Source organism: Roseovarius sp. BRH_c41 (assembly GCF_000961715.1).
In the GTDB taxonomy this organism is placed as follows: Bacteria; Pseudomonadota; Alphaproteobacteria; order Rhodobacterales; family Rhodobacteraceae; genus Roseovarius.
Window position 1 is genome coordinate 1 of sequence record NZ_LADY01000056.1, and the last position, 110,213, is coordinate 110,213.

The following is a 110,213-nucleotide window of genomic DNA, read 5'->3' on the forward strand; positions in this document are numbered from 1 at the left end:
GCCCGCCGCGACGGCCCCGGCCGCCGCTGCCACGCCACCGCGCAGAAAGGCGCGGCGGGAGGTGGGTTTGCCTTTGAATGTCCCTGACATCTCAAATGCCTCCTTTCAGCAAGTCGTTACGCGCCAATCACTTGGACGCTGTTATTGGGGGTGACACTGACCGTGCCGAGTTTGCGGATGTGGTTTTCGACAACGTCCCAGATTTCCGGGCCTTCGGTGTTTTCATTGACCGAGGCCCAACCGGCGACGACGTAGGATTTCGCGGGATCAATCGCCTCGCCGGTCTTGAGCAGGGTCATGTCGCTGATCCGGCTGCCCTGCGGCTGGTTGATGTCGATCCGATAGCCCATGCCGCCGATACGCACCATGTCGCCGCCCTGTTGGTAATAGGGGTCGGGGTTGAAGATATTGTCGGCCACGTCTTCGAGAATGACCTTGATGAACTCGCCGGTCATCTCGGAGCGATAGGCCTTGCCATAGGTCATGGAGGTGACGTTGAAGATATCCTCGCGGGTGATGTCCTGACCGGGGATCAGGCTTGGCCCCCAGCGGACGCCGGGGGACATGGCGATATCGGCCTCGCGCTCCGAGATCAGCGCGTCGCAGATCAGGTCATCCCAAGTGCCGTTGAAATTGCCGCGCCGGTAGAGCAGGCTGTCGGTCTTGCCGATGACTTCTTCGAGGTCGCTTTTGAAAGGTGCTCGTTCTGCGTCGATGAGGGCGGCCACCTCTTTGTCGGGCTCGATCACGTCCGAGAAAATCGGGATCAGCTTGTGCCGAAAGCCCATCATCCGGCCGTCGCGCACATCAAGATCAACGCGGCTGACGAATTTGCCGTTGGAGCCGGAGGCGACGATGATCGTCTCGCCGACGAGCGCGGGCTCGGGCAGGGCGTCATGGGTATGACCCGACAGGATCACGTCGATACCGCTGACAATACCAGCCATCTTTTTGTCTACGTCAAAGCCGTTGTGGCTCAGCACGACGACAAGCTGAGCGCCCTGCCCCCGCACCTCATCGACCATGGCCTGCATGTTTTCGTCACGGATGCCAAAGCTGTATTCGGGAAACATCCAGCCGGGGTTGGCAATGGGCATATAAGGAAATGCCTGTCCGATAACCGCGATCTTGACTCCACCTCGCTCGAAGAAGGTGTAGGGCGGAAACAGTTCTGCCGGTTCATCCCATTCAGCATCAAAAATGTTCTGACCAAGAGCAGCGAACGGCAGGCTTTCAACGATCTCTTGCACTCGTTCTGACCCGAGGGTGAATTCCCAGTGAAAGGTCATCGCGTCGGGTTTCAGCGCGTTCATCACGTTGACCATGTCCTGACCGGCGGTTTTGTAGCAGGTATAAGAGCCATGCCATGTGTCGCCGCCATCCAGCAGGATTGCATCGGGGCGATCGGCGCGGATGGCGTTGATCACGGTCGCGACGCGATCAAGCCCGCCGACTTTGCCGTAAGACTGCGCGAGGGCACTGAAATCGTCAGCGGACAGGGCGTAGTGCGAGGGGCTGCCATCGTCGATGCCATAGAGCTTGCGGAAATCGGCGCCGGTGACATGGGGCACAGCACCCTTGTTGCCGCCGACACCGATATTGATCGACGGTTCACGGAAATAGATCGGTTTGAGCTGTGCGTGAATGTCAGTGATGTGGATCAGGCTGACATTGCCAAAGGTGTCGAATTGCAAGAGTTGGTCCTGAGTCAGCGCCTGTTGCGCCGCCAGCTTGGCCCAATTGCCAAAGGAAGACGCCCCAAGGATGGCTGAGGCCGCCATGCTTGTCTGAAGAAAATCACGCCGCGAGATCATGGTGGACCTTTCCAACTCCCGCACGCATCACATGCGGATTTTTGAATGTTTTGAGGTGTGGAAAACCCCGCCGACACGCGGTCAGGCGGGGCATTCCGATCAGTTTCGGATCGACGGTCCTTCGACCGACAGACCATTGCCGCGCGAGGCGACATAGAGCTCTAGCGCGATGAACTCGGGGCTGCCTTCGGCAAAGGTTTCGGCCCGGGTATCGCGAATGCAGCCCTTGAAGCGGTCGTGCGCGCCATTCAGCTTGGTGTTCTTGAGTCGATAGGCCGGAAAGCCGTTGATCTGCCCCTGGCTCAAGTGATCCGCGCGGATCATGTTGCCATAGTTCTGCTCGTGACAGTTGGCACAGGACAGCTCGAGCTGACCATAACGGGTGTAGTAGATTTCCTTGCCCTTTTCCCAAGTCGCCTGACCAGGACCGTCAATCGCCACGTTGACCGGCATGCCACGCGAGACAGAGGCGAGCAGCGCGGTCATGTTGACCATATCGCTCCCGCTATACTTCCACTTTTCTGCGCCCATCCGCTCTGTCCGGCAGGCGTTGATCTGCGTTTCGAGCGTGCGAACCTCGCCAGCGGTCTCGTTCCACTTGGGATAGACAGCGCGGACACCCTTCATGCTCTCACTGGCATTGTCATGACAGCTTGCGCAGGATTTGCCCTCGGTGCCTTCGGCGGTTTCCCATGCGGTCATGGCATTCTCGACAAAGATCATGCCGGGATTGTCGAAATCGTCGGCCTGCATGGCACGGGTATCCGCCTCGCGGAAATGCCAGCCAGACAGCACCTCGTCGAACCTATCCGCAAGATGCGCAGGTGCCGCGGTGCGGGTGGTGATCTCGATTTCGTCGTTCACGACGAGCGTGTCATCAACCGGGTCAGCCAAGGCCGCCCCCGCCAAAAGCGCCGTTGTGCAAATCAGGCTGGTAATCCGTCCTGTTCTTTTCATTCTCGTCCCTCCCTTGACGATTGGCCCTTATTTCAGCGCGATTGGCTTGATGTCCTCGTAGACCGAGCCATCGTCATCGTACCAAGTGAATTTGAATTCACCCGCTTCGGGCACCGTGGCTGCGAACTCGATGTAAGGGTTGGTCGAGATTGCGGGCTCCATGGTCACGTCGACGACGCTCTGACCGTTGAACTCGCAGGTGAACCGATTGATGATCGAGCGCGGGATGATGTTGCCTTCTTTATCCTTGCGCTGACCGGATTCCATCGGGTGGCTGATCAGGGTCTTGATCGCGACCGCTTCGCCTGCGGCTGCGGATTTCGGGACCTTGACGCGGGGTGTGACGTCTTGTGCCATTCTGATTTCTCCTACCTATGCCTCAGCCGCCGCAGCCGCCGATTGTAACCTTGACGTTGCTCGATGCCTTGGCAAAGGAGCCGTCGCTCATCTTGGCAATCGCCACCACGTCCTGCGTGCCCGCAAGACGGATGCGGGTGGACGCGGTTTGCGAAGCGGCCAGCGGTCCGAATTTGAAGGTTGCAACGCCGGGCGTCGGATTGCCCGTGGCCAGCACGAGGATTTCGACGGCACCGGGGGCCGCGACTTCGATCGGGACGGTGTTGCCGTTCTCGGCAATTTCGGGGGCGGTCAAGGTGATACCGCTGTCGGCCATGGCAGCGCCGCCGGTGAATTCGGCGATACGGTCCTCGGCGGCGGCGGTGGCGCGCATGGGCAGACCAAAGGCAACAAAGGCCCCTGCTCCCATGATCATCACGTTGCGTCGTGTCAGTGTCATATTCTCAAACTCCTGATCTTGGTCACGCTCAGGGCGCGATCACTCTTTGAGGGTCACCAGATAGGCAACCACGTCTTCAACTTGCTGAGCGGTCAGAAGGGGGCCGAACGTGCTGTCCGCCGCCTCGCCGGTAAAGGCGTTGCCCGGCCGCGTGTAGCCATCCGTCCGGTAGAAGGAGGGCATCAGCGACTCGGGGAACATCATCTTGGCATTCACGACGATGCCGCGCAGGTCGGCCTCGCTCCACCGGGAGCCGGCGCCATCCAGCATCGGGCCGATTTCGCCATGAAACGGAACGTCGCTCATGTCGGTGATTTGATGGCAGGCGACGCAGTTGCCCAACGCGCGGTCCCCCAGCACGTCGCGCCCGGCGACCGGATCACCCGCAACGCCTGTGAGCGAGTCCGCAATCGCGCCATCGGTGAATTTGACATCCGTCGGCGCCACTTCAGCCGCAGATGCGCTCAGTGCCGCGCAGATCAGCGATACCGTGAAAATTGATCGTTTCATGCGTCCTCCCTAACACATTCAGATTTCTGTATATCATAGAGCACAATTCCGCGATCACACAACATTAAATTCGTATTCTTGAATTTAATGTCATTGCGCGGACCTGATCACTGCGATTTTCCGGCCTCGCGTTCGGCGATACGGCGGGCGTGATAGCGCTGAAAATCTTCTTCGGTATCAAGCGCGTAACGTTTCTCGTGAACCCATGTCAGCAGGTCCAGCGTCGTGCCCGGCCCAAAGGCTCCGGGCATCATCGCAACCGCTGCCTGAGCGGCGGTCTGATCCTCCGCGACCTCTTCAGGCAGAAACAGAATCGAGGGGGTGAACAGGAGGCCCCATTTACGCGCCGCCTGTTTCTCGGTCAGCGACTCACCGTCGAAATCGACAACCTCCAGATCGCCATGCAGGTTGAGTTGCACGACGAAATAATTCTCGCGGATGAAATCGGCGATCTCGGGGCGGGGGAACACCTCTTCGTGCATCTTGGTGCAGTAGATGCAACCGCGCTGTTCGACCATCACCATCAGACGCTTGCCCTCGGCATTGGCATCCGCCAGATCCTCGCGCAGATCCTTGAAGGTGTCGCGCATCCAGTCGGTCTTGTGCAGGCCGTCATCGCCCAGGTCCGCCGCAGCAATGGGCAGGGCGAACAGGGCGGCGGCCAGAAGGGTGAGCACTCGGGTCATCATGGTCCTCCTCGATCAGATGTTTTGAAAGGCTGGGAACGTCTCCAGCATCCATTGGGCGATGTAATTGACGCTGTCGGTGGCGATGAGCGCGGCAAAGACGATCAAAAGCAGCCCCATCGCCTTTTCCACCTTGGGCAGGTGGCGGCGGAACTTCGAGGCAAAGCGCAGGAACGGCCCGATAAAGAGCGAGGCCACCATGAAGGGCGTGGTCATGGCGAGGCCAAAGACCAAGAGCAGCACCAACCCTTTCATCGCCGTGGCCTCGGTGCTGGCGGTAAAGACCACCGCTGTCAGCACACCGCCCACGCATGGCGTCCAGCCAGCGGCAAAGGCAAAGCCCACCACATAAGCGCCGAGTACGGACATGTGCCGGGTATCGCCCGCGTCCATCTGGAACACGCGGTTGAGAAAGCCAATGCGCAGCACGCCCAGAAAATGCAGCCCGAGAACCAGCACGACGAGGGCGGCAAAGAGGCGAAATTCGGTCTGAAAGCCGCGGAACGCCTGGCTGAGGCCAAAGGCAGCCGCCCCTAGCAGCACAAAGACGGTGATGATTCCCGCCGAAAACATGACCGACGCGGCAAAGGCGCGGCGGCGTACGCCGGGGGCAAGACGACCCTCGGCGCTGATCTCGGACATCGAGGCACCAGCCATATAGCTGAGGTAAAACGGCACGATAGGCAGCACACAGGGCGAAAAAAAGACGATCAATCCCCCGACGAAGGCGCTGAGCAGAGAGACATCGAACATGGGGCATCCTCAGACGGGTTGATCCGCAAACATATTCAAACTATCATATGTTTTAGTCTGTCCGTCAATCGGAACACCGATGCATACGCTCGTTGCCTTTCTCGTCAGCCTCTCGCTGACATTCGGCCTGATCGGTCCGCTGTCGGCGGCAGAGCTGGTCATGGTTGAGCGACATGGTTGCCATTGGTGCGAGCAGTGGAATGCCGAGATTGCCCCGGCCTATCCCAAGACCATCGAGGGCACACGCGCGCCCCTGCGCCGGGTGCAGATCAACGCGCTGCCCGAAGACATCGCCTTTCGCAGCCACCCGGTCTTTACCCCGACCTTTGTTCTGGTCGAGAACGGCGAGGAGCTTGGTCGGATCGAGGGCTATGCGGGCGACGAGTTCTTTTGGTTTCTGCTGACACAGCTCTTGGATGCGCATCCCGATGCCACCAAGGCGCCGTAGTCGGCGATGCTGCGCCGCTCCCCCCCTCCTGGGATGGACGTGTCCGAAGAAAGCGTCGATGCGATGCTCACCCTTGCCCATACGGCGGCGGAGTTCCTCAAGGCGATCAGCCATGAGGGGCGGCTGATGATCCTGTGCCATCTTGCGACGGGCGAAAAGACTGTGACCGAGCTGGAAGAGTTGCTCTCTGCGCGGCAGGCGGCGGTGTCACAACAGCTCTCTCGGTTGCGGCTGGAGGGGCTGGTTACACCACGACGTGAAGGCAAGGCGATCTATTACCGTTTGACAGACCGGCGCGCGATACAGATGCTCGAAGTGGTCTACGATCTGTTTTGCAAGCAACCTTGACCAACCTGTCAGATCCTTGCCCACGTCAAACGGAGAAGCATCATGCCTGGCGGCATTCCTGAAACCCTGCTCATAGTTCTCTGTGGCTTTGCTGGCGGCGCGATCCTTGGGCTGGCGGCGCGCGTGGGGCGATTCTGCACCTTGGGGGCCATCGAGGATCTGCTCTATCAACAGAGCGATACGCGAATTCGCATGTGGGGGCTGGCGATTGGGGTGGCAGGCTTTACGGCCTTTGGCCTTGCCGGGATGGATCTGTTTGATATTGCCGCCAACGCCTATTGGATCACGCCCTGGTCACCCTTGGCGAGCGTTTTGGGTGGGCTGTTGTTTGGCTATGGCATGTCACTGGCGGGTAACTGTGGATTTGGTGCATTGGCACGGTTTGGAGGCGGCGATCTGCGGGCCTTTGTGATCGTGTTGGTGATGGGAATTTCAGCCTATATCATGATGTCCGGGCCGTTTGCGCGGTTGCGCATCATGGCGACTGAGGCCACCAGCCCCGCGCTTGACAGTCAATCCTATGCGCAGGTTTTAGGCGCATTCACCGGGTTACCGACGATTTGGGTCGGGCTGGCGGTGTCCGCGCTGATCACGGTGGCCGCGCTCGCGTCGCGGGATTTCCTGCGGAACCGACAGGCGCTCTTTTGGGGGGCGATGGTCGGGCTTGCTGTCACCTCGGGTTGGCTCGGCACCTCTTGGGTGGCCACACATGGATTCATGCCGCAGCCGGTACAGACCCATACGTTCTCTGCGCCGCTTGGCGAAACCATCATCTTTCTGATGACTGCGAGCGGCGGCGGTCTCAGCTTTGGCGTGGCCTCGGTCTTTGGCGTGCTTGCGGGTGCGTTTTGCGGCAGTTTGTTCAAGGGGCATTTCCGCTGGGAAGCCTGCGAAGACCCGCGCGAGTTGCGGCGTCAGATTCTCGGGGCGGTCTGCATGGGGTTTGGGGCAGTGCTGGCCTTTGGCTGCACGGTCGGTCAGGGAATTTCCGCATTTTCCGTGCTGTCGTTCAGCGCACCGATCACCTTTGCCGCGATTTTTGTGGGTGCGGCGATTGGCTTGCGTCAGCTCATCACCGGCTTTGCCTGATCGCCCGCCACGGTATCGGGGGCAAGGGCGGCAAAGGCATCGTATTGAGCGAGAAACACCTTGCCGGTGAGATCGCGCAGGAAATGCGCGCGGCAGAGGCGGTCCATCACCGGGCCTTTGACCTCTGACAGATGCAGGCGGATGCCCATTTCCTTGAGCCGTTTGGTGATCTCTTCCAGTGTTTCCACCGCGCTCAGGTCGATCTCGTTGATGGCAGAACACATCAGCACCACGTCACGCACCGGCCCCCCGGCCTGCACGCGCGCGAACACGTGATCCTCGATAAAGCGGGCATTGGCGAAATAGAGGCTCTGATCCGGGCGAAAGGTGACGATCGCAGGGTCGGTCAGCACCCTGTGGCGCAGGATATTGCGGAAATGCTGCGTGCCGGGAACAAGGCCCACTTCGGCAATATGGGGCCGTGAACTGCGATAGAGATGCAGGCCAATCGAGAGGATCACGCCGGCGGAGACGCCGGTTTCGACCCCGAAGCCGAGGGTGAGCAGGATGGTGCCCGCCACAGCCGCGAAATCCGCCTTGGAATAGCCCCAACTGCTGCGCAGGATGGCAAAATCCACGAGGCTGAGCACGGCCACGATGATCGTGGCGGCCAGCGTGGCAATGGGCAGAAAATAGATCAGCGGCGTGAGGAATATCGCGGCGATGGCCAAGCCCACGGCGGTGAAGGCCCCCGCGGCGGGCGTTGCGGCACCTGCGTCGTAATTCACGACAGAGCGGGCAAAGCCACCGGTGACAGGATAGCCGCCAGTAAGGGCCGCGCCGATATTGGCCGCGCCGAGGCCGATCAATTCCTGGTCCGGGTCGATCCGTTGGCGCTTCTTGGCGGCCAGCGTTTGCGCCACCGACATGGATTCCACAAAGCCGATCACCGAAATCAAAAGCGCGGGCACAAAGAGCGCGCCGACCAGCCCCGGTGAAAACGACGGAAGCGTCAGCGGTGGCAAGCCCTGAGGCACCGCCCCGACAACGGCAACGCCATGCTGATCAAGCCCGAAGAGCCAGACCAGAAATGTGCTGAAGGCCACCGCGATGACCGGCCCCGCCTTGGCCCCCATATCGGCCGCACGCGGACCGAACCCGCGCTGCACCAGCAGGGGTTTCAACCCGCGCCGCACCCAAAAGAGAAAGGCGGCAGACGCCACACCGATCAGCAGCGTGAGACTGTTGATATCCGCCAGATGCCACAGCAGAGACCAGAGCATGTCCGGCAGGCTTCCACCGCTCGCCTTGACGCCCAAGAGATGTTTCAACTGGCTGACGGCGATCAGGATGCCGCTGGCGGTGATGAACCCGGCGATCACCGGATGCGACAGGAAGTTCGCCAGAAACCCAAGGCGCAGAATGCCCATGGCAAGCAGGATCAGGCCGGACAGCCCGGCAAGGGTCAGCGCCGCCACGGCATAGCCCGCCGTGCCCGCCTCGGCCACATCGCCAATCGCGGCGGCTGTCATCAGGGATACCACCGCGACCGGACCCACGGCCAAGGCACGGCTGGTGCCGAAAATGGCATAGAGGATGATCGGAAGGATCGAGGCGTAGAGCCCCGCCTCGGGCGGCAGACCGGCCAAGAGGGCGTAGGCCAGCGATTGCGGGATCAGCATGATCGTCACGATCACCGCCGCCATGCCGTCATCTGTCAGCGCATGCCGGTCATAGTCGCGGCCCCAATCCAGTACCGGCAGGACGCGCCCGAGGCATTTCAAATCCATGTTACTTGTTCCGCGCCCCGTAAGAGGGGGCAATGTCTCAGAGCTTGTTCACCGGCAGTTTCAGCATCGGATTACCGTCGCTGTCGCGTGGCACCTCACCTGCGCGCATATTCACCTGCAAGGAGGGCAGGATCAGACGGGGCATATCCAGTGTCGCGTCGCGTTCGGTGCGAAATTTCACGAACTCCTCGCGGGTCCTGCCGCCGCCAACATGGATGTTATGCGCTTTTTCCGCACCCACGGTCGTCTCCCACTGAATGTCACGGCCATTCGGGCCATAATCGTGACACATGAAGAGGCGCATATCGTCGGGCAATCGCAGCACCTTTTGGATGCTGTCGTAGAGTTCACCCGCGTCGCCACCGGGGAAATCAGCGCGGGCCGATCCGCCATCGGGCATGAAGAGCGTATCACCGACAAAGGCCGCATCGCCCATCACATGCACCATGCAGGCGGGTGTATGGCCGGGCGTGTGCATGGCAAAGCACTGCATGCCGCCCACTTTGTAGGTGTCGCCATCCTTGAACAGGGCGTCAAACTGCGAACCGTCGCGCTGAAATTCCGTACCTTCATTGAAGATCTTGCCAAAGGTGTCCTGCACAACCAGGATTTTTTCACCAATGCCGATCTTGCCGCCCAGCATTTGCTGGATATAGGGGGCGGCCGAGAGGTGATCGGCATGGACGTGCGTCTCGATGATCCAGTCCAGCGTCAGATCGTGATCCAACATATAGGTGACCAAGGCATCGGCATGATCATAGGTGATCCGTCCCGCCGCCATGTCGATATCCATCACGCTATCGACCACGGCACAGGCCCGCGATCCGGGGTCTTTGACCACATAGCTGATGGTGTTGGTCGCCTCGTCAAAGAACGCCTTGACCTCTGGCGTCACGGTCATGTCCACGGGATAATCGGTCATGCTGTCACCTTTCTCTCTGCCTGTTTCGTCTGGATGGCGCGCGCCACCCAGATCCCGGCAAGCAGGGCTGCGACAAAGGCCAGCACGTCGGGCTTGCCCGAGCCAAGAGCCGGGATTGCCGCACCGGGGCAAAAGCCCGCAATGCCCCACCCGAGGCCAAAGACCGCTGATCCGCCGATCAGGCGCGCGTCGATGACCGTGTTGGTGGGCAGCTTGAACTCTGCCTCGACAATCGGTCCGGGGCGTTTGAGCACCACACGGTAGCCGATGAATGTGGTAACCAGAGCGCCCCCCATGACAAAGATCAGACTCGGGTCCCATGTGCCTGCGACGTCAAAGAAATTGAGCACCTTGGCCGGGTTTATCATGCCAGAGATGGCAATTCCCACACCAAACACAAGGCCTACGAGCAAAGCGGACAGGACGCGCATGGTTCAGACTCCTATAACGTGACGGATGATATAGACCGTCAAGAAGGCCACGACCATGAAGGTGAGCGTGGCAACGATCGAGCGTGGTGACAGCCGCGCGATGCCGCAGACCCCGTGTCCAGAGGTGCAGCCTGAGCCAAAGGTAACGCCGATGCCCACGATGAACCCGCCAATCAGGATCATCGGCAGGCTGATCGGCACCTCGACCACCGGCATTTGCCCGGTCAGCGCCAAGACCAGCAGCGGCCCCGCGATCATGCCGACCATCATCGCCGCGCGCCAGCTCTTGTCGCCCGGCACATCACCGGACATCAGGCCCGACAAGATTCCCGTGGCCCCCAGAATCCGGCCCTGAAACACCATCAGGAGCACGGCAGATAAACCGATCAACACACCACCAGCCAGCGACGCCAATGGGGTAAACTCTGTTTCAACACCCACCATATCGTATCCTCTCACGTCAAAACCCGGCTCTCTGGAGCCGATTTCCATTATATCATCATTTATGAATATATGAAGATGTGTTTCTTTTTCATACCCCCTGAGCGGTATGTCACGAAAATCTTATCACGCCTGACCCGACGGGTGAGCAGGGATAGATGCGGTATGGTTCTGCCGTGTATGCGCCGCTTGATTTGACAGAGTCTCAGCTCTTTTCGCGGGCCTTGTCCAAAGTGCCCCGTGCAATCGCCACCACGGCAAGCAAGGTCAAAGCCCAGAAGAACCATGTGATCGGCCCGCGCAGCAAGATGTCCGGCGCTCCCCCGGACATGAGCATGGATTTGCGGAAATTATCCTCGAGCAGCGGGCCGAGGATGAAGGCAATGAGAAAGGGGGCGGCGGGGATATGGTAGCGGGTCATCACAAATCCGACCCACCCCATAACGAACATCACCGCCACGTCAAAGATGCTGTTGTTGACGGCAAACACCCCATAGATGCAGAGCACGAGAACGATGGGCATCAAGATGCGCTTGGGAATATCGGCCACCGGCTTGAATCCCCGGATTGCCAGCCCGCCCACGATAAAGAGCAGGCCCGAGGAAAAGATGAGGCCGATGAAGAGGCCATAGATGATATCGACATTCATCACGAACATCATCGGTCCCGGCTGTAACCCATGCACCATGAACGCCCCGATGATGATCGCGGTGATCACATCGCCCGGCACGCCAAGTGCCAGTAGCGGGATGAGTGTGGCGCCAGCCACGCCATTGTTGCCAGCCTCAGAGGCGGCGACGCCCTCGATTTCACCCTTGCCGAAATTGGCCTTGTTGGGGGATTTGCGCCGTGCCTCGGAATAAGACAGGAAGGCCGCGGGGGCCGCGCCGATGCCGGGGATAGAGCCCAGAAAGACGCCAATGAAGCTGCCGCGCACGATAGAGCGGAAACAGCGTTTATACTCGGCAAACGTGACCCATTTGTTGCCCAGGGTCTGAACCTTGCCCATGTGCCCGGTGGGGTGCCAGACCATGTTGATGACCTCGGGGATGGCAAAGAGGCCGATCAGCACCGCGATGAAATTCAACCCGCCCATCAGGTTGGGGTGGCCGAATGTGAAACGGTTTGTGCCGTAGACGAGATCAAGCCCGATGGTGGCCAGGAGCAGGCCCAAAAGCGCCGCGAGAGCACCGCGCAAGAGGCTCTCGCCCGAGACGCCCGCAATGATGGTGAGCGAGAACAGGATCAGAGCAAAGAACTCTGGCGGGCCAAAGCTGAGCGCGAAAGAGGCCAGCCAGCCTGCAAGCAGGATCAGAGACAGGTTCGAGATCAGATCCGCTGTGCAAGAGGCCCAGAGGGCCATGCCGAGCGCGCGCCCCGCCTCACCTTTGGCGGCCATAGGATGTCCGTCAAGCACCGTGGCCGAAGAGGCGGGCGTGCCCGGCGTCTTGATCAGGATGGCCGGAATCGACCCACCAAAGATACCGCCCTTGTAGACGCCAAGGAGCAGCAAGATGCCGTTGATCGGCTGCATCGGAAAGGTAAAGGGCAGCGTCAGCGCCACCGCCATCGTGGCCGAAATCCCCGGAATCGCGCCACCGATGACGCCGATCACAATCCCGATGGCCAGCGAGACTAGCGCCTCGACATTGCCGACAAGCGCGAGACCGGCCATGATGCTGTCAATCATGCTCATGGCAACCTCACATAATCGCCCTGCGGGATGGCAACGCCCGCGACATGTGCAAAAAAGCCGTAGAGCAGGAGCGGAACCACCAGAGCGCAGATCAGCGCAGTCTTGGGATGGCGTGTCCTGACCAGAAACGCGAGGGCCGCAAAGGCCAGCATCGCGGCCCAGACCATGCCGATGTGGGGCAAGAGCCAGAAGGTTACAGCCATCAGCACCGCCATGCCCGCCAGCCGGATCAGACCCGCGCCGGGATCTTCAATCGGGTCATTGACGGGGGCGTCATCCTCATCCGGCTTGCGGTTGGCAAACAGCATGCCCAAACCCACAAGCCCGGTCAGCCCGGCAATCGCATAGGGCCAGAACCGGGGCGAGAGGACGATATTGCGAATATTGCTGGGGGCAGAGATCCAATACGGAATGGCGTAGAGGATCAGGAAAAGACAGGCTGCAAAGGCACCGATGCCCAGTTGCAGCTGAATTGCGCGTTTGCTCACCCTGATCCTCCCCGATCAGTTTGCTGGCCTTGATAGGCCGGGCATCTCTGCGCCCGGCCTATGCGTGTGACAGACTTCAGCCTTCGATCCGCATGCCGAGTTTATCGACAAGCGCGCGGAAGGTTTCATACTGCGCCTGAATGAAGGCGTTGGCCTCTTCGGGGCTCATCACGTCAATCACGGACCCGAGTGAATTCATCTGTTTGATGAATTTCTCATCTCCGGCGGCGGCAGCCATCCATTCACCCCATTTGGCCGCCACATCATCCGGCAGATCATCCGGCCCGGCAATGCCCGTCCAGCCCACCAGTTGGGTCAGATTGTGCTTGCCCAGTTCAACGGCAGTGGGCGCATCAAATCCTGCAACGGGTTCTGCCGTGGTGACGAGGATTGGTTTGAGCTGACCATTGGCCACGAAATTGGCAAGGGCGGACGTATTGGTGCAGATGAACGTCACAGTGCCGTTAAGTACGGCGGTCGCCGCCTCGCCACCTCCGCCTTGAGGAATGTGAATCGCCTTATCCAGCGGGTTCTCGACGCCGAATTCATCCAGCACCATCACGGCCGCGAGATGCAGCATCGAGCCGACGCCAGAAGAGCTATAGCTGGTGCCCTCGGATTCCGTCAGAGCGATGAGATCCTCGATCGTCTCGATGCCGGAATCCGGGCGCACGGCACAGGCGACGGGGTTGATTTCATAGACCGTCACAAAACGGAAATCGTCGAGTGAATAGGGGAGCGTTGCCTTCATCGCCGGGTTGACCGTGTGCGAGCCGACGCGGGCAAAGAGCATGGTATAGCCGTCCGCCTTGGCGTTTTGCACCGCAACAGATCCGGTGGCGCCCCCTGCCCCCGTGATATTCGACATGACCAGCGGCTTGCCGACCACGGTGCCCAATGGCTCTGCGATGGTGCGGGCCGAAATATCGGTCGCGCCGCCTGCGCCATAGGGAATGACCATGTTGATGGGGCGTTCGGGATATTCGGCCACTGCGGCGGTTGCCGTCAGGCCAAGTCCCATGGCGCAAACCGCGCCCAACTGTCTCAGCTTCATGTTTTCCTCCTCCTCTGTGGTGTCGGCGGCAGGGTGATCGCGGATTGCAACGCCGTCGGCTTTAGGTGTAACTTTAAGGCACGCTTAATATAAGCAATATTCCGTTACAGCTTGTGTTACAAAATCTTACGGAAGAGGCAGGGCATGTCAATCCGGCGCTTGCGCACCCTGATCGCGGTGGACGATCACAAGACCTTTAGCGCCGCTGCCGAGGCGGTGTTTGTCACCCATGCCGCCGTCAGCCAGCAGATGCGGAGTCTCGAAGAGGAATGGGGCATTGCGCTGTTTGACCGATCGCGACGGTCTCCGGAGTTGACCCCAACCGGTCGTGCGCTTGTCGCGCGGGCGCGCGACATTGTGCGCGCCTATGATGGCATCGTGCCATCGGTTTTAGGCGATGAAGGGTTTCGCGGCGAAATCTCTTTGGGCGCTGTGCCGATGACACTGACCGGGCTGACGCCATTGTCCGTGCGATTGCTCAAAGACAGCTTTCCGGACCTGCATGTGCGTATTGTGCCGGGCATGACGACCGCCTTGATTGCCGAGGTCGAGCGGGGCGCGCTTGATGCCGCAATCCTGTCGCGGCAGGGACCGTTACCGCCCGAAGTCGACCATGCCGATATTGCGCAGGAGCCCATGGAACTACTGGTGCCGCAAGAAATCGAAGGCGACGATGTGCGAGACCTTTTGACCCGATATCCGTTTATCCGGTTCAGCCGTGATGCCGTGGTGGGCGGGCTGATCGACGGCTGGCTGCGCGATAATGCGATTGCCGTGTCGGTCACCATGGAGTTGCAGGGGCTGGAGGCGATATCGAGCATGGTGTTGGCGGGGCTTGGTGTGTCCATCGTGCCGGCGCGCTGTGTGCGCGGGGTTCAGCCGCTACCGCTGCGACGACTGCCGTTGCCCCACGGAGCGCCCGTGCGGCAATTGACGTTGGCCCATCGCCGCGACAACCCACGTATTCGGATCATTCAGGAGATTCACATGGCTCTGCTTGGAGCGGTGGATATCGGTATCTTTACCCCCTCTGCCCGAAGCAGCGCTGCATGAACGCGGAAATCGTTGCCTACATCATCGCAGGGGCTGCGGCGGGCGGGTTCATCAACGGGCTTGCAGGGTTTGGCACGGCGCTCTTCGCGCTTGGATTCTTTCTCACCGTGCTGCCGCCGTTGCAGGCCGTGGCGATGCTGGTTGTGCTTTCGGTCCTCACGGGATTGCAAGGGGTCTGGGTGGTGCGCCACGCCATCGGCCAGAACAAACGGCGGCTGGCACGTTTCCTTGTGCCGGGGCTGGCGGGAATACCATTGGGCGTTCTGATCCTGAGTGTGATTGACGCGGGCACGCTCAAGGCCGTGGTGGCGTCCATGCTGCTTGTTTATGGCGGTTATTTTTCCTTTCGGGCGCGTCTTCCAAGGTTTGAGCGGCCAACGCCGCTGTGGGATATGCTCGTGGGTTTCTTGGGGGGCGTGCTTGGTGGCGCGGCCTCGCTCTCGGGGGCGCTGCCGATGATGTGGTGCACGCTGCGCCCTTGGCCCAAGCATGAGACGCGCGCCGTGCTGCAACCGTTCAATGTGGTCGTTCTTGCCGTAACTACGGCTCTTCTGGCGTTCAAGGGAGCCTATACGCGGGAAACTCTGATCTATATCGCGATTGCGATCCCATCCTCGCTCGCTGCCGCGCAGATCGGAATTGCGGTGTTCAAGCGTCTGCCCGACGCCGCATTCCGTCGCCTATTGATCGTGATGACCTTAGTTTCGGGCGTGGTCTTGCTGGCGCGCGAAATGCTCTAGCCAATCACCTCATCAGAGCGGTCATCCGTCTCGCCATAGCGTTTGAGCGTCGCAGGGCGCGTGCCTTCATAGACCCGTTCGAGGTTCTTGGCGATCTTGGCGTTCTCGCGTTCAAAGAGGCAATTGCCGTCCAGATCAGAGGCCACGATGAACGGCCCCATCTTGTTGCAGCGAATAACCCACATCGCCTGCGCCAGACCTAGCTCATCCTGCCAATGCACTGCCTCCACCTTTTCGATGCCGCGCCCCAGCAATGCGCCGGTGCCATAGCCCACTGTTGAGAGGTAAATCGCGCCATTCGGCACAAAATAAGATCTGTAATCTTTGGACGACATGCCGCCCTTGCCGATGATCAGCTTCGCGCCGGTCTTGGCCATCCATTCCGGCAACCATTTGGCAAAGCGGAAGGAGGCAGTTGCCGTAACTGCGCCCATGTTGAACGACCCATCGGGACGAATGGCGGCGGCGGGGGAGCAATGGAAGTTCGTGGCGCTCTGGCTGGGCAGTTCCAACGGGATATTCGCCTTGTCCTCAAGCGCGCGCATATAGACCCCTTCGCGGGCGGTATAGAGCAGCCCGTCGAGATAGACGATGTCGCCAAGGCGCAATTCGGCGAGCGCCTCGGGCGTCGGCGTGGTGCTCAGGCGGATTTCGCGGGGCTTGGTCATTCTGCCGCCTCCTGTGCGCCGCCCTGCCATTCGACGGTTTCGCGGCGCTGATAGGGGGTGAACCAATCGGGATCGGTGCGGTATGCGACGCGACCATCAGGATAGAGGCGCGCGACCGCCCGGCGGGACGAAAGACAGAAGGCATGAACGGACATCTGCATGCCACCGGTGTGACAATAGCCTACTTCGATGTTGCAATTGATCACCATGTTCTTGCCGACAAATCCCATCGCACCCATGCCGATGGAATTGCCCAGATCCTTGAACTCCCGCTCCAGCGCGGCGATTTTCGGGTCCGGGTTCTCACTCCCCACGACGCGCAGGCAGGCGGCGCGCTTGCCCAGCACCATGCAGGTATCCTTGGACCCCCCAAGGCCAATGCCGATGATCGCGGGCTGACAGGCCAGACCGCGTTTGCCAAAGGCGACAAGGCTATCAAGGTAAAACCGCTTGATCCCTTCGATACCATCCGAGGGAAAGAGCATGCGATAGTCCGTACCAAAGAGGCCCCCTTTATGTACGGTGATGAGGTCGATCCAATCGCCCTCGGGCTCGAACCCATATTCAATCTCGGGCGCGCCGATGCCAACGTTGTTGTTGTGATCCGTGCGCCAGAGCGGATGCACCCGATTGGGGCGCAGGGGCACGTCATAGGTTGCCTTGGCTGTGGCGCGGCGCAGCGCGGATTCGAGCGCGACCGGCCCGCCCTCAATCTGGGCCTCGTTGCCCATCTTCACATACCAGCGCGGACAGCCAGTATCGCCGCACATCGCACGCCGATCCTCCTTGGCGGCCTTGTAATTCTCCAGCATCGCCTGAAGGACAAAGGACGAGAGATCACCATCCTCGGTCTCGGCGGCGGCCTGAAGGCCCGTCAGGTAATCCTCGGGAATTTCAATGGCCGCCTTGTCCATCAGGCGCTCGGCGGTGTTTTGGATGAGGTCGATGGAGATCATTGTGCAGCCACCAATGTTTCGGGTTCGCTCTCGGGCAGGATTGTCTCACCGGGGCGGATGATGGTGAATTGCACCGGATCGCGGCGGACGGTCAAATCGCTGCCCTTTTGGGTAATCACCGTGTAGTAAGAAGCATCAAGATCACCTTCATCCAGGAAATCCTCGCGGTAATGCGCGCCGCGCGAGTTTTCACGCGCAAGACCCGCCAGCGTGATCGCCTCGGATACGTCGCAGAGTGAGCGCAGGTTGAGCCAGTCGTGCCAGGTGAGGTTGAAGGCGAGATTGTCGCCTGCGACGCCAACACCCATCAGCGCATCGGAAATCTCGGCAACGCGGGTCAAACCACGCTCCATACCCGTAGCTGTGCGCATGACGCCGACATCCTCCCACATCGCGTCTTGCAAAGCGGCACGCAGGGGATGGACCGGCGCGGGCTGGCGCGTGAGGGGATGCAGGGCGCGGTCAATCTCGGCCTGCAACGCGTTGGGGCAGGGATCGCGCAGCGCGCCCATGGTGCGGATATCCGCGCCCATCACGTCGCCCGCCACCCCGCCATAGACGGTGGAATTGGCCACGCCATTGCCGCCCAGACGGTTCGAGCCATGCGCGCCGCCTGCATCCTCGCCCGCCACATAGAGCCCTTCCATCGCCGTGCGGGTATCGGCATCCACGACCACGCCGCCCATGAAATAATGCGCGGTTGGCACCACCTCGACCAGACCTCCCGCCAGATCAAAGCCGCTATCGGCGCAGCGTTTGACCATGCCGGGGAATTTGGCGCGCACGTTGTCGGGGCCAAGGTGGGCCATGGAAATAAAGACGCCGCCATTCGCCGAGGTATTGTTCTTGCGCATCTCGGCATAGATGGCGCGGCTGACGACATCGCGGGTCGCACGCTCGCCCTTGGGGTCATAGTCGAACATGAAGCGGTTTTCCGCGCCGTTGAGCAATTGACCACCCGCGCCGCGCAGGCCCTCCTCCAGCACGGTTCCGGTCATCCGCGTATGGTCGCCGGCCAGCAATCCGGTGGGGTGAAACTGCACCATTTCCATATCGCGCAGTTCCAGCCCCGCGCGCAACGCCATGGCAAGGCCGTCCATCGTCTTGTCACCCGACGGCGTGTTGTATTTGTACATAGTCGGGCCGCCGCCGGTGGCCATGAGGACCGTCTTGGCCCGGACCAGACGGAAGCCACCCGTGCGCATGTCGATAAAGAGCACACCTGCCAAGGCGCTGCCGTCGCGCGTCGGGATCAGGCCAATCGCGCGATGCTCTTGCAGCTTGTCCACGGGACGCGCCAGAACCTGCTCCATCAAGCGGCTGATGATCTCGATGCCGGTCAGGTCGCCCTTGTGGACCGTGCGGTCGGCGGTCTGCCCGGCAAAGGCCTTTTGATGCAGCGTGCCATCGGGGTTGCGGTCAAAGAAGCAACCGATTTCATTTTCCAGCTCGTGAATACGCACCACGGCCTGTTCGCAGAGTTTCCACGCCATATCCTGATTGGGCAGCCATTTGCCGCCCTTTATGGTGTCCATGAAATGCCGCTCGACGCTGTCACCGCCGCCCAGCGCCACGTTGTAGCCGCCCTGCACCATGCGGGTGCAGCCGCATTTGCCAATGAGGCCCTTGACGGCGATGGTGATCCGCGTGCCTGCGGGTGCGGATTGTTGCGCGTGGAGCGCGGCAAAGAGGCCCGCGCCGCCTGTGCCGATGATAAGAATGTCGGTATCGTGTCGGTCGATATGGGTCATCAGATCGCCCTCAGGAAAAACGTACCGGACAGAAAGAGGGCCGCGCCGACCGCCCCCGCCGCCAGCGTCTTTTGACGGTCGGACCAGGGCAAGAACTCGAGCGCCATCAGGCGCAGGCCGCCGAACATATGGACGGCAAGCAGAAAGACGAGACCGAATTCGGCGATCTTGACCAGCGGGTTTTCGGCAAAGGCGAGAAAGCCATCAAGCCGCGCAGGGGCGGTAATCGCCTGTGCCAAGAGCCAGAAATGCGCAGGCAGAAACAGCGCGAGCGCCAGGCCGGACACGCGGTGCAGCACAAAGGCCAGCCAGAGAGGATGCGAACGGGGCGGCTGTTTCATGGCAGCGTCACCGCAAAAACGGCGCTGAGCCCAAGGGTGAGAAGTGCCGCACAGATGCCCCATGTCAGTACGTCAAGGGCGATGCCGCGCAAGCGCAGCCATTCATGTACGATGACGCGCAGACCGATGGCGGCGTGGACAGAGACGGCGAGGACAAAGGTGCCGTAGAACAGGAACCAAAGGAGGCTGCCTTGGGTTCGACCGAGAATCTCTGTCGCGTTCAGCCCGCCTTGGATGGCGTAGATCATCACGGCGATATGGCCCAACACCAAGGGCGCCATCACCAGCGCGCTCAGGCGTTGCGCCATGTAGAGCCGCAGGTCAAGCATCGCGCTTTCCTCGCATGGCTGCCTTGACTGTTTCGCGCTTCAACCCGGCAATCGCGCGCATCGGGTTCAACTCGTTGGGGCAATATTGCGCGCAACTGCCCATGGAGTGACAGTTATGGCAGCCGCCCTTGCCCGAAACCGCCGCAAGGATGGTTGGGCGATCGGCGTCGCGGCTGTCGTTGAGCAGGGTCCAGGCGCGTTGCAGCGCGGCCGGACCGAGGTAATCGGGATTACCTGCCACCGTGTCACAGGCCGCGTAGCAGATCCCGCAGTTGATGCATTCGATTCCAAGGTTGGCTTCGGCCCGCTCGGGATTGTCGGGCGTGATCGGGTCAAACTCTTCGAGCCGTCCGCGCGTCGGGTGGTGCCGCGCCTCGGCGGCGACCCATTTGTCAAAGAACGGGTCCATATCGGTCGCCAGATCCTTGATCACCGGCAGGTTGCGCAGGGGGGCAATGTCGAGGCGACCGTCATTAGCGACGCGGCTGACATGGGTGCGGCAGGTCCAGCGCGGCACGCCATTCACCATCATTGCGCAAGAACCGCACATGCCCACGCGGCATGCAAAACGGTAACTCAGCGTCGGATCTGCCTCTTGCTGGATCCAACTGACCACATCGAGAACTGTCTGATTTTCGCGGGCCGGAACATCAAAGCGCTGCATCCGGGTTTTGCCCGCCTCGCCCCGCTGGACGGTCACTTGCAACATGTCGCGCGTTCGGGTCACGGCATCCTCTGGCTGATTTTGGCGGTCCTGACATCGTTTATAATTATGAGTTTTGCTAACAAAAAGGAATAAATTCTAATGGTTTCTGTAAGTCATCCTATCATATTTGGAGCGCCACACCGGCGAACCAATCACAGGCTCCCGAATGACAAGCCTTTGCCAAAGCCTAAAAATTGTGCATGGTTGAGGGATAAGCGGGCATAAAACCGCATCGGGCCCGTCCTGTCGCAACAATTTCGATTGCACAGGGCCCCGGACAGGGAAACCATGATCCTATGGATATGTTTGATGAAATGCAGGGGCAAAACGGGCAGATTCGCAGCCCATATGCCACATTCGACGCCTGGCTGAGCGACGAGGACGCCGCCCGCCTGCGTGCCAAAAGCCGTGAGGCGGAGGATCTCTTTCGCCTGACGGGCATCACCTTTAACGTCTATGGACGGTCCGAAGCCGAGGAGCGTCTGATCCCGTTCGATATCATTCCACGCATTATTTCGGCGCGCGAATGGCAACGTTTGGAACGCGGCATCGAACAGCGGGTGTGTGCGATCAACGCCTTTTTGCATGACATCTATCACCGGCAGGAAATCCTGCGCGCCGGGCGCTTGCCGCAAGAGATGATCTCGAGCAATGAGGCGTTTCTGCCGCAAATGATCGGGATGATGCCGCCCGGTGGGGTCTATACCCATATCACCGGCATTGACCTTGTGCGGACCGGGCCGGACGATTTCTTTGTTCTCGAGGATAACGCGCGCACGCCCTCTGGTGTCAGCTATATGCTGGAGAACCGTGAAACCATGCTGCGCATGTTTCCAGAGTTGTTCGGCCGCAACCGGGTACGGCCGGTTTCGGATTATCCGCGCAATCTACGGCGGTCGCTGGCGGCCTCGGCCCCTGCGGCCTGCGAAGGGACGCCCACCGTGGCGGTGCTCACCCCTGGAATCTTTAATTCAGCCTATTATGAACACGCCTTTCTGGCCGACAAGATGGGGGTCGAGCTGGTCGAGGGACATGATCTGCGGATCGTTGACGGGCGGGTGGCGATGCGGACCACGCGCGGCTATCGCCCGATTGACGTGCTCTATCGCAGGGTGGATGACGATTTTCTCGATCCGCTCAACTTTAACCCCGACTCGGCGCTTGGCGTGCCGGGGATCATGGATATCTACCGCGCAGGGGGTATCACCATCGCCAATGCCCCCGGCACCGGCATTTCCGACGACAAGGCAATCTATAGCTATATGCCCGAGATCGTCGAATTCTACACCGGCGAGCGGCCGATTTTGCAAAACGTGCCGACATGGCGCTGCAACGAGAGAGAAAGCCTCGATTACGTTCTGGCGCATCTGTCAGAGCTGGTGGTCAAGGAGGTGCATGGATCGGGCGGTTATGGCATGTTGATCGGCCCTGCGGCGAACAAGAAAGAACTCAAGGACTTTGAACGCAAGCTGCGAGCGCGGCCCGGCAATTATATCGCGCAGCCCACGCTGAGCCTGTCGACTGTGCCAGTGTTCACCAAAGCCGGCCTTGCGCCACGGCATGTCGATCTGCGGCCTTATGTGTTGATGTCGCCCGAGGGGATCAATGTAACGCCCGGTGGGCTGACACGGGTGGCGATGAAAAAGGGCTCTTTGGTGGTGAATTCGTCCCAAGGTGGAGGCACCAAGGACACTTGGGTGCTGGAGGACTAGAGGATGCTGGGGAAAACCGCCGGAGGTCTATTCTGGATGGCGCGGCTGCTGGAACGTGCCGAGAATACCGCTCGTATGATCGAAACCGGGCAGCGGATCGCCCTGACGCGGGCGGGCAGTGGCGCGGATGACTGGCTCTCGGTGTTACAGGCTGCGGCGGTGGCCCATGGCTATCAACAAAAACACGAGGAGGTCCTGCCAGAACTGGCGATCGACTGGATGCTGCGCGACCCGGACAACCCATCCTCGGTGATGGCTGTCGTGACACAGGCGCGCCACAACGCGCGACTGGTGCGCACGGCCCTCACGCATGAGGCGTGGGAGGCGGTCAATTCCTTCTGGATGCTGCTCAAGGTCGCGCTAGCCCGCAAGGTTGCGACTCGGGATCTGCCCAAGGTCCTGTCGCTGATCCGGGAACGCAACGCGCTGGTGCGCGGCTCTATTCTCGGGACGATGCTGCGCAATGAAATCTACGATTTCATCCGCATCGGCACCTTTATCGAGCGTGCGGATAACACGGCCCGCATTCTCGACGTAAAATACTACGTGCTGCTGCCATCGGCGGCGGCGGTGGGATCGCGGCTCGACAATGTGCAGTGGGATACGATCCTACGGTCAGTCAGTGGGGAAGGAGGATATCGGCTTGCCATTGGTCCCGATGTCACGCCGATGGGCATTGCTCAGTTCCTCATCCTCGACAAACGCATGCCGCGCAGCCTGAACTTCTGCTGTGCCAAGCTGCGGGACAATCTCAATTATCTGGCGACGGATTACGATCTTCGCATGCCGTGCCACCAATTGGCGGACACGCTCTGCCGCCGGTTCATGAGCCATGACGTCGCCGCGATCTTTGATTATGGCCTGCACGAATATGTGCAGGAGGTGCTTGGCCATCTGAGCAAGCTGAGCCATCAGATCGAAATCGAATACAGGTTTAACGGATAGCCCATGCGTCTCGCCATCAGTCATATCACCCGTTATTCATACTCCACGCCCGTGCCCTATGGTGTGCAGCAGATCAAGCTCTATCCCAAGCCGACACGCGGGCAGGCCGTGATCAATTGGTCGATCACCGTAGAGGGGGCAACGCAAGAGGCAGAGTTCACAGATCACCACCGCAATCATGTGATGTTGTTCAGCTTTGATCAGGGCGTCACCGAATTGGTGATCCATTCTCAGGGTGTTGTGGAAATGGCCGATCAGGCCGGGATCGTCGGACCGCATGAAGGATTGGCGCCCCTGTGGCTGTTTCAGCGCGCAACAGAGCATACCCGCGCTGGCAAAGGGTGTCGCGACATTCTGCGGAGTGTCGAAGGCGATAGTGATCTGGAGCGTCTGCACGACCTGTCGGCCCGAATTCACGCCGCCATAGTCTATGAGACCGGGAAATCCGAAATTGCCTGGTCCGCAGAGGATGCTTTGGCTGCCGGTCACGGAGTCTGTCAGGATCACGCGCATGTCTTCCTTGCCTGCGCACGCGCAATGGGTCTTCCGGCGCGGTATGTTTCAGGGTATCTGCGGATGGACGGACAGGACGAGCAAAGTGCGACCCACGCTTGGGCGGAGGCCCATGTCGAAGGGTTGGGCTGGGTTGGTTTTGATGTGTCAAACGCGATCTCGCCTGATACGCGCTATGTCAGGGTTGCAACGGGTCTCGATTACACAGAGGCTGCGCCGATCGCCGGTCACCGCTATGGCGTGGCAGGTGAGAACATGGATGTGACGCTGCGGGTGACCCAGCAACAGTGACAGAGGATTTCATAGGTGACCTATTGCGTGGGCTTGTGTCTTGATCGCGGCATCGTCTTTATGTCCGACACACGCACCAATGCGGGGCTCGACAATATCTCGACCTTTCGCAAACTGCATCACTGGCAGATGCCCGGTGAGCGGGCGATGGTTCTGCTGACAGCGGGCAATCTGGCAACCACTCAAGCCGTGATCAGCCTGCTGGAAGAGCGCACCAAGGCACATGACGAGCGCGACCCGACGATCCTGTCGGTGCCCTCGATGTTTCAGGCTGCACGACTGATTGCGGGCACGTTGCGCGATGTGATCGAAACCCACGCCAGCACCGGACAGCGCGCCGACAGTAGCTTTAACGCCACGATGATCCTTGGCGGTCAGATCAAGGGCGGTCCGCCACGCCTGTTTCTGATCTATCCCGAGGGCAATTTCATCGAAGCCAGCTCCGAAACGCCGTTTTTCCAGATCGGTGAGACCAAATATGGCCGCCCCATTCTGGTGCGCGCCTATGAGCCGAGCATGAGCTTTGCCGATGCAATGAAGCTCTTGTTGGTGAGTTTTGATTCCACCATAAAGGCCAATCTTTCGGTTGGTCTCCCGCTGGATATGTGCATCTACGAGGCCAACAGCATGAAGCTGCCCGAGGTGCATCGCATCGAGTTGGACGATCCTTATTTCCGCACCATTTCGGATGGCTGGGGCGATGCCCTCAAACGCGCGTTCGAGAGCCTGCCAAACCCCGAGATTTGAAGGGTGGCCAGGGTCAAACCCGGCCGAACCCCCCCGCGGTCGGCGTGATCACTGTCACGGCTTCGCCCGCCTCTAGCACTGTCTGATCACAGGCGTTCAGCACCTCTATTGCGCCCGAGAGGCGGCGCAGTTCGGTCCGGCCCGCTTCGCCCTCGCTGCCGCCCGCGCCCCCTTGCGGCGCACGGTTGCGGTGGGATGAGAGAATGGCGCAATCCATCCGGGTCAGAAACCGCAACGTGCGGATCGTGCCATCGCCGGCGTTGGCCGCCCCCTTGCCGCCTGACCCCGGACGCAGGGCGAAATTCTCCAACAGCACGGGAAAGCGCAATTCGAGGATCTCAGGATCGGTCAGGCGCGAGTTAGTCATATGCACATGCACGCCCGAGGTGCCGGGAAATTGCCGCCCGTCGTTGAATTGCCCGGCGGGCGAGCCGGAGCAGATGGTCTCGTAATACTGGAACTCATCATTGCCGAAGGTCAGATTATTCATCGTGCCTTGGCTATTGGCCATCGCCCCCATCGCGCCAAAGAGCGCGTTGGTCACATGCTGCGAGGTTTCCACATTGCCCGCCACCACCGCCGCCGGATAGCGGGGCGAGAGCATCGAGCCTTCGGGCACGATGATCCGGATCGGGCGCAGGCAGCCTGCGTTCATCGGGATCGATGCCTCGACCATCACCCGGAAGACATAGAGCACGGCGGCGCGTGTCACCGGCTCTGGCGCATTGAAGTTGTTCTTGCGGACCTCGGATGTGCCGGTGAAATCCACCGTCGCTTCGCGTGCGGCGCGGTCGACAGTGATCTTGACCCGGATCACCTGTCCTGTGTCGGTTTCATAGTCATAGGAGCCGTCTGACAGTTTTTCCAGAACCCGCGCCACCGCCTCGGCGGCGTTGTCCTGTACATGGCCCATATAGGCCTGAACCACGTCGAGACCGAAGTTGGCGACCATTTTGCGGAGCTCGTTGATGCCGCGCGCATTGGCGGCGATCTGCGCTTTGAGGTCAGCCACGTTCATGTCGATGTTGCGGCAGGGGTAGGGGTGATCACCAAGGATCGTGCGCAAGGCGGACTCGCGGAATTGCCCCTCTTCGACCAGCCGGAAATTGTCGATCAAGACGCCCTCTTCGTCCACTGTGGTGGCGAGCGGCGTCATCGAACCCGGGGCGGTGCCGCCGACATCGGCGTGATGGCCGCGCGACGCGGCCCAGAACAGGATGGCTTGCCCATCCTCGTCAAAGACCGGCGTGACAACGGTGATATCCGGCAGATGCGTGCCGCCATTGTAGGGCGCGTTGAGGGCAAAGACATCGCCGGGGTTAATATCGCCCTCATTCAGGCGGATGATCGTCTCGACGCTGCGATCCATTGAACCCAGGTGCACCGGCATATGCGGGGCATTGGCCACGAGAGCGCCGGTGGCGTCAAAGACGGCGCAGGAAAAATCGAGCCGCTCCTTGATGTTAACCGATTGCGCGGTGTTTTGCAGGGTCACGCCCATCTGTTCGGCAATCGACATGAAGAGGTTGTTGAAGACTTCGAGCAGGATCGGATCGGCCTCGGTCGTGCCGATGGCCATATCGCGCGCCATCCGTTCGTGGCGCGACAAGAGCACATGGTCATGCGCTGTGATTTCGGCATGCCAGCCGGGCTCAACCACGATGGTCTGGTTCTCCTCGATGATCAGAGCAGGCCCGGTGACGGTATTGCCGGGTGTCAGACCCGCGCGGCGGAACACGCTCGCAGGGGTCCAATCGCCGTTGCAAAAGAGGCGCGTGCGCGTGTCGGTCTGCGCCTCAGCCACTTGGCGGGCGGCCTCGCTCTCGGGGGCGTCGGGACGGACGGTATCTGTGGCCTCGACCTCGGCGCTGTCGATGATCACGCGCTTATCGGGTGTGGTAAAACCGAATTGCGCCAGATGCGCCGCCTCGAATTCGGCGCGCGCCTGCGTCGGGGTGTCATAGGCCACGGGCAGGGCGGTATCGGTGCCATCATAGCGCAGATAGAGCCGCGGACGGGTTTCAGCCCCGGTCACACCTTGGGCCTGCATTTCCTGCATGACCTGCGCAGTCAGATCGTCAAGCACGCTTGTGATGACGCTATCACTGCCCTCATCCAATGGCTCTACCACCATCTGTTGCCGTGACGCGCTCACGCGGGCCAGCCCGATCCCGTAGGCCGAAAGAAGCCCCGAGAGCGGATGGATCAGAACCCGTTCCATGCCCAAAGCATCCGCCACAAGGCACGCGTGCTGCCCGCCCGCGCCACCAAAGGAGTTCAAGAGATAGCGGGTCACGTCATAGCCGCGCTGCACCGAGATTTTCTTGACCGCGTTGGCCATGTTTTCAACGGCGATGCGGACAAAGCCTTCGGCCACGTCTTCGGGCGATTTGCCGTCGCCTGCCTCTGCGGCGATTTCTGCAAAGCGCGCGGAAACCGTCTCACGATCCAGCGGTTGATCCTGACCGGGGCCAAAGATGGGCGGGAAGAAATCGGGGTTGAGCTTGCCCAGCATGACATTGGCGTCGGTCACGGTCAGCGGCCCGCCGTTGCGGTAGCAGGTCGGGCCGGGATAGGCACCGGCGCTGTCAGGGCCCACGCGAAACCGACCCGGTTCGGCATGCAGAATCGAGCCGCCACCGGCCGCTACGGTATGCACCCGCATCATCGGCGCGCGAATGCGGACGCCTGCCACCTCAGTGTCAAAGGCACGTTCATATTCGCCCGCGTAATGCGCCACATCGGTCGAGGTGCCGCCCATGTCAAAGCCGATCACCTTGTCAAACCCGGCAATCGCGGCGGTCTGCGCCATGCCGACGACACCCCCGGCAGGGCCGGAGAGAATCGCATCCTTGCCCTGAAACCGCTCGGCGGCTGTGAGGCCGCCGGAGGACATCATGAATTGCAGTGTGGGGCCGGGTTCGCCCGGCGGCGTCGCGCCAAGCGCCGATGCCACCCGCGCCACATAGCGGCGCAGGATGGGCGAGAGATAGGCATCGACCACGGTCGTATCGCCGCGCCCCACCAGCTTGATCAGCGGCGAGACTTCGTGGCTAACGGACACCTGCGCAAAACCTGCGTCGCGCACCGCCTCTGCAAGGGCCAGTTCGTGCGCGGGGTTCTTCCATGCATGCATGAGGACAATCGCGGCGGCATCAATCCCTGCGGCGCGCGCCTCGGCCAGGCCTTGGGTGATGGCTGTCAGGTCGAGCGGAGTTTCAACCGTGCCATCGGCGCGCAGGCGTTCGGGCACCTCAATCACGCGGGAATAGAGCTGTTCGGGCAGCAGGATTTCCTTGGCAAAGATATCCGGTCGGGCCTGATAGGCGATGCGCAGCGCGTCGCGAAAGCCACGCGTGATCAAGAGTACCGTGGCGTCGCCTTTGCGCTCCAGAAGCGCATTGGTCGCCACTGTCGTTCCCATGCGGACGGTGCCGATGTGGGCGGCGTCAATGGTGCCGCCCAAAAGACGGCGAATGCCTTCGATTGCGGCGTCCTCATAGGCCTCTGGGTTCTCGGACAAGAGCTTGAGCGGTTGCATCTCTCCGTCAGGGTTTCGCCCGATCACGTCGGTAAATGTGCCACCTCGGTCAATCCAGAAATCCCAAATCTTGCTCATCACATCCATCCCGTTGTGCTTCATTTACATTTTGTTGACAAATTATAAATGATCCGTCAAGCTTTCCTTGAACCGGGGCAACAACCGGTCACCAAACGCTCAATCAGGGAGACGACAATGAAACACCTCACCACCCTTGCCCTCTCGGGGGTCTTTGCATTCAGCCTTGGGACCGCGCAGGCACAAACGGCATGGGACATGCCGACGCCCTATGGCGACTCGGTCTTTCACACGCAGAATATCATGCAATTTGCCGAAGATGTTGCGACTGCGACCAATGGTGAGTTGACCATCACCGTGCATTCGGCGGGTTCGCTGTATGCCCATCCCGAGATCCGCGATTCCGTGCGCCGGGGTTTGGCGCCGATCGGCGAAATTCTGATGTCGCAGCTGGCCAATGAAGATGCGGTTTTCGGGGTCGATTCGGTGCCATTTCTAGCGGCGAGTTATGACGATGCCAAAAAGCTCTGGGATGCCTCCCGGGACGAGATCAGTGCCAAGCTAATGGAGCAGGGGTTGGTTCTGCTTTATACTGTGCCATGGCCGGGTCAAAGCCTCTATCTGACCGAAGAAGTGACGTCGGTTGAGCAGATGAAAGGTGTCAGTTTTCGCGCCTACAACACCGCGACAGAGCGGCTGGCACAGTTGATGGGTGCCGTTCCGACCACAGTTGAGGCCGGTGATATCCCGACCGCTTTCTCGACCTCGCGCGTTGCGGCGATGATCACGTCGCCCTCGACCGGCGTGGCGTCGCAGGCCTGGGATTTTGTCAGCCATTATATCGATACGCAGGCTTGGCTGCCCAAGAACATGGTTTTTGTTAACGCAGAAGCGTTTGAAGCGCTGACCGAAGCGCAACAGCAGGCGCTCTTTGAAGCCTCTGCCCTGGCCGAAGCGCGGGGGTGGCAGATGTCGATGGCAGAAACCGAAGAGAAAATCGCCATTCTCAAGGAAAATGGCATGCAGGTGTCTTCTCCCTCTGCGGAACTGGCGCGTGAGCTGCGTGCGATCGGGGAAACCATGACGAAAGAGTGGAAGGCGAGCGCCGGCGATGCCGGAGAGGCAATCCTGTCCGCCTACACCGCGCGCTGAATGGCAGAGGCGCGGGCACGGTCCCGCGCCACCAATCACAGACAATGGGGGGCTGCGGATGCTACGCGGGCTGCTTGACCGTCTTTATGGCGCGGGATTTGTGCTGGCTGCCCTGTCGCTGGTGGCGATTTCTCTGCTGGTTCTGGTGCAGGTGCTGGGCCGTGTGATCGACAAGGCATTGCTGGCCCTTGGTCAAGAGCCGGTAGGTATCGCGATCACATCGCTTTCGGAGCTCGGGGGGTTCCTGTTTGTTGGCGCAGCGTTTCTTGCCTTGGCAGGCACATTGCGAGCTGGCGGGCATGTGCGGGTGACTCTCTTGTCACAGTCTGTCCCACCCGGCATTGCCAAGTTTCTGGCTGCCGTGGCGCTGTTGCTTGCCCTTGGGCTCTGCGGCTTTGCGTTCTACAGCGCGGGCGTGCAGGCGTGGGACTCATGGACCTTTAACGCCGTGTCCTTTGGGATGGCAAAGTTTCCGCTCTGGGTGCCGCAGTCGGTCATGGTGCTGGGTCTGGGCCTATTCTGGCTGGCCCTCTGCGACGAGTTGGTCGCGGTATTGCGCGGGCGAGAGCCCGCATTCCAGCGCGCGGAAGACAAGAAAGGCGTTCAGGATGGGCATTGAAACTCTGTCTTTGATCCTGATGGTCGTGCTCTTTGGCGTTCTGGCGCTCGGTCTTTGGGTTGGGTTCGCTCTGATCGCCGTTGGGCTTGTTGCGATGACATTGGCTAGTTCTGCGCCTGCGGAGCTGGTGTTTGGCACCAAGGTCTGGGGCGCGCTCAACATCTGGGATCTGACGGCGCTGCCGATGTTCATCTGGATGGGTGAGATTCTGTTTCGCTCGCGGCTATCGTCGGACATGTTTTCAGGCCTTGCGCCGCTGACCGGGCGGTTACCGGGGCGGTTGCTCCATGCCAATATCTTTGGCTGCGCGCTCTTTGCCGCCGTCTCTGGATCGTCCGCTGCCACAACAGCGACGGTTGGGCGCATGTCGGTGCCGGAGCTAACTAAGCGCGGCTATGATGATCGGATGATCATCGGCACATTGGCGGGATCGGGCACGTTTGGGTTTCTCATTCCGCCCTCGATCATTCTGATCGTCTATGGGGCCGCGACGGAACAGAGCATTGCGCGGCTTTTCCTGGCCGGGATCGGACCTGGGATTCTGCTCGCGGCACTTTTCTCGGGCTATACGATGATCTGGGCGCTGATGAACCGGGCCCGCATGCCGGAACGTGAACCTGAGACGACATGGACCGAAAAACTGCGCGCCATCACGCTTCTTGGTCCGACGATCCTGTTGATTGTCGCCGTGATCGGCTCGATTTACGCGGGCCTCGCTTCACCAACGGAGGCGGCTGTTGTGGGCGTGCTTGGCGCGTTGATCCTCTCGGGCTTGGGTGGTTCGCTTGATTGGCAAAGCACGTGGGAGGCGCTGCGCGGGGCGACGATCACGACCTGCATGATTGCCTTTATCCTGGCGGGTGCAGCCTTTTTGACGGTCGCCATGGGCTATACCGGTATTCCGCGCGCGCTTGCGACATGGATTGGAGAACAGGGTTATTCGGCCAATCTGCTGCTTGCGGCGCTCGTGGTGTTCTTTGTTATCCTTGGCATGTTCCTAGACGGGATTTCCATTGTGGTTCTTACCACTTCGGTCATCCTGCCGATGGTTCTCGCGGCAGGGATTGATCCGATCTGGTTCGGCATTTTCCTTGTTCTGGTGGTCGAGATGAGCCAGATCACGCCGCCGGTTGGATTCAACCTCTTTGTGCTTCAATCCATCACCGGGCGCAGCATCTTCGAGATCGCGCGCTATGCCTTTCCCTTCTTTCTGCTCTTGGTTCTGGCCACGGCCATTCTGACCCTGTTTCCGGAGATTGCCCTATGGATTCCTCAGACAATGCTCGCCCGTTAGGGCCAGTCGTCTCATCTGCGCATCTGGCCAATTCAGGATTGCCGGAGCTTTCTGAGATGGAATTCGCGTTGACCATGGCAAACCACGCGTTTCAACGTTGGATGGTCCGCTGCATGACGGCGGCGGGGATGCCGGGCCTGACACCGCTGGAGGTTTTGATCGTGCATCTGGTGCATCACCGGGAGCGCGCCAAGAGCCTTGCCGATATTTGCCTCGTGCTCAATATCGAGGATACGCATCTGGTAAATTATGCCGTGAAAAAGATGGAAAAACAGGGGCTTGTCCGATCTGGCCGCAGCGGAAAGGAAAAGACCATCACCATCACCGAGGCAGGGCAAGAGTACTGCGCCCAATATGCTCGGGTCCGAGAGGCACTGCTGGTGCGTTCTGTCCAACAGATGGGCGTGGACAAGGCGGAGATTTCGCGGCTTGCTGCGCTGCTGCGCGCGCTATCCGGCGGCTATGATCAAGCGGCGCGCGGGGCGGCAGCGATTTGACACCTCTGCTGCACGCATTGGCGCGACACGGACGACTGGTGCTTGTGCTCGGGTTGATTGGGGGTGTTTTTGCTCCTGAATTCGCCGAATCCATGGCGCCCCTGATCTTTCCTATGGTCGTTTTTCTGTTGTTTCTCAGTACATTGAGAGTTGACGTGTTAGACGCCTTTCCGGCTTGGCGCGAGGTTCCGGGATATCTCGGGATTACGGTGGTCATGCAGGTGATCATGCCTCTAGTGGCAATTGGTCTCTTGTGGGTGTCCGGTGGATTGGCCTCACTTCTGGGTATCGGTGCGGTGCTCGTCCTTGCAGCGGCACCGCTCACGGGCAGTCCCGGGCTAACGCTCATGGTCGGAGGGCATCCCGCTCCTGCTTTGCGGCAACTCATTGTTGGAACCATGCTTCTGCCGCTCACGGTGATCCCGGTATTCTGGTTGATGCCAGTCTTTGGCGCGCCCGAAGTGGTGGCAATGGCCGCTCTAAAACTCTTGCTGGTGATCGCGCTGGCCGGGGGGGCGGGGCTCTTGCTCCGCAGACGTGGGGCGTTTTTTCGGACGGCGCATGGCGAAAAGGCGGTAGAGGGTGTGATCACGGCGGTGATGTCCTTCGTTGTCATTGGATTAATGTCGGCCGTTGGTCCGGCGCTCCGTGACTCGACCTCTGATGTCTGGGTGACGCTTGCGGTGGTCTGTGGCCTGAATTTTGGCGCACAGGTCGCTGTGTATCTAACTCTCACGCGACGCGGTCAGCGCGAGGCGGCACCGGCTATGGCCGTCATCGCCGGCAATCGCAATCTGGCGCTCTTTCTCGGGGCTTTGCCGCCGGAGACGGCGTCTGCGTTGCTGCTTTTCATCGGGTGTTACCAAGTGCCAATGTACCTCACACCACTGGTGATGGCACCGCTGCTGCGCAGAGCTTCAGGCTAAGAGATGGCGCATTTCGAATGGCGGGCGTGGGCAATGGCGACCTCGTTGTCGCCTCGCACATCAGATTGGTGCGGCTTGTTCGGCAAACATCTGCCCGCATAGGTTCGTTCTTAATATCCACTTTAACATGTGCAGTCGGTTTGCTACCTTTGTCATGCGGCTGTGGTTTTGATTTTTATATCTCGTGGTTTCAATGTTTTGCGTAAGGTGTGCCTCCTTTGAGAGTATAGGGCTTGTGATGATCACATTTCCGTGTGACCGTTCTGCTGCTATCGTTGGTTGTGTTTCGCTAGGTCTTGAGTGAACCCACCAAATGAGAATGCCTTGAATAGAATGATTTCCAAACCGCGCTACGGAGCGCCGTATGAAACTGCAAAAAGCAACCGCAGTCATGTTTCGTATGGCGAAGGAAAGTCCAAGCCAAGTTTTGCTGTTCTGGTCCTTATGCTGAGTGTTGTGGTGGCAGCATTCGCCTTTGCCGCTGGCGTCATTTCTGTCGGATCAGTCTGGTGGGCCGTCCTCATCGCCTATGCGAGTCAACTGAGCTTTGTCTTGCTGATGGTCGGAGGTTACTTTGTCTTGCAAACAGACCGGCGCTCCGCAGGGCACCGTGATCTTACCGTGCCCGATGCATCCTATGACCGACTTATTGACACAGACCCTGCGGTTTGGATTTCCTATCAGCCAAAGCAAGAACGCCTGAATCGCGTGCGCCGCGTGGCGGTCAGCGCGGCGAGCGACAGGGATAGCCGCAAATGTTGTGAATGGCTGGCGGAATATGGGTGTGAAGTTCATCTCTGCTCGGACCACGACACCTTGGTCGGCGATCTGACTGCGCGGCCGAAGAGATGGTCCCTGCTGATCATTGACGTCGATCACATCGGGGGGCCGGAGACCATACTGCGAGAGCTGGAGTATATCCGGAGCGGTCTGGGCAACCTTCCCATCCTTTTTCTAAGCGGTCGCCCGGAACAGGAAGTTCTTGGCGCAGTGATCCCGCGCGCTCAAAATCTGGTGGTGGCAAAGCCGTTCTTTCGCAAGTCATTGTTTGCGGCCTTAGAAAAGTTGAATCTGAAGACGGCGCGGGATCACCATTGAGGCAGAGCCATGGTCCTGATAAGGGAAACCCGGCATAGTCCCATGAGGAGGTTTCCATGGCCGATCAGGAAAATGGTGCAGCACAGCAAGCGCCGCAGATGAAAATGAACATCCTGTCGCAATTTATCCGCGACATGTCCTTTGAGAATGTTTTGGCGCAGCGGGGCACCGGCGGAGACGTGCAGCCGGATGTGCAGGTGTCCGTCAATCTCGACGCCAAGAAGCGCAGCGTTGAGCATCAATATGAGGTGGTCGTCAAACTCAACATCAACTCCAGAAACAAGGCTGCGAATGAGGTTCTCTTCGTTCTGGAGCTGGAATATGTGGGTGTCTTCCACATCGAAGGCGTGCCGGATGATCAGCTGCATCCCTTCCTTTTGATCGAATGTCCACGGATGATCTTTCCCTTCATCCGCCGGATTGTCAGCGACGTGACACATGACGGTGGATTCCCGCCGCTGAACCTTGAAAATATTGATTTCGTTCAGCTTTATCGTGGGGAAATCGCGCGCCGTCAGGCACAGGCAGCTGCACCCAAAGCTGACGCCTAAGAGGATTTGCGCCAGAGAGCGGCCTCGCCCATCCTGGCCACAAAGGCCTGATGGGCGGAGGCCTCAGCCTCTGTCAGACGCGGCGCGAGTGGGGTGGGTCTTGGGTGGGGTCGCCAAACGCCGGGTTCAGTCATGTCACTGGATCTGGTGGACGCCGCGCTCGAGAGCGCGAAATCTGGTTGACGCCCTCCGATCAGTTCGAGGTAGACCTCTGCCAGAATTTCTGAGTCGAGCAGCGCGCCGTGCAGGGTCCGCGCGGAATTATCTATTTGAAACCGGCGACATAGCGCATCCAGAGAGGCGGGGGAGCCGGGAAATTTCTGACGCGCAATGGCGAGGGTGTCGATGGCCTGCTCCCAAGGGAGATGCGGCAGTTTGAGCCAGCCCAATTCAGCGTTGAGAAACTTCATATCAAAGGCGGCGTTGTGAATGACCAGCTTGGCATCCAACACGAAATCCAGAAATTCCTGAGCGATTTCAGCGAATAAGGGCTTGTTGCGGAGAAAATCATCACCCAGACCATGCACGGCAAAGGCTGCTTCGGGCATGGCGCGCTGCGGGTTGATGTATTTGTGAAACGTGCGGCCCGTGGGCATGTGATTGTAAAGCTCTACAGCACCGATCTCGACGATGCGATCGCCAGATTCTGGTTCAAAACCAGTGGTTTCCGTGTCCAGGACGATTTCACGCATCGGGGGTCTTCCGTCTGATATCCGCCAAGACAGCCTGCACCTGTTGACGGGCGGATTCAAGGGTGTCGGTTTCGATCACATAATCGGCGCGGGCACGTTTTTCTGTGTCAGGCATTTGTTTTTGAACGATAGTCTCAAACTGAGTCTCGGTCATTGTGCCCCGCTCAAGAACCCGCGCGCGCTGCACCTCCGGTGGGGCCGAGACAACGACAATGGCATCCATACCGCGGTCAGCCCCTGTTTCGAACAGAAGAGGGATGTCGAGCACGATGATCGGAGTACGCTTTGTACCTTGTGTCCCCTGATTGTGTACAAAGTCGGCGCGGTCCTGTGCGACAAGCGGATGCACGATCCGTTCGATCCGGGCGAGCGCATCGGGGTCGCGGGATATGATCTCTTTCAGACGGGTCCGGGACACGGCGCCGTCCTCGATTGCGTCGGGGAAGGCAGCGGCGAGTGCCGCGACTGCCGCGCCGCCGGGCGCGTAAAGGCGGTGAACGGCGGCGTCGGCATCCCAGACTGCGCAGCCCTCTTCTGCGAAGAGTTGCGCCGTCGTGGATTTGCCCATGCCGATAGAGCCGGTCAGGCCAATACGAAAGGTCATCGCAAGACGGCAGCGCGTGTGGCGCTGTCGACGGTGGGGCGGACCCCAAACCACCGCTCGAACGCTGGCACCGCCTGATGCAAGAGCATGCCGAGGCCATCGACCGTCACACATCCCATTTGCTCGGCCTCAATCAGGAACCGGGTCTTGAGCGGCGCATAAACCAGGTCCGTCACGAGCGCGCCGCGTCGCAGGCCATCGAGCGGCACACGCAGCGGGGGTTTGCCGATCATGCCGAGTGACGTGGTATTGATCACTGTCGCCGCCTCTTCCAGCATATTGCCGGCCTGCACCCAATCGACCACCGTCAGACGTTTGCCAAACTCGGATTGCAGCGACTCGGCGCGAATGCGGGTTCGGTTGGAGATCAGGATCTCGGGTACGCCGACGTCGAGCAGCGACGCAACCACCGCGCGTGCTGCCCCACCAGCCCCCAAGACCGCCGCAGGGCCAGCATTTGGCTGCCAGTTGGGGGCGTTCTGGCGCAGGTTCTGGATGAAGCCATAGCCATCGGTATTGTCAGCGTGGATCTTGCCATCCTTGCGGAAGATGAGCGTGTTGGCGGCACCAATCAATGTGGCGCGATCCGTGACGAGATCCGCCAGATCGAGCGCGCGTTCCTTGTGCGGGACGGTGATATTGACGCCCACGAACCCCAATTTGGGCAAGGTTCGTAACGCATCTGCCAAATCCGGGCCCGAGACATCCATTGGAATGTAATAGCCTGCAATGCCATTCGACCTGAGCCAGTGGCCGTGCAGTTGCGGCGATTTGGAATGGGCGATGGGGGACCCGATCACGCCAGCCAATGGAATTCTGGCCAAAGGCTTCTTATCATCGCTCATTGTTGGAGGTCTCCTCGAAGGGTGAGAAAGGATAGAAGGTCGAGCAGCGGCACGCCAAGCACTGTGAAATAGTCCCCTTCCACGCGAGAAAACAGCCGCACGCCTTCGGCCTCGAGCTTGTAGGCTCCGACACAGTCTGCGATATCCGGCCAATTGCGCGCCATATAGCCGTCGAGCCATGCGTCGGAAAAGGGCCGAACCGTCATCCGCGCCAGTCCAACATGCCGCCAGAGGGGGCGCCCCGCCTGACAGATCACAACGGCAGACAGAAGGTCGTGGCGTTTGCCCTGCATGGCACGCAATTGTGCGCGCGCCTCATCGGCGGTTTGCGGTTTTGAGAGCAATTGCCCCTGAAGATCAAGCACCTGGTCGCATCCAATGACCAAGGCTGCGGGATGTTTGGCGCTGACCTTGGTTGCCTTGAGTTCCGCCAAGGCATCGGCGATGTCACGCGGCGACATGGTCTCGGCGAGGAGGGCGGTGCGCACGGTGTCTTCGTCGACGCGGGGAGTGACACACTCGAAGGAGAGGCCCGCATTGCGCAGCAAGGTCTGTCGGATGGCGGACCCCGAGGCCAGAATGATCGGTGCGCTCATGTGGATAACCTGCTGCATAACGTTAGGGGTTTCTTAGGAACAATTAAGGTGAAAATCCATCCCATCTGTGATGCGGGGGAAAACTCGGGGTCTCCGGGAGGACTCGCGGCGGTCCGTCCCCTGTGGGAAAGGATAACTGCGGGATGGGGATGGCGGTGAGGCGCAGAAAGTTATCCCGAGATGATAAGATGATTCCAGTTTCGATTGTTTATTTGTAAGCACCTGATATAAATATGTAATACTGAGATAAATCCATTTTCGTTTCTCGGGTTCTGAAATTCGCCAACAGAGTTATCCACCTGTGCATGGGTCTGTGGAGAGCATAATGATCCACAGATTTCACGCTCCCTTCATCACACTACATCCTTTCTAATCTATCTATTAATATTTAAGAGCATCAGGACGGAATGGAGCATTGCATGTCTGATCTCTTGAGTATGACCTATCCATGGATCAAAGCGTTTCATATCATGTCGGTAATTGCATGGATGGCGGGTCTGTTCTATTTGCCACGGCTGTTTGTATATCATACCGAACAGTCGCAGCCGGGTGATAGCCGGGATTCGGTGTTTCAGGTGATGGAATACAAGCTCTTGCGGTTCATCATGACGCCCTCAATGATCGCGACCTGGGTGTTCGGTCTTCTCCTCGTGATGACGCCGGGGATCGTGGATTGGGGATCGGTGTGGCCCTACACGAAACTTGGAGGTCTCCTTGTGATGACCTGGTTTCATATGTGGCTGAGCGCACGGCGCAAAGAGTTTGCGCGGGGAGCCAATACGCGCACCGGGCGTCAGCATCGGATAATGAATGAGGTGCCGACGCTGGCAATGGTGGTGATCGTGCTGTCGGTTGTGGTCAAGTTCTGAGTCAGATTGACGAATGGGGCGGAGTTGCCTATGTAAGCGGTGGGCCACCGTCCTGGCGGCTTTTGAATTCCCATCAATGACTGAGAGATGCATCCGGTATCGGGTGTCACCATAGGAATTATCATGTCCGAAGACCGTTTGAACCTCGCTGACCTTAAGGCGATGACCGCCAAGGAGCTGTTGACGATCGCCGAAGAGCTGGAGATCGAAAACGCGTCGACCATGCGCAAGGGCGAGATGATGTTCTCGATCCTCAAGGAGCGGGCCGAAGAGGACTGGACGGTTTACGGCGATGGGGTCTTGGAAGTGTTGCAGGATGGGTTTGGGTTCCTCCGCTCTCCAGAGGCCAATTATCTGCCGGGCCCGGACGATATTTATGTCTCGCCCGATATGATCCGGCAATATTCGCTGCGCACCGGTGATACGATTGAAGGGCAGATGAAGCAGCCCGATGAGACCGAGCGGTATTTTGCGCTGACCTCGGTCACACAGATCAATTTCGAGGACCCGGAGCGGGCGCGGCATAAGATCGCGTTTGACAACCTGACACCGCTCTATCCGGATGAGCGGTTCAAGATGGAAATTGAAGACCCGACCATCAAGGACCGTTCGGCGCGGATCATTGATCTGGTGGCGCCGATTGGTAAGGGACAGCGGTCACTGATCGTGGCACCGCCGCGGACGGGTAAGACGGTGTTGTTGCAGAATATTGCCAATAGCATCGAGAAGAACCACCCGGAATGCTATCTGATCGTCTTGCTCATTGATGAGCGGCCGGAAGAGGTGACGGATATGCAGCGCTCGGTCAAGGGTGAGGTCGTCAGTTCGACCTTTGACGAGCCCGCGACGCGACATGTAGCGGTCGCGGAGATGGTGATCGAGAAGGCGAAGCGACTGGTGGAGCATAAGCGCGATGTCGTGATCCTGCTGGATTCGATCACGCGACTGGGCCGGGCCTATAACACGGTGGTGCCATCCTCGGGCAAGGTTCTGACTGGCGGGGTGGATGCCAATGCGTTGCAGCGGCCCAAGCGGTTCTTTGGCGCGGCGCGGAATATCGAAGAGGGTGGATCGCTGACGATCATCGCAACCGCGTTGATTGATACGGGAAGCCGGATGGACGAGGTGATCTTTGAAGAATTCAAGGGCACTGGCAACTCTGAGATCGTGTTGGATCGCAAGGTTGCGGACAAGCGCGTGTTCCCGGCGATTGATATTCTCAAGTCGGGCACGCGGAAAGAGGATCTGTTGATCGACAAGGGCGATTTGCAAAAAACCTTTGTCCTGCGGCGCATTCTGAATCCGATGGGGACGACGGACGCGGTCGAGTTCTTGTTGTCGAAGCTGAAGCAGACCAAGACGAATGCCGAATTCTTTGATTCGATGAACACCTGAGGCCTGCACAGAAGGCCTGCACTGACGCGGAGGCGTTCCGATGGACACGATCTATGCGCTGTCGACGGCTCAGGGGAAAGCAGGCGTGGCCGTCATTCGGGTCAGCGGGCCCCTGGCGGCTGAGGCCTGTCGGCGGCTTTGTGGGGATGTGCCTGAGCCCCGTCGTGCGGTGTTGCGGGTGCTGCGGGATGAAGGCGGCGAGCGACTCGATCAGGCTTTGGTGCTGATTTTTGCCGAGAATGAGAGCTTTACCGGCGAGAGCACGGCAGAGTTCCAACTGCATGGAAGTGTCGCGGTTGTGGCTTCTGTTCTCGCAGATCTCGGGCGGATCGACGGGTTGCGCCCTGCGGAGGCAGGAGAGTTTACCCGGCGCGCATTGGAGAATGGACGGCTGGACCTGGCGCAGGTCGAGGGACTGGCTGACCTGATTGAGGCCGAGACGGAGGCGCAGCGTAAGCAGGCCCTGCGGGTATTTTCTGGTGCTCTTGGGGAAAGATGTGAAGGCTGGCGTCGCAGTTTGATCCGTGCGGTCGCGTTACTGGAGGCAACCATTGATTTTGCCGACGAGGAGGTGCCGGTGGACGTCTCACCAGAGGTCACGGGCCTAATTCAGGGTGTGATTCAGGGGCTTGAGGCTGAAATCGCCGGTGTTTCGGTGAGTGAGAGAATTCGGACGGGCTTTGAGGTAGCAATTGTCGGAGCGCCGAATGTTGGAAAGTCGACATTGCTCAATGCATTGGCGGGTCGGGACGCGGCGATCACCTCTGAATTTGCTGGCACGACGCGGGACGTGATCGAAGTTCGGATGGATTTGGCGGGGCTGCCGGTGACGCTGCTTGACACGGCTGGGTTGAGAGAAACGACTGATGCGGTGGAATCCATTGGTATCGCGCGCGCGCGTGCGCGCGCAGCACAGGCGGATCTACGCGTGTTCCTGATTGAAGACGGTGGCGACTTTAAGTTCGTGCCAGAGGCTGATGATATTGTTGTCCGGGCCAAAGCGGACATTTCCGGTGATTTGATGGGCGCTGTATCCGGGAAGACCGGGGCGGGCCTATCGGAATTGGTCGATCGGATTGCGGCTGTTTTGGGAGCGCGGGCCATGGGCGCGGGGCTTGCGACCCGTGAGAGGCATCGGCAGGCGATGGTGCGTGGCCTCAAAGCCTTGCAAGTTAGTCTGGACACGCTGCCCCTCGGCGAGGTAATGGCCGAGATCGCAGCGGAAGAGCTGCGAGTGGCTATTCGCGCGCTCGATTCTCTGGTAGGACGCATTGATGTCGAAACCGTTCTGGATGAGATCTTCGCCAGCTTTTGTCTGGGCAAATGAAAGGTGTTTCACGTGAAACATTTTGACGTCATCGTCATTGGAGGCGGGCATGCTGGTGCTGATGCAGCGCATGCTGCGGCACGCATGGGCGCGCGGACAGCGTTGGTGACCTTGAGCCGATCCGGAATTGGGGTCATGTCGTGCAACCCGGCCATCGGAGGCCTGGGCAAAGGACATCTCGTGCGGGAGATTGACGCGCTGGATGGCGTTATGGGGCGCGTCGCGGATCGCGCTGGCATTCAGTTTCGTTTGCTCAATCGCCGCAAGGGCCCTGCTGTTCAGGGGCCACGGGCGCAGGCGGATCGCAAGATTTATCGCGAAGAGATGCTCGGGGAGATCGAAAGCTGCTCTGGACTCAGCATAATTGTGGGGGAGGCCGCCGATTTTCTGATGCAAGGTGAGCGCGTTGCTGGGGTGCGGTTGATAGATGGCAGCGAGATTTCTGGTGCTACTGTTATCCTGACAACCGGGACGTTTTTGCGCGGGGTTATTCATATTGGCGAAGTGTCCCGACCTGGAGGGCGTATGGGTGACCGCCCATCCATCCCGCTGGCGGAGCGCTTGGATGGATTCGGCCTAGCAATGGGGCGTCTCAAAACAGGGACGCCGCCCCGACTTAATGGCAAGACGATTGATTGGGCGCGGTTAGAAGAGCAGCCCGGCGATGATGACCCCACGCTTTTCTCGTTTATGTCCAAGACACCATCTGCGCGCCAGATCTCTTGTGGGATCACGCATACGAACACGCAAACCCATGATATAATTCGCGAAAACCTCGGGCGCTCGGCCATGTATGGTGGACATATTGATGGTATCGGTCCTCGGTATTGCCCTTCGATCGAGGATAAGATTGTCCGGTTTTCTGATAAAAGCTCACATCAGATATTTCTTGAGCCAGAAAGCCTTTCCGATGACGTGATCTATCCAAATGGAATTTCCACATCGCTGCCCGTAGAGGTTCAGGAGGCCTATGTTCGGTCGATCCATGGGCTGGAGGCAGCAGAGATTCTACAGCCTGGCTATGCCATTGAGTACGATTACATCGACCCGCGCGCGCTTGATAGTCGGCTTGCGGTCAAATCGGTGCCCGGTCTCTACCTCGCCGGACAGATCAATGGCACGACCGGCTATGAAGAGGCGGCGGCACAGGGGCTGGTCGCAGGGCTGAACGCCGCGCTTGAGGCCTTGGGGCGCGCGCCCGCTCAGTTTAGTCGAACCGATAGCTATATCGGCGTGATGATCGACGACCTGACGACCCGAGGCGTGAGTGAACCGTACCGCATGTTTACCTCTCGGGCGGAGTTCCGATTATCGCTCCGTGCGGACAATGCAGATCAGAGAATGACGCCGTTCGGGCTTGAGTTGGGATGTGTCAGCGCGCCGCGCAAAGTGGCCTTTGAGGAGAAGATGGAGCGCTTGAGCGCTGCGAGGCTCCGGCTGGAAACGGCAAGCTATACGCCGCAGCACCTGTCAGATCTCGGTTTGAATGTAAATCATGACGGTGCGAGACGGACCGCATTCCAGATCTTATCCTATCCTGATGTAACGTTTTCTGATCTTGTGCAGCTTGATCCAGAGTTTGCCGAGATCGACCTTGAGACGCAGAAACAGATCGCCAAAGACGCGCTTTATGCGACGTATATCGAACGACAGAACCGAGATGTCGCGAAGCTAAAGCGGGATGAAGCCTATATTATTCCAACATCTTTTGGCTATGGGTCAATCGAGGGGCTGTCGAATGAGCTCAAAAGCAAACTCGCGGATGTGCGCCCAGAGAACCTTGCTCAGGCGGGGCGAATCGAGGGGATGACGCCGGCCGCGCTGAGCCTCATTCTGGCGAAGCTGCGGCAGGCAGCGCGGGAGAAGATTGCGTGACAGGCTTGCCTGATGTTTCACGTGAAACACAGGAGCGGCTTAAGGTCTATGCTGACCTCCTTGTCAAATGGAACCCGCGCATCAACCTCGTGTCCAAGGCGAGTCTTGATCAGATGTGGACACGACATTTTGCGGATTCCGCACAAATCTACGATCTCGCGCCGCATCCTGTCGAGCATTGGGTGGACCTCGGGTCTGGGGGCGGATTTCCCGGTCTGGTCGTTGCGGTGCTCGCGCAAGAGACCGGGTCGCCGCGCCGTATGACGTTGATCGAGAGCGACGCTCGGAAAGCAGCCTTTCTGCGGGTGGTTGTTCGGGAAACCGGGGCCGCCGCGACCGTTCTCAATGAGCGGATAGAGACCGCAGAGCCTCAGGCGGCAACGGTCTTGTCGGCGCGCGCGCTCGCGGATCTTGATGGGCTTCTGGCTTTTGCTGAGCGTCATCTGACTGCGGAGGGCGTGGCGCTCTTTCCGAAGGGCGCTACTTGGGAAATCGAGTTGAAAGCGGCACAAAGAAAGTGGCGCTTTGACTATCAACTTGCTAAAAGCGTTACAGAAACCGGTTCGGTTGTTTTTGCCATCACAGGAGTTGCCCGTGCCTGATCCGACGCGACCCGAGGGGCCAAAGATCATCGCAGTTGCCAACCAGAAAGGTGGGGTCGGCAAGACAACAACGACGATCAATCTCGGCGCCGCACTGGCAGAGACCGGGGCGCGCGTGCTGATTGTCGATCTTGACCCACAGGGGAATGCGTCGACCGGGCTGGGAATTGAGGCGGAGGCGCGGACGTTTACGGCCTATGATCTGCTTTTGGACGAGATTTCCTTGGACGACGTCATTCAGCCGACCGGCGTGGACCATCTGTCGATCATTCCAGCGACAGTGGATTTGTCCTCTGCTGATATCGAGTTGATTTCAAATGAGAAACGCAGTTTTCTTCTCCATGACGCCTTGCGCCAGCCGGCGATGGATGCCTATGAGTTCGAGTATATTCTGATCGATTGCCCGCCCTCGCTCAACCTTTTGACGGTAAACGCCATGGTCGCGGCGCACTCTATTCTTGTGCCGCTTCAAAGTGAATTCTTTGCGCTGGAAGGCTTGTCGCAGTTGATGTTGACCATTCGCGAGATACGGCAAACCGCAAATCCAGCGCTCAGAATCGAAGGTGTCGTCCTGACGATGTTCGACGCTCGAAACAATCTTTCGACGCAGGTAGAGCAGGATGCCAGGGACAATCTGGGGGATCTGGTGTTCAAGACGCGCATTCCGCGGAATGTTCGGGTGAGCGAGGCGCCGTCCTATGCTATGTCGGTTCTCTCTTACGATCCCCTGTCCAAAGGCGCGCAGGCCTATCGCGATCTGGCGCAGGAGTTGATGCAAAACAGCGCCCGGATCGCGGCCTGAATAGAGAGGACAAGCCTATGACCAGCAAAAAACCTCAGCCTCGTGGATTGGGTCGCGGGCTTTCGGCGTTGATGGCGGATGTGTCCGCTGATGTTACCGCCCGCAAGGATGATACGCCGCGTCGGCCGGATCTCATGGTGCCAGTGGAAAAGGTCCGCCCAAACCCGAATCAGCCGAGGCGGTCCTTTGATGCGACTTTGCTCGAAGACCTTGCTCGGTCAATCTCTGAAAAGGGCATCATTCAGCCGTTGATCGTTCGACTGGTGTCCGGTCGTGCTGATGAGTATGAGATTGTCGCTGGAGAACGGCGCTGGCGCGCAGCACAGATGGCCAAGCTTCACCAAATACCGGTATTGATCCGCGACTTTGATGACACAGAGGTTCTCGAAGTCGCCATCATCGAAAACATTCAGAGGGCCGATCTTAATCCTGTTGAAGAAGCCTCTGGCTATCAGCAGTTGATGCAGAAATTTGGCCATACTCAAGAAAAGCTGGCCGAAGCCCTGGGCAAGAGCCGCAGCCATATTGCAAACTCCATCCGTTTGCTCGCTCTGCCAGAAGAGGTCTTGAGCTATGTTCGCGACGGCAAGCTCTCTGCGGGTCACGCCCGCGCGCTGATCACAGTTGACGATCCAGCCGCGCTTGCCCGTCAGGTGATTCAAAAGTCGCTTTCGGTGCGAGAGACGGAGAGATTGGCCAAATCTGGCCCTGGCAATATTTTCAGGGAGAGCGATCAAAGGCCAAAGCCACGCAAAGAGCCGCTGAAAGATGCAGACACCAAGGCGCTAGAAGAAGACCTCTCTGCGAATCTGACGATGAAGGTGCAGATTGACCATATCCCGGGTCGGGAGAACGGTCAGATTACCATTCACTACGCGTCGCTGGATCAACTGGATCGTTTGATTGGAATGCTCAGCATCTGACGTTCACACGTCCGGCAGCAGATCACGAATCACAGCATTCAAAACGGCACGCCCGGCGCGGGTCGCACGAAGGCGGGTGCCTAGCGGTTCGATCATCCCGATTTGTTGCAGGTGATCAACGACGGTGGGCGAAAGCGGTTGACCTGCAAGTTTCTCAAACCGGCCCGGATCAATGCCGTCGGAAATCCGCAGGCCCATCAAGAGATATTCAACCGCTTGATCCTGTCCTGACAGGCGCACTGGCTTACGCTCTGAACTGGCCGTTTCCACTGAGTCGAGCCAGCGCCCCGGCGCCCGATGGGCCTCGGTTGCGTGTTTCTGTCCGTTGCGTGTGATGCGGCCATGTGCGCCCGGACCGATGCCGATGTAGTCCCCATAGCGCCAATAGATCAGGTTGTGCCGTGACTCGGACCCCGGCCGCGCGTGATTTGAAACCTCATAGGCGGGCAGTCCTGCCGCGTCACAGATCTCTTGCGTTGCCTCATACATATCCGCCGCCGTCTCATCCTCTGGTAAGCCGCGCAGTTTTCCCGCTGCATAGCGGTCCCCAAAGGCCGTACCTGTCTCTATGGTCAGTTGATAGAGCGACAGATGATCCACCGTCATTGCCAGAGCCTCGCGCAATTCCGCCTTCCAGGCGTCAAGGGTTTGATCCTGGCGCGCGTAGATAAGATCAAAGCTCACTCTGTCAAAGTTTTCTCTCGCTATATCAAAGGCTTGCCGGGCCTCCGCCACAGAGTGAATACGCCCCAAGCGTTTGAGATCTATATCGTTCAAGGCCTGCACGCCCATTGAGATGCGTGTGACCCCGGCCTCGGCAAAGGCACGAAAGCGTCCCGCTTCGACCGAGCCGGGATTGGCCTCTAGGGTTATCTCGGGCGCATTGGCCATGGGCCATGAGGCCTTGATGCGCTCTATGAGTGCCGCGATCGTTTCAGGGGCCATGAGGCTGGGCGTGCCGCCGCCAAAGAAGACGGTGTTCAGAACCCGACCCGGCACAAGAGCGGCATAGCGATCAATCTCGGCCAAATAGGCAGTGCACCAACGGGTTTGGTCAATCTCGCGCGCCACATGGCTGTTAAAGTCGCAATAGGGGCATTTGGCCTCGCAAAACGGCCAATGAACATAGAGGCCAAAGCCTCCCTCTTGCCAATCCTCAGGCAAAACAACCTGCAACCAGCTTGCGGAACGCATCGGCGCGGTGGCTGATCCGGTTTTTCTCTGTCGGGACCATCTCGGCAAAGGTCACGTCATGACCAAGCGGTTGAAACATCGGATCATAGCCATGACCCTGCGCGCCGCGCATCGGCCAGACCACCCACCCTTCGGCCGTACCCTCAAAGACTTCGTCATGCCCATCCGGCCATGCGAGGACCAGAGTGCAGCAAAACCGAGCCGTCCAGGGCTGCGGTTGTTTGCTCGCGACCAGCGCGTCATGGGCCCGGTGCATGGCCATGCCAAAGTCTCGACCCGTCTCTGTTTCGGCCCAATCTGCGGTATAGACGCCGGGTGCGCCATCCAGAGCGTCAATCACGATACCCGAATCGTCCGACAGGGCCGGCAAACCCGTGGCGCGCGCAGCCGCATGCGCCTTGATCCTCGCGTTGCCAAGAAAGGTTGACTCGGTTTCATCTGGCTCCGCGAGGCCCAGGGCAGCCGCACCGACGACCTCGACACCATAGGGTGCAAGCAGGGCGGTAATTTCCCCCAGCTTGCCCGCGTTATGGGTGGCGACCAGAAGCCGATCGTCGGTGAATTTACGCACCCGTCGCCTCGCGCTGTTTCGCAACCAAAAGATCAACGCCCTGTTCGGCCAGATCGAGCAGGGTATTCATCTGATCGCGGCTATAGGTCGAGCCTTCGGCGCTCATCTGCACCTCGATCAGGCGCTTGCTTCCGGTCATGATGAAATTGCCGTCCACACCGGCTTCGCTATCTTCGGGATAGTCGAGGTCGAGCACGGGTTGCCCCGCATAGATCCCGCAGGACACCGCCGCAACGGGGTCGATCAACGGATCGCTGATCACGTCGCCTGCATTCATCAATTTCTGAACCGCCAGCTTGAGTGCGACCCAACCGCCGGTGATAGAGGCGCAGCGCGTGCCGCCATCGGCTTGGATCACATCGCAGTCGACCGTGATCTGTCGTTCACCCAAGGCGACCCGGTCCACGCCCGCGCGCAGGCTGCGACCGATGAGGCGTTGAATCTCGACGGTGCGCCCGCCCTGTTTGCCCGCCGTTGCCTCGCGGCGCATGCGGCTGTTAGTCGAGCGCGGCAGCATCCCATATTCCGCCGTGACCCACCCCAGACCCGACCCTTTGACAAAAGGCGGCACGCGCTCTTCGATTGTGGCGGTGCAGAGGACATGCGTATCGCCGATCTTGATCAGGCAGGAGCCCTCGGCATGTTTCAAAACACCGGTTTCGATTGAAACTGGCCGCATTTCGCTTAAATTCCTACCCGAAGGTCGCATTACATGTCCCTTTCACTGTTGGCTCCGGGATATATGTGCAAGGCCTGTGATGGCAACCCCGATTGACCTTTGCCGTGCTCAGTCTTTAATGACATCCTAGACAGGAATACCATCTGATGAATGACGCCAGTTCGCTTCTGGATCAGCTCAACGACCGCTCGCGCGAGGTGTTCCGTCGCGTGGTCGAAAGCTATCTTGCCAAGGGCGACCCGGTCGGTTCGCGGACCCTGACACGGGATTTCAGTGAAAAGGTCAGCGCCGCCACGATCCGCAACGTGATGCAGGATCTGGAGTATATGGGTCTCTTGGGCAGCCCGCATATCAGCGCCGGGCGGATTCCCACGCAAGAGGGGCTGCGCATGTTCGTGGATGGTCTGCTGGAGGTCAGCAATCTTGAGGTGACCGATCGTCAGGCGATTGACGCGACCGTGGGCAGCAATTCGCAGGATGTCGCCGGAGCGCTCGACCGGATCGGGGCGGCCCTGTCGGGGGTGACGCGGGGGGCGTCTCTGGTGCTCGCGCCCAAACATGAGGCACCGATCAAACATATCGAGTTTGTCAGTCTTGGGCATGACCGTGCCCTTGTCGTGCTGGTGTTTTCGGATGGCCATGTTGAGAACCGCATTTTTACGCCACCACCGGGACAAACGCCCAGTTCGATGCGCGAGGCGGCGAATTTCCTCAATGCGTTGATTGAGGGAAAAACGTTGTCGGATCTGCAAACCGTGATCGCACGGCAGATTTCTGCACGGCGGCAGGAGATTGATCAACTTGCCCGCGACCTGATCGACAGTGGCCTTGCCGTGTGGGAGGGCGAAGGCGACCATTACGAGCGTTTGATCGTGCGGGGCCGCGCCAATCTGTTGAGCACGACCGCCGAAGAAAAGGATCTGGAGCGGATTCGAATCCTGTTTGATGATCTGGAACGCAAGCGCGACATTGCCGAATTTCTGGAACTGGCCGATGAGGGGGCCGGCGTGCGCATTTTTATTGGCTCTGAGAACAAACTTTTCTCACTTTCGGGTTCCTCTTTGGTGGTCTCTCCATATATGAACGCTGACCGTAAGATCATCGGTGCGGTGGGCGTTATTGGCCCGACGCGCCTAAATTATGGACGGATTGTGCCGATTGTGGATTACACGGCGCAGCTCGTGGGCAAACTGATCTCCGACCGGAGCTAGAGGTGAAGAATGGCAGAGCCGAAAGAAGACAGCTTTCTCGACGATATCGAAGAAGCAGCCGCCGCAGAGCGTGAGCAAATGGATGAAGACATCAGCGATGAGGCGCTCGAGCTTGACGCCCTGCGCGCGGAGCGGGACGCCCTGCGCGACAAGTTCATGCGCGCGCTTGCGGATGCGGAGAACGCTCGCAAGCGGTCCGAAAAGGATCGCCGCGAGGCCGAGAACTATGGTGGATCGAAACTGTCGCGTGATATGTTGCCGGTCTATGACAATCTGAAACGGGCGCTTGAAACCGTGACCGAAGAGCAGCGCGCCGGATCGGCGGCGCTGTTCGAAGGAATCGAGCTGACGCTGCGCGAGCTGCGCAATGTCTTCACCAAGCACGGTATCACCGTGATAGATCCGCAGGTTGGCGACCGTTTTGATCCGCAGCAGCATGAGGCGATGTTCGAGGCCCCGCTGCCCGGCACCAAGGCAGGCGAGATCATTCAGGTTTCGACCCAGGGGTTCATGCTGCATGACCGCATCCTGCGACCGGCGCAGGTCGGGGTGTCGTCCAACCGGGGTTGAGTGTCGGGGGGGCGTCAGCCCGCCTTGCTCGCCGTGTCGGTCGCCAAGGCCTTGAGTTCATAGATCAAGTCGAGCGCCTCGCGTGGACTAAGGCTGTCAGGTAGAATATCCTCCAGCCGTTTTTCCACCACCGAGTGGCGTCTTGTCGGGGCCGGCGGCGGCGGGGGGATCGCGGCAAAGAGTGGCAGATCGTCAATCAGGGCCCGTTGCGCGCCACTGCCCTCCCGCTCGCCTCTCTCCAAGGCTTCAAGCACGACCCTTGCCCGCGCCACGACCGCAGCGGGCAGGCCAGCCAGCTTGGCCACTTGCACGCCATAGCTGCGGTCCGCTGCTCCACGACGCACTTCGTGCATGAAGACCACGTCGCCGTCGTGCTCTTTGACGGTCACGGTGGCATTCTCGACGCGCGCGAGTTTGTCGCTGAGGTTGGTCAGCTCATGGTAATGCGTGGCAAAGAGCGCGCGGCAGCCATTCACATCATGCAGGTGTTCCAGCGTGGCCCAAGCGATGCTCAGACCGTCATAGGTGGCGGTGCCACGACCGATCTCATCCAGAATGACGAGCGCGTGATCATCCGCCTGATTGAGGATCGCTGCGGTTTCAACCATCTCGACCATAAAGGTCGATCTGCCGCGCGCCAGATCGTCCGATGCCCCGACGCGGCTGAAGAGTTGACTGACCATGCCAATATGCGCTGATCTCGCCGGCACATAGCTGCCCATTTGCGCCAGAAGGGCAATCAACGCGTTCTGACGCAAAAAGGTGGATTTCCCCGCCATATTCGGTCCCGTCAGCAGCCAGATATCACTGTCCTCGCCGAGATCACACTCATTGGCGATGAAGGGCGCGCCGCCTTGGGCACGCAGGGCGCGCTCTACCACCGGATGCCGCCCGCCTGTGATCCGAAGGGCGCGACTCTGATCCACTTTCGGGCGACACCAGGTCTCGGCACGAGCCAGATCTGCAAGTGCGGTGGACAGATCAATTTCCGCCAGCCCGCGTGCGGTTTGGGCGATCTCGGCGGCGCGTGCCAGAATCGCGGATTTCAGGTCGTCATAGAGCCGTTTTTCAATCTCCAGCGCCCGCCCGCCTGCGTTGAGAATACGGGTTTCCATCTCGGTCAGTGCGATGGTGGTAAAGCGCAGTTGATTGGCAGTGGTCTGGCGGTGTTTGAAGTGGTCGTTCAGCGGAGGCGCCAACATGCGGTCGGCATGGGTGCTGGTCACTTCGATGAAATACCCCAGCACGTTGTTGTGCTTGATTTTGAGCGACTGAATGCCGGTTTGCTTTATGAACTCGCCCTGCATCCGCGCGATCACGCCGCGCCCCTCGTCGCGCAATTGTCGTGCCTCATCGAGGCCTCCGTCAAAGCCGGGCGCGATAAAGCCGCCATCGCGCACCAGAAGCGGTGGCTCTGCAATCAATGCCTGATCCAGCAGGTCCAGGAGGGTATCATGCCCGGTCAGGCCAGAGACCGCCTCGGCCAAGAGCGGCGGCAGGTCACTGTCCGTGAGCCGTTCTGCAATGTTTGCCGCTTGGGCCAGGCCATTGAGCACCGCGGCCAGATCCCGAGGACCGCCCCGGTCAAGCCCAAGGCGGGAGAGGGCGCGATCAAGGTCAGGCACCTTGCGCAAGCTGTCGCGTAGATCGGCACAAATTCGAGACTGTTCCACCGCAAACTGCACTGACTCAAGCCGCGCCTGCACCACGTCGAGCGCCCGGCTCGGGCTCGACAGCCGACGCTCCAACAGCCGCCCACCACCGGGGGTTACGGTGCGGTCGATGGTGGCGAGCAAGGATCCGGCGCGACCACCATTCAGGGCGTGGGTCAGTTCGAGATTGCGCCTTGTGGCGGCGTCGATCTGCATCACGCGTGCTTCGTTCTCGCGCACGGGGGGCCGCAACAGCGGCAACTTGCCTTTTTGCGTGATGTCGAGCCAATCGACGATGGCACCCATCGCGGCGATCTCGGGTCGTGTGAATTGGCCATAGGCGTCAAGCGTACCGACGCCGAAGAGGGCGCAAAGCCGCCGCTCTCCTGCGGTGCTGTCAAAGGCTGCTTGGCCCAGAGCCGTCAAAGAAGCCCCAGACTCAGAGACTGTTTCGGCTAAACTTAGAACATCTGCCTCAGCCAGCAGCACCTCGCGCGGGGCAAGGCGGGCAAGTTCGGGGCCGAGCCGGGCGGCGGCCATCGGCATGACATGAAATGCTCCAGTCGAAATGTCGACCCACGCCAGCGCGCCCGTGTCGCGCACATTGGCAAAGCTCGTGAGATAATTGTGTCGCCGGGCGTCGAGCAGGCTCTCTTCGGTCAGGGTGCCGGGGGTCACAAGGCGCACAACTTCGCGGCGCACCACCGATTTCGCACCTCGTTTCTTGGCCTCGGCGGGGTCTTCCATCTGCTCGCAGACCGCGACCCGGAAGCCTTTGCGGATCAGCGTAAGAAGATAACCTTCGGCGGCGTGAACGGGCACGCCACACATTGGAATGTCCTGATCGAGATGTTTGCCACGTTTGGTCAGTGCGATATCGAGCGCCTCGGCGGCGGCGGCGGCATCGTCAAAGAACAATTCATAGAAATCACCCATCCGGTAGAACAAGAGCGCCTCTGGATAGTGCGCCTTGATCTCCAGATACTGTGCCATCATCGGCGTGACGGTTGGTCCCGCGTTACTCACCTTGCCCCCTTTGGTTCTTGGGGCTGACCTTACAAATCTGTGTCAGGTGGCGAAAGCCCAAAGCGCAGCTTGGGCGCTCAACGGCCGTTGCGATCAAGAGCCGCTGGTGAAAGGAGCGTCCTTGCCCCAAAGCTCTTGGACGCGGGCATCCCGTCCGCAGGCGTCACGGTAGAGTTTATAGGCCTTGGCCTTGGTTCGGGGGCCAAAGCGGGTGAGCACGATCTCACTGCTTTTGTAGTAATCCTGATGATAGGCCTCGGCGGGATAAAAGGTCTGTGCGTCAAGGATTGGCGTGACGATGTCCCGTCCCAATGCCGCCTGAGCCTTGGTTATAGCGCTCTGGGCGATCTGCTTTTGTGCTGGATCAGTGACGAAAATCGCTGTGCGATAGCTATCGCCCCGGTCGCAGAACTGGCCGCCGGCGTCGGTCGGGTCGACGGAGCGCAGGAAGAGGTGCAGCAATTGCGCGCGGCTGACCTGTGCCGGGTCAAAAATAATTTGAACCGCCTCGAAATGGCCGGTGCCACCGGCCGTTACCTGTTTGTAACTGGGGTTCTCCACCGCGCCGCCGGTAAAGCCCGACTCGGCCGCAATCACGCCTTTGACCTGTTCAAAGTCTGATTCGACGCACCAGAAGCAACCGCCTGCAACGACCAAAGTCTCGGTCTCGGCGGCATGCGCCCGGCTACTGTTAACGCAGAGCCCAACGATGATCAGCATCGCCAGAGCCGCCGCCTTGATCTCCCGAAGATGTACGTTCATTGGATTGCCCTCCTGTTTGATTGCTATCATGCAGCAAATCGCGCAGGTCACCAACGCAGGACTCCGGGATGTCACGGTCTATTGAGCAATGTTTCGCCGGATGTGAGCGGATGGGTGCTAGATCGCTGTCAGGTGCAGGGCCTTTTCCCGCGCGGGGCAGACGCCCTTGAGACCGCCCGGCACGTCGATATCCGCAAGCTGTGTCATGGTGTAGCGTGTGCCGTATTGCGCGCGCACCGCTGCCCCGGAGAGGGAAAAGGGCGGGCCAGCCATGACCGACTGGTCGTACTCAAAGGTGACGAGCAATTGCGGTGCAAGGTCGGTGAGCGCTGCCAGATGCCCAGCATAGCGCCCTCGCATCGTGTCGGGCAGGGCAACGAACGCCGCGCGGTCGTAAACGGCATCGACCGGACCGAGCAGATCGGCGGTGAGGTCGAAGATATCGCCCACGAATATATCCAAACCGTCTGCGGCATAGCGTTTGAGGGGGCCGTGCGCAGTCACCTCGGGTGTGACGGCCATCTCTTCAAAGAGCTGTTTCACGGCGATTTCGCTGAGCTCGGCGCCAGCCACCCGATAGCCTTGGGCCAGGAGCCAGGCGATATCGCGGGTCTTGCCGCAAAGCGGCAGGAAAATCCGCGCGCCGGGATCAAGGCCCAGCGCGCCGATATGGGCCGAGAGCATGCGGTTGACCGCGCCCTCGTGAAAGCCGATCTGCATGTTTTCCCAACGGGTATGCCAGAAATCGGCTTCCATGATGTTTAGCCCTTGAGTCTGCGGTTGCGCGCGGCGAGCAGTTTCAGGCGCAGCGCGTTGAGTTGGATAAAGCCTGCCGCGTCCTTTTGGTCATAGGCGCCGGCGTCATCCTCGAAGGTGACATGCGCCTCGGAATAGAGGCTGTGGTCGGACCAGCGACCAACGCAGGACACTGAGCCCTTGTAGAGTTTGAGGCGGACGGTGCCGGTGACATGTTCTTGGCTCTTGTCGATGGCGGCTTGCAGCATTTCACGCTCGGGTGAGAACCAGAAGCCATTGTAGATCAGTTCCGCATAGCGCGGCATGAGCGAATCCTTGAGATGGCCCGCGCCGCTATCCAGGGTGATCTGTTCGATGCCGCGATGCGCCTCGAGCAGGATGGTGCCACCGGGCGTCTCGTAGATGCCGCGCGATTTCATGCCGACAAAGCGGTTTTCCACGAAATCGAGCCGGCCGACGCCATGTTTACGACCAAATTCGTTGAGGTCGGTCAGGATCGTGGCGGGGCTGAGGGCGGTGCCGTTGATGGCCACGGCGTCGCCACGCTCAAAGCTGACCTCGATAAATTCGGGGGTGTCTGGCGCATCCTCGGGGCTGACGGTGCGCTGATAGACGTAATCGGGAGCCATTTCAGCGGGGTCTTCGAGCACGCGGCCCTCGGAGGAGGTGTGCAGCAGGTTGGCATCTACCGAGAAGGGCGCTTCGCCGCGCTTATTCTTGGCGATCGGAATCTGGTTTTCTTCAGCAAAGGCAATGAGCTTGGTGCGGCTGGTCAGATCCCAGAGGCGCCAAGGTGCGATCACCTTGATATCAGGGTTGAGCGCATAGGCGGCCAGCTCGAACCGCACCTGATCGTTGCCCTTGCCGGTGGCACCATGCGCCACGGCATCGGCCCCGGTCATGGCGGCAATCTCGACCAGACGCTTGGAGATCAGCGGGCGGGCGATGGAGGTGCCAAGCAGATAGAGCCCCTCATAGAGCGCATTGGCGCGGAACATCGGAAAGACGAAATCACGCACGAACTCTTCGCGGACATCCTCGATATAGATGTTCTCGGGTTTGATCCCCAGCATCTCGGCCTTTTGGCGCGCGGGGTCCAGTTCCTCGCCCTGACCGAGATCGGCGGTAAATGTCACCACTTCGCAGCCATATTCGGTCTGGAGCCATTTCAGGATGATCGAGGTATCGAGGCCCCCGGAATAGGCCAGAACAACTTTTTTGGGCGCGGACATGTCATTCCCCTTGCGTCAAATCTGGCTGGCGGAGTAGCGGCTTTTGCGGTGATGGGCAAGTGGACGTGGTTGACTGGCCCTCTGGTTGTGCTAGCGAGGTCGGGCAATTGTCCAAGAGGTGCGGTGATGGTGGCCTGGCGTATTTTTACACATTCGTTGCAGATGATTTTCAACAACTTCGCTCAGGTGATGCGCATTATCTTGGTGCCGTTGGGGATCGGGATTGCGGTTTTGATTTTGTTCGCGGCGCTTGGAGTTTCGATTGACAGTGCGCCGGGCGACGTCGTCACCGCTGGTCAGATCGGCGGGATGATCTTGCTGGCGCTGGTGCTGATCGGTTTGGCGCTCTGGGTTGTTGTGGCGTGGCACCGATTTATCCTGCTTGCGGAGTATTCCCAAGGCTGGGTGCCGATGCTGCGGAGCGATCGCATGCTGTCTTATATCGGGCATTCTCTGTGGCTTGGGCTTGTAATGACGGGCCTGACGGTGCCGCTCTTTCTGGTGATTGGGGGCCTTGGCGGGATGGTGCCGCTGATTGTTACGAGTGTGAGTATCGTGGTGATCGTGGCGCTCAATATCGTGTTTTTCCGGCTTTCGGTGATCTTGCCTGCTGCGGCCATTGGTCAGCCGCTGCGGCTTGGTGCGGCGTGGGATGCGACGCGGGGAAGCAGTGGCACGATCCTGATTCTTGTTCTCATACTTGGTGCCGCGCAATTCGCGCTTCAGCTTGTGTTGGGATTGCTGCTCTTGGCTCCGGTGATTGGTATCGTGCTGATGGCGGTGGGCACGGCGCTTTCGGCTTTGATCAATGTCAGCATTCTGACCACGCTTTACGGCTATTATATCGAAAAGCGCGCGCTCTGAGCCTTGTCAGGGGGGCACGATTGCGGCACTGAGGCGGGCATGACCGAGTTTCAGGAAAATGCCCGCGCCGCAGAGGCGGCGATGCGCGCTGTGTTCGAGCCGACGCCGCTCCAGCGCAATGATCACCTGTCCGAGCGCTATGGCGCTGAGATCCTGCTCAAGCGCGAGGATCTGAGTCCTGTGCGGTCCTACAAGCTGCGTGGGGCGTTCAATGCGATGCGCAAGGTTCTGGCGGCGCGGCCGGACACAGCGACGTTTGTCTGTGCCAGTGCGGGCAATCATGCGCAGGGCGTGGCGTATATGTGCCGGCATTTCGGGGTCAAAGGCGTGATTTTCATGCCGGTGACAACGCCGCAGCAAAAGATCGGCAAGACCGAGACCTTTGGTGGCGATGCGGTGGCGATCCGGCTGACGGGCGACTATTTCGACGACACGCTGGCGGCGGCGCAGGCTTATTGCGCGCAGGTCGGCGGGCATTTCCTGTCGCCGTTCGATGATGAGGACGTAATCGAGGGGCAAGCCAGCGTTGCGGTCGAGATCGAGGCGCAGTTGGGCGGCATGCCGGATCGTCTAATCCTTCCGGTTGGGGGTGGCGGGCTCTCGGCGGGGGTGCGCAGCTATGTCGGCGCGCGGGCCGTGCTGACGTTGGTGGAACCGGCCGGGGGCGCGTGCCTTGGGGCGGCGCTGGCGGCGGGCGAACCTGTGCGCCTGCGGCATGTGAATACCTTTGCCGATGGGGCGGCGGTGGCGCAGATTGGCGCGCGCACTTTTGCGCGGCTGGCGGATCTGGACCCGGCGCAGGCCATGGTGATCGAAGAGGACCGGCTCTGCACCACGATGCTCGAGATGCTCAATATCGAGGGGATCGTGCTCGAGCCTGCGGGGGCGCTGGCGGTGGATGCGCTCAAGGATCTGGGAGACGTGATCCGGGGCAAGACGGTGGTTTGTGTCACCTCGGGCGGCAATTTCGATTTCGAGAGGTTGCCGGAGGTCAAGGAGCGCGCGCAGCGGTTCTCGGGCGTGAAGAAGTATTTCATCCTGCGGATGCCGCAGCGCCCCGGCGCGCTGCGCGAGTTTCTAGAGATATTGGGACCGGAGGACGATATTGCGCGGTTTGAGTATCTCAAGAAATCGGCGCGCAATTTCGGTTCTGTGCTGATCGGGATCGAGACGACACGGACCGAAAATTTCGAACCGATCCTGACGCGGCTCGATGCTGCTGGCTTTGAGTATCGCGATATCACCCGTGATGAGGTGTTGGCAGAGTTTCTGATCTGAGCTTCAGGCGGCGATGACCCGGTCAAGACCGGAGAGAAACTCTGATTTTGAGTGGGCGTAGCATGACAGAATTTCAGGCAGGTTGATCGCGCCGTATCGACCGGCGGCAGCGGACTGTTCGCCCCGGTGGCAGAGATCAGAAAAGGCGGCAAAGCCGAGGTTGAGGGCGCTGCCCTTGAGAAAGTGTAAATGCCCTTCGAGGTGCAGATTGGGGCCGGTGTGGCGCAGTTTCTCGATTTCGGTATCCACTTCTTCGAGAAACAGGTCCACCACCTCGCCAAAGGCATCAGCCCCGATTTCGTCGCGCAGATCCTGAACGCGGTTCCAGTCGATCATCATTGAGCCTCCGATTCCTGCGGCAAGACTGCGGCCAAAGAGCTACGGAAAGTTTAATGCCGCCGGGAAAGCCGCGCGAATTTTAACATTCAGGGGCTGTTAAACTTTGGGCGGTTAGACAGGGTCAGGACAGGACAAAGGTGGCCCGGGTGCGATCACGAATGGAACAGGCGGCAGAGGCGGATGCGGGCGGCGGGGTGATCCGCCGCGTGCTCGTCGTGGATGACAGCCGCCTGCAACGGCGGATTTTAAGCGCGTCGTTGCAACGTTGGGGATTCGAGGTGCAGGAAGCCGATTCGGGCGACGCCGCGCTGATTCTGTGCCGTGATGAGCCGCCCGATCTCGTCATGAGTGATTGGATGATGCCGGGGTTGAGCGGGCTGGAGTTCTGCAAGAGATTCCGAGAGATGTCGCGCGATAGCTATGGGTATTTCATCCTGCTCACGTCCAAGAGTGACAAGGATGAAGTTGCGCTGGGCCTTGATGCCGGGGCAGATGACTTTCTGACCAAACCGGTCAATGCCGCGGAACTGCGCGCGCGAATTTCGGCGGGCGCACGGATCCTGCGGATGGAGCGCGAGCTAACCGAGAAGAACCGGCTGATCAAATCCACGCTCGACGAATTACAGACGCTCTATGATTCGCTCGACAGTGATCTGGTCGAAGCCAAGAAGCTGCAGCAATCGCTGGTGAGCGAGCGCTATCGCGATTGTGGCACGGCTGAGGTGTCCTTGATGCTGCAATCTGCCGGCCATGTCGGCGGTGACCTGGTTGGCATGTTTCCTATTGGGCATACACGCATCGGGCTCTACGGAATTGATGTGTCGGGTCATGGTATCAGTTCAGCGCTGATGACGGCGCGGTTGGCGGGGTATCTCTCGGCCTCGGTGCCGGAACAGAACCTCGCCCTGCGCAAGACGCGCGACGGTCGTTTCGTGGCGCGTCCCCCAGCGGAGGCGATTGCAATGCTCAATCGCTTGATCATGTCGGAGATGGAGACCGAGCATTACTTCACCCTCGTTCTTGCCGATGTGGATCTGGAAACCGGGCGCGTGATCCTGTCACAGGCGGGGCATCCGCATCCTGCATTGCAGCGTGCGGATGGAACGGTGGAGTTTATCGGGTCGGGTGGTTTGCCTGTAGGCCTGATTGATGGAGCAGAATTTCAGCAGTTCGAAGTGATGATGGCGCCGGGTGACAGGCTTCTGATTCATTCCGACGGGGTGATCGAATGCTCTGGTCGGTCTGGTGATCTGCTCCACGATGAGGGGCTGGCGCGGATCTTGCGGGATCTGCGACAGACGCGCGGGATGGCGTTTCTCGAATCTCTTTTGTGGAAACTGTCAGAGTTTGCGGGGGATAGTGACTTTAACGATGATATTTCCGCCGTATTACTGGAGTTCAAAGGCAGCCCGTTTCCCGGCTGACGAAATGCCGATCCCCGGCGTTGCCCAGATCGCGCGTCGCCTGTTGCGGTGTGATCCAGACTGGGCGATGCCCCGGCTCGCTGGGGGGGCCCAATCGGCGCACCGGATGAGCGCGGTAGATAATGCAGAGTTTTTCGGCCCAGAACCCGTATTCCGGCATATAGGTAAAGCGACGAAAGGCACCGAGCCTCTGAGGCCGGGCGATCAGCCAGCCGGTTTCCTCGAAAACCTCGCGGTGGAGGGCCTGGAGCGGCGATTCTCCCGGGTCAATACCGCCGCCGGGCAATTGCAGCTCTGGCACCGGGTCCGCCTGATGGGTGACGAGCAGCCGCCCGCGACGGGGCAGGATGGCATAGGCGCCCGGTCGCAAACGGTAGGCGATACCGGGTTCTGGCCTCTCTCCGAATCGTCTAATCACTTTGTGTCTCCCGGGCCTGACTTGTCCTGACGGTACAGTCGCGATATGCCAAGTCGAGACCCCAAAGGAAAGCCCATGACACTTGGACAGAGAATCGCTTGGGATGATACAATCCTGCCATTTCAGCTAGACCGCGCCGATATCCGTGGCCGCGTCGTGCGTCTGGACGGGGTGCTTGATGGAATCCTGAAACAGCATGACTATCCGCCTCAGGTCGAGGCGTTGATTGCCGAGATGGCGCTTTTGACCGCGTTGATCGGTCAGACGATCCAATTGCGCTGGAAGCTGTCCCTGCAGGTGCAGACGCGCGGTGCTGTGCGTATGATCGCCACCGATTATTATGGCCCGAGTGAGCCGGGTGAACCGGCCCGGATGCGCGCCTATGCCAGTTTTGACCGCGAGCGCCTGAGCCATGCGCGCCCATTTGATCAGTTGGGCGATGGCTATTTCGCGGTAATGCTGGATCAAGGTAAGGGCACCACGCCCTACCAAGGGATTACACCGATTGCGGGCGAGGCGCTCCGGCATTGTGCTGAGGCGTATTTTGCCCAATCCGAGCAGTTGCCAACGCGATTCGCGTTGAGTTTTGGCAAATCCACCGGGGCAGGCGAGGCGGAGCATTGGCGCGCGGGTGGCGTGATGCTGCAGCATATGCCCAAGGCGTCGCCCTTTGCCAGTGGTGGCGGATCGGGCGAAGGCGGGCTCTTGCAGGCGGAAGATATCCTGATGGGTGACGAGGCCGAGAACTGGAATCGCGCCAATGTTCTGCTCGATACGGTTGAGGATCTGGAATTGATCGGGCCGTCTGTCACGCCAACGGAATTGCTTGTGCGGCTGTTTCACGAAGAAGGGCCGCGGGTGTTTGACATGCAAGCGGTGCGGTTTGGCTGCACCTGTTCCGAAGAGCGGGTGCGCAGCAGCCTGTCGATCTATTCGGCGCGCGATATCGCCACGATGACCACCGACGAGGGCATCGTGACCGCAGATTGCCAGTTTTGCGGGGCGCATTACCGGCTGGACCCTGCGACAGTGGGGTTCGAGGCCAAGGATGGGACAGCGGACGGTGACTGACCCGCTCGATCGGGTGCTTTTGGCGCTGCGGGCCGAGCGCGCGCCGTCTTCGGATTATGATCTGAACCCAGGTGTCGTTCTGCCAGAGGGGCGCAAGTTGCGGTCGGCAGCCGTGTTGGTGCCTATATTTGAGACGCGCGTGATCCTCACCAAGCGGTCATCAAAGCTCCGGCATCATCCGGGGCAGATCGCATTTCCGGGCGGCAAACAGGATCTTGGTGATCCTGATATCACGACAACTGCGTTGCGCGAGGCGGAGGAAGAGATCGGGCTTGATCGTGGATTGGTTGAAGTTCTGGGGTTTTTGCCGCGCCATGAGACCGTGACCGGGTTTGACGTGACACCGGTTCTAGCACGGGTACATGGGCCATTTCGGCCCCGCGCCGAGCAGGGCGAGGTCGATGAAGTGTTTGACGTGCCATTGGCGCATTTGCTCGAATTGGGCCGGTATAGGGTCGAGAAACGCCGCTGGCGTGGAGATTGGCGGCGTTACTATGCGGTGCCCTATGGCCCCTATTATATTTGGGGCGCCACAGCGCGCATCCTACGCAACATGGCAGATTTGGCGGGACCGGAATGAAGGTTTCGGGGGCGTGGATCGAGGCCGAGGCGACACAAGCGGTCTGTCGCATGTTGAGCGGGGCGGGACACCAAGCGCTCTTTGTCGGGGGCTGCGTGCGCAATGCGCTCTTGGGTGAGCCGGTTGCGGATATAGACATCGCGACCGACGCGCGGCCAGAGGTGGTGATGGACCTGGCCGCGGCGGCGGGGCTGAAACCGGTGCCGACAGGCATCGAGCATGGTACGATTACGGTGGTATCGAGCCACATTCCGCATGAGGTGACGACCTTCCGCGAGGACGTGGAGACATTTGGCCGTCATGCGGTGGTGGCCTTTTCCATGGATATTCACAGCGATGCGCGGCGGCGCGATTTTACCATGAACGCGCTCTACGCGCAGGCGGATGGCACTGTGATCGACCCGCTTGCGGGACTAGAGGATCTGCGCGCGCGCCGGGTGCGGTTCATCGAGGATGCCGATCAACGGATTCGCGAGGATTATTTGCGGATTCTGCGGTTTTTCCGGTTTCATGCCTGGTATGGCGACCCTGAGGGCGGCCTTGACGCTGACGGGCTAGCGGCCTGCGCGGCTAATCTGGATGGGTTGGCGCGATTGTCGCGAGAGCGAGTGGGAGCCGAGATGTGCAAGCTCTTGGGCGCACCTGATCCGGCGCGGTCGGTGGCGGCGATGCAGGCGGCTGGGGTGCTCAATGCGGTCCTGCCCGGGGCGGATGCGCGCCCGTTGGCGCTATTGGTTCATCAGGAAACAGAGACTAACATGGCCCCTGATGCGATCTTGCGCCTTGCCGCGCTGGGGGGCGAGTCGGTGGCGGAGCGGTTGCGTTTGTCGAAATCGGACACAAGGCGGTTGGCACATTTGCAAGAGAAGGCTGCAGGGCAGATGCAGGCTGCAGAACTGGGCTATCGGTATGGGGTCGAGGAAGGCCAGGCGATTCTGCTGTTGCGCGGTGCTTGGCTGGAGACATTGGTGAGCCCTGAGACCGCCGAGGACCTTAAAATGGGGGCAGCGGCACGGTTCCCGGTCGCGGCGACAGATCTTATGCCGGACTATTCAGGTCCGGCGCTTGGCGCACGATTGCACGCGTTGGAGAGACGCTGGATCGACTCGCGGTTTGCCCTCAGCCGTGATGATCTGCTCTGAGTGGGCTTTCGTATGGCCGATTTGCAGGCTAAAGCCGCAGGTATGAGCGAGCATGACATCATACGGCTGGGCCATCAGGGTGACGGCATCGCCGAAGGCCCAGTCTTTGCACCGTTGACGCTGCCTGGTGAGCGGGTGTCTGGCACGCTGGTGGGGCAGACCTTGACCGAAGTGCGGATCGTGACGCCGTCGGCGGACAGGGTAACGGCCCCCTGTCGCCATTTTCGGTCCTGCGGTGGCTGTCAGGTGCAGCATGGCTCGGACGGGTTTGTCGCCGACTGGAAGCAAGACCTTGTGCGCTCGGCGCTGAGTGCGCATGGGATCACGCCCGAATTCCTGCCAATCCATGTGTCGCCACCGCAGTCACGGCGTCGGGCGACATTTGCCGCAAAGCGCACGAAAAAGGGTGCGATGGCGGGGTTTCATGCGCGTGGCAGTGATGTGATCATCGAGGTTCCCGACTGTCGTCTGCTCCATCCCGATGTGATTCGCGGTTTGGTGGTGGCCTCTGATCTGGCCGAGATCGGGACGAGCCGAAAGGCTGTGTTGGCGGTCAGTGTCACGCAGTCACGCGCCGGGCTTGACGTGGCGGTCATGGATGGCAAGCCGTTAGATGGGCCGCTAAGGATCGCGCTGGCGTCACTGGCGGAGCGGCACGATTTGGCAAGATTGGCCTGGGGTGATGAGGTTGTGGTGACCCGCCGTACTCCGGAACAGATGTTTGGCGCCGCGCGCGTGGTGCCGCCGTCCGGCGCGTTCCTGCAAGCGACCGCAGAGGGAGAAGCGGCGCTTTTGGCAGAAACAGAGACGATTCTAGCGGGCGCGCGCCGGATTGTTGATCTCTTTTCCGGCTGTGGCACCTTTGCCTTGCCGATCGCGCAGCGTGCGCAGGTGCATGCGGTCGAGGGTGATGCGGCTATGCTTGCGGCGCTTGATGCCGGACGACGTGGGGTCGACGGGCTCTACCCGCTGAGCACCGAGGCAAGGGATCTCTTTCGTCGCCCGCTCTTGCCGGATGAGTTATCGCGGTTCGACGCGGCGGTGATTGATCCGCCTCGCGCCGGGGCCGAAGCGCAGATTTCGGAAATCGCCAAATCACGCTTGCGGTGTCTGGCCTATGTGTCCTGTAATCCGGTGACATTTGCCCGCGATGCGCGGGTTCTCCTGGCGGCGGGCTACAAGATGGGCCCGGTGCGGGTGGTGGACCAATTCAGGTGGTCGTCACATGTGGAACTGGTCGCGGGATTCAGGCTGAATATCGCGTGAATCGTGAAAATTCTCTACCGCAAGGGCATTGGTTTGAGGTAAAAGAGTCGCGAGCAGTAAGCGGATCAAAAACAATGAAACTGAAGAGGCGCTTTGTGGTGATGGCGGGGCTATGTGCTCTGTCCGCCTGCGGCACAAATTCCAAATTCCGGAGCTACCGTGGCCCTGAGGTGACGCGAGTCATCGTCAACAAGGGTGAGCGCGAGATGTATCTGTTGCATCACAACAAGCTCCTCAAGCGATACAAGGTCGATCTTGGGTTTGCCCCTGCGGGACACAAACAATTCGAGGGTGATGGCCGCACGCCCGAGGGCGAGTATTTCATCGACCGACGCAACCCGAACAGCTCGTTCCATCTGTCGCTGGGGATTTCCTATCCGAACGAGGCGGATATTGCCTATGCCGAAGCGATGGGCGAAACGCCGGGTGGGGATATCTTTATCCACGGCGAACCGAATGCTCTTGCCGTTCTCAGCCGGGATTGGACAGCAGGCTGTATCTCGGTCAAGAACCGAGAGATGGAAGATGTCTATGCAATGGTTCGCGACGGGACGCCGATCACGCTGACTGCGTGATCAGCTTCCCAAAATCATCGTCCACCAAATCTTGCCGCCCCGTTCCTGAAGCCATGAGAACCCCATCTTGCGCGCGTCGGGGGACAGGATCACGCGGCGCGTTCCCTCTTCTTCCATCCATGCGGCGAGGGTCTGAAGTTCGGTCTCGTAGGTTTCCGATATGGTTTCGCCCACCAGATTTCCAGAATAGCCGACGCGGCGAATACGGTCGATCGGCGACGATCCGTCAGAGCCGAAATGCCATGGCCGGTTCTGGACTGACATGTCGCGGGAATGAGTCGCGGCGGCAGCGGTGAGGGACGAATCGAGTGTGAGAGGCGGTTGGCCCGAGGCCTGACGCAGGGAATTCACCGAATCGAGCATGCGGAACTGAATTTCAGAGGTTTGGCCGGCGCTGATTCGGTAGACCCGCGGCAGCGGCTTTCCGTCAGAGCCTATTTGCGGCGGTGCCGGAGGCGCGGCGCAGGCCGAAAGAGCCAAAAGAGCCGACACCAGTAGAATATAGAGACGCGCCATGATCGAGAACCACCTGATATTTGTTTCAACATTCGCTTTAGCCCGGCTTGCGTTGCGATTCAAACCCACATGCGCGCTAGATTGCCTTAGGGGTGTTGTTTGATTTGCGACTGCGTCCTTCGCGCCATATATTGAGTCGATGACTGCTATGACCGGGTGGAGATACGCAAATGGCCTCAAACTCTCGCATTTCTTGGAATCGGCGTACGTTTCTGACGGGTGCCGCAGCATTGATGGGTGCGCCAGCCCTCGCGCAGAGCGTTGATAGTGACGGTACTGTCGAGATGGAGCGCGATATCGAGCAAACGCAACGTCGCAATATTTCGGGCTTCAGGATGCTCGATTGGCGACCGTATTTCTCGAGTCTCAACAATGGTGCGATTCTGGTCGATATCGATTCGCGCGCTGTGCATTTCTGGAGTGCGGATCAATCGGTCTACAAGCTTTATCCCTCATCCGTACCGCTGACGGAAGATTTGACACGGCGCGGCCGGACCGCAGTGGTTCGCAAAGTCGAGGGGCCAAGTTGGCGTCCGACGCCATCCATGCTCCAGCGCAATCCGGAATGGCCTGCGTTTGTGCCGCCGGGACCAGATAACCCGTTGGGAACCCACGCCCTTTACCTCAGCTGGACCTATTACCGCATCCATGGCACGCATGACACTCGCAAAATCGGGCGCAGGTCATCTAATGGCTGTGTGGGTCTCTACAATGAACACATCGCCGAGTTGTTCAGTTTGACCAAAGTTGGCACGCAAGTGTTGCTAATTTGACGAGATTTAAGGGCTTCTTGCAGTATCCTCCGCAAGATACATTTGCATTTGACCATGTTTGCTGATTAGAAAAATCTACGAGGTTAAGTCTTGGGTGCTTGCCGTTGCGCTATGCAACGTCAGGCCAATATCTGGAGGATAATCATGAAGAAACTCGTTCTCGCGGCTGCCCTGAGCGCTGCCGCTTCGACCGCTTTTGCAGGTAACCTGTCCGAGCCCGTCATTGAGGCACCGGTTGTTGTTGAAGAAACCAATGCAAGCTCGTCCGCCGCTGGCGTGTGGGTTCCGCTGGTTCTGCTGGCAATTGTTGCTGCGGTTATCGCTGCTGACTAATCCGGCACCTGCACTACATGAAAGAGGCAGTGGGAAACCGCTGCCTTTTTTGTTTGCAGGACGCGGCGTTATCAGTCGAGCCAGCCCTTCAGGTTCGACTCGACGATCGACGACAGAGCCCGGATATGGGCGTCGTCATCATTGAGGCAGGGGATATAGGTGAATTTCTCGCCGCCGGCCTCTTCGAAACTTTCGCGAATTTCCTCGTTGATCTCTTCCAGCGTTTCAATGCAATCGGCGGAAAAGGCGGGGGCCATGACGGCGATGCGTTTCTTGCCGTCTTCGCGGGCCAGTCGCGCGACCTCATCCACAGTATAGGGCTTGAGCCATTCCTCGGGGCCAAAGACCGATTGGAATGTGGTCGTTATTTCGGTGTCGGTCCAGCCGAGCCGCTCCTTGAGCAGGCGCGTGGTTTTCTGGCACTGACAATGGTAGGGGTCGCCCTGCATCAGATAGCGTTTCGGCATGCCGTGATAGGACACGACAAGGATTTCAGGGCGCTGTTCGGCCGCGGCATAGGCGCGCTCGACCGATTGCGCGAGCGCCTCGATATAAAGCGGGTTCTGGAAATAGGGCTCGACCACGCGGGCGATGGGCTGCCATGTCTCATCCATCAGAGCGCGAAAGAACTGGTCATTCGCGGTGGCGGACGTGGCACCGGCGTAATGCGGATAGAGCGGGAAGAAGAGGATGCGGGTGCAGCCCGCCTCGACCATCTGGCGTACCTTGGATTTGGTCGAGGGATTGCCGTAGCGCATGCAGAAATCGACCATGACCTGATCGCCATAGCGCTCTTGCATCGACGCTGCCATCTTGGCGGTCTGGTCGCGGGTGATGGTCATCAGGGGGCTTTCGCCCTTTTCCTCATTCCAGATGGATTTGTAGGCATGCCCGCTGGTAAAGGGCCGCTTGGTCAGGATGATGAGCTGCAGGAGTGGCTGCCATTTCCACGGGCTATAGTCGATCACCCGGCGGTCGGACAGGAATTCGTTGAGGTAGCGGCGCATCGGCCAGTAGGTGTAATGATCGGGCGTGCCAAGATTGGCCAGGAGCACGCCGGTTTTCGCGCGCGGCACCTTGGGGTGATCGGCAGCGGCTTGTTCGGGGCGGGCGGCATTTTGGCTGGCATCGAGCATGGCGTGGGTCATTCCTGTAACCTCTTAGTCAGAGGTGACATATAGGCTGTGCTTGAAAGGTCAATCTTTCAGGGGTCTCTCGACCGCGCCCAGCGCATCCGCCAGCCGCGCGCTGGCTGATCCGGGGCGCAAGGGTTGGGGCTGACTGGCGTCTGGGGCCCAACCTGTGAGGAAAATCATCTCGAAGGTGGCGGGGATGCGCCCGTCGGCCGTGCCAAAGGCTTGTGCATATATGTCGCAGGCACGGAGCAGCACGTTGCGGCGCGAGAGCGTCTTGCGTCGTGCGCTCATTGCGTTGCTCTCACCCATGCCTCTGAGTTCGCGCATGAGAGCCATAGGGTTGGCGTAGCTGGTGGTGAGGGGCAGGGTATCGGCCACCGGCAGGGTGAGGCCTGCGCGCTGCATCAGTCCGCCCAGATCGCGAATCTCGGCCATGGGCAGGACGCGGGGCGAGAGGCCGCCGCTGATCTCTGCCTCAGCCTGTGCCAGTGCGCTGCGCAATTCGCTGAGCGTGGCACCGCCAAAGAGCGCCACGAGGAGCAGGCCATCAGGGCGCAAGGCGCGTCGAGCCTGAATGAGTTGGCCCACGGGGTCATTCGCCCAGTGCAGGCAGAGCGCGTGAACGACCAGATCATGCGCGCCGGGGTCAAGTGTCAGCACCTCGTCATCGGATACGATGTGCGCTTCTGGCATACGGGAGTGCCAGAATTGCGGAAAACCCGTCACCACGGCGGGCGCGGTAAAGGATTTGTTAACCACACTCAGGCGATCCTCGACCTCAGCGGCGGCGATCTCATGCAGGAACAGAACCGGCGCGCACAGAGCGCGCTGGCGGTTCTTGTTCAGGGCGGTGCGGTCGGTCAGGGGCGTTTGGGTCATGAGGACGAGAATAGAGTGCTGACAGCGGCTTTTCAAACGGCGGTTCACATGATCTATCCGCCGCGCTGTACGCTCTGCGGGGCGGTGGTGGAGAGCGACTTTGGCCTTTGCGGTCCGTGCTGGCGCGATACGCCGTTTATTTCTGGTCTTGTCTGCGACACCTGCGGTGTGCCTCTGCCCGGTGAGGTGCATGCAGGAGCCGAGCATTGCGACGAGTGTCTGCGCATCGCGCGACCATGGTCACAGGGCCGCGCGGCGATGCGCTATCACGAGAATGGGCGTAAACTGGTCTTGATGCTCAAACATGGAGACCGGCACGACGTGGTACGTCCGGCGGCAAAATGGATGGCGCGGGCAGCGCAGCCCCTGTTACGACCCGATACGCTGATTGCGCCCATACCGCTACATTGGATGCGGATGCTGTCGCGGCGGTTCAATCAATCCGCGCTGCTCGCGCAGGCCGTCGCGCGTGAGACCGGGTTGTCCTGTTGTCCTGATCTGTTGATTCGTCCCAAGCGCACGCAAACCCTCAAAGGAATGAGCGTCGAGGCGCGGCATGCCATGCTCGCGGATGTGATCCGCGTGCATCCAAGACATCGGGCGCGAATGGCAGGTCGTTTCATTCTGATTGTTGACGATGTGATGACCTCTGGCGCGACGCTCTCCGTCGCTGCACAGGCCTGTTTTTCCGCAGGTGCCGGGGAAGTGAGCATTCTGACACTGGCGCGCGCGGCCAAGGATGCCTAAGTTCGCGACAAAGCGAAACGGGATACCCAACCATGCAACCAGTCGAAATCTACACGTCGCCGCTCTGCGGCTTTTGTCATTCTGCCAAACGCCTCTTGCAAAAGAAGGGCGTGAACTTTTCTGAGATCAATGTTTTGGCTCAGCCTGCGCGCAAATCCGAGATGTTGAAACGGGCAAACGGGCGGCATACCGTGCCGCAGATCTTCATTGGCAGCACCCATGTCGGGGGCTGTGATGAGCTCTATGCGCTGGATCAGGCGGGCAAGCTTGATGTGCTTCTGCGCGGGTGAGGATGATGCGCACGGCCCTTCTTCAGCTCAACAGCAGCGATGATCCAGAGGCAAATCTGGCGATCACGCGGGCGATGATGGATGCGGCAATTGCGGATGGTGCCACATTTATTCTGACGCCAGAGGTCACGAATTGTGTCTCGGGCAGCCGCGCGCATCAGAAATCCGTGCTGCATCCGGAAGAGAGCGATCCGACGCTGGCGGTCCTCCGCTCGCGCGCGGCTGAGGCCGGTGTCTGGCTCTTGATTGGGTCCCTCGCGCTCAAGACCGACGATCCTGATGGGCGCTTTGCCAACCGCTCCTTTCTGATCGGACCGGACGGCGGCATTGTCGCGCGCTATGACAAGATTCACATGTTCGATGTGGATGTCAGCCCCGAGGAGACCTATCGCGAATCGGATGGGTTCCGCCCCGGTGACCGCGCGGTTCTGGCCGATATGCGGCTGGGCAAGCTGGGCCTGACGATCTGTTACGACATTCGCTTTCCGCACCTGCATCGCCGTTTGGCACAGGCGGGCGCGACTATTCTCACGGTTCCAGCGGCGTTTTCCCATGTCACCGGGGCCGCGCATTGGGAGGTGCTGTTGCGCGCCCGCGCAATTGAAACCGGGTGTTTCGTGCTGGCCCCGGCGCAAACCGGCACACATGCCGCTACAAGCGGCCGAACGCGTCAGACCCATGGTCATAGTCTGGTTGTAGCCCCTTGGGGTGAGGTTTTGGCCGATGGCGGCACGGAGCCGAGCATCGTGATGGTTGATCTTGACCCCGATGCGGTGGCACAAGCGCGCAGGCGCGTGCCTTCGCTGCGCCATGATCGAGCGTTTGACGGGCCCTGAATGACTGACACGACCAGCAATTCCCTCGCCGTGGCGCTCTTTAGCGAGATTCTCACGAATGAGCAGTTGATTCGAAATCGGCTGACGCGGGTTTTGCCCAAGGGCATGGAAATTTCGCATTTCTCGGTGCTCAACCATCTGGCACGGATTGGCGACGAGCGCAGCCCGGCGCAGTTGGCTAAAAGCTTTCATGTGACGCGTGGGGCGATGACCAACACGCTGTCTAAACTGGAATGGGCGGGGTATGTGCATATCCGCCCCGATTGGGACGATGCGCGGCGCAAGATGGTGGCGATCAGCCCCTCGGGCCGTCAGGCGCGCGATGCCGCCATGGCGGCGATCACCCCGATGGTGTCAGACCTGATTCGCGATCTGGGCGAGGACCGCGTGCGCGCCAGCCTGCCGGTGTTGCGCGAATTGCGGGCGCGGCTGGAGCCGCCAGGAACCTGATCAACCGGGCTTGACGCTCGCGGTCACGTAGTTGACGCTCATATCCCTGTCCGAGAGACGCCAGCCCCAAGTGATCGGGTTGAACACGAAGCCCTTGCGGTCCACCGGCTCCAATCCGGCGTTGCGCAAGAGATCGAAAAGCTCGTCCGGGGTGATGAACTTGGTCCAATCATGGGTGCCCTTGGGCAGCCAGCGCATAATATATTCGGCCCCAACGATGGCCATGGCATAGCTTTTGGGGTTGCGGTTGATGGTCGAGCAGATATGCAGCCCGCCCGGCTTTAAAAGCTGCTGGCAGGCCGTTAGATAGGTCTGCGGATCGGCCACATGCTCGACCACTTCCATGTTCAGCACGGTGTCGAATTGTTCGCCCGCCGCTGCCAGATCCTCGGCCGTGGTGTGGCGATAGTCGATGTCGAGGCCGGATTGCGCGGCATGGACCTGGGCGACGGGAATGTTGCGGGGGGCGGCATCGGCGCCGACCACGGTGGCGCCCAGACGTGCCATCGGCTCGCTCAAGAGGCCGCCACCGCAGCCAATATCGAGCAGGCGTAGCCCGGCGAAGGGTGCCTTGTCGCGCAAGTCACGTTCGAATTCCGCCGCGATCTGGGCGGTGATATAATCTAGGCGACAGGGGTTGAGCATGTGCAGGGGCTTGAATTTCCCGTTCGGGTCCCACCATTCAGCGGCCATCGCCTCGAACTTGGCAACCTCGGTGGGATCAATCGTGCTCTGAGCGGCTTGCATTCTGCTCTCCATATGCTCTTTTGGTCTCGCGGCTTATATAGGACATCCATGGACAAATTCTCAGGCCAAAAGAGCGCAGTGCAATATCTTCATCCCCCGGTCGAGCCCTTTGACCGGCAAATGCTGGATGTGGGAGATGGGCACAGCGTCTATATGGAGCAATCGGGCCGCCCCGATGGCCTTCCGGTGATCGTGCTGCATGGTGGGCCGGGGGGCGGGTGCAGCCCGGCGATGCGGCGTTACTTTGATCCGGCGGTCTATCGGATCATCCTGTTCGATCAACGCGGCTGTGGTCGGTCGCGCCCGCATGCCAGTGTCGAGGCAAATACAACCTGGCATCTGGTGGCCGATATAGAGCATATTCGCGCGAAGCTCGGTATCGAGCGATGGATTGTCTTTGGCGGAAGTTGGGGGGCGACGCTGGCCCTTATCTATGGGCAGAGCCATCCTGATCGGGTCTTGCATCTGGTTCTGCGCGGTGTGTTCACAATGACCGAGGCTGAATTGCACTGGTTTTACGGGGGCGGTGCCGGATCATTCTGGCCTGAAACCTGGGCGCGGTTCGTGGAGTTGATCCCGGAAGAGGAACGGGATGACCTGATCGCCGCATATCATCGGCGTCTTTTTTCTGGTAATCTCAGTGAAGAGGTCGCTTTTGCCAAGGCATGGTCCGCATGGGAGAACGCCTTGGCAACTGTGCATTCTACAGGCGTCGGTGGTGACAGCCCCGCCGATTATGCGCGCGCCTTTGCCCGGCTCGAGAATCACTATTTCACGCATCGCGGATTTCTGGATTACGATGGGCAGATCCTAGACCGGATGGGTCGGATAGGACACATTCCCGGCACGATCGTGCAGGGGCGCTATGATATGATCTGTCCGCCTGTGACGGCGCATAGATTGGCCGAGCGCTGGCCAAAGTCTGATTTGCGGATGATCCCGGTGGCGGGGCATGCCCTGTCAGAGCCGGGGATCAGTGCCGAGCTTGTGGGCGTGATGCAGAAGCTTGCCCGCATCGCACGGTAGGTTGATGGAATCCCTGCCTGATCTCTACGCCCGCCTCGTGGCTGATGGCACATTGACCCGTGATCCGGCGCAAGAGGCACTTTTGCCCGAATTTGAGCGGATGCGTGTCGCCGTGGCCGAGTTGCCGAGGAAGGGCTGGTTTCGCCGTTCGGCAGAGCCACCCAAGGGCCTCTATATCTGGGGCGGAGTTGGGCGTGGGAAATCCATGCTGATGGACCTCTTTGTTGAAACGCTGGAGGTGCCGAGCAGGCGCGTGCATTTTCACGCCTTCATGCAGGAAATCCATGCAGGACTGCATGCTGCGCGGGCCCGGAATGAGCAGGATGCGCTGGCCCCGGTGGCGGCTGATGTTGCCAAATCGGTCCGCCTATTGGCGTTTGATGAAATGCAGATCACTGACATCACCGATGCGATGATCGTGGGGCGACTCTTTGAGGCTCTGTTTGCGGCAGGCGTTGTGGTGGTCACAACCTCAAACCGCCTGCCCGACGATCTTTACAAAAACGGGCTCAACCGACAGCTGTTTCTACCGTTTATCGACCTGTTGAAAGAGCGGATGGTCATTCACGAAATGGTCAGCCCCACTGATTACCGGCAAGATCGCCTGACAGGCAGCCCAAGCTACTTTAGCCCGATCAATTCAGAGAGTCGGGCTGAGATAGAGACGATTTGGCAGGATCTGACAGGGGCGCGCGGCAGGCCACATACGATCATCGTCAACAAACGGGCGGTGGAAATTCCGGCGTTTCACAATGGCGTGGCGCGGGCCACATTCTATGATCTCTGCGGCAATCCTCTGGGTCCGGCGGATTATCTGGCTTTGGCCGCGGCGACGCGGGTATTGATCCTAGAGAATATCCCGCAAATGGGGCGCAGCAATTTCAACGAAGCCAAGCGCTTTGTCACATTGATCGACTCTCTGTATGAGGCTCGCGTGCGGCTGATCTGTTCGGCGGCGGCGGTGCCGGAATATCTCTATATCGAGGGAGAAGGCTCCTTCGAGTTCGAGCGCACCGCCAGCCGAATGCGGGAAATGCAGTCCGAAGGCTGGGGCAGGGAGGATTAGCGGCTCCGCGTCAGCTCCAGGAAAACATCCTGTAGATCCGCCTGTTCGGTTTTCACATCGCGAATGCTGATACCGGCGGCATGAACGGCAGCGAGCACCTCTTCGGCGGAGGTGGCACCGGATTTATAGGTGATCACCAGCGCACCATCGCCACGTTTCGTGACCGTCAGACCCTCAGCATGCGGCAGGGTTGCAAGCGGCTTGTCGGGTTGAATGATCATCGTTTTGTGATCGAGCCTGCCCAAGAGATTGGCGGTGCTGTCGCGTGCTACCACCTCTCCGAGATTGATAATGGCGATTTCGTCACACATTTCCTCGGCCTCTTCGAGGTAATGCGTGGTCAGGATGATCGTCATTCCCTGCCGGTTCAGTTGCCGGACATTCTCCCACAACATCTGTCGCAGTTCGATGTCTACGCCTGCGGTTGGTTCGTCGAGAACAAGAATATGTGGATGATGCACCAGCGCCTTGCCCAGAAGCAGCCGACGGCGCATGCCGCCTGAGAGGGTACGGGCATAGGCTTCGGCCTTATCTTCCAGCCCAACCAATCGTAAAATCTCGTCGCTGCGCCGCTCGCGGCGGGGGACGCCGTAAAGCCCCGCCTGCACTTCGAGCGCGCCGCGCGGGGTAAAGAAGGGATCAAGGTTCAATTCCTGCGGCATCACCCCAATAGAGGCGCGGCTCTGACGGGGGTTGCGGTCCTGATCAAATCCCCAGATCGTCACCTGACCGGCAGTCTTGACCACAAGCCCTGCCAGAATGTTGATCAGCGTCGATTTGCCCGCACCATTTGGCCCCAAGAGACCAAAGACAGACCCCTGAGGGATATCGAGATCAATCCCCTTGAGAGCCAGTTTCTCTGGGCTATTGCGACTGCCGCCGTAGATCTTTGTCAGTCCGCGGATTTCAATGGCATTTGCCGCCATGCTGCTCTTGCCCCTTGGCTCGTGTTCACTCATATTCGGACCTAGTGGAAAGCACGGCAAAAGGAAACGCCTCGATGGTCACGCAAGCCCCGGAAACCCGCATTGTTGACAGTCATCGTGTCGCTTGCGACGGGGGTGAGGGCGCGCTGGGCCATCCCCGCGTCTGGCTGCAAATCCCGCATGAGACGGGGTTTGTCGAGTGCCCCTATTGTGATGCCAAGCTGGTCCACAAGGAGTTCGAGGGCAAGGTCTGACGTTCCCGAACTGTCCCTTGCGAATGCTGCGGAAGCCTTCGATGCCAGCGCGACAGCCGTTGTTCGGCTGCGGTTTCCAGAACCGATTTGGCGGCAACTCCGGCGATATAGACCTCCTCGACGGCGCGGTCGTCTCCCATCATCTGTAACACGAAGAGTTCCTCTGCAAGGGTGTCTGCGCGGTCCATGCGCAGAGCCATGGCCGATGTGCTTCGTGCGTTCAACACGACGATATCTGCCTCTGTTCCCGGTTCCAGCGTCCCAATCCTGTCTTCCAGCCCGAGCACGCAGGCATTGCCCCGGGTGATCCAGTGAAAGGCCTGAAGTGGATGCAGCGCATGCCCCCGCAATTGCAACACCTTGTAGCCTTCGTTGAGAGTCTGAAGCATGGAATAGCTGGTCCCGGCACCGACATCGGTGGCGATCCCGTTCGTGATTCCGCGCGCGCGGAGTCCCGCATCGTCAAAGAGCCCACTGCCCAGAAACAGGTTCGAGGTTGGACAGAAGATCGGATGCGCCCCGGTCTCTGCGAGGGATGCGATTTCGCGCTCCTCAAGGTGGATCGCGTGGCCAAGCAGCGTCTTAGGTCCGAGCAGGCCGAACGACCCATACACGTCTAGATAGTCGCGGGCGTTTGGATAGAGCTGTGCGGTATAGGCGATTTCGTCCTTGTTCTCGGAAAGATGGGTCTGAATATGGCAGTCTGGATTTTCGCGCGCGAGTACCTGCGCCATCTCCATCTGCTCCGGCGTCGACGTGATCGCGAAGCGCGGTGAAAGCACATAGCCATTCCGGCCCTTGCCATGCCAGTCGGTGATCAGCGCCTTGCTGTCGTCATAGCCGCTTTGCGGCGTGTCGCGCAGCCCGTCAGGCGCATTGCGATCCATCAGAACCTTGCCGCCAAGCATCCGCATGTTGCGCCGCGTGGCTTCGGCGAAGAACGCCTCTGCCGAGGTTTTGTGCACCGAGCAGAAGGCGACAGCGGTGGTGGTGCCATGGGTGATCACCTGGTCAAAGAACGCCGCCGCCATGGCATCGCTATGCGCGCCAGAGGCGAAACGGGTTTCTTCCGGGAAAGTGTAATTGTTGAGCCAGTCCAGAAGTTGCGCACCCCAAGAGGCGATCACCTGAATCTGCGGAAAATGGATATGCAGGTCAATGAACCCAGCCATCATCAGATGCGGGCGGTGATCTATCACCGGCACACCCTCGGACTGTGCCCTCACTTCGGTGAACTGGCCCATCTGCTTGATGAAGCCGTCCTCAATCAGCAATCCCGCATCCTCGAGATAGGTATAGGCCCGGTCATCGTCGGCGCTTTGCGGCGCGCGGTGGAAGGTCAACAGGCGGCCGCGAAGCAAGGTTTTTGTCATGGCAGGTCTCATTATGCGAAGGAAGGTTATGGGGGCGGCCAAACGGCCGCACCCCGCTCTGGGTCACGCCTGTCGTGCTGGCGTGTCGTGGTCGATCATGTCAGGCTCATCGGGGACGATGATCCGATGTAGCAAATCCTCTTTGGGCGCGAGCGCCGGGTAGATGGAGAGGAACGCGCCGATGATCAGATAGCCCGTCGTGATCCCGTCAAGCTGTGGCATTTGCAGGGTGTGAGAATGGATCACCCCGACAGAACTGAGCGCCGCAGCCGCGATGGCAAACGCTCCAGCCATCCGAAAGCGCGCATCAATCACGTCTGCCACGATGGCCCCCCAGACCAAACCGGTGATGATCGCCCCTTGGCTGAGCGCCAGATGACCCTCGAAATGCGCCCCCTCCATGAGCATCGCGGCGGTGAGGTTCTCGTCGCCCAGCGCGGGCAGGCCCTCGACTCCGGTGCTGCGCAGCGCGTTCATGAGCGAGCCCCATTTCACGACCAGGAAGCCAGAAATATGCGGCAGGATTGCAAAGGTCACTGCCGCCATATGCATGGGCTTGACCGCCCAGGCCGTGTTGGTGATCAGGCTCACCGAAACAAAGACCAGCACAGGCGCGGCAGCAGCAAGCGGGATCAACGCCGCGAGAAAAGAGAGAAAGCCAAGAAACGCCGCAGCCCCAATGACGAAGGCCACGCCGACGATATACCCGGCATGGGCGTCGAGACGCTTGTACGCGGGATGGCCGATATAGACCGTGGTCGGAAACGGCGAGCCGAACACCGCACCGATCATCGTACCCACGCCATCTGTGATCTGACAGAGCCCAACCGGATAGCTGTCTCCGGCGGCTTCGGCGGATTCAACGTTGTTCATCGTCTCGATGAAATTGTAGATCTGCACCGGGATCAGTACGAGGAACAACTCGGGATTGGCGAAGAGATACTGTACCCCGACGATCAGGTCGCCGAAATAGGGCAAAGGCGGGTAAAAACCCACACCGCTCAGGTCAATGCGGGACTCGCCCAAGAAAATCCCGATTACGGTGCCGACACCAATGGCCACCAGACCCGCGGGGACGTTGCCCGGCAAGCGAAAGCGCCCGATCAACCCCCAGAGGATGAACAAGAGCGCGGCAAAGCCGATCACCGGATGCTCGAAAATCTCGGCCAGCGGCACGGAGCCGATGAACACCAGCGCAATGCCGCAAAGCGTGCCAAGCATTCCGGCACGTGGGGTGATCCGCTTGAGAAACGGGCCGACAATGGCCCCCATTGCCGCAACGATACCTCCCATGAAGCCCGCCCCGATTCCGACTTGCCAAGCCAGCAGTGGATCCTGCGTGGCCCAATAGATCGGCCCGATCACGCCAAAGAGATAGACGAACATGACCGGCGTCGAGATGCCGTAAGGCAGCGCGGTGACATCCTTTTGCTGTTTCTGAGCCGTCCATTTTGCGAGCCAGGTGTACACCGCAACGCCGGCCAGAATGGCGATTGCCGCGCCGGGCACGATCCGTCCAAAGACGATCTCTGCGGGCATCTGGAACACGAACTGACAGATCCCAGACAGGATCAGCAGGTTGACGAGATTGTCGGTAAAAAGTGCCCAGAAGGCACTAAAATCGCTGCTCGTGAACAGCTTGTAGTTGTAACTCCTCCCGTCCATGACGGTCTCCTCCTCTGATAGGACCGGCCCAGCCTGACGACTGTCAGGCCAATTTCCCCTCCCGGTCGTCCTTGTGCCCCAAATGGGGCACATCCTTGGCCCCGGCGGGGGCGATCGCGGCAGTGTCAGAGGTCAATTCAGCCATCACCTCGGCCACCACGAAGGCGGCGATGACGCTGGGCCGCTTGTCGCGGCTACCGCGTGCCCCGATGGGGCAATTCAGATCGTCGATGGGTTGTCCGTCACACTGCCGCTGCGCCCATTTCCCAAACTTGGCGCGCTTGCTGGCTGAGCCGATCATGCCGATATAGGCTGCATCGCCCCGGCTCAGCGCTGCGGCTGTCAGCAGGAAATCAAGGCCGTGATCATGGGTCAGAACGATATAGGCGCTTCCCGCTGGCGCGGTGGCAATCGCGGCTTCAGGCAGAACACTCACTTGCATCTCCACCGCTGCAGTGCAGAGCGCTATCTCGTCGGGGCGCGTGTCGATGAGCAGGCAGCGCACCGGCAAGTGCTGAAATTGGTTGGCCAGCGCCCGTCCGACATGGCCGGCGCCCAAAACATAGACATGTGGGAGTGCTGCATCACGCTGAGTTACCCGCTCCTCGGCGGCGCGCTTATCAGAGAGCCGCATGCGGTTGAGCCCAAGCTCGACACGCCCGCCGCAACATTGCCCGATCTCGGGACCAAGAGGCAGATCGAGTGCCTTGGTCAGGACATCTTCGCGCAGCATCGCGCGGGCCGCGTCGATGGCGCGAAACTCCAGCTGCCCGCCGCCAATGGTGCCCCAGAGTGCATTGGCGGCGACAAACATCTCGGTTCCCTCATTCCGAGGGGACGAGCCGCGCACCCGTGTCAGAACAACCCGGATGACCGAGACGTGAGCGGCGAAAAATGCACGCAGCGAAGGGGCGGAAGCGGCCATGGCTTAGCACCCCCCTTGTAGGCGCGCGACCGCCATCAGGATGCGTTCGGGCGTCGCCGGGGCATCAAGGCGCGGACACTCACGATAGTCTGTCACTGAGGCCACCGCCATCGACAGGGCCTCGAACACCGAGATCCCCAGCATGAAAGGCGGCTCTCCTACGGCCTTGGAGCGCTTGATTGTCAGTTCTCGGTTCTCGGACCAATCGGCGAGCTTGACGTTGAAGATACGTGGCCGGTCCGACGCCAGCGGAATCTTATAGGTCGAGGGCGCATGGGTACGCAAACGCCCGGCATCATCCCACCACAATTCCTCTGTGGTGAGCCATCCCATGCCCTGAATGAACGCGCCCTCAACCTGCCCTTTGTCGAGAGCCGGGTTCAGCGAGAGGCCTACATCGTGCAAGATATCGCTCCGCTCGACGCGGTATTCGCCGGTCAGGGTGTCGATAACCACCTCGGAACAGGCCGCGCCATAGGCGAAATAATAGAACGGCCGCCCCTGACCCCTGGCGCGGTCCCAGTGGATCTTTGGCGTCTTGTAAAATCCGGCTGCCGAGAGCTGCACTCGCGCCATATAAGCCTGCCGGATGAAGGCGTCAAAGCTCATGACCTCTCGCCCGACATGCACTTCGTTCGGCTTGAACACCACCGAATCGGCGGCCACATCCCATTTCTCGGCAGCAAAGTGGATAAGACGGGCCTTGATCTGTTCCACCGCATCGAGGGCCGCCATTCCGTTCAGGTCCGAGCCGCTGGACGCTGCCGTGGCGGAGGTGTTGGGTACTTTCTCGGTGGTGGTGCGTGTTATCTTGATCCGTTCGAAATCGACCTGAAAAGCCTCGGCAACCACTTGCGCGACCTTGGTGTTGAGCCCCTGCCCCATCTCGGTTCCACCGTGATTGAGGTGGATCGAGCCATCATTGTAGACATGCACGAGGGCACCGGCCTGATTGTACCAGGTCGCAGTGAAGGAAATGCCGAACTTGACCGGAGTGAGCGCGATGCCTTTTTTCAGGACCGGAGAGGTGCGGTTGAAGGCGAGGATGTCCTGCCGCCTCCGGCGATACTCCGCGCCTTGTTCCAATTCGCTGACCAGTCGCTCGAGGATGTTGTCTTCGACCGTCTGGTGATAGGGCGTGACGTCGCGGCCGTCAGGGCCATAGAAATTCGCCTTGCGGATATCGAGAGGGTCCTGACCAAGGGCATAGGCGATCTCTTCGATCATCCGTTCGGCAGCGATCACGCCCTGCGGCCCACCAAAACCGCGGAATGCGGTATTGGACACGGTGTTGGTTTTCATTGGATGACTCTGAAGGCGCACATTCGGATAGAAATAGGCGTTGTCGGCATGAAACAGCGCCCGGTCCGTCACGGGCCCCGAGAGATCCGCCGAGAATCCGCAGCGCGCCGCAAAATCGCCTTCAACGGCCAGAATCCGACCTGTCCCGTCAAAGGCCACATCATAATCGATCACGAAATCATGTCGCTTTCCCGTCGCGGTCATGTCTTGATCGCGGTCGGGACGGATTTTGACGGCGCGGTTCCACTTCTTTGCGGCCAAGGCGGCGACAACGCAAAAGAGGTTCATCTGGCTTTCCTTGCCACCGAATCCGCCACCCATGCGGCGCACGTTCACCACAACTGCGTTGGACGGTACACCGAGCACATGGGCCACCATGTGCTGCGCCTCCGAGGGGTGTTGGGTCGAGCAATGCACGATCACGTCATCATCCTCGCCGGGAATGGCAAAGGCGATCTGGCCTTCGAGATACATGTGATCCTGTCCGCCAACATGCATCCGTCCCCTTATGCGGTGCGGTGCGGCGTCCTGTGCCGGGGTCACCGCACCGCGCGTCAGCGTCAGGGGGGCGGTGACGTAAGGATACCCCGCCTCCTGCGCCGCAATTGGGTCGAGCGCATGTGGCAACGGTTCATGATCCACCTTTGCCAGCTCGGCAGCGCGCCGGGCAAGATCGCGGGTCTCGGCGATGACGGCAAAGAGCGGCTGGCCGTGGAACTGAATGGTTTCGGTGGGGAAAACCGGCTCATCGTTGAGATTGGTGGGGCTGATGTCGTTGGCACCCGGTATGTCTGCAGCGGTCAGCACACCGACAACACCAGGCGCAGCACGGACTTGCGACAGGTCTATCCCGATCAGGCGGGCATGGGCCACGTCCGAGACGCCGAGATAAGCATGAAGCGCACCATCGGGCAGGGCGATATCATCGGTGAAATCCGCCTTGCCCGTTACATGTTTGGTTGCGCTGTCATGGATGCGACCGGTATGGACGGCCCCAATGAGTGAAACGGCGTCTTTCATAGTCTCGTCTCCTTCTCTGGGTCAGGTCATAGCGAGGCGCACGGGGGCATCCGTCGCGGCTGCGCGCTCCAGATAGAACCGACGCAGCAGGTTCTGGGCCGAAAGCATCCGATAGGCCGCAGAGGCGCGCCAATCGCTCAGCGGCGAGAAATCCTGGGTCAGGGCTTGTGCGGCGGCTTCGAAACTCTCGCGGACCCAAGGCTGACCTTCGAGAGCCGTTTCTGCCGCTGTGGCACGTCTGGGCGTGGCGGCCATTCCGCCGAAGGCGATGCGTGCCTTGTGGATGGTCCCGTTTGTCACGGTCATGTTTATGCCGACGGCCACGGCAGAAATATCCTCGTCACGCCGCTTGGAAATCTTGTAGGCCGCGTTCAGATCGTTCGGGCCGGGCAAAGGCACGCGAATGCTTTCGATGAACTCACCCGGCTGGCGGTCCTGCTTGCCATAGTCGATGAAGAAGTCCTGCAACCGCAACGTGCGGCGCTCCGGTCCCCGGCGCAGGATGATCTCTGCACCGAGGGCCATCAGCACCGGCGGTGCATCCCCGATAGGCGAGCCGTTCGCGATATTGCCGCCAACCGTGCCCATGTTGCGCACCTGCCAACCGCCGATGCGATCCCAATAGGACGACAGGTGCGGCAAATGCTCGGATAGAAGGTCGCGACACTCGGTATAGCTGGCGCCCGCACCGATCAGGAGATGCGCTCCCACTCTCTCGACGGTCTTCAGGTCTTCGAGGTGGTCCGTGAAAATGGCGGGCCCTATCACGCGCAGAAACTTCGTGACCCAGAGACCCACATCGGTTGCACCGGCCACAAAAGTCGCATCCGGGTAGGCGAGCAAGCAATCGGCAAGATCATCAATGCTGGCCGGCAGGATACTGAGATTGGTCTCGGGCCCGGAGACAACGCGCCTGTTGTCTTTCAACGCGGTTAGGCGGGAAATATTGTGCTCGCGCTCGGTGTTCAGATGATCCGAGGTGGGCGTACCGTAGCGGCTGACCGCAGCGGCGGCGCGAATGATCGGCTGATAGCCTGTGCAGCGGCACAGGTTGCCTTGCAGGGCGGTTTCGATCTGCGTTTCGGTCGGCTCGGGCACCTGCATCCAAAGCGCATAGAGAGACATAACGAAGCCGGGGGTGCAGAAGCCGCATTGGCTTGCGTGATGCTCGACCATCGCCTGTTGCACCGGGTGCAAGCGACCATCCGGGCCGGCAAGATGTTCGATCGTGACAACGTGACACCCATCGACCGAGGCAAGAAACCGAATGCAGGCGTTAACCGGCACATAATTGAGGCCTGACGCGTCGAGACGGCCGACAAGGACGGTGCAGGCGCCGCAATCGCCTTCAGCACAACCCTCCTTGGTGCCCGTTAGGCGGCGCTCCAATCGCAAATAATCCAGCAGTGTCCGGCTCGCCTCTACGTTGGGCACGCACATGTCGTGACCATTGAGAATAAAGCGGACATCGGTGCGATGCGTCATGGTCTCCTCCCACTAAGCGGGCCTTGCGGCCGATGAACATGGATCACCATAGAAGCAAGGATTTGCCGCGACAATCACCGGAATCGGCAAACACTTTCAACAAATCGTTGAAAAAAGCGCCGCGACGGTGCAGGCTGGATCGGAGCTGGAGAAAGTGTATGTCGTATATAGAGAGCTTGCGGGTCTTTGTCAGGGTCATGGAATTGGGCAGCATCACCTCGGGTGGTCGTGATCTGCGGCTGACCCCGGCAGTAGCCAGCAAGCGCCTGAAGGAACTCGAGAAACGCCTTGGTGTGCGGCTTTTCAACAGGACCACCCGGTCGATGATGCCAACCGAGGTGGGCACGGTCTTTTACGAGGAAGCCAGAGCTGTGCTGCTCGCGCTCGACCATGCCGAGGCACGCGTGGCGAGCTTCTCTGAAGTGCCCCGGGGCGCAATTCGTATTACCGCACCGCTCGGAGTCGGGCGCAGGATCGTTGCGCCATTGGTGCCGGAATTCACCGACCGCTATCCGGAAACCGAGATTAGAATGCGGCTGTCGGATCGCAAGGTCGATATTCTTGCCGACGGTCAGGATGTTGCGTTCTTTGTCGGAGACCCCGGCGAATCCACCATGAAACTGCGCAAGTTCGCTGATTGTGATCGTGTGCTTTGTGCCGCGCCAAGCTATCTGACGCGGGCTGGCATACCCAGGACGCCGGACGACCTAATGCACGGCCATAACTGTCTCTTGCTGCGATACCCGAGGTCGCCAGAGTATTTCTGGACATTGCGCACGGATATGGGAGCGCGCAGGCTTGACGTCCAGGGCAAATATGACGCCGACGACGGCGACGTTCTGACCGATTGGGCGCTAGCGGGTCGAGGGATCGTGAACAAACCACGATTTGATATCCGTGAGCATCTGGAAAGTGGCCGGCTGGTCGAAGTTCTCCCCGACACGCCGCCGATGCCGACGATCTTTGGCTGTCTTTATCCGCACAAGAAGCTTCAGGATCCCAAGGTGCGGCTTTTCGTCGAGTATATCGCGCGGCAGTGTAAACGCTATTTTGCCTGAGGTGTCTCAGATGTCGCGAAAGGCTCCGGGCGGACGCAGCGGCATGTGCCGGTTCACGTCCTTGTAGAGCAAATAGCGGAAGCGGCCTGGACCACCAGCATAGCATGCCTGCGGACAAAAGGCGCGCAACCACATGAAATCGCCTGCCTCGACCTCGACCCAATCGGTATTCAACCGGTAAACCGCCTTGCCTTCGAGCACATAGAGTCCGTGCTCCATCACATGCGTTTCCAGAAAGGGGATCACCGCGCCCGGTTCGAATGTCACCACAGTCACATGCATGTCGTGGCGCAAGTCGGCGGGATCGACAAACCGAGTCGTTGCCCATTTCCCATCGGTCCCCGGCATCAGCGTGGGCGTGATGTCATTTTCGTTGAGAACAAGAACATCCGGTACATCAAGGCCCTCAACGGCCTCATAGGCCTTGCGGATCCAGTGAAAGCGCAAGGGCGCGTGGCCTTGATTGTGCAGGGTCCAACCGCTGGACGGCGGCAGGTAGGCATAGCCGCCTGGCGTCAGTGTGTAGGTCGTGCCGTTCACGTTGAGCGTTGCTGTGCCCTCGACCACAAACAGCACACCTTGTGCCTGCGCACAAGTCTCGGGACGGTCCGAGCCGCCACCGGGCTGCACCTCCATGATGTATTGCGAGAAGGTCTCGGCAAAGCCACTCATGGGCCGGGCGATCACCCAGAGGCGGGTCTCTGTCCAGAAGGGCAGAAAGCTGGTCACGATATCGCGCATCGTGCCTTTCGGGATCACCGCATAGGCCTCGGTGAACACGGCGCGGTCAGTCAGAAGTTGGTCTTGTCCGGGGTGCCCCCCGTGGGGTGCAAAGTATTTGTTGTTCATGGATCATCCCGATTGTCTAAGGTTCTGTAACGATGTGCGGTGCGATGGCGACGAGCGATCCGGAAAATGATCGCTTTCGCGATCATTGCGTCACGATGATCTCGCGGTCGAACCAGTGCTCCTCAAGGTTCGGCCCCGTGCCGACGCGGTCGATGACAGTGAAGAGGCCCGGCTCTGCCAGGGGGCACAAAACGCCGTGCCAGATGCCGCGATGATAGTTCACGCCCTGCCCCGGCAGAGTTAGAAAGGCGAGCGGTTGGCCCGGTCCACCATCCACGTCGGGGGCGACGACCACGAGAAACGGCGCGTCGGTCATCGGCAGAAACGCCTGACTGCCGTCGGGGTGGCGTTCTACAAGATCCAGCCTGAAGGGCAGGCTGCGCGGTTCGGCTTTGAACAAGCTGATGCCGGCGCGGCCATCGGAAAAATCGAGCCGTGCGCGATCATGAAAGCGACCACACATCCCAGCGTTGATGATCAAGTCGGGCGGACCACTCGTATCGAGAACGTCGCCAAAAGGCGCAAACGCCTCTCCGGTCAGCGGCCGGATTTTAACGATCTCGGTCATTGAGCAAAAATCTCCTGCAGCCGAATTTCCGCGATGCGCTCGACCTGACGGCAGGCCTCTGCGAATTCGGTGGCACGATCGTTTTCTATTCGACGCCGGAAGGTCGACAGGATCGAGGCCTTGCTGTGGTCGCGCACCGCGATGATGAAGGGAAAGCCGAACTTGGCGGTATAAGCATCGTTCAGCGCGGTGAAGGTGGACCGCTCTTCGTCCGTCAGCATGTCGAGCCCGACCCCGGCTTGCTCTGTCGTGCTCTCGCGGGTGAGGCGGCCCGCCGCCGCCAGCTTGCCAGCAAGATCAGGATGGGCGATCAGAACAGCAAGGCGCTTGTCTTCGGCTGCGGAACGGAAGATCCGGGCAAGGGCATTATGCACCCCCGCCGCATTGTCGTGGGTTGGACCGAGTTCAAGATCATATGCCGCATCTGCGATCCACGGACTATGCTCGAAGACTCCGCCAAACGCAGCAACAAACCCCTGTCGGTCCATCGCAGAGGGGCGCAGGGCCCGCGTTGGCGGATGCTCTTTTGCCCAATGGTCGGCGATCTGCGCGCGTGTGGCGAACCAGACACCTTCGTGGGCGAGGAAATGCTCAAGCGCGCGCTTGAGAGCCAAGGCCCGGCCCGGACGCCCGGCAAGGCGACAATGCAGACCAATCGAAAGCATCTTCGGTGCGCCGGCCTGCCCCTCGGCATAGAGCATGTCGAAGCTATCCTTCAGGTAAGTTTCGAATTGCGCACCTGTGGTGTATCCGGCCTGAATCGCAAAGCGCATGTCGTTGCAATCCATGGTGTAGGGAACAATCAACTGATCCTTGCCGCCGGCCCTCACCCAATAGGGCAGATCATCCGCATAGCTGTCGGCGATATAGGCAAAATCACCTTCTTCTGCAGCGAGGTCGACCGTGTTCATGGAGCATCGTCCGGTATACCAGCCTCGCGGGGGGGTCCCCACAACTTCGGTGTGCAGGCGGATTGCCTCGCGAATTTGCGCGCGCTCCTCCTCGGGGCTCATGTCCTTGTGTTCGATCCATTTCAGACCGTGGCTTGCGATCTCCCATTCCGCTCGTTTCATCGCCGCAAGTTGCGCGGGCGCGCGTGCAAGCGCGGTGGCGACGCCGTAGACGGTGACCGGCAGATCCTTCAACAGGCGGTGCACGCGCCAGAAGCCAGCCCGGCTACCGTATTCGTAGATCGATTCCATATTCCAGTGCCGCTGCCCCGGCCATGGGGCGGCGCCGGTGATTTCGGACAGGAACGCTTCCGAGGCGGCGTCACCGTGCAGGATGTTGTTCTCGCCGCCCTCTTCGTAATTGAGAACAATCTGGACGGCGATTTTCGCTCTGTCGGGCCAGTTGGCGACTGGAGCGTGCTCGCTATAGCCGGTCATGTCTCGTGGATATCGTGTCATGCCATGGTTCTCCTGTTCCGATCTATTCATAAACCAGAAAATCTGAGATGTTTTTCAAAAAGAATGCGAAGCTGTGTTTTGGCAGAGTGGATTTGCCTCACATGCGGCAACCGGTTTAGAAGCATCTGAGCTTGAGGAGGCTTCAGAATGACCGGTTATCTCACGACGCATGTTCTAGACACCGCACGCGGCTGCCCCGCTGAGGGGCTGAAAATCGAGCTTTTCCGGATCGAAGACGCAGGACGGGTCTTGCTGAGAACGCTTGAGACAAATGGGGATGGGCGCACTGACAGGCAAATTCTGCCAAAGGATGAGTTTGCCACGGGCACATATGAGCTTGTGTTCCACGTCGGGGACTACCTCATGGCCTGCAATACCCCGCCGGAAGAACCGCGCTTTCTCGACGTCATTCCAATCCGTTTTGGCATGTCGGAGGCGTCGCATTATCATGTGCCACTTCTGCTATCGCCCTTTGGCTATTCTACGTATCGAGGCAGCTAACGCAAAGTTTCCGTAGTCTTGATCATGGCCGCGATACGCTCGACCATGAATTCCATGAAGAGACGCGTTTTTGGGTCTTGCCAGCGGCGATGCGTAAAGAGGCACGCCATCTGGATCGGCTCCGGTGGGGTGCGGGTCGCCACCGGAATGAGGGCTCCGGCCCTCAGGTGCTCGGCAATTTCGAAGATCGGTTTCAGCGCAACTCCCTGCCCTGCCAATGCCCAGTCTGTCAGCACATCGCCATCGTCGGATTCGCAGCGCCCGGAAACGCGAAATCGCTTTGGGCCATCGGGGGTCGAGAGCAGCCATTGAAACTCAGTCGCGCCCGGAAAGCGCAGGTTGAGGCACTCATGCCCGTCCGCGATCAGGTCGTCACCACTCTCGGGAAGTCCTCTTTTTGCAACGTAATCTGGCGAGGCGCAGAGAATGCGTGCGACATCCGCAATCTTGCGGATGCGCAGGTTGCTGTCTTCGGGTTGGCCAAGGAAGAAAGCGAGATCCAACCCCTCGGTTGTCAGATCGACCTTGCGGTCGGTGAGTCTGAGCCGCACCTTGACCTCTGGATAAGCTTGCAGGAATTCAGGTACTTGGGGCGCTATCAGCCGTCGGCCAACACCCAGAGGCGCCGCCACGTAGAGCGACCCTTTCGGGTTTTCTGTCATGTTGACGATCTGCGCCTCGGCGCGTTCGACCGCCTCTAGGATTTCGCTCGCGCCGCTGTAAAAGGATTGCCCCTGTTCCGTCGGTGTCAGACTGCGGGTCGTGCGCTGAAAGAGGCGCACGCCGAGGTGCTCTTCCAGTTGTGAAATCCGCGAGGAGGTGACAGCGGGGGAAATTCGCAGATCGCGCCCGGCGGCGGACATGCTCCCCAGTTCATAGACGCGGACGAAGGTGCGGATGTTGTCGAGATAGGACATTGTTCTGGATTTTTTGATGCTGCTTGGCTTTTCTTAGTCATACCAGAGCAATTCGATCTCGCCTAGAGTACTCGGGACTTTGACACTCGGGAGGCTGGCAATGTACGATCTCGCAATTCTTTGGGACTGGATCGCCTTTTCCGTTCGCTGGCTGCATGTGGTGACGGCGATGGCATGGATCGGCGCATCGTTCTATTTCATCGCGCTTGACTTGATGCTGAAACCAAACGCTGCCCTGCCCGAAGGGGCGCATGGCGAGGAATGGGAGGTGCACGGTGGAGGGTTTTATCACACGGTCAAGTATCTTGTGGCGCCGGCGCGGATGCCAGAGCATCTGACTTGGCACAAATGGCAGAGCTACGCGACATGGCTCTCCGGCGCGGCGCTTATGATGATGCTTTATTGGGTGGGGGGTGAGCTTTATCTGCTCGACCCGACCAAGGCCAACCTGGGGCTCTGGCAAGGAATCCTTATTTCAGGCGGTTCCCTGACGGTTGGCTGGCTGGCCTATGACAGTTTGTGCAAATCCCGCCTTGGCGCGCGGCCGACGGTGCTGATGCTGCTGCTGTTTGCCATTCTTGTCGCAATGTCCTGGGGGTATCACCAGATCTTTACCGGGCGTGCCGCGCTCTTGCATCTGGGAGCGTTCACAGCAACGATCATGACCGCCAATGTGTTTTTTCAGATCATGCCGAACCAGCGTATCGTGGTGGCTGACCTCAAGGCGGGTCGGATGCCTGACGCCAAATATGGCCAAATCGCCAAGTTGCGTTCAACCCATAACAACTATCTGACTTTGCCGGTCGTGTTCCTGATGCTCTCCAACCACTATCCGCTGGCCTTCGCCACGGAGTATGCGTGGATCATCGCATCGCTGATCTTCCTGACCGGCGTGACCATCCGACACTATTTCAACACTCTGCACAAGACTGGCACGGGCCCGCATTGGACATGGGCTGTTACAACGCTGTTGATGGTGCTGATCGCATGGCTTTCAACCTTCTCTGGCGACGACACCTTTGACGCGGCAGAAGCCCGCACTCTGACACCCTATGAACAGAAGTTCGCAGCCGCCGAGAGCTTTGAGGATGCCTATGTCGCCGTTGTGGGCAACTGCTCGATGTGTCATGCACGCGAGCCGTCTTGGGGCGGGCTGCATTGGGCACCCAAAAACGTGTTTCTTGAAACCGAGAGCGACGTGGCCCGCCACGCCGGGCAGATATATATGCAGGCCGGGCTGAGCCACGCGATGCCCCCACCCAATGCGATCCAGATGAGTGCAGGGTCACGAAAGACCATTGTGACATGGGTTCGCGAAGTCCGTGAGTTGGATTAGTCGCATACCTTTCCCACACCGCAAGCCAACCCGATCATCTTGGCCGACACAGCTCCGAACTTGGGAACAATTTCAACGGCCAGCGACTGGGTTCTGCCTGTGGGCGTGGGCAAAACTTGGTGGCCGATGGGATGCGCTGGGGTTTTGGAACGAGACCGGGCCCATCATGGATGTTCCGATTTTTGTTGAGACGGGTCCGTTGCAATAACTTAGTCTTCGCGTGCTGAGAGCGGGCGGCGGTGTTTTTCACGCGGCTTCAGTGAAGAGTTTGGCCACAAAGTCGATCTCATTCGCGACCTCGATCCTGCAGGTCCCGGACCGTCTCCTGCGCCTGCCGCAGAAAAGCCCTTGCTGCCTTGGCATTGCGCCTTGCCGTCAGGCGAAAGTCAATCAATTGGCCAATTTGGTCGACGGCTCGCCCTAGAGAGCACCAACGTCCGCCGACCCGGATATAGGTCTCGTCGACATGCCACTGCAGCCCGCGCCACGAGCGGTGTGCGCCATAAGCCCGTTTGCGGACCTCGGGACCGAACTTGCGAACCCAGCGATGGATCGTAGAGGCATCGACCGTCACTCCGCGCTCGGCCAACATGTCGCGCACATCCCTGTACGGCAACGGGTAGCGACACTACCAGCGCACTGCCATACGGACGATCTCACGAGGAAACCGGTGCCGTGTGAACGGAGTCTTACCGTGCCCCATCGGCTCCTCCATCATCGAAAAAGAGACCAAGCTACTGCTTCGCCAAGTTAAGGCAACGGACCCCTTTTAAGGTATTTAGATAGCTGCTCTCATCTTATGGATCAAAGCGTCTCAGACATATTGGGATCAAAATAACCAGCAGCAGAATTCGGGCGAAATGATGTATTGCGACGTAGGCAGGGTCATAGCCTAATGCCAAACCAATTGCCGCCATCGCTTCGACCCCGCCGGGCGCAAATGCGATCCAGATTTGTGCAAGAGGCAATCCCGTAAAGACGTGAGTGATACCGGCGAAGCAGAGCGACACCACGACCGCTGATCCTACCAGCAAAAGCCCTGCCCCAGATAATTGCATGAGCTTGGAAAGCTTGATGGAGGTCAGTCTCGCACCCAACGCTGCTCCGGTAATGATGAAGCTCGCGTTAACCGCCCAGACGGGCGCGGGTCCTTGCGCCAATCCCGCGACATGGGCGCCAGCGCTCAGTAACATTCCAAACAACAAACACGCCGCAGGGATGCCCATGCGCGAACCCCAAAGTCCCAAAGACAGTGCCGTAGAAACAAGCAGAGCGAGAGGTAAAAGGCCCATCGATGCCATTGGTAAAAATATTCCGTCTGCATCCAGTAGCATGGCAACGGGTGGAACGACCGACACGAGGACCAGCAAGCGGAACATTTGTAAAATCAGGATGGTCGTCGCGTCTCCTCGTCCTTCAAGCGCAAGCGCAATTGCATTTGACATCGTTCCGGGGCTCGTTGCGAGAATGGCGGTATCGCTGTCCATCCCGAAAAGTCTCTTTAACAAAAGCGCGCCCGTCATCAGTGTCGTCCAGAGGCACACCAGCAACATAGTGAGGCTGACTGACCAAGCACCAATTTGGCTAAGTGCTTCAGCCTCGACCCCGGCGCCCAGTGAGATGCCGATCACGCAAAATGCTAGGTCGCGGAGGCGTTGATGAACGGCCAACGAGATGGGAGTAACTGCTGCCACCGCAACCGTAAGAGTGGACCCGATCAAAGCTGCTGCTGGAAGGCCAAGGCCAAGAGCCAGAACGCCACCGCCCCCACCAAGGGTGAGCGCGACGACATGTGGCTTCAACTTACTAAGCAGCGGCGGCACGACGTGCCCTGCGGGACAACCAAATCGGAGCAAATACCACTGCGAACGCAAGGATATAAAGAACAAGACTTGTCCAATCCTCTGTCAGGATCGCCCAATCGCCGCCCGAAATCGACAAAGCGCGGCGCAAGTTGTTTTCAAACAGCGACCCCAAGACAAAGCCGAGAATGACTGGAGCCAGTGAGAACTCCAGCTTGCGCAGGAACCAGCCAAACACCCCCAAGGCCGTGATCAGGAACAGATCATGCGGGTTGCCCACGATGGTATAGATTCCAATGAACGCAAGGATCGCAATCAGCGGCGTCAGATAATGGTGCGGGATGGTTAGCAGCCGTGCGAACAGACCGACGAGTGGCAAGTTGATCACTAGAAGGGCGACGTTGCCGATATACATGGACGCCACAAGGCCCCATGCAATCTCTGGCTTTTGCGTGAACAGGAGCGGACCAGGCTGCACGTTGAACATCAAGAGTGCCCCCAGCAAGATCGCCGTGGTCCCCGAGCCGGGAATACCAAGCGTCAGCATTGGAACCATCGCCCCGCCCGCAGCTGCGTTATTTGCCGCTTCGGGGGCGGCAAGACCGCGAATGTTGCCAGTACCAAAGCTCTTCGCTTCCTCCGGTCCCGCCAGACGCTTTTCAGTGCCATAAGCAACCGCTGAGGCGACCGAAGCGCCGGTGCCAGGTAAGACGCCGATGATAAAGCCGATCAAAGAGGACCGCAGGATTGTCCAGCGCAGCTTAATGATATCGGCGGCCTGCACAAAACTTTTGTCGACAGGCAAGGACTTGAGCGTCCCTTTCACTTGCTGTTCTACCAGGTGGAGCAGTTCGGCCATCCCGAACAAGCCGACCACGACAATCAGGAAGTCAATGCCTGCAAGCAGGTCAGGAATCCCGAACGTATAGCGCGGCACGCCAGTATTGGCGTCGATGCCAATGGTGGCCAGCATCAGCCCGATGAGGGCGCCGAGCAATGTCTTGACAGTGCTTTTGCCAACGAGTGAGGCCAGAGATGCAAATGCAAAGACCATCAACGCCACGTAGTTCGCAGGTGAAAAGCCAACGGCGACGGATGCGAGGAGCGGACCAAAGAGTGTCATCAGGACGACCGCAATCGTGCCTCCGATAAAACTTGCCACAGCCGAAGTAGATAGGGCTTTGCCAGCCTCGCCGCGCAAGGCCATCGGGTGACCGTCAAGGGTCGTCATGACTGCGCTCGCATCACCAGGCACGTTGAGCAGGATCGAAGAAATTCGCCCACCATATTCTGCGCCGTAGTATATACCGGCGAGCAAAATAAGCGCGCTTTCGGGCGGGAAGTTTAGGCCATAGGCGATCGGAAGCAGGATCGCGACGCCATTGATTGGCCCAAGCCCCGGAAGTGCGCCAATGAGCGTGCCAAGGAAACAGCCGACCATCACCAAAAAGAGGTTAAAGGGGTCAAGTGCTACGGAGAAGCCCGTCGACAGGCCTGAAAGAATCGCATCCATTATTCAGCGTCCCCGCGAAAGAATTCTAGTGCAGCCTTGACCGTTTCGCCTTCTGGCAAATTAAGGCCCATGAGCGTGAAACAGAGCAAATAGCCAAACACGCCTACTCCTAAGCCAAAGGCCAAGGCCCCAAGCCGCGGCGCGCCCAGCGTCAGGGCAACGATCGTGCCGAAGAGAATTGTCGAGATGATGAAGCCGAGCGGTTCATAGAGTTCGGCATAAGCAAACAGCAACACCACCATCAGGGCGATCCTGAACCAAGTGTATTTTGTAACCGCAAAGGATTCGGCGTCCGGACGCCAAAGTATATAAAGAATGCAAGGAATAGCGGCTCCGGCAAGAATGCGCGGCCAGCTTTCGGGACCCAGAGGGTCGTATTGGAACGGCGCTTGGATCAACGTCCACGCGATATAAGCGTAGGCTAGTGTCACGATCAGCAGAAAGCTGGCGAAAAGACGGTCGGCCATGGACTGCCTCCTTGGCAAAATAGCGACAAGCCGCCGCCACTTGGGCGACGGCCGATCGGATTAGTCAGATCAGTTGAGCAAGCCTGCTTCTGTACTGATTGTGCGCAGAAGGTCCATGTTGGTCGAGATTGCAGCAGTCAGGTCGTCACCCGCGAGATTAAGCGGCAACAGGCCTTTTTCTGCCTGCACTGTCGCGAATTCTGGCGTTGCGTAAGCTGCCTCGAATGTCGAAACCCAAGCATCATAGTCTTCGTCAGAAACGTCGCCGCCCATGTAGAAGCCACGCATGATGGTCCATTCGACATCAAAGCCTTGCTCTTTTGCGGTTGGGATCTCTGCGAAGATACCGTCAAGGCGCGCCGGAGACATCGACGCAAGAACGCGCATTGTGCCGGCTTCGAGATGTGCGGTCATTTCGCCCATGTCGCCAGTGTAGACGCCAATGGAACCACCCAAAAGTGCTGCGATCGCGTCGCCGCCGCCATCAAACGCAACATAACGCATCGCTCTTGGATCGCCACCAGCACCACGCAGCAATAGCGCAGCTTTCATCCAATCCTGTGAGCCAACGGATCCACCGGCACCGATCACAACCGATGCAGGATCCGCGCTAAAGTCTGCCATAAGCGCGCTCAGGTCCTGATATGGGCTATCTGCACGCACGATTACAGCGCCGAAGTCAGCACCGGCAGTTGCCACCCAGCGAACATCATTTTCATCAAACTCGCCGTATTTGCCCGTCACAATGTTCAAAAGCGAACCCGTCGAAAATGCAACAATTGCACTTGCGTCGTCGGTCCGCGTGGTGTTGAAAAGGCTATAGGCAACTGCGCCGATACCGCCGGGCATGAAGCTTACTTCCATTGCGGTTCCCAACTGTGGCGCCAAGCCTGTTTGCGCAATACGACAAGTCAGGTCAAAACCACCACCTGGGTTCGCAGGTGCGACACATTCTGGTCGAGTGATTTCGGCAAAAGCTGGCACAGCCAGAGTTGCGGCAACGGCAAACGCGCCGCAGAGGCGGATCAAAGTCATTGGGGTCTCCTCCCTTTTGAGACAAGCGGGTTTGTCCCACCACGAAGGGACCTTACAGAGTGATGCTGACAAAAACCTGAGCTGTTTCTGTGGCAAGGCTGACTCAAAACTGACGCGAAGCTGACAGCAACAAAACGGCTATCGCAAACACACCTTGACTCATAGACTATGACTATGAGGATCCTTTTGATCGAAGATAATGAAGAATTGGCCGGCACGATCGTTGATCGTCTGCGGGTCGAAGGCCATTGTGTAGACCGTGAAAGCGACGGGAACGAGGCCAACGACCTGCTTCGCCACTCCCTGTTTGATATCATCCTACTGGACGTCAACCTACCAGGCAAAAGCGGATATGAAATTCTGCGCTCTTTGCGCGCCCGCGGCGATGCCACGCCTGTGCTGATCCTGACGGCGCGGTCCCAAATCGACGAACGAGTGGTCGGCTTGGACGCAGGTGCGGACGACTATATGGTCAAACCCTTTGATTTTAGGGAATTGCTTGCCCGATGCCGCGTCCTTGCGCGCCGACGCTCTGGAACAGCCAGCAATATCTTTGTTGCAGGCGGGCTGTCTTTCGACAGAGCAGCAAAGCGTGCCATTGTTGCAGGAAAAGATGTCGATCTTCGCGCCCGCGAAGTTCAACTGCTTGAGATATTGATCGACAACCTTGGCCGGATGCTGACCAAGGAGGAGGTTGCAGACAAACTTTACAGTTTTGACGAAAGCCCAAGCATGAACGCCGTCGAACAGATTGTCACGCGACTGCGCCGCAAACTGCATGATACGCCACTCGTGATCAAAACCGCTCGTGGCCTAGGCTATATGGCCTATGTTGCCGATGACGAGTAAAACGCGCAGCTATTCACTTCAACGTCGCCTTTTGTCTCTGATGGCGCTGGGATTTATGGCCCTTTTATTGATCATTTCGCTGTTGCTTTGGAACTATGCACGCGGGGCCGCAAACCGGACTTACGACCTCTTGCTGGCGGGGGCGGCGTTGGCTGTCTTGGAGCGCGTATCACCCGGTCCTAATGGCCCTTCGATCGACCTGCCGTCTTCGGCCATGGAAATCCTCGCACTCGCGCCCGATGACCGGGTCGTCTACCGGGTTTTTTCGCCTGATACGGGGGTGATTACAGGCACCACTGATCTGCCGGTTCCTTCGGATATGGCGTTGCAGGCAACACCGGTCTTTTTTGATGCACCTTATGGCGATCCATTCCGTTTCGTCTTACAGGGGCGTCAGATGAATTCGCCAGATGGGCGACTTTGGGTTGCAGTCCAGATCGGCCAGACCCTTGAAGCAAGGCACGCGCAGCAATTGTCTCTTTTCTTGAACGGAATGACGGGCTTGGCCGGCATCTCATTGATCGGCCTTGGGTTTGTCTGGCTTGCGATCCGACGCGCGCTTTCTCCTTTGCGCCAGATCGAGGCCGATTTAAGCGCGCGTTCGCCCGGCGACCTCACCCCTGTCGAGGAGGCCTCTCCGAGTGAAATCAGCGGTCTTTTTGACGCGATCAACGGCTTTATCGTCCGCCTTGACCGAAACCTAAAACTGACCGAAGGCTTTATCGCCGATGTCGCGCACCAGATCCGCACGTCGCTGTCTGCGCTCCAAGGCCATTTGTCGTTGGCGGTCGACTCCAAGGATCCGAAGAAAATGCATGCGCGTCTTGTCCGGGCCGAACTGCAAGCCGAGCGGACTGTGCGTTTGACCAATCAGCTTTTGGCGAATGCTATGGTGATCCACAGGTCCGACCGCGCGACATTGAAACCGATCGCCCTAAAACCTGTTGTCCGTGACACAGTTGCCGAAATGCTCCGTGACAGTCGTATGCGCAAAATCATTGTGACCTTTGATGCGGATCAGGTTGCGGACGGGGAGGACATAGTTATTGCGGACGCTCTGTCGATCCGCGAAGCCCTGCGCAACCTCATCGACAATGCGATCCGCCATGGTCCGCCCGACAACACGATCGACATCACACTGGGCATCGAAGATGATGCATTGGCGCTGAAGGTCGAAGACGCAGGACCCGGGATTCCCGAAGCTGACCGTGCACGCGCCACAGAGCGGTTTACATCCATGCGGCAAGACACCGCCGGATCGGGCTTGGGCCTTGCTATCGTGCAGGCGGTCGTCGATGGACATCACGCGAAGTTGCGCTTCGGGACCGCGCGCAAAGGGGGTCTTTCCGTGATGATCGCTTTTCCAAGAGCCATCGGGCGTGCCGCCACATCACTGTTTATCATCATCGCTTTGGCTTTAGGATTGGTTGTGCCCGACGGGGCAGTTGCGCAGACGATTACAATATTTAGCGCCACTGACACCCCCGCGATGGCCCCTGTTATCGCAGAATTCGAAGCGCGCAATCCCAGTGTGACGATTGTGTATGAAGAATACCAGACAGTTGCGCTGCACAAGGCGATGTTGGCTGGTGCGGCACCTGACGTGGTTATCAGCTCGGCGATGAACCTACAGGTCGATCTGGTTAACCGGGGTATTGCGCGGCGGCTCGATATGCCCGAAGCCGAAGCTCTGCCAGAGTGGTCCACTTGGCGCTCCGAACTTTTTGGTTTTACTTTCGAACCAGCCGTTATCATCTACAACAGCGAATTATTTACCCCCGAGTATCTGCCCAAAGAACACCGTGAACTGGCCAATTTTATTCGCGACAACGCAATAACGCTGGAAGGGCGCATCGGCATTTATGACCTTCGCGGCTCTGGAATTGGTTATCTTTTTGCCACCCAAGATGCTGAACAGGGGATGCAGTCGCAGCGGATCACCGAGATCCTTGGTCAAAGTGGCGTTCGGACATTTTGTTGCACCTCGGATATGGTGGCGGCGACCGCATCAGGCGAAATCTCGCTTGCGATCAACGTGATTGGCTCTTATGCGATGTCTCTGGCCGCTCAAGACCCACGCGTGGGGGTGCACTTCTTGTCGGATTACAATCTTGTCATGGCCCGCAGTGCGTTTATACCCAAAATCGCACCCAATCCTGCAGCTGCCGAACTCTTTGTAAGATTCTTGATCTCCGAAGACGGACAGCACGTCGTCGCAACCCAATCGCAACTCATTCCGATCCTCGAGGTCGCAGAAATCGAAAGCTGGGCCTTCTCTCAATTGCGTGCGCAAAAGGGTAGTTTCCTGCCCATTCGCCTCGGGCCTGGTCTGCTAACCTATCTCGACAATCTCAAAAAGAGCAATTTTTTGGAAGGATGGGACGCCTCAGTGCGGCGTTCACGATGAAAGCTATTCGATTAGCCGGTCCCGTCGCGCTCGGTTTATAACGTAAAGCTAATTTGAGATTTATTTCGAACCCAAAGCCGACTTTTGAACAACATGCAGCATTCGCCAAAATGGGTTCGAACCGGACCTCCGCCGCAATAGGCACCAAGGTCCGCTAGTGGAATGTACCGGCTGCTTCACCCGGCAGGTTAGGCTGAGCCTATTTCTGCAAACAGGAGAAGTAGCATGGCAAAGAACGACTTTGATGAACTGATGTCGCTAGGGATCGATATTGGCAAAGACACATTCCACTTGGTGGGTTTGGATCAGGCGGAGCGGGCCCTGCGGAAACAGATCAAGCACCTCGCGTTAGTCGCGACATTAGAAAAGCTGTTTATCTCAGACGATTGGCCGCCGATCAGGGCATAGACGGAGACCGTCTCTTGCATGATATGAACTCTACCCGAGTAGCACAGAGGCTGAACCAATCCGCGAGGCTGGCCCGGCAACTGGGCTTTTATGGCTCGCCTGGTTTCGTGATCGGCCGACCTGTCATTCTGGGAAACCTGACAACACGTCAGTTGCATCGCATTCTGGTCATGGAACGGGCTGAACCTATGCCCTATCCGTGCCGGTGAACCGCGGTGTCAGATGGATGCAAAATCTTTAAAGATCATCTTTGGTGTTGAAATGGGTTTCAGGGGTATTCCGGATGCCGGTCCGGGCTCTCTGGGTTTTGGGGCTGGTTTTGCCATCTTGCGCCTCCGCTGATCTGCGGCTACCGGCCAAACTGCGCCTGACCGGCGCTGCGGGTTTAATTTCGTGCGGAGGCACAGGGCCTGAAACGACTACTTTAAAATCACTGAAAAACTTGGGCAGACCGCCCTCCGCAACCCCAGTGTGTCAAGTCGAGGCGGTTTGATCTACGGGGCAGTTGGAAAAACTGTGTCGCCAATTCGGGGAAAATGTGGCGACATCATGGCAGAGCATGAACTGTCTGGAAGTGGCGGGCACTTCGTGGCACACCGTCAGACGTAATTCAAACTGTTGAGCGGGGCTCTCATGACCATGCAATTCGGAAAAGGCTGTCACCTGCATCTGATTGATGGCTCGTCGTTCATTTTCAGAGCCTATCACGCGTTGCCACCGCTCACGCGCAAATCCGACGGACTTCCCATCGGGGCGGTGTCAGGCTTTTGCAACATGCTGCAACGCTATGTAGAAGGGAATAACGGTCCTGACGCGCCGACCCATGTGGCGGTGATTTTCGACAAGGGCAGCCACACGTTCCGCAACGATCTCTATCCCGAGTACAAGGCCAATCGCGAGGCGATGCCCGAGGACCTGCGTCCGCAGATCCCGCTGACTCGTGAGGCGACCCGCGCCTTCAACATCGCATGTGAAGAAATCGAGGGCTTTGAGGCGGATGACATCATCGCCACGCTCGCCTGTCAGGCGCGCGATCTGGGTGGGCGCGTGACGATCATCTCGTCTGACAAGGATCTGATGCAGCTTGTCGGTAACGGCGTTGAGATGCTGGATGCAATGAAGAACCGGCTGATTGATGTCGACGGCGTGCGTGAGAAATTCGGCGTGACCCCGGATCGCGTGGTCGATGTGCAGGCTTTGGCCGGGGATAGTGTCGATAACGTGCCAGGCGCGCCGGGGATCGGGATCAAGACTGCGGCGCTCCTGATCAACGAATACGGCTCTTTGGAGGCGCTTCTGGACCGCGCCGGGGAAATCAAGCAGCCGAAGCGCCGCGACACCCTGATTGAAAAGCGCGATCAGATCGAGATGTCCAAGCGGCTTGTGCAGCTCGACTGCAACACACCGCTTGAGTTCACGCTTGACGATCTCGAGGTGCGCGATCCTGATCCGGAGGTTTTACTGGGCTTTCTGGCGCAGATGGAGTTTCGCACCCTGTCGAAACGCATCGCGGATGCCTTGGGTAAAGACGCACCTACCATTCCCGAACCGAAGCCACAGCAAGCGGCGGATGAGGGGCAATCCGTCGCGGATTGGCCTGCAATAGAGCCTGAAACCTACGAGCGCGTTTCGGATCACAAGAGCCTCGACGCGTGGATCGCAGCGATCCGGTCGCAGGGCTATGTGGCGGTTGACACCGAAACCACCTCTCTCAATGAAATGCAGGCTGATTTGGTGGGCATATCCCTCGCCATCGCACCGGGCCGGGCCTGTTATATCCCGCTGACGCATAAGGACGGCGCGGCGGATGACCTCTTTGGGTCTGACAAATTGGCCGAGGGGCAAATGCCGGTTGAAGATGCCCTCGCCGCCCTTAAGCCTGTTCTTGAGGATGCTGCCATCCTCAAGATCGGCCAAAACATGAAATACGACGCCAAGATATTTGCCGCGCGCGGTATTACGGTCGAGCCGATCGACGACACGATGCTGATGTCCTATGCGCTGCATGCGGGGTTGCATGGTCATGGTATGGACGCGCTGTCAGAACGGTATTTGACGCATACGCCGATTCCGATCAAATCGCTGCTTGGGTCTGGCAAAACTGCTGTGACGTTTGACCGTGTGCCGGTTGATGAGGCGGTGAAATATGCCGCTGAGGACGCAGATATCACCCTACGTCTCTGGCTGACCTTCAAGCCGCAACTCCACCGCGCCCGCGTTACGACGGTCTATGAAACGCTAGAGCGCCCTTTGGTGCCGGTTCTGGCCCAGATGGAACGCTACGGTGTCAAGGTTGATCGCGCTACGCTGCGTGCCATGTCGGGCAAGTTTGCTCAGAAAATGGCAGCGTTAGAGTCTGAAATACACGAGCTAGCGGGGCGTAGCTTCAATGTCGGGTCGCCCAAGCAATTGGGGGAAATCCTGTTTGATGAGATGGGCCTTTCTGGCGGCGAGAAAGGTAAGACCGGGGCATATGCGACCGGCGCAGATGTGCTTGAAGACCTCGCGACCGAACACGAGTTGCCGGCGCGTGTGCTTGATTGGCGGCAGTTGAGCAAGTTGAAATCGACCTATACCGATGCGCTTCAGGATCATATCGATCCGGGTACGGGACGGGTTCATACATCCTATGTCCAAGCGGGGGCGAACACGGGGCGCCTCGCCTCGACCGATCCCAATCTGCAGAACATCCCCGTGCGGAGCGAGGAGGGTCGCCGTATCCGCGAGGCCTTTGTTGCCGCGTCTGGCCACCGCCTTGTCAGTCTCGACTACAGCCAGATCGAGCTACGCATTCTCGCGCATGTGGCGGAGATAGAGACGCTCAAGCAGGCGTTCAGAGAGGGGCATGACATCCACGCCATGACGGCATCAGAGATGTTCAATGTGCCGCTGGACCAGATGACGCCCGAGATTCGCCGCCAAGCCAAGGCGATCAATTTCGGGGTTATCTATGGGATTTCGGGCTTTGGCCTCGCGCGCAACCTGCGCATCCCGAGGTCCGAGGCCCAGGGCTTTATCGACCGGTACTTCGAACGCTTTCCGGGTATCAAGGATTACATGGACGCGACGGTCGCCTTTGCCAAGGAACACGGCTATGTTCAGACTCTGTTTGGCCGCAAGATCCACACCCCCGAGATTTCTGCCAAAGGTCCGCGCGCCGGTTTTGCCCGCCGTGCGGCGATCAATGCGCCGATTCAGGGCAGCGCCGCCGACATCATTCGCCGCGCGATGATCCGAATGCCGGACGCGATTGAAGGGCTGCCCTGCAAGATGCTCTTGCAGGTCCATGACGAGTTGATCTTTGAAGTGGCCGAAGAGGCTACAGACAGGCTGATCGAGATTGCGCGCGATGTGATGCAGGGAGCGGCAAGCCCGGCGGTGCATCTCGATGTGCCTTTGGTCGTGGATGCGGGACAGGGTGTGAACTGGGCAGAGGCGCATTGAGCCTCGCAAGGCTTACCGACGCTCAGGCTTACCAAAGCGGCTAGGGAGCGCAGACCGCAAGGAACGATAAACGTCAGGGGTGTTCTCATGGTCGCGTTCCCTATCTCTTGTTCCTTTACCGCGCTGCGTTCTGAACCAGGGTCGTGATCCGGCGCACGGCGACACGGCGGTTCAATCGCTCGGCCTCTTGAGTGGGGATCTTGAGGTAACTTTCTCCATAGCCTTGGACAACCATATTTTCTGCAGGCACGTCGAAATACTCGCTAAAGGCCAAGGCCACAGATTCCGCGCGGCGATCAGACAACAGCAGATTGTAACCGGGTGCGCCGACAGCATCGGTATAGCCCTCGATGAGGAACAATTCAGTCGGGTCTTCTGCAATGAGATCGCGCATCATCACCCCCATCTCGCGCAGATTTTCTGCCTGAGAAGGCTGAATCGCCGCGGAGGCAGTGGCGAAAGTGACATTCTGCAGATTGATTTCTGGGCTCAGTTGACGGACCTCGACGGTTTCACGCACTTGACGCAGGCTGAATGTGCGGTCGATGTCGCCTCGATCAGCGGCAAGCAGGGCGCGGCGCAGGGCGTCGCGGTCGCTGGCGGCCTGATAGTCGAAGGAGTCATAGGCGGGCTTGGGCAGGTTGCGGACCTCGACCGGCTCAAAGCTGCGGGTGTCGTCAAACAGCAGATACTCGCGCCCGTCGGGGTCAACCTGTACTCGTCGCAGCACGCGGCCAGTTGCATCGCGGATGGTGATGATTTCAGAGCCATCGGCGCGCATCACATTGCTGCGGGTTGATCCGTCGCTGAAGCGTTCGGTGCGAACCTCTGATCCGGGTTGGCGCAGGAGGGCATCGTCGTCCTTGAGGATTTGGTACTCGTCATTCTCATCGACAACGACAACCCGGTCGCCTGTGTTCGATTCTACCCGCTTGTTGTTCAACACGAGCGCGCCCACGACCGCCGCGCCAAGGGCGACCAATCCGGCACGTTGCAAATCACTCATCCCGTTGTCGTTATTGGCCTGTTCCGCAGTGGTTTGTGCGGATGTGGTCGCCGCGTCAGGGGCGTCGGCCTTAAACTCTTCGTCACTGGAACGGCTTGTTTCTTCGGTCACAGTCTCGGTCGTCACGTCAGCGGATGGTTCGCTGTCTGTTTCGGCGGCAAGGGCTTGGGTAGACCCACTCTCGGCAATGGGAAGCGTGTTTTCAGCAGGCTCGTCTTCTGCTGATTGGGTCTCTGTGCTTGGTTCGCCGTCTGCTTCTTGTGCGTCTTGAGTTTCGGCAGAGGTTTGCGCGTTAGATTCGGGCGTTGCCTTTGCGTCCTCATTCGCCTCTGCTGCATTAGTGTCAGTTGCGACGTCGGCCTCTGCCTCGGCAGCTTCTGCTTCAGCAGCGGTGTCTTGGGCGGCCTGCGCCTCTGCTGCGGCGTCTGCTTCGGCTTGTGCCTCTGCGGCAGCCTCTGCTTCAGCAGCGCTGTCTTGAGCGGCTTGCGCCTCTACTGCGGCGTCTGCTTCGGCTTGTGCCTCTGCTTCTTTAGCGGCTTCGGCCGCAACATCTGCTTCGGCTTGCGTTTCCGGCGCTGCTTCTGCTTCGGCCGGCACCTCTGGGTCTTCGGCCGGCTGCTCCTCAGAGGCGGCTTGTGTCTCAGATTCGCTTGCGGCCGTCGCTTTGAGTTCGGCAATGTGCAGATCACACGTCAACTCATCAAGGATCTGCGCTTCGGCGCAGATTTCTTCGGGAGTTTGAATTGGGATTTCTTGCACAGCTTGTGCGTCCGAATTGGATTGTGCCACCACGGGATAGGGTTGAAGCAGGGAGAGGGCGATCATGATCGCCGTCGTCGATTTCAGAGATTTGCCGGTCATGTCGTTTCCTCGCATTGAAAGATAAGAAGACTTGCGCCGCGCCGGGCCTTACATGAAAAGGCCCTTCTGACTGGGTCCGTCAAGGCCAGGTGGCGGAACAGTGTCGATTGTGTCAGCGATTCGGCGATACCCCGCCAATTTAAGAGTACATTTCGGCAATGAAGCGCTCTTGGGTGTCCGCGAACGGTTGTCAAAGGCGCAACGGCCACCCCCTGCCACAGGTGTGCCGCGACCTTTGCAAGCTAAATCAACTGGGTCGGCCTTACGCGGATGCAGGTTAGTGCTTGGGGTCTCAAATTGGGGGACAAGGGCCGCGAGGTGATCTGAACTTTCGTGATGAATGAGACAGATGACATAACATCGGGCAAGTGCGCGAGCTACGGGACCAAGCGGTCACCCCACATGAGGGCAACACCGGCCCGTGCCAAAGGGCCTTACACTTGGCAAGGGTCTGGTCTGCACATCGCGGACCGCGGACGGTTCGGTCCCCTTTCTCCTCGCTCGAAAGGAGCCGAAGGCAGGCCGAATTAGAGTGGACGATCTGTGACTACGCGCATGCCGAGGTGGGCCGGTGGACTACCGACAGCGCAGCCGCCGCGTGCCGGGTCGCGGACGAGGTAGGACATCGCAGCGACGTGTTCGCCTCCAACGAAAAAGGCAGGACAGCGGTCTAGATCCACAACTTCGGAGACCCCGGAGTAACAGTCCTGCGTCCATTCCCAAACGCTGCCATCAAGGTCTGCAATGCCTTCGGGCGATGTTGAGAAGCTGCCTTGGGGTTTGAGGGCACGGGGTGCTGTGCCCTTGGTAAGATAGGTCGATGCCCATGTCAGTGATGGATCGGTGAATACCGGGTCGGTGGTTTTGGGAAGCACCGACGCTGCCATGACAGTCCACTCCTCTATGGTCGGTAAACGATAGGAATTGCCCGGAACCTTGTTAATCCAGGCGATGTATTCCTGAACATCCGGATAGCTGAGGCCGGTTGCAGGCGTAACTGCCGGATCGTGGCCGGGACGGGCGCGAACTTGCAGGCTGCACGCCCCCTGAGCCACGCAGATGGACCACTCAGAAATCGTCACCTCATAGCGCTGCACGTAGAGCAGATGCCCATCTGGAAACACCACCGGCTGATGCGCCATGAGGGGCGCCGAGGTCGGTTCGGGGCCGCGCTGCGTAAGCGCGACCCCGGTGATGGTCGCCAACAAAAGCCCAAGTGCCACGAAACGAAGGGACGTTCTGAACAGCGATGGACGGTTTGCGGCGGCGGTTGTCATGTCAAACTCTCCGGTTATGTGGCAAAGGCATGGGGGGCGACGACTTGTTCCATCAATCCGTTGTCCCAATCGCCCTCGACGACGAAGTGAGCGGTTGCGCCAAGCATCGCGCCTTCGATTAGGTTGTGGTTCACATAGGCGTAAACGCCCGGTTGTTCGAAGGTGTACATCGCCGCCACGGCGCTGCCGCCACGCACGAACCATGTTTCCATGCCGGTCATCGGTGCGTCGGTGAACGAGCTTTCCCAGACAAAATTGCCGTGCCCTCCGATCAAGTGCGGACGCGAGTCGCGGTTCGCTTGATTGTGGATCATCAAGACAGTCTCGCCGACCTTGGCCCGTAGCGCGCGCTCTCCGGTCAGGGCTCCGACTGCGCCGTTGAACACCGAATGCGTCGGGGTCAAGGTACGCATCGCATTGAGGCTGTCAGCATAGTCGTCACCGGCAGCCTCATAGCTGCGGAAATCGCCGTTCTCATCCATCGGCAGGTAGTAATCCTGTTCTCCGATATAGGCGATGCTGTCGTAGTTGAGTGGGTTGCCGTTGCCGTCTCTCAGGCCATCGCGTGGCAGAACCATGACAGCGCCGTTCATTCCATGTGTAACGTGGTAAGGGATCATCGCGCCACCGGGTGCGCAGTGGTAGGTAAAGCAGCCCGGTTTGGTCGCTTTCCAGCGCAGAATGGTTTCCTCACCGGGATAGACATGGGTCAGGCCGCCGCCGCCCAAAGCGCCGGTGGAGGCGTGAAAGTCGATGTTGTGTTCCATCATGCTGTCTGTTGGATTGCGCAGCGTCAGTTCGACCATGTCGCCTTCGTGGCAGATGATAAGCGGGCCGGGGACCGAACCGTTGTAGGTCAGCGCCCAGATTGATGCGCCGGTATCTTCGTCCACCACCATCAGGCGTTCCGTGGTTTTCATGGTGATCTCAATGATCTTGGGTCCACCTGTGGCAACCTGCTCGTGCGCGGGAGCAAAGGGTGGTGCGACCAACTCTTGTCTGACCCGCGTATAGCCAGAGAGATCGGCCGGTTTGGCCGTGGTTTCGGACAGTTGTTGGCTGGCGGCCTTGTAGAGGTTGGCGGATGTCGTATTGGCCTTAGTCAGCCTTGGTGCGCGCGAGGCTGCCATTGCTCCGGCCCCGACCACAGCAGCTGCGCCAGCGAGCACAGTTCCCCGCAGAACGTTTCGACGGCTGGTTTTAACAAGTCCGGGATTGATGATTTTGGTCATGGTGTCCTCCATGAGGTTGATTGCGGTAGGGCCTAAGCCCGAGCGCTGAAAATGGGTCAGAGATTACCGATTTGTTCTTCAAAGCGTTGCTTGGCTTTGGGCGGAACGCGCCCCTCGAGGAAAGAGTCGGGTGCGTCCACGTCGCCGACGGCGATGGTCATCACCATCCCCATTGCGTAATGCGGCTTGCAGATCACGCCGTAGACACCCTCGACATCAAGCACGACCTCGATCTCTTCGTTGATCTTGCCGGCAAAGGGGTCAGCCCCGTCTGGCAACATCCCAGCGTTGATCTCGGCGTTGTGGCCTTTGTCGGCGACCAGAAAGCGAATGGTGTCACCGGGGGCCGCGTGAACGAACGCGGGTTCGAAAACCATGCGCTCGCCGTTCGAGCCTTGGTTCAGCATCCGAACTTCAAAGGTTTCTGCGAAGGCCGCAGGTGCCATCAGGACCGCGAGGGCGAGGCCGGTTGTCAGTTTGCGGATCATGTCTTGTTCCTTTCATGTCGCGCTATGGCTTGATCACAAGAATATCGGATTTCGCCGCTGCGATTTTGCTCTGGCGCAAACTCCTGAACGATAGATGCAGTGATGCCGGATGATCCGGTTGTGGCGTTGCGCGGGGTTCTGTGCGATGACGCGCGTCATGGATGCTCTTCCCGCCCGCAAGACATTGCCGCGGCTTGACGAAAGCCTGCTGACGCATCTGCCGCCGTTCTCACGGCTAGAGCGGCGTCAAATTCGTACGATTCTGGATCAGGCGACCTCGCGGCGCTATGAGGTCGGCGTGGCGGTGTTCAGCGAAGGTCATCCTGCCGAGCGCTTCTATATGCTGCTCGATGGCTACGTGCGGGTGGTGCGCATCACGCCAACCGGGGAACAAGTGACGGCGCTGCACATCCCAGCGGGTCAACTTTTGGGTATCGCCAAGGCCATTGGGCGGACGACCTATCCCGCCACCGCGATCACTGCGACGGACTCAATCGCGCTGAGCTGGCCTACGCGCCTTTGGGATACATTCGTGTCCGAGTATGAGGGATTTGCCACCGAGACTTACAACACTCTGGGCCACCGTGTCGGTGAGATGAACACACGTATCGTTGAACTGGCGACACAGCAAGTCGAGCAGCGCGTGGCGAATGCGCTTTTGCGCCTGATCAATCAGACCGGACGCAAAGTCGAGGGCGGGATCGAGATTGATTTTCCGATCACGCGCCAGGATCTTTCGGAATTGACGGCGACCACGTTGCACACGGTCAGCCGCTTGTTGAGCGGCTGGGAAAAGCAGGGGCTTGTTGAGAGCAGACGCAAGCGCATCAAGGTGTGTGATCCGCATGCTCTTGTGGTTCTCAGTCAGAGCTGAGACAGATCACGCCATTCCGATAGCCATCTTAAGCTCCGCTAGGAACTCGCCTTCGTCGAGATCGTATTCCGCACAAGCGTCCGTGACCGTGTGGAACGGGCTGACGAGACATCCCACGCACAGCATCCGGTGCCGAACAAAGACCGGTATCGTCTGAGGCCAGAGCGCCATCAACTCTATCAGTGGGATATCCGGGTCATCTGGTTGGGGGTGCCGCATCGAGCGCTCCTTTCTCCAACAACGCTAGTCGTGCAATCGTGCCAAACATTGCGCTGCAACAAACTTTGATGCCGAGAGCCCGCTTACAACAGGCCATCCCGAATTCAAGGAGGCCTGACCATGGCTGAAATCTTAACAAAATCGCGGGCGCGCAACATCTTCTACGGGGGCTCGATCTTTTTTGTCGTGATCTTCGTGGCGATGACGGTCCATAGCCACAAGTACGTTGTGCAAACCTCGACGGCGGGCATGGGCCTCAGTGAAGAGGTGATCCACGGCAAGCATGTCTGGGAAAGGCACTCTTGCATCAATTGCCACACGCTCCACGGCGAAGGCGCGTATTTCGCGCCGGAGGTGGGTAATGTCATGACCCGCTGGGGTGTTCAGGATAGCCCCGAGGACGCGTTCGAGATTCTCAAAGGCTGGATGGAAAGCCAGCCGAGCGGCACACCGGGCCGCCGCCAGATGCCGAATTTCAACCTCACCGACGAAGATATCCGCGGCCTCGCGGAGTTTCTGCGCTGGGCCGATCAAACCGACACGCAGGGCTGGCCGCCTAATGATGCCGGCTAAGGAGTAGAATCGATGAAATACCAATCCCAACACGTTGCGTTCTATTATTTCGTTGCCGCTATGGCCCTGTTCGGCATTCAGGTGCTGGGTGGGTTGCTGGCGGGCTGGGTCTATGTCTCACCCAATTTTCTGGCCGAGATACTGCCCTTCAATATCATCCGCATGATCCATACCAACGCCCTGATCGTCTGGCTTCTGCTGGGTTTCTTTGGGGCTGCTTATTATCTGGTTCCCGAGGAATCGGAGCGCGAAATCTGGTCGCCCAAGCTCGCCTATCTTCAACTCATCATTCTTGTCGTGGGAACGCTGGGCGCGGTCGGGTCGTATCTGGTGGGCATCCACGGCGGGCGGGAATTCCTTGAACAGCCACTGTGGGTCAAGTTCGGCATCCTTGTCGCCGCCCTGATCTTTCTTCTCAACATCTCGATGACGGTCCTTGCTGGCAAGAAGACTGCGATCACCAACGTGCTCTTGATGGGGCTGTGGCTGTTGTCGCTGCTCTGGGTCTTTGCCTTCATAAACCCCGACAACCTCAGCCTCGACAAGATGTACTGGTGGTTCGTTGTCCACCTTTGGGTCGAAGCGACCTGGGAATTGGTGATGGCGGCGATCCTCGCCTTCTTGCTGCTGAAGCTGACAGGCGTGGACCGTGAAGTCGTGGAAAAATGGCTCTATGTCATCGTAGCGACGGCGCTTTTCTCGGGTATTCTCGGGACCGGGCACCATTTCTATTGGATCGGCCTGCCGGGCTACTGGCAGTGGGTTGGCTCGATCTTCTCGACCTTCGAGGTGATCCCCTTCTTCCTGATGATGTCCTTTGCCTTTGTTATGGTCTGGAAAGGCCGTAAGAACCATCCGAACAAAGCCGCTCTGCTTTGGTCGCTGGGATCGTCCACCGTGGCCTTCTTTGGGGCAGGCGTCTGGGGATTTCTGCACACGCTGCATGGTGTGAATTTCTACAGTCACGGCACACAGATCACCGCAGCCCATGGGCACCTTGCCTTTTATGGCGCCTATGTCGCCCTGAATCTCGCGATCTTCACCTATGCAATGCCGATTCTGCGGGGACGGGCGCCCTATAATCAGGTGCTGAACATGGCATCGTTCTGGCTGATGACTGGAGGCATGGCCTTCATGACCTTTGTGCTGACCTTTGCGGGCACTATCCAGACGCATATGCAGCGTGTGGTTGGCGACTATTACATGGATGTACAGGACGGCCTGTCCTTGTTCTATCTGATGCGGTTTGGTGCAGGGGCTGCGGTGGTCATCGGTGCCTTGCTATACATCTATTCGCTGCTGGTCGTCCGCAAGTCCGAGGTCATTCAACCCGGTCTCGCCACCACTGTTCCTGGAGAATGAGCGATGAATATGGCACTGAAACCAAGTTTGCCGTTTTATCAGACGACGGGTCGTGAATGCGAATTGTTCGAGATGGCCTATGACAACGGTTTGCCCCTTTTGCTCAAGGGGCCGACCGGATGCGGCAAGACCCGCTTTGTTGAGCATATGGCCGCCCGTCTGGGCAAGCCGCTCTATACTGTGGCCTGTCATGACGACTTGTCGGCCTCGGATCTTATCGGACGGTATCTGCTCAAGGGCGGCGAGACTGTCTGGGTCGACGGCCCGTTGACCCGTGCGGTGCGCGAAGGCGGGATCTGTTACCTCGACGAGGTGGTTGAGGCGCGCAAGGATGTGACAGTCGTTTTGCATCCCCTGACAGACACGCGTCGAACCTTGATGATAGACCGGACCGGCGAAGAACTGGCGGCTCCGCAGGGGTTCATGCTGGTGGCCAGCTACAACCCAGGCTACCAGAATGTCCTCAAGCGATTGAAGCCGTCTACCCGCCAGCGGTTCCTCTCGATCTCGTTCAGTTTCCCGAATTTCGAAACAGAGATCGCGGTGGTGACCAAAGAAAGCCGCTTGGAGCCGGGACGCGTTGCACCTTTGGTGCGTCTGGCCGGCCATATTCGCAATCTATCGGGCATGGATCTCGAGGAAGGCGTTTCGACGCGCCTTCTGATTTACGCCGCCACCTTGATGGCGGACGGAATGGGCGTGGATCAGGCCTTGGAGGCCGCAGTAATCGAACCTTTGAGTGACGAGCCAGACGTGCAGCAGGCGTTGCGCGATCTCATCGCCACAATCTACGGATAAGAACGATGCACCTTCGCGATCTCATGGAACCCGAAGAAACGGTCGGTAACCTCTGGCATGACATGGCAAGTGGGATCGGGGCAAATATCGGCCATCCCGAGGCTGGTGTCGCGCTTAGCTCGGTCAGGTCCAGTCTTGCGATGCTGTTCCGCTCTCTTGGGGGGGCGGCAGCAGTGGAGGTCTGCGAGGCACCGGCGACGCTTGTGCGCCACCGTCAACCGCTGCGCCGCAAGTTGGGCGCCGAGCGGGACCGCGAATGGGTTGCTGGATTTGATGGCGAGCGGCTGAGCCTTCCGCCCCTCATCGCCGATTTTCCCGATCCGGCATTGAACCGAGCGGCGTTCTTTTGGTTGACTGCGCTGGCGGCGACCTGTGACCTCCGAAACTTTGATCTGGCGGGTAACGGCCCGGCTTGGGACTGCGTTCAGATCAGGGCCAACGCTGCGGCGGCTGATGCAGCTTATGCTATCTGTCCCGGCTTGAGACCTGCTTACGCGGCCATGACCCGCCTTTGCGTCAAGACGCGGCCAGATGTGTTTCGACCAGCTCAGGAGGCAATCATTGAAACGGCGATTTGCAACCAGCTGTGCGGATCGTCCCCTGATATTATTTCCACATCAGAGGCGCGCGGCCATATGCAATTTGCGCCCATCCCGATCTGGCTTCGGTTTGCCGCACCGGGCTTTGGCAACGCGGCGACCGATGACCCCGCTAACACTGCGGTGCCGCCGCCGGATGCGGCGCAAACCAGCCGAAAACTGGGACGTCGCAAGGATCAGGACCAGCAGAACCGCAAAGACAGCTTCATCATCCACCGCTTTGAATCGATCCTCTCTTGGGTCGAATCGATGAACCTCAACCGTAACGTTGATGATGACGACCAAGAGAACGCCCAAAAAGCTGCTGAAGATCAGGACGAGATCACCCTCTCCAAACAGAATCGCAAGGCCGCAACGCGCCTGCGCCTGCATCTCGACCTCTCCCCGACGGATGCTGATCACGAGGCTTTGGCGGGCACGTATACCTATCCTGAATGGAACCACCGGTCGCGCAGCTATTTGCCGGATCATTGCCGTGTGCTGGATGCACCTGTGGCACCTGCCGAAACAGCGTTTGTACCGAGTGACCGCCGCATGCGCGAAGTGCGCCGACAATTTGAGGCGCTCCGCCCGCGCCGTGTCCTGCAACCGCGTCAGGTTGAGGGAACAGAGCTGGACCTCGATGCGCTCCTGACATCGCGCGCGGATCTCTTGGCCACTGGGCGTGGCTCTGACCGCATCTGGCAGTCGGCGCGTCAGACCGATCGTGATCTGTCAGTGGCGTTCCTGATCGACACGTCTCGTTCTACCGAAGCAGCGATTGGCGACACGTCAGTGATTGAGGTGGCGCGCGAAGCGATGGCCGCCCTTGCTGCAGGGATCGACGCGGCAGGGGATCGACTGGGAATTTGGGGGTTTTCG

At 59.4% G+C, this 110,213-nt stretch carries 112 protein-coding genes and 1 pseudogene (1 of these 113 running past the window's edge); 55 read left to right on the plus strand and 58 right to left on the minus strand.

Annotation, left to right across the window (positions count from 1 at the left end):
• Positions 1-116: 116 nt before the first annotated feature.
• The 7 genes from soxB to VR71_RS16475 all read right to left on the minus strand — a co-directional run bounded on the left by soxB (position 117) and on the right by VR71_RS16475 (position 5,516).
• On the minus strand, positions 117-1,814 hold the full coding sequence (soxB, locus tag VR71_RS16445; RefSeq protein WP_045685809.1) for a thiosulfohydrolase SoxB: 1,698 nt from the start codon (positions 1,812-1,814) through the stop codon (positions 117-119).
• Positions 1,815-1,913: 99 nt separating this feature from the next.
• Positions 1,914-2,771, minus strand: a complete 858-nt coding sequence (gene soxA / locus VR71_RS16450) for a sulfur oxidation c-type cytochrome SoxA (RefSeq protein ID WP_045685810.1) — start codon at positions 2,769-2,771, stop codon at positions 1,914-1,916.
• Positions 2,772-2,798: 27 nt separating this feature from the next.
• Positions 2,799-3,128 carry a thiosulfate oxidation carrier complex protein SoxZ gene (gene soxZ / locus VR71_RS16455; RefSeq protein WP_009816740.1) on the minus strand — a complete coding sequence of 110 codons (330 nt, stop codon included), beginning with the start codon at positions 3,126-3,128 and terminating at the stop codon, positions 2,799-2,801.
• A 22-nt stretch (positions 3,129-3,150) separates the two neighbouring features.
• Positions 3,151-3,567 carry a thiosulfate oxidation carrier protein SoxY gene (soxY, locus tag VR71_RS16460; RefSeq protein ID WP_009816741.1) on the minus strand — a complete coding sequence of 139 codons (417 nt, stop codon included), beginning with the start codon at positions 3,565-3,567 and terminating at the stop codon, positions 3,151-3,153.
• A 39-nt stretch (positions 3,568-3,606) separates the two neighbouring features.
• Entirely contained in the window at positions 3,607-4,077 is a 471-nt protein-coding gene (soxX, locus tag VR71_RS16465) for a sulfur oxidation c-type cytochrome SoxX (RefSeq protein ID WP_009816742.1), read from the minus strand.
• A 107-nt stretch (positions 4,078-4,184) separates the two neighbouring features.
• Positions 4,185-4,763 carry a thioredoxin family protein gene (locus tag VR71_RS16470; RefSeq protein WP_040651145.1) on the minus strand — a complete coding sequence of 193 codons (579 nt, stop codon included), beginning with the start codon at positions 4,761-4,763 and terminating at the stop codon, positions 4,185-4,187.
• A 15-nt stretch (positions 4,764-4,778) separates the two neighbouring features.
• Entirely contained in the window at positions 4,779-5,516 is a 738-nt protein-coding gene (locus tag VR71_RS16475; protein WP_045685811.1) for a cytochrome c biogenesis protein CcdA, read from the minus strand.
• 79 nt (positions 5,517-5,595) lie between these two features.
• On the opposite strand from VR71_RS16475, the gene VR71_RS16480 reads away from it, so the two are divergent.
• The 3 genes from VR71_RS16480 to VR71_RS16490 are packed head-to-tail and all read left to right on the plus strand — an operon-like array spanning position 5,596 to position 7,401.
• Positions 5,596-5,964, plus strand: a complete 369-nt coding sequence (locus tag VR71_RS16480; protein ID WP_009816745.1) for a hypothetical protein — start codon at positions 5,596-5,598, stop codon at positions 5,962-5,964.
• A 33-nt stretch (positions 5,965-5,997) separates the two neighbouring features.
• Positions 5,998-6,312, plus strand: coding sequence for a helix-turn-helix transcriptional regulator (locus tag VR71_RS16485; protein ID WP_009816746.1), 315 nt, complete (start codon positions 5,998-6,000; stop codon positions 6,310-6,312).
• Positions 6,313-6,354: 42 nt separating this feature from the next.
• Complete coding sequence (locus tag VR71_RS16490) at positions 6,355-7,401, plus strand: YeeE/YedE family protein (RefSeq protein ID WP_045685812.1); 1,047 nt, start codon at positions 6,355-6,357, stop codon at positions 7,399-7,401.
• On the opposite strand, the gene VR71_RS16495 is transcribed toward VR71_RS16490, so the two are convergent.
• The 7 genes from VR71_RS16495 to VR71_RS16525 all read right to left on the minus strand — a co-directional run bounded on the left by VR71_RS16495 (position 7,377) and on the right by VR71_RS16525 (position 14,163).
• The gene (locus VR71_RS16495; protein WP_045685813.1) at positions 7,377-9,131 is read right to left on the minus strand and encodes a SulP family inorganic anion transporter; all 1,755 of its coding nucleotides are present in this window, start codon (positions 9,129-9,131) and stop codon (positions 7,377-7,379) included. The genes VR71_RS16490 and VR71_RS16495 overlap by 25 nt on opposite strands.
• Before the next feature lie 37 nt (positions 9,132-9,168).
• Complete coding sequence (locus tag VR71_RS16500; RefSeq protein ID WP_296430506.1) at positions 9,169-10,053, minus strand: MBL fold metallo-hydrolase; 885 nt, start codon at positions 10,051-10,053, stop codon at positions 9,169-9,171.
• Positions 10,050-10,484 (minus strand): DUF6691 family protein, encoded by a 435-nt coding sequence (locus VR71_RS16505; RefSeq protein ID WP_045685814.1) that lies wholly within the window; start codon positions 10,482-10,484, stop codon positions 10,050-10,052. The genes VR71_RS16500 and VR71_RS16505 overlap by 4 nt, the downstream gene beginning before the upstream one ends.
• A 3-nt stretch (positions 10,485-10,487) precedes the next feature.
• A complete protein-coding gene (locus tag VR71_RS16510; RefSeq protein WP_009816751.1) occupies positions 10,488-10,928 on the minus strand; it encodes a YeeE/YedE family protein in 441 nt (146 codons plus the stop codon).
• Between the two features lie 202 nt (positions 10,929-11,130).
• On the minus strand, positions 11,131-12,621 hold the full coding sequence (locus VR71_RS16515) for a tripartite tricarboxylate transporter permease (RefSeq protein WP_009816752.1): 1,491 nt from the start codon (positions 12,619-12,621) through the stop codon (positions 11,131-11,133).
• Positions 12,618-13,109, minus strand: coding sequence for a tripartite tricarboxylate transporter TctB family protein (locus VR71_RS16520; RefSeq protein ID WP_045685815.1), 492 nt, complete (start codon positions 13,107-13,109; stop codon positions 12,618-12,620). Before VR71_RS16520 ends, VR71_RS16515 begins: the two co-directional genes overlap by 4 nt.
• A 76-nt stretch (positions 13,110-13,185) precedes the next feature.
• Entirely contained in the window at positions 13,186-14,163 is a 978-nt protein-coding gene (locus VR71_RS16525; RefSeq protein ID WP_045685816.1) for a tripartite tricarboxylate transporter substrate binding protein, read from the minus strand.
• A gap of 144 nt (positions 14,164-14,307) precedes the next feature.
• Between VR71_RS16525 and VR71_RS16530 the strand changes: the two genes are divergently transcribed.
• Together VR71_RS16530 and VR71_RS16535 are read left to right on the plus strand one after the other, a co-directional pair.
• A complete protein-coding gene (locus VR71_RS16530) occupies positions 14,308-15,216 on the plus strand; it encodes a LysR family transcriptional regulator (RefSeq protein WP_045685817.1) in 909 nt (302 codons plus the stop codon).
• Positions 15,213-15,956, plus strand: coding sequence for a sulfite exporter TauE/SafE family protein (locus VR71_RS16535; RefSeq protein WP_045685818.1), 744 nt, complete (start codon positions 15,213-15,215; stop codon positions 15,954-15,956). The genes VR71_RS16530 and VR71_RS16535 overlap by 4 nt, the downstream gene beginning before the upstream one ends.
• Here VR71_RS16535 and VR71_RS16540 read toward each other — a convergent pair.
• The 6 genes from VR71_RS16540 to VR71_RS16565 are packed head-to-tail and all read right to left on the minus strand — an operon-like array spanning position 15,953 to position 20,710.
• Positions 15,953-16,624 carry a fumarate hydratase C-terminal domain-containing protein gene (locus VR71_RS16540; protein ID WP_009816757.1) on the minus strand — a complete coding sequence of 224 codons (672 nt, stop codon included), beginning with the start codon at positions 16,622-16,624 and terminating at the stop codon, positions 15,953-15,955. The two genes, VR71_RS16535 and VR71_RS16540, sit on opposite strands and share 4 nt — an antisense overlap.
• A complete protein-coding gene (locus tag VR71_RS16545) occupies positions 16,621-17,580 on the minus strand; it encodes a fumarate hydratase (RefSeq protein WP_009816758.1) in 960 nt (319 codons plus the stop codon). The genes VR71_RS16540 and VR71_RS16545 overlap by 4 nt, the downstream gene beginning before the upstream one ends.
• Complete coding sequence (locus VR71_RS16550; RefSeq protein ID WP_045685819.1) at positions 17,577-19,331, minus strand: FAD-binding protein; 1,755 nt, start codon at positions 19,329-19,331, stop codon at positions 17,577-17,579. The genes VR71_RS16545 and VR71_RS16550 overlap by 4 nt, the downstream gene beginning before the upstream one ends.
• Positions 19,331-19,672 carry a succinate dehydrogenase, cytochrome b556 subunit gene (gene sdhC, locus VR71_RS16555; RefSeq protein ID WP_009816760.1) on the minus strand — a complete coding sequence of 114 codons (342 nt, stop codon included), beginning with the start codon at positions 19,670-19,672 and terminating at the stop codon, positions 19,331-19,333. Before sdhC ends, VR71_RS16550 begins: the two co-directional genes overlap by 1 nt.
• Positions 19,669-20,001, minus strand: a complete 333-nt coding sequence (locus VR71_RS16560) for a succinate dehydrogenase (RefSeq protein ID WP_045685820.1) — start codon at positions 19,999-20,001, stop codon at positions 19,669-19,671. The genes sdhC and VR71_RS16560 overlap by 4 nt, the downstream gene beginning before the upstream one ends.
• Positions 19,994-20,710, minus strand: coding sequence for a succinate dehydrogenase/fumarate reductase iron-sulfur subunit (locus VR71_RS16565; RefSeq protein WP_045685821.1), 717 nt, complete (start codon positions 20,708-20,710; stop codon positions 19,994-19,996). The genes VR71_RS16560 and VR71_RS16565 overlap by 8 nt, the downstream gene beginning before the upstream one ends.
• Before the next feature lie 293 nt (positions 20,711-21,003).
• On the opposite strand from VR71_RS16565, the gene VR71_RS16570 reads away from it, so the two are divergent.
• Genes VR71_RS16570 through VR71_RS16585 form a run of 4 tightly spaced genes read left to right on the plus strand, consistent with a single transcriptional unit; the run spans position 21,004 to position 24,915 of the window.
• Positions 21,004-22,419, plus strand: coding sequence for a circularly permuted type 2 ATP-grasp protein (locus VR71_RS16570; protein WP_045685822.1), 1,416 nt, complete (start codon positions 21,004-21,006; stop codon positions 22,417-22,419).
• A 3-nt stretch (positions 22,420-22,422) separates the two neighbouring features.
• On the plus strand, positions 22,423-23,364 hold the full coding sequence (locus VR71_RS16575) for an alpha-E domain-containing protein (RefSeq protein ID WP_045685823.1): 942 nt from the start codon (positions 22,423-22,425) through the stop codon (positions 23,362-23,364).
• Positions 23,365-23,367: 3 nt separating this feature from the next.
• Entirely contained in the window at positions 23,368-24,168 is an 801-nt protein-coding gene (locus tag VR71_RS16580; RefSeq protein WP_009816765.1) for a transglutaminase family protein, read from the plus strand.
• Between the two features lie 15 nt (positions 24,169-24,183).
• Positions 24,184-24,915, plus strand: a complete 732-nt coding sequence (locus VR71_RS16585; protein ID WP_009816766.1) for a proteasome-type protease — start codon at positions 24,184-24,186, stop codon at positions 24,913-24,915.
• Positions 24,916-24,928: 13 nt separating this feature from the next.
• Here the strand turns inward: VR71_RS16585 and VR71_RS16590 are convergent, their stop codons facing one another.
• Positions 24,929-28,534: a hydantoinase B/oxoprolinase family protein gene (locus tag VR71_RS16590; RefSeq protein WP_045685912.1), complete on the minus strand. Its 3,606-nt coding sequence runs from the start codon at positions 28,532-28,534 to the stop codon at positions 24,929-24,931.
• A gap of 117 nt (positions 28,535-28,651) precedes the next feature.
• Here VR71_RS16590 and VR71_RS16595 point away from each other — a divergent pair, with 117 nt between their 5' ends.
• The 7 genes from VR71_RS16595 to secB all read left to right on the plus strand — a co-directional run bounded on the left by VR71_RS16595 (position 28,652) and on the right by secB (position 34,611).
• Positions 28,652-29,626, plus strand: coding sequence for a TRAP transporter substrate-binding protein (locus tag VR71_RS16595; protein WP_045685913.1), 975 nt, complete (start codon positions 28,652-28,654; stop codon positions 29,624-29,626).
• Between the two features lie 58 nt (positions 29,627-29,684).
• Positions 29,685-30,245 (plus strand): TRAP transporter small permease, encoded by a 561-nt coding sequence (locus tag VR71_RS16600; protein ID WP_045685824.1) that lies wholly within the window; start codon positions 29,685-29,687, stop codon positions 30,243-30,245.
• Entirely contained in the window at positions 30,235-31,539 is a 1,305-nt protein-coding gene (locus VR71_RS16605; RefSeq protein WP_045685825.1) for a TRAP transporter large permease subunit, read from the plus strand. Before VR71_RS16600 ends, VR71_RS16605 begins: the two co-directional genes overlap by 11 nt.
• Positions 31,540-31,595: 56 nt before the next feature.
• Positions 31,596-32,036 (plus strand): winged helix DNA-binding protein, encoded by a 441-nt coding sequence (locus tag VR71_RS16610; RefSeq protein ID WP_009816771.1) that lies wholly within the window; start codon positions 31,596-31,598, stop codon positions 32,034-32,036.
• A 155-nt stretch (positions 32,037-32,191) separates the two neighbouring features.
• On the plus strand, positions 32,192-32,962 hold the full coding sequence (locus VR71_RS16615) for a hypothetical protein (protein ID WP_296430508.1): 771 nt from the start codon (positions 32,192-32,194) through the stop codon (positions 32,960-32,962).
• 333 nt (positions 32,963-33,295) lie between these two features.
• The gene (locus VR71_RS16620; RefSeq protein WP_045685827.1) at positions 33,296-34,060 is read left to right on the plus strand and encodes a response regulator; all 765 of its coding nucleotides are present in this window, start codon (positions 33,296-33,298) and stop codon (positions 34,058-34,060) included.
• A gap of 56 nt (positions 34,061-34,116) precedes the next feature.
• A complete protein-coding gene (gene secB / locus VR71_RS16625) occupies positions 34,117-34,611 on the plus strand; it encodes a protein-export chaperone SecB (RefSeq protein ID WP_009816774.1) in 495 nt (164 codons plus the stop codon).
• On the opposite strand, the gene dnaQ is transcribed toward secB, so the two are convergent.
• Genes dnaQ through VR71_RS16645 form a run of 4 tightly spaced genes read right to left on the minus strand, consistent with a single transcriptional unit; the run spans position 34,608 to position 37,348 of the window.
• Positions 34,608-35,303, minus strand: coding sequence for a DNA polymerase III subunit epsilon (gene dnaQ / locus VR71_RS16630; RefSeq protein WP_045685828.1), 696 nt, complete (start codon positions 35,301-35,303; stop codon positions 34,608-34,610). The two genes, secB and dnaQ, sit on opposite strands and share 4 nt — an antisense overlap.
• Positions 35,296-35,907: a dephospho-CoA kinase gene (gene coaE, locus VR71_RS16635; RefSeq protein WP_045685829.1), complete on the minus strand. Its 612-nt coding sequence runs from the start codon at positions 35,905-35,907 to the stop codon at positions 35,296-35,298. The genes dnaQ and coaE overlap by 8 nt, the downstream gene beginning before the upstream one ends.
• Entirely contained in the window at positions 35,904-36,752 is an 849-nt protein-coding gene (locus tag VR71_RS16640; RefSeq protein ID WP_045685830.1) for a shikimate dehydrogenase, read from the minus strand. Before VR71_RS16640 ends, coaE begins: the two co-directional genes overlap by 4 nt.
• Complete coding sequence (locus VR71_RS16645; RefSeq protein ID WP_045685831.1) at positions 36,749-37,348, minus strand: Maf family nucleotide pyrophosphatase; 600 nt, start codon at positions 37,346-37,348, stop codon at positions 36,749-36,751. The genes VR71_RS16640 and VR71_RS16645 overlap by 4 nt, the downstream gene beginning before the upstream one ends.
• A gap of 419 nt (positions 37,349-37,767) precedes the next feature.
• Between VR71_RS16645 and hemJ the strand changes: the two genes are divergently transcribed.
• From hemJ to VR71_RS16680, 7 genes are all read left to right on the plus strand, one after another.
• A complete protein-coding gene (gene hemJ / locus VR71_RS16650) occupies positions 37,768-38,217 on the plus strand; it encodes a protoporphyrinogen oxidase HemJ (RefSeq protein ID WP_045685914.1) in 450 nt (149 codons plus the stop codon).
• A 123-nt stretch (positions 38,218-38,340) separates the two neighbouring features.
• Positions 38,341-39,612: a transcription termination factor Rho gene (gene rho, locus VR71_RS16655; protein ID WP_045685915.1), complete on the plus strand. Its 1,272-nt coding sequence runs from the start codon at positions 38,341-38,343 to the stop codon at positions 39,610-39,612.
• Between the two features lie 40 nt (positions 39,613-39,652).
• Positions 39,653-40,939: a tRNA uridine-5-carboxymethylaminomethyl(34) synthesis GTPase MnmE gene (gene mnmE, locus VR71_RS16660; RefSeq protein WP_045685832.1), complete on the plus strand. Its 1,287-nt coding sequence runs from the start codon at positions 39,653-39,655 to the stop codon at positions 40,937-40,939.
• A 12-nt stretch (positions 40,940-40,951) separates the two neighbouring features.
• Positions 40,952-42,814: a tRNA uridine-5-carboxymethylaminomethyl(34) synthesis enzyme MnmG gene (gene mnmG / locus VR71_RS16665; protein WP_045685833.1), complete on the plus strand. Its 1,863-nt coding sequence runs from the start codon at positions 40,952-40,954 to the stop codon at positions 42,812-42,814.
• Positions 42,811-43,416, plus strand: coding sequence for a 16S rRNA (guanine(527)-N(7))-methyltransferase RsmG (gene rsmG / locus VR71_RS16670; protein WP_045685834.1), 606 nt, complete (start codon positions 42,811-42,813; stop codon positions 43,414-43,416). The genes mnmG and rsmG overlap by 4 nt, the downstream gene beginning before the upstream one ends.
• On the plus strand, positions 43,409-44,218 hold the full coding sequence (locus VR71_RS16675; protein WP_009816785.1) for an AAA family ATPase: 810 nt from the start codon (positions 43,409-43,411) through the stop codon (positions 44,216-44,218). The genes rsmG and VR71_RS16675 overlap by 8 nt, the downstream gene beginning before the upstream one ends.
• A 17-nt stretch (positions 44,219-44,235) precedes the next feature.
• Positions 44,236-45,141 (plus strand): ParB/RepB/Spo0J family partition protein, encoded by a 906-nt coding sequence (locus VR71_RS16680; protein ID WP_045685835.1) that lies wholly within the window; start codon positions 44,236-44,238, stop codon positions 45,139-45,141.
• Between the two features lie 3 nt (positions 45,142-45,144).
• Here the strand turns inward: VR71_RS16680 and hemW are convergent, their stop codons facing one another.
• From hemW to rph, 3 genes are read right to left on the minus strand one after another with little or no spacing between them, the layout of a single operon-like run.
• On the minus strand, positions 45,145-46,335 hold the full coding sequence (gene hemW, locus VR71_RS16685) for a radical SAM family heme chaperone HemW (RefSeq protein WP_045685836.1): 1,191 nt from the start codon (positions 46,333-46,335) through the stop codon (positions 45,145-45,147).
• Positions 46,298-46,906 (minus strand): RdgB/HAM1 family non-canonical purine NTP pyrophosphatase, encoded by a 609-nt coding sequence (rdgB, locus tag VR71_RS16690; protein WP_045685837.1) that lies wholly within the window; start codon positions 46,904-46,906, stop codon positions 46,298-46,300. The genes hemW and rdgB overlap by 38 nt, the downstream gene beginning before the upstream one ends.
• On the minus strand, positions 46,899-47,615 hold the full coding sequence (gene rph, locus VR71_RS16695; RefSeq protein ID WP_045685838.1) for a ribonuclease PH: 717 nt from the start codon (positions 47,613-47,615) through the stop codon (positions 46,899-46,901). Before rph ends, rdgB begins: the two co-directional genes overlap by 8 nt.
• Before the next feature lie 116 nt (positions 47,616-47,731).
• Between rph and hrcA the strand changes: the two genes are divergently transcribed.
• Entirely contained in the window at positions 47,732-48,796 is a 1,065-nt protein-coding gene (hrcA, locus tag VR71_RS16700; protein WP_045685839.1) for a heat-inducible transcriptional repressor HrcA, read from the plus strand.
• Between the two features lie 9 nt (positions 48,797-48,805).
• Positions 48,806-49,366 (plus strand): nucleotide exchange factor GrpE, encoded by a 561-nt coding sequence (locus tag VR71_RS16705; protein WP_045685840.1) that lies wholly within the window; start codon positions 48,806-48,808, stop codon positions 49,364-49,366.
• A gap of 14 nt (positions 49,367-49,380) precedes the next feature.
• Here VR71_RS16705 and mutS read toward each other — a convergent pair whose 3' ends face one another.
• The 4 genes from mutS to VR71_RS16725 all read right to left on the minus strand — a co-directional run bounded on the left by mutS (position 49,381) and on the right by VR71_RS16725 (position 54,794).
• A complete protein-coding gene (gene mutS, locus VR71_RS16710; protein ID WP_045685841.1) occupies positions 49,381-52,014 on the minus strand; it encodes a DNA mismatch repair protein MutS in 2,634 nt (877 codons plus the stop codon).
• A 123-nt stretch (positions 52,015-52,137) separates the two neighbouring features.
• Entirely contained in the window at positions 52,138-52,806 is a 669-nt protein-coding gene (msrA, locus tag VR71_RS16715; RefSeq protein WP_045685842.1) for a peptide-methionine (S)-S-oxide reductase MsrA, read from the minus strand.
• A 117-nt stretch (positions 52,807-52,923) separates the two neighbouring features.
• On the minus strand, positions 52,924-53,562 hold the full coding sequence (gene tmpT / locus VR71_RS16720) for a thiopurine S-methyltransferase (RefSeq protein WP_045685843.1): 639 nt from the start codon (positions 53,560-53,562) through the stop codon (positions 52,924-52,926).
• 5 nt (positions 53,563-53,567) lie between these two features.
• Positions 53,568-54,794 (minus strand): argininosuccinate synthase, encoded by a 1,227-nt coding sequence (locus VR71_RS16725; protein ID WP_045685844.1) that lies wholly within the window; start codon positions 54,792-54,794, stop codon positions 53,568-53,570.
• Positions 54,795-54,920: 126 nt separating this feature from the next.
• Between VR71_RS16725 and VR71_RS16730 the strand changes: the two genes are divergently transcribed.
• Positions 54,921-55,658, plus strand: a complete 738-nt coding sequence (locus tag VR71_RS16730; protein WP_045685845.1) for a hypothetical protein — start codon at positions 54,921-54,923, stop codon at positions 55,656-55,658.
• Between the two features lie 39 nt (positions 55,659-55,697).
• Positions 55,698-56,936: a threonine ammonia-lyase IlvA gene (gene ilvA / locus VR71_RS16735; protein ID WP_045685846.1), complete on the plus strand. Its 1,239-nt coding sequence runs from the start codon at positions 55,698-55,700 to the stop codon at positions 56,934-56,936.
• Positions 56,937-56,939: 3 nt separating this feature from the next.
• Here ilvA and VR71_RS16740 read toward each other — a convergent pair whose 3' ends face one another.
• The gene (locus VR71_RS16740) at positions 56,940-57,272 is read right to left on the minus strand and encodes an Hpt domain-containing protein (protein ID WP_040651158.1); all 333 of its coding nucleotides are present in this window, start codon (positions 57,270-57,272) and stop codon (positions 56,940-56,942) included.
• A gap of 161 nt (positions 57,273-57,433) precedes the next feature.
• Between VR71_RS16740 and VR71_RS16745 the strand changes: the two genes are divergently transcribed.
• Positions 57,434-58,699: a SpoIIE family protein phosphatase gene (locus VR71_RS16745; RefSeq protein WP_009816799.1), complete on the plus strand. Its 1,266-nt coding sequence runs from the start codon at positions 57,434-57,436 to the stop codon at positions 58,697-58,699.
• Here the strand turns inward: VR71_RS16745 and VR71_RS16750 are convergent.
• A complete protein-coding gene (locus VR71_RS16750; RefSeq protein WP_040650382.1) occupies positions 58,674-59,117 on the minus strand; it encodes an NUDIX hydrolase in 444 nt (147 codons plus the stop codon). The genes VR71_RS16745 and VR71_RS16750 overlap by 26 nt on opposite strands.
• Positions 59,118-59,192: 75 nt before the next feature.
• Between VR71_RS16750 and VR71_RS16755 the strand changes: the two genes are divergently transcribed.
• The 5 genes from VR71_RS16755 to VR71_RS16775 all read left to right on the plus strand — a co-directional run bounded on the left by VR71_RS16755 (position 59,193) and on the right by VR71_RS16775 (position 63,751).
• Positions 59,193-60,188 (plus strand): Hsp33 family molecular chaperone HslO, encoded by a 996-nt coding sequence (locus tag VR71_RS16755; RefSeq protein ID WP_045685847.1) that lies wholly within the window; start codon positions 59,193-59,195, stop codon positions 60,186-60,188.
• The gene (locus VR71_RS16760) at positions 60,166-60,768 is read left to right on the plus strand and encodes a CoA pyrophosphatase (protein WP_045685916.1); all 603 of its coding nucleotides are present in this window, start codon (positions 60,166-60,168) and stop codon (positions 60,766-60,768) included. The genes VR71_RS16755 and VR71_RS16760 overlap by 23 nt, the downstream gene beginning before the upstream one ends.
• The gene (locus VR71_RS16765; protein WP_045685848.1) at positions 60,765-61,910 is read left to right on the plus strand and encodes a CCA tRNA nucleotidyltransferase; all 1,146 of its coding nucleotides are present in this window, start codon (positions 60,765-60,767) and stop codon (positions 61,908-61,910) included. The genes VR71_RS16760 and VR71_RS16765 overlap by 4 nt, the downstream gene beginning before the upstream one ends.
• Before the next feature lie 42 nt (positions 61,911-61,952).
• Positions 61,953-63,176, plus strand: a complete 1,224-nt coding sequence (locus tag VR71_RS16770) for a class I SAM-dependent RNA methyltransferase (RefSeq protein WP_045685917.1) — start codon at positions 61,953-61,955, stop codon at positions 63,174-63,176.
• A gap of 74 nt (positions 63,177-63,250) precedes the next feature.
• A complete protein-coding gene (locus tag VR71_RS16775) occupies positions 63,251-63,751 on the plus strand; it encodes a L,D-transpeptidase family protein (protein WP_296430511.1) in 501 nt (166 codons plus the stop codon).
• Here the strand turns inward: VR71_RS16775 and VR71_RS16780 are convergent, their stop codons facing one another.
• The gene (locus VR71_RS16780) at positions 63,752-64,267 is read right to left on the minus strand and encodes a CAP domain-containing protein (RefSeq protein WP_009816806.1); all 516 of its coding nucleotides are present in this window, start codon (positions 64,265-64,267) and stop codon (positions 63,752-63,754) included. It abuts the gene before it with no gap.
• 170 nt (positions 64,268-64,437) lie between these two features.
• On the opposite strand from VR71_RS16780, the gene VR71_RS16785 reads away from it, so the two are divergent.
• Positions 64,438-65,040, plus strand: a complete 603-nt coding sequence (locus VR71_RS16785) for a L,D-transpeptidase (RefSeq protein WP_040650386.1) — start codon at positions 64,438-64,440, stop codon at positions 65,038-65,040.
• A 144-nt stretch (positions 65,041-65,184) separates the two neighbouring features.
• The gene (locus VR71_RS16790) at positions 65,185-65,373 is read left to right on the plus strand and encodes a hypothetical protein (protein ID WP_037247631.1); all 189 of its coding nucleotides are present in this window, start codon (positions 65,185-65,187) and stop codon (positions 65,371-65,373) included.
• 71 nt (positions 65,374-65,444) lie between these two features.
• Here VR71_RS16790 and hemH read toward each other — a convergent pair whose 3' ends face one another.
• Both hemH and VR71_RS16800 read right to left on the minus strand, forming a co-directional pair.
• Positions 65,445-66,509 carry a ferrochelatase gene (gene hemH, locus VR71_RS16795; RefSeq protein ID WP_045685919.1) on the minus strand — a complete coding sequence of 355 codons (1,065 nt, stop codon included), beginning with the start codon at positions 66,507-66,509 and terminating at the stop codon, positions 65,445-65,447.
• A 60-nt stretch (positions 66,510-66,569) separates the two neighbouring features.
• The gene (locus tag VR71_RS16800) at positions 66,570-67,388 is read right to left on the minus strand and encodes a methyltransferase domain-containing protein (RefSeq protein ID WP_045685849.1); all 819 of its coding nucleotides are present in this window, start codon (positions 67,386-67,388) and stop codon (positions 66,570-66,572) included.
• Positions 67,389-67,436: 48 nt separating this feature from the next.
• Between VR71_RS16800 and VR71_RS16805 the strand changes: the two genes are divergently transcribed.
• Genes VR71_RS16805 through VR71_RS16820 form a run of 4 tightly spaced genes read left to right on the plus strand, consistent with a single transcriptional unit; the run spans position 67,437 to position 69,711 of the window.
• Entirely contained in the window at positions 67,437-68,135 is a 699-nt protein-coding gene (locus tag VR71_RS16805) for a ComF family protein (RefSeq protein WP_045685850.1), read from the plus strand.
• 32 nt (positions 68,136-68,167) lie between these two features.
• A complete protein-coding gene (grxC, locus tag VR71_RS16810) occupies positions 68,168-68,425 on the plus strand; it encodes a glutaredoxin 3 (protein ID WP_009816812.1) in 258 nt (85 codons plus the stop codon).
• A 5-nt stretch (positions 68,426-68,430) separates the two neighbouring features.
• Positions 68,431-69,261 carry a carbon-nitrogen hydrolase family protein gene (locus VR71_RS16815; RefSeq protein ID WP_045685920.1) on the plus strand — a complete coding sequence of 277 codons (831 nt, stop codon included), beginning with the start codon at positions 68,431-68,433 and terminating at the stop codon, positions 69,259-69,261.
• Entirely contained in the window at positions 69,262-69,711 is a 450-nt protein-coding gene (locus tag VR71_RS16820; RefSeq protein ID WP_009816814.1) for a MarR family transcriptional regulator, read from the plus strand. It abuts the gene before it with no gap.
• Here VR71_RS16820 and ubiG read toward each other — a convergent pair whose 3' ends face one another.
• Positions 69,712-70,458, minus strand: a complete 747-nt coding sequence (ubiG, locus tag VR71_RS16825) for a bifunctional 2-polyprenyl-6-hydroxyphenol methylase/3-demethylubiquinol 3-O-methyltransferase UbiG (protein ID WP_045685851.1) — start codon at positions 70,456-70,458, stop codon at positions 69,712-69,714.
• A gap of 48 nt (positions 70,459-70,506) precedes the next feature.
• Here ubiG and pip point away from each other — a divergent pair, with 48 nt between their 5' ends.
• Both pip and zapE read left to right on the plus strand, forming a co-directional pair.
• Positions 70,507-71,484, plus strand: a complete 978-nt coding sequence (gene pip / locus VR71_RS16830; RefSeq protein WP_009816816.1) for a prolyl aminopeptidase — start codon at positions 70,507-70,509, stop codon at positions 71,482-71,484.
• Between the two features lie 4 nt (positions 71,485-71,488).
• Complete coding sequence (gene zapE, locus VR71_RS16835; RefSeq protein WP_045685852.1) at positions 71,489-72,550, plus strand: cell division protein ZapE; 1,062 nt, start codon at positions 71,489-71,491, stop codon at positions 72,548-72,550.
• Here the strand turns inward: zapE and VR71_RS16840 are convergent.
• Positions 72,547-73,476: an ABC transporter ATP-binding protein gene (locus VR71_RS16840; RefSeq protein WP_009816818.1), complete on the minus strand. Its 930-nt coding sequence runs from the start codon at positions 73,474-73,476 to the stop codon at positions 72,547-72,549. The two genes, zapE and VR71_RS16840, sit on opposite strands and share 4 nt — an antisense overlap.
• A gap of 74 nt (positions 73,477-73,550) precedes the next feature.
• Between VR71_RS16840 and VR71_RS16845 the strand changes: the two genes are divergently transcribed.
• The gene (locus VR71_RS16845) at positions 73,551-73,730 is read left to right on the plus strand and encodes a zinc-finger domain-containing protein (RefSeq protein ID WP_045685853.1); all 180 of its coding nucleotides are present in this window, start codon (positions 73,551-73,553) and stop codon (positions 73,728-73,730) included.
• On the opposite strand, the gene guaD is transcribed toward VR71_RS16845, so the two are convergent.
• The 5 genes from guaD to xdhA form a co-directional block, all read right to left on the minus strand.
• Entirely contained in the window at positions 73,682-75,103 is a 1,422-nt protein-coding gene (gene guaD, locus VR71_RS16850) for a guanine deaminase (RefSeq protein WP_045685854.1), read from the minus strand. The genes VR71_RS16845 and guaD overlap by 49 nt on opposite strands.
• Positions 75,104-75,166: 63 nt before the next feature.
• Positions 75,167-76,768: a hypothetical protein gene (locus VR71_RS16855; protein WP_045685855.1), complete on the minus strand. Its 1,602-nt coding sequence runs from the start codon at positions 76,766-76,768 to the stop codon at positions 75,167-75,169.
• 43 nt (positions 76,769-76,811) lie between these two features.
• Positions 76,812-77,693, minus strand: a complete 882-nt coding sequence (xdhC, locus tag VR71_RS16860) for a xanthine dehydrogenase accessory protein XdhC (RefSeq protein WP_045685856.1) — start codon at positions 77,691-77,693, stop codon at positions 76,812-76,814.
• Between the two features lie 3 nt (positions 77,694-77,696).
• A complete protein-coding gene (gene xdhB / locus VR71_RS16865; protein ID WP_045685857.1) occupies positions 77,697-80,015 on the minus strand; it encodes a xanthine dehydrogenase molybdopterin binding subunit in 2,319 nt (772 codons plus the stop codon).
• Between the two features lie 21 nt (positions 80,016-80,036).
• Entirely contained in the window at positions 80,037-81,500 is a 1,464-nt protein-coding gene (xdhA, locus tag VR71_RS16870; RefSeq protein ID WP_045685858.1) for a xanthine dehydrogenase small subunit, read from the minus strand.
• A gap of 158 nt (positions 81,501-81,658) precedes the next feature.
• Here xdhA and VR71_RS16875 point away from each other — a divergent pair, with 158 nt between their 5' ends.
• Positions 81,659-82,558, plus strand: coding sequence for a LysR family transcriptional regulator (locus VR71_RS16875; RefSeq protein WP_040650390.1), 900 nt, complete (start codon positions 81,659-81,661; stop codon positions 82,556-82,558).
• 6 nt (positions 82,559-82,564) lie between these two features.
• On the opposite strand, the gene VR71_RS16880 is transcribed toward VR71_RS16875, so the two are convergent.
• The 3 genes from VR71_RS16880 to puuE all read right to left on the minus strand — a co-directional run bounded on the left by VR71_RS16880 (position 82,565) and on the right by puuE (position 85,384).
• The gene (locus tag VR71_RS16880; RefSeq protein WP_045685859.1) at positions 82,565-83,407 is read right to left on the minus strand and encodes a bifunctional allantoicase/(S)-ureidoglycine aminohydrolase; all 843 of its coding nucleotides are present in this window, start codon (positions 83,405-83,407) and stop codon (positions 82,565-82,567) included.
• 82 nt (positions 83,408-83,489) lie between these two features.
• Positions 83,490-83,975 (minus strand): ureidoglycolate lyase, encoded by a 486-nt coding sequence (locus VR71_RS16885; RefSeq protein WP_045685860.1) that lies wholly within the window; start codon positions 83,973-83,975, stop codon positions 83,490-83,492.
• On the minus strand, positions 83,972-85,384 hold the full coding sequence (gene puuE, locus VR71_RS16890) for an allantoinase PuuE (protein WP_045685921.1): 1,413 nt from the start codon (positions 85,382-85,384) through the stop codon (positions 83,972-83,974). Before puuE ends, VR71_RS16885 begins: the two co-directional genes overlap by 4 nt.
• A gap of 147 nt (positions 85,385-85,531) precedes the next feature.
• Here puuE and uraH point away from each other — a divergent pair, with 147 nt between their 5' ends.
• The gene (gene uraH, locus VR71_RS16895; RefSeq protein WP_045685861.1) at positions 85,532-85,885 is read left to right on the plus strand and encodes a hydroxyisourate hydrolase; all 354 of its coding nucleotides are present in this window, start codon (positions 85,532-85,534) and stop codon (positions 85,883-85,885) included.
• Here uraH and VR71_RS16900 read toward each other — a convergent pair.
• Entirely contained in the window at positions 85,882-86,802 is a 921-nt protein-coding gene (locus tag VR71_RS16900) for a LysR family transcriptional regulator (protein ID WP_045685862.1), read from the minus strand. The genes uraH and VR71_RS16900 overlap by 4 nt on opposite strands.
• A 100-nt stretch (positions 86,803-86,902) precedes the next feature.
• Between VR71_RS16900 and VR71_RS16905 the strand changes: the two genes are divergently transcribed.
• Positions 86,903-88,138: a urate hydroxylase PuuD gene (locus tag VR71_RS16905; RefSeq protein ID WP_045685863.1), complete on the plus strand. Its 1,236-nt coding sequence runs from the start codon at positions 86,903-86,905 to the stop codon at positions 88,136-88,138.
• Between the two features lie 286 nt (positions 88,139-88,424).
• Here VR71_RS16905 and VR71_RS16910 read toward each other — a convergent pair whose 3' ends face one another.
• The 5 genes from VR71_RS16910 to VR71_RS16930 all read right to left on the minus strand — a co-directional run bounded on the left by VR71_RS16910 (position 88,425) and on the right by VR71_RS16930 (position 92,955).
• A complete protein-coding gene (locus VR71_RS16910) occupies positions 88,425-88,730 on the minus strand; it encodes a DDE-type integrase/transposase/recombinase (RefSeq protein ID WP_009816832.1) in 306 nt (101 codons plus the stop codon).
• Between the two features lie 205 nt (positions 88,731-88,935).
• Positions 88,936-89,961: an AbrB family transcriptional regulator gene (locus VR71_RS16915; RefSeq protein ID WP_009816833.1), complete on the minus strand. Its 1,026-nt coding sequence runs from the start codon at positions 89,959-89,961 to the stop codon at positions 88,936-88,938.
• The gene (locus tag VR71_RS16920; RefSeq protein ID WP_045685864.1) at positions 89,945-91,453 is read right to left on the minus strand and encodes a tripartite tricarboxylate transporter permease; all 1,509 of its coding nucleotides are present in this window, start codon (positions 91,451-91,453) and stop codon (positions 89,945-89,947) included. The genes VR71_RS16915 and VR71_RS16920 overlap by 17 nt, the downstream gene beginning before the upstream one ends.
• The gene (locus tag VR71_RS16925) at positions 91,453-91,920 is read right to left on the minus strand and encodes a tripartite tricarboxylate transporter TctB family protein (RefSeq protein ID WP_045685865.1); all 468 of its coding nucleotides are present in this window, start codon (positions 91,918-91,920) and stop codon (positions 91,453-91,455) included. Before VR71_RS16925 ends, VR71_RS16920 begins: the two co-directional genes overlap by 1 nt.
• Before the next feature lie 69 nt (positions 91,921-91,989).
• Positions 91,990-92,955: a tripartite tricarboxylate transporter substrate binding protein gene (locus tag VR71_RS16930; protein WP_045685866.1), complete on the minus strand. Its 966-nt coding sequence runs from the start codon at positions 92,953-92,955 to the stop codon at positions 91,990-91,992.
• Positions 92,956-93,129: 174 nt separating this feature from the next.
• Here VR71_RS16930 and VR71_RS16935 point away from each other — a divergent pair, with 174 nt between their 5' ends.
• From VR71_RS16935 to polA, 5 genes and pseudogenes are all read left to right on the plus strand, one after another.
• Positions 93,130-93,804 carry a response regulator transcription factor gene (locus VR71_RS16935; protein ID WP_045685867.1) on the plus strand — a complete coding sequence of 225 codons (675 nt, stop codon included), beginning with the start codon at positions 93,130-93,132 and terminating at the stop codon, positions 93,802-93,804.
• Entirely contained in the window at positions 93,785-96,211 is a 2,427-nt protein-coding gene (locus VR71_RS16940) for an extracellular solute-binding protein (protein ID WP_296430516.1), read from the plus strand. The genes VR71_RS16935 and VR71_RS16940 overlap by 20 nt, the downstream gene beginning before the upstream one ends.
• 225 nt (positions 96,212-96,436) lie before the next feature.
• A pseudogene (locus VR71_RS16945) lies at positions 96,437-96,583 on the plus strand (IS110 family transposase); the annotation flags it as partial.
• Positions 96,584-96,597: 14 nt separating this feature from the next.
• Complete coding sequence (locus VR71_RS25585; RefSeq protein ID WP_367118662.1) at positions 96,598-96,828, plus strand: DsbA family protein; 231 nt, start codon at positions 96,598-96,600, stop codon at positions 96,826-96,828.
• Between the two features lie 424 nt (positions 96,829-97,252).
• Positions 97,253-100,063 carry a DNA polymerase I gene (gene polA, locus VR71_RS16950; RefSeq protein ID WP_296430518.1) on the plus strand — a complete coding sequence of 937 codons (2,811 nt, stop codon included), beginning with the start codon at positions 97,253-97,255 and terminating at the stop codon, positions 100,061-100,063.
• 115 nt (positions 100,064-100,178) lie between these two features.
• Here polA and VR71_RS16955 read toward each other — a convergent pair whose 3' ends face one another.
• The 4 genes from VR71_RS16955 to VR71_RS16970 form a co-directional block, all read right to left on the minus strand.
• A complete protein-coding gene (locus VR71_RS16955; protein WP_296430520.1) occupies positions 100,179-101,930 on the minus strand; it encodes an OmpA family protein in 1,752 nt (583 codons plus the stop codon).
• A gap of 527 nt (positions 101,931-102,457) precedes the next feature.
• Positions 102,458-103,207 carry an SUMF1/EgtB/PvdO family nonheme iron enzyme gene (locus tag VR71_RS16960; RefSeq protein ID WP_009816843.1) on the minus strand — a complete coding sequence of 250 codons (750 nt, stop codon included), beginning with the start codon at positions 103,205-103,207 and terminating at the stop codon, positions 102,458-102,460.
• Between the two features lie 14 nt (positions 103,208-103,221).
• Entirely contained in the window at positions 103,222-104,439 is a 1,218-nt protein-coding gene (gene nirK / locus VR71_RS16965; protein ID WP_040651177.1) for a copper-containing nitrite reductase, read from the minus strand.
• Positions 104,440-104,495: 56 nt separating this feature from the next.
• Positions 104,496-104,927, minus strand: a complete 432-nt coding sequence (locus VR71_RS16970) for a pseudoazurin (protein ID WP_045685869.1) — start codon at positions 104,925-104,927, stop codon at positions 104,496-104,498.
• Between the two features lie 184 nt (positions 104,928-105,111).
• Here VR71_RS16970 and VR71_RS16975 point away from each other — a divergent pair, with 184 nt between their 5' ends.
• Complete coding sequence (locus tag VR71_RS16975) at positions 105,112-105,801, plus strand: Crp/Fnr family transcriptional regulator (protein ID WP_040651179.1); 690 nt, start codon at positions 105,112-105,114, stop codon at positions 105,799-105,801.
• Positions 105,802-105,807: 6 nt separating this feature from the next.
• Here VR71_RS16975 and VR71_RS16980 read toward each other — a convergent pair whose 3' ends face one another.
• Complete coding sequence (locus VR71_RS16980) at positions 105,808-106,020, minus strand: DUF1858 domain-containing protein (protein ID WP_009816847.1); 213 nt, start codon at positions 106,018-106,020, stop codon at positions 105,808-105,810.
• A 120-nt stretch (positions 106,021-106,140) separates the two neighbouring features.
• Between VR71_RS16980 and VR71_RS16985 the strand changes: the two genes are divergently transcribed.
• The 4 genes in view from VR71_RS16985 to VR71_RS17000 are tightly spaced (at most 12 nt apart) and all read left to right on the plus strand, a layout consistent with a single transcriptional unit that may run on beyond the window.
• Positions 106,141-106,593 (plus strand): cytochrome c, encoded by a 453-nt coding sequence (locus VR71_RS16985; protein ID WP_009816848.1) that lies wholly within the window; start codon positions 106,141-106,143, stop codon positions 106,591-106,593.
• A 12-nt stretch (positions 106,594-106,605) separates the two neighbouring features.
• A complete protein-coding gene (locus VR71_RS16990) occupies positions 106,606-107,955 on the plus strand; it encodes a cbb3-type cytochrome c oxidase subunit I (RefSeq protein WP_040650399.1) in 1,350 nt (449 codons plus the stop codon).
• A 3-nt stretch (positions 107,956-107,958) separates the two neighbouring features.
• The gene (locus VR71_RS16995; protein WP_045685870.1) at positions 107,959-108,753 is read left to right on the plus strand and encodes a CbbQ/NirQ/NorQ/GpvN family protein; all 795 of its coding nucleotides are present in this window, start codon (positions 107,959-107,961) and stop codon (positions 108,751-108,753) included.
• 5 nt (positions 108,754-108,758) lie between these two features.
• A protein-coding gene (locus VR71_RS17000; protein WP_045685871.1) for a VWA domain-containing protein crosses the window boundary here: on the plus strand, positions 108,759-110,213 show its 5' portion. Its footprint extends 429 nt past the window's final position; the window shows 1,455 of its 1,884 coding nt (coding positions 1-1,455); the start codon lies at positions 108,759-108,761; the stop codon falls past the right edge of the window.

What these genes read in the sequence shown, in the direction of transcription:
- tmpT (WP_045685843.1), bottom strand. Translation starts at nt 53,562, where the DNA reads ATGGAAGCCGATTTCTGGCATACCCGTTGGGAAAACATGCAGATCGGC.
- VR71_RS16745 (WP_009816799.1), top strand. Translation starts at nt 57,434, where the DNA reads ATGGAACAGGCGGCAGAGGCGGATGCGGGCGGCGGGGTGATCCGCCGC.
- VR71_RS16490 (WP_045685812.1), top strand. Translation starts at nt 6,355, where the DNA reads ATGCCTGGCGGCATTCCTGAAACCCTGCTCATAGTTCTCTGTGGCTTT.
- VR71_RS16620 (WP_045685827.1), top strand. Translation starts at nt 33,296, where the DNA reads ATGATTTCCAAACCGCGCTACGGAGCGCCGTATGAAACTGCAAAAAGC.
- hemW (WP_045685836.1), bottom strand. Translation starts at nt 46,335, where the DNA reads ATGCGTTCCGCAAGCTGGTTGCAGGTTGTTTTGCCTGAGGATTGGCAA.
- VR71_RS16505 (WP_045685814.1), bottom strand. Translation starts at nt 10,484, where the DNA reads ATGCGCGTCCTGTCCGCTTTGCTCGTAGGCCTTGTGTTTGGTGTGGGA.
- soxZ (WP_009816740.1), bottom strand. Translation starts at nt 3,128, where the DNA reads ATGGCACAAGACGTCACACCCCGCGTCAAGGTCCCGAAATCCGCAGCC.
- polA (WP_296430518.1), top strand. Translation starts at nt 97,253, where the DNA reads ATGACCATGCAATTCGGAAAAGGCTGTCACCTGCATCTGATTGATGGC.
- VR71_RS16560 (WP_045685820.1), bottom strand. Translation starts at nt 20,001, where the DNA reads ATGCTTGACCTGCGGCTCTACATGGCGCAACGCCTGAGCGCGCTGGTG.
- xdhB (WP_045685857.1), bottom strand. Translation starts at nt 80,015, where the DNA reads ATGAAAGACGCCGTTTCACTCATTGGGGCCGTCCATACCGGTCGCATC.
- soxB (WP_045685809.1), bottom strand. Translation starts at nt 1,814, where the DNA reads ATGATCTCGCGGCGTGATTTTCTTCAGACAAGCATGGCGGCCTCAGCC.
- VR71_RS16900 (WP_045685862.1), bottom strand. Translation starts at nt 86,802, where the DNA reads ATGTCCTATCTCGACAACATCCGCACCTTCGTCCGCGTCTATGAACTG.
- guaD (WP_045685854.1), bottom strand. Translation starts at nt 75,103, where the DNA reads ATGACAAAAACCTTGCTTCGCGGCCGCCTGTTGACCTTCCACCGCGCG.
- VR71_RS16565 (WP_045685821.1), bottom strand. Translation starts at nt 20,710, where the DNA reads ATGTTGCAAGTGACCGTCCAGCGGGGCGAGGCGGGCAAAACCCGGATG.
- VR71_RS16990 (WP_040650399.1), top strand. Translation starts at nt 106,606, where the DNA reads ATGAAATACCAATCCCAACACGTTGCGTTCTATTATTTCGTTGCCGCT.
- VR71_RS16790 (WP_037247631.1), top strand. Translation starts at nt 65,185, where the DNA reads ATGAAGAAACTCGTTCTCGCGGCTGCCCTGAGCGCTGCCGCTTCGACC.
- VR71_RS16540 (WP_009816757.1), bottom strand. Translation starts at nt 16,624, where the DNA reads ATGACCAAGCCCCGCGAAATCCGCCTGAGCACCACGCCGACGCCCGAG.
- VR71_RS16590 (WP_045685912.1), bottom strand. Translation starts at nt 28,534, where the DNA reads ATGAGCAAGATTTGGGATTTCTGGATTGACCGAGGTGGCACATTTACC.
- VR71_RS16760 (WP_045685916.1), top strand. Translation starts at nt 60,166, where the DNA reads ATGGGACAGCGGACGGTGACTGACCCGCTCGATCGGGTGCTTTTGGCG.
- VR71_RS16575 (WP_045685823.1), top strand. Translation starts at nt 22,423, where the DNA reads ATGCTGGGGAAAACCGCCGGAGGTCTATTCTGGATGGCGCGGCTGCTG.
- VR71_RS16605 (WP_045685825.1), top strand. Translation starts at nt 30,235, where the DNA reads ATGGGCATTGAAACTCTGTCTTTGATCCTGATGGTCGTGCTCTTTGGC.
- VR71_RS16925 (WP_045685865.1), bottom strand. Translation starts at nt 91,920, where the DNA reads ATGGCCGACCGTCTTTTCGCCAGCTTTCTGCTGATCGTGACACTAGCC.
- VR71_RS16805 (WP_045685850.1), top strand. Translation starts at nt 67,437, where the DNA reads ATGATCTATCCGCCGCGCTGTACGCTCTGCGGGGCGGTGGTGGAGAGC.
- VR71_RS16780 (WP_009816806.1), bottom strand. Translation starts at nt 64,267, where the DNA reads ATGGCGCGTCTCTATATTCTACTGGTGTCGGCTCTTTTGGCTCTTTCG.
- soxA (WP_045685810.1), bottom strand. Translation starts at nt 2,771, where the DNA reads ATGAAAAGAACAGGACGGATTACCAGCCTGATTTGCACAACGGCGCTT.
- VR71_RS16640 (WP_045685830.1), bottom strand. Translation starts at nt 36,752, where the DNA reads ATGAGCGATGATAAGAAGCCTTTGGCCAGAATTCCATTGGCTGGCGTG.
- VR71_RS16875 (WP_040650390.1), top strand. Translation starts at nt 81,659, where the DNA reads ATGTCGTATATAGAGAGCTTGCGGGTCTTTGTCAGGGTCATGGAATTG.
- hemJ (WP_045685914.1), top strand. Translation starts at nt 37,768, where the DNA reads ATGTCTGATCTCTTGAGTATGACCTATCCATGGATCAAAGCGTTTCAT.
- sdhC (WP_009816760.1), bottom strand. Translation starts at nt 19,672, where the DNA reads ATGAAACAGCCGCCCCGTTCGCATCCTCTCTGGCTGGCCTTTGTGCTG.
- VR71_RS16495 (WP_045685813.1), bottom strand. Translation starts at nt 9,131, where the DNA reads ATGGATTTGAAATGCCTCGGGCGCGTCCTGCCGGTACTGGATTGGGGC.
- uraH (WP_045685861.1), top strand. Translation starts at nt 85,532, where the DNA reads ATGACCGGTTATCTCACGACGCATGTTCTAGACACCGCACGCGGCTGC.
- VR71_RS16940 (WP_296430516.1), top strand. Translation starts at nt 93,785, where the DNA reads ATGTTGCCGATGACGAGTAAAACGCGCAGCTATTCACTTCAACGTCGC.
- VR71_RS16570 (WP_045685822.1), top strand. Translation starts at nt 21,004, where the DNA reads ATGGATATGTTTGATGAAATGCAGGGGCAAAACGGGCAGATTCGCAGC.
- VR71_RS16910 (WP_009816832.1), bottom strand. Translation starts at nt 88,730, where the DNA reads ATGTTGGCCGAGCGCGGAGTGACGGTCGATGCCTCTACGATCCATCGC.
- VR71_RS16845 (WP_045685853.1), top strand. Translation starts at nt 73,551, where the DNA reads ATGGTCACGCAAGCCCCGGAAACCCGCATTGTTGACAGTCATCGTGTC.
- VR71_RS16725 (WP_045685844.1), bottom strand. Translation starts at nt 54,794, where the DNA reads ATGTCCGCGCCCAAAAAAGTTGTTCTGGCCTATTCCGGGGGCCTCGAT.
- VR71_RS16485 (WP_009816746.1), top strand. Translation starts at nt 5,998, where the DNA reads ATGGACGTGTCCGAAGAAAGCGTCGATGCGATGCTCACCCTTGCCCAT.
- VR71_RS16800 (WP_045685849.1), bottom strand. Translation starts at nt 67,388, where the DNA reads ATGACCCAAACGCCCCTGACCGACCGCACCGCCCTGAACAAGAACCGC.
- VR71_RS16770 (WP_045685917.1), top strand. Translation starts at nt 61,953, where the DNA reads ATGAGCGAGCATGACATCATACGGCTGGGCCATCAGGGTGACGGCATC.
- VR71_RS16680 (WP_045685835.1), top strand. Translation starts at nt 44,236, where the DNA reads ATGACCAGCAAAAAACCTCAGCCTCGTGGATTGGGTCGCGGGCTTTCG.
- VR71_RS16480 (WP_009816745.1), top strand. Translation starts at nt 5,596, where the DNA reads ATGCATACGCTCGTTGCCTTTCTCGTCAGCCTCTCGCTGACATTCGGC.
- VR71_RS16855 (WP_045685855.1), bottom strand. Translation starts at nt 76,768, where the DNA reads ATGGACGGGAGGAGTTACAACTACAAGCTGTTCACGAGCAGCGATTTT.
- hemH (WP_045685919.1), bottom strand. Translation starts at nt 66,509, where the DNA reads ATGCTCGATGCCAGCCAAAATGCCGCCCGCCCCGAACAAGCCGCTGCC.
- VR71_RS16820 (WP_009816814.1), top strand. Translation starts at nt 69,262, where the DNA reads ATGACTGACACGACCAGCAATTCCCTCGCCGTGGCGCTCTTTAGCGAG.
- VR71_RS16515 (WP_009816752.1), bottom strand. Translation starts at nt 12,621, where the DNA reads ATGAGCATGATTGACAGCATCATGGCCGGTCTCGCGCTTGTCGGCAAT.
- VR71_RS16550 (WP_045685819.1), bottom strand. Translation starts at nt 19,331, where the DNA reads ATGACCCATATCGACCGACACGATACCGACATTCTTATCATCGGCACA.
- VR71_RS16840 (WP_009816818.1), bottom strand. Translation starts at nt 73,476, where the DNA reads ATGGCGGCAAATGCCATTGAAATCCGCGGACTGACAAAGATCTACGGC.
- VR71_RS16470 (WP_040651145.1), bottom strand. Translation starts at nt 4,763, where the DNA reads ATGACCCGAGTGCTCACCCTTCTGGCCGCCGCCCTGTTCGCCCTGCCC.
- VR71_RS16755 (WP_045685847.1), top strand. Translation starts at nt 59,193, where the DNA reads ATGACACTTGGACAGAGAATCGCTTGGGATGATACAATCCTGCCATTT.
- VR71_RS16930 (WP_045685866.1), bottom strand. Translation starts at nt 92,955, where the DNA reads ATGACTTTGATCCGCCTCTGCGGCGCGTTTGCCGTTGCCGCAACTCTG.
- VR71_RS16740 (WP_040651158.1), bottom strand. Translation starts at nt 57,272, where the DNA reads ATGATCGACTGGAACCGCGTTCAGGATCTGCGCGACGAAATCGGGGCT.
- dnaQ (WP_045685828.1), bottom strand. Translation starts at nt 35,303, where the DNA reads ATGCGTGAAATCGTCCTGGACACGGAAACCACTGGTTTTGAACCAGAA.
- pip (WP_009816816.1), top strand. Translation starts at nt 70,507, where the DNA reads ATGGACAAATTCTCAGGCCAAAAGAGCGCAGTGCAATATCTTCATCCC.
- VR71_RS16995 (WP_045685870.1), top strand. Translation starts at nt 107,959, where the DNA reads ATGAATATGGCACTGAAACCAAGTTTGCCGTTTTATCAGACGACGGGT.
- grxC (WP_009816812.1), top strand. Translation starts at nt 68,168, where the DNA reads ATGCAACCAGTCGAAATCTACACGTCGCCGCTCTGCGGCTTTTGTCAT.
- VR71_RS16610 (WP_009816771.1), top strand. Translation starts at nt 31,596, where the DNA reads ATGGAATTCGCGTTGACCATGGCAAACCACGCGTTTCAACGTTGGATG.
- secB (WP_009816774.1), top strand. Translation starts at nt 34,117, where the DNA reads ATGGCCGATCAGGAAAATGGTGCAGCACAGCAAGCGCCGCAGATGAAA.
- VR71_RS16705 (WP_045685840.1), top strand. Translation starts at nt 48,806, where the DNA reads ATGGCAGAGCCGAAAGAAGACAGCTTTCTCGACGATATCGAAGAAGCA.
- VR71_RS16475 (WP_045685811.1), bottom strand. Translation starts at nt 5,516, where the DNA reads ATGTTCGATGTCTCTCTGCTCAGCGCCTTCGTCGGGGGATTGATCGTC.
- puuE (WP_045685921.1), bottom strand. Translation starts at nt 85,384, where the DNA reads ATGACACGATATCCACGAGACATGACCGGCTATAGCGAGCACGCTCCA.
- ilvA (WP_045685846.1), top strand. Translation starts at nt 55,698, where the DNA reads ATGACCGAGTTTCAGGAAAATGCCCGCGCCGCAGAGGCGGCGATGCGC.
- VR71_RS16815 (WP_045685920.1), top strand. Translation starts at nt 68,431, where the DNA reads ATGCGCACGGCCCTTCTTCAGCTCAACAGCAGCGATGATCCAGAGGCA.
- VR71_RS16580 (WP_009816765.1), top strand. Translation starts at nt 23,368, where the DNA reads ATGCGTCTCGCCATCAGTCATATCACCCGTTATTCATACTCCACGCCC.
- xdhA (WP_045685858.1), bottom strand. Translation starts at nt 81,500, where the DNA reads ATGACGCATCGCACCGATGTCCGCTTTATTCTCAATGGTCACGACATG.
- VR71_RS16535 (WP_045685818.1), top strand. Translation starts at nt 15,213, where the DNA reads ATGAACGCGGAAATCGTTGCCTACATCATCGCAGGGGCTGCGGCGGGC.
- rph (WP_045685838.1), bottom strand. Translation starts at nt 47,615, where the DNA reads ATGCGACCTTCGGGTAGGAATTTAAGCGAAATGCGGCCAGTTTCAATC.
- ubiG (WP_045685851.1), bottom strand. Translation starts at nt 70,458, where the DNA reads ATGCAAGCCGCTCAGAGCACGATTGATCCCACCGAGGTTGCCAAGTTC.
- VR71_RS16880 (WP_045685859.1), bottom strand. Translation starts at nt 83,407, where the DNA reads ATGAACAACAAATACTTTGCACCCCACGGGGGGCACCCCGGACAAGAC.
- coaE (WP_045685829.1), bottom strand. Translation starts at nt 35,907, where the DNA reads ATGACCTTTCGTATTGGCCTGACCGGCTCTATCGGCATGGGCAAATCC.
- VR71_RS16920 (WP_045685864.1), bottom strand. Translation starts at nt 91,453, where the DNA reads ATGGATGCGATTCTTTCAGGCCTGTCGACGGGCTTCTCCGTAGCACTT.
- VR71_RS16645 (WP_045685831.1), bottom strand. Translation starts at nt 37,348, where the DNA reads ATGAGCGCACCGATCATTCTGGCCTCGGGGTCCGCCATCCGACAGACC.
- VR71_RS16545 (WP_009816758.1), bottom strand. Translation starts at nt 17,580, where the DNA reads ATGATCTCCATCGACCTCATCCAAAACACCGCCGAGCGCCTGATGGAC.
- VR71_RS16530 (WP_045685817.1), top strand. Translation starts at nt 14,308, where the DNA reads ATGTCAATCCGGCGCTTGCGCACCCTGATCGCGGTGGACGATCACAAG.
- VR71_RS16980 (WP_009816847.1), bottom strand. Translation starts at nt 106,020, where the DNA reads ATGCGGCACCCCCAACCAGATGACCCGGATATCCCACTGATAGAGTTG.
- VR71_RS16970 (WP_045685869.1), bottom strand. Translation starts at nt 104,927, where the DNA reads ATGATCCGCAAACTGACAACCGGCCTCGCCCTCGCGGTCCTGATGGCA.
- mnmE (WP_045685832.1), top strand. Translation starts at nt 39,653, where the DNA reads ATGGACACGATCTATGCGCTGTCGACGGCTCAGGGGAAAGCAGGCGTG.
- VR71_RS16785 (WP_040650386.1), top strand. Translation starts at nt 64,438, where the DNA reads ATGGCCTCAAACTCTCGCATTTCTTGGAATCGGCGTACGTTTCTGACG.
- VR71_RS16775 (WP_296430511.1), top strand. Translation starts at nt 63,251, where the DNA reads ATGAAACTGAAGAGGCGCTTTGTGGTGATGGCGGGGCTATGTGCTCTG.
- VR71_RS16765 (WP_045685848.1), top strand. Translation starts at nt 60,765, where the DNA reads ATGAAGGTTTCGGGGGCGTGGATCGAGGCCGAGGCGACACAAGCGGTC.
- soxY (WP_009816741.1), bottom strand. Translation starts at nt 3,567, where the DNA reads ATGACACTGACACGACGCAACGTGATGATCATGGGAGCAGGGGCCTTT.
- nirK (WP_040651177.1), bottom strand. Translation starts at nt 104,439, where the DNA reads ATGACCAAAATCATCAATCCCGGACTTGTTAAAACCAGCCGTCGAAAC.
- mutS (WP_045685841.1), bottom strand. Translation starts at nt 52,014, where the DNA reads ATGATGGCACAGTATCTGGAGATCAAGGCGCACTATCCAGAGGCGCTC.
- VR71_RS16595 (WP_045685913.1), top strand. Translation starts at nt 28,652, where the DNA reads ATGAAACACCTCACCACCCTTGCCCTCTCGGGGGTCTTTGCATTCAGC.
- VR71_RS16525 (WP_045685816.1), bottom strand. Translation starts at nt 14,163, where the DNA reads ATGAAGCTGAGACAGTTGGGCGCGGTTTGCGCCATGGGACTTGGCCTG.
- VR71_RS16985 (WP_009816848.1), top strand. Translation starts at nt 106,141, where the DNA reads ATGGCTGAAATCTTAACAAAATCGCGGGCGCGCAACATCTTCTACGGG.
- VR71_RS16960 (WP_009816843.1), bottom strand. Translation starts at nt 103,207, where the DNA reads ATGACAACCGCCGCCGCAAACCGTCCATCGCTGTTCAGAACGTCCCTT.
- VR71_RS16510 (WP_009816751.1), bottom strand. Translation starts at nt 10,928, where the DNA reads ATGGTGGGTGTTGAAACAGAGTTTACCCCATTGGCGTCGCTGGCTGGT.
- xdhC (WP_045685856.1), bottom strand. Translation starts at nt 77,693, where the DNA reads ATGGCCGCTTCCGCCCCTTCGCTGCGTGCATTTTTCGCCGCTCACGTC.
- zapE (WP_045685852.1), top strand. Translation starts at nt 71,489, where the DNA reads ATGGAATCCCTGCCTGATCTCTACGCCCGCCTCGTGGCTGATGGCACA.
- VR71_RS16600 (WP_045685824.1), top strand. Translation starts at nt 29,685, where the DNA reads ATGCTACGCGGGCTGCTTGACCGTCTTTATGGCGCGGGATTTGTGCTG.
- VR71_RS16730 (WP_045685845.1), top strand. Translation starts at nt 54,921, where the DNA reads ATGGTGGCCTGGCGTATTTTTACACATTCGTTGCAGATGATTTTCAAC.
- VR71_RS16955 (WP_296430520.1), bottom strand. Translation starts at nt 101,930, where the DNA reads ATGACCGGCAAATCTCTGAAATCGACGACGGCGATCATGATCGCCCTC.
- rho (WP_045685915.1), top strand. Translation starts at nt 38,341, where the DNA reads ATGTCCGAAGACCGTTTGAACCTCGCTGACCTTAAGGCGATGACCGCC.
- VR71_RS16500 (WP_296430506.1), bottom strand. Translation starts at nt 10,053, where the DNA reads ATGACCGATTATCCCGTGGACATGACCGTGACGCCAGAGGTCAAGGCG.
- VR71_RS16885 (WP_045685860.1), bottom strand. Translation starts at nt 83,975, where the DNA reads ATGACCGAGATCGTTAAAATCCGGCCGCTGACCGGAGAGGCGTTTGCG.
- VR71_RS16905 (WP_045685863.1), top strand. Translation starts at nt 86,903, where the DNA reads ATGTACGATCTCGCAATTCTTTGGGACTGGATCGCCTTTTCCGTTCGC.
- soxX (WP_009816742.1), bottom strand. Translation starts at nt 4,077, where the DNA reads ATGAAACGATCAATTTTCACGGTATCGCTGATCTGCGCGGCACTGAGC.
- VR71_RS16935 (WP_045685867.1), top strand. Translation starts at nt 93,130, where the DNA reads ATGAGGATCCTTTTGATCGAAGATAATGAAGAATTGGCCGGCACGATC.
- msrA (WP_045685842.1), bottom strand. Translation starts at nt 52,806, where the DNA reads ATGAACGTACATCTTCGGGAGATCAAGGCGGCGGCTCTGGCGATGCTG.
- hrcA (WP_045685839.1), top strand. Translation starts at nt 47,732, where the DNA reads ATGAATGACGCCAGTTCGCTTCTGGATCAGCTCAACGACCGCTCGCGC.